The 87983-nt window shown below is 68.7% G+C and carries 81 protein-coding genes, 1 tRNA gene and 2 pseudogenes; 48 read left to right on the top strand and 36 right to left on the bottom strand.

Going from position 1 to position 87983, the window contains the following annotated elements; translation table 11 throughout:
- Positions 1-176: DEAD/DEAH box helicase (locus tag ACFE64_RS00890; RefSeq protein ID WP_375390557.1), on the bottom strand; the 176-nt coding region annotated here is incomplete at its 3' end.
- Positions 177-451: 275 nt separating this feature from the next.
- On the opposite strand from ACFE64_RS00890, the gene dapB reads away from it, so the two are divergent.
- From dapB to ACFE64_RS00870, 4 genes are all read left to right on the top strand, one after another.
- Positions 452-1180: a 4-hydroxy-tetrahydrodipicolinate reductase gene (gene dapB / locus ACFE64_RS00885; protein WP_375390553.1), complete on the top strand. Its 729-nt coding sequence runs from the start codon at positions 452-454 to the stop codon at positions 1178-1180.
- A 10-nt stretch (positions 1181-1190) separates the two neighbouring features.
- Complete coding sequence (gene nth / locus ACFE64_RS00880; RefSeq protein WP_375390552.1) at positions 1191-1835, top strand: endonuclease III; 645 nt, start codon at positions 1191-1193, stop codon at positions 1833-1835.
- A gap of 12 nt (positions 1836-1847) precedes the next feature.
- On the top strand, positions 1848-2237 hold the full coding sequence (locus ACFE64_RS00875; RefSeq protein WP_375390551.1) for a hypothetical protein: 390 nt from the start codon (positions 1848-1850) through the stop codon (positions 2235-2237).
- Positions 2238-2280: 43 nt separating this feature from the next.
- Positions 2281-2357, top strand: a tRNA-Arg gene (locus ACFE64_RS00870).
- Positions 2358-2434: 77 nt separating this feature from the next.
- Here ACFE64_RS00870 and ACFE64_RS00865 read toward each other — a convergent pair.
- From ACFE64_RS00865 to ACFE64_RS00855, 3 genes are all read right to left on the bottom strand, one after another.
- Positions 2435-3685 (bottom strand): arsenic transporter, encoded by a 1251-nt coding sequence (locus ACFE64_RS00865; protein ID WP_375390550.1) that lies wholly within the window; start codon positions 3683-3685, stop codon positions 2435-2437.
- Positions 3682-4968 (bottom strand): MFS transporter, encoded by a 1287-nt coding sequence (locus tag ACFE64_RS00860; RefSeq protein ID WP_375390549.1) that lies wholly within the window; start codon positions 4966-4968, stop codon positions 3682-3684. Before ACFE64_RS00860 ends, ACFE64_RS00865 begins: the two co-directional genes overlap by 4 nt.
- A gap of 100 nt (positions 4969-5068) precedes the next feature.
- Positions 5069-5653, bottom strand: coding sequence for a hypothetical protein (locus ACFE64_RS00855; RefSeq protein ID WP_375390548.1), 585 nt, complete (start codon positions 5651-5653; stop codon positions 5069-5071).
- Positions 5654-5774: 121 nt separating this feature from the next.
- On the opposite strand from ACFE64_RS00855, the gene ACFE64_RS00850 reads away from it, so the two are divergent.
- The 3 genes from ACFE64_RS00850 (at position 5775) to ACFE64_RS00840 (ending at position 9379) form a co-directional block, all read left to right on the top strand.
- Positions 5775-6440 (top strand): response regulator, encoded by a 666-nt coding sequence (locus ACFE64_RS00850; protein WP_375390547.1) that lies wholly within the window; start codon positions 5775-5777, stop codon positions 6438-6440.
- Positions 6437-7801, top strand: a complete 1365-nt coding sequence (locus tag ACFE64_RS00845; protein ID WP_375390546.1) for a sensor histidine kinase — start codon at positions 6437-6439, stop codon at positions 7799-7801. Before ACFE64_RS00850 ends, ACFE64_RS00845 begins: the two co-directional genes overlap by 4 nt.
- 99 nt (positions 7802-7900) lie before the next feature.
- Positions 7901-9379, top strand: a complete 1479-nt coding sequence (locus tag ACFE64_RS00840) for an amidase (RefSeq protein WP_375390545.1) — start codon at positions 7901-7903, stop codon at positions 9377-9379.
- Between the two features lie 78 nt (positions 9380-9457).
- Here ACFE64_RS00840 and ACFE64_RS00835 read toward each other — a convergent pair whose 3' ends face one another.
- Genes ACFE64_RS00835 through ACFE64_RS00820 form a run of 4 tightly spaced genes read right to left on the bottom strand, consistent with a single transcriptional unit; the run spans position 9458 to position 13096 of the window.
- Positions 9458-10576 carry a hypothetical protein gene (locus ACFE64_RS00835; protein ID WP_375390544.1) on the bottom strand — a complete coding sequence of 373 codons (1119 nt, stop codon included), beginning with the start codon at positions 10574-10576 and terminating at the stop codon, positions 9458-9460.
- The gene (locus ACFE64_RS00830; protein WP_375390543.1) at positions 10573-11715 is read right to left on the bottom strand and encodes a DSD1 family PLP-dependent enzyme; all 1143 of its coding nucleotides are present in this window, start codon (positions 11713-11715) and stop codon (positions 10573-10575) included. The genes ACFE64_RS00835 and ACFE64_RS00830 overlap by 4 nt, the downstream gene beginning before the upstream one ends.
- Positions 11715-12968: a D-arabinono-1,4-lactone oxidase gene (locus tag ACFE64_RS00825; protein ID WP_375390542.1), complete on the bottom strand. Its 1254-nt coding sequence runs from the start codon at positions 12966-12968 to the stop codon at positions 11715-11717. The genes ACFE64_RS00830 and ACFE64_RS00825 overlap by 1 nt, the downstream gene beginning before the upstream one ends.
- Entirely contained in the window at positions 12965-13096 is a 132-nt protein-coding gene (locus ACFE64_RS00820; RefSeq protein ID WP_375390541.1) for a hypothetical protein, read from the bottom strand. Before ACFE64_RS00820 ends, ACFE64_RS00825 begins: the two co-directional genes overlap by 4 nt.
- A 234-nt stretch (positions 13097-13330) precedes the next feature.
- Between ACFE64_RS00820 and ACFE64_RS00815 the strand changes: the two genes are divergently transcribed.
- From ACFE64_RS00815 to ACFE64_RS00785, 7 genes are all read left to right on the top strand, one after another.
- Positions 13331-14167: an ATP-grasp fold amidoligase family protein gene (locus ACFE64_RS00815; RefSeq protein ID WP_375390540.1), complete on the top strand. Its 837-nt coding sequence runs from the start codon at positions 13331-13333 to the stop codon at positions 14165-14167.
- Positions 14168-14198: 31 nt separating this feature from the next.
- Complete coding sequence (locus tag ACFE64_RS00810) at positions 14199-14444, top strand: glutaredoxin domain-containing protein (protein ID WP_375390539.1); 246 nt, start codon at positions 14199-14201, stop codon at positions 14442-14444.
- A 67-nt stretch (positions 14445-14511) separates the two neighbouring features.
- Entirely contained in the window at positions 14512-14874 is a 363-nt protein-coding gene (locus ACFE64_RS00805; protein WP_375390556.1) for a DCC1-like thiol-disulfide oxidoreductase family protein, read from the top strand.
- Complete coding sequence (locus tag ACFE64_RS00800) at positions 14871-15368, top strand: DUF427 domain-containing protein (protein ID WP_375390538.1); 498 nt, start codon at positions 14871-14873, stop codon at positions 15366-15368. Before ACFE64_RS00805 ends, ACFE64_RS00800 begins: the two co-directional genes overlap by 4 nt.
- 36 nt (positions 15369-15404) lie before the next feature.
- Entirely contained in the window at positions 15405-16778 is a 1374-nt protein-coding gene (locus ACFE64_RS00795; RefSeq protein WP_375390537.1) for an ABC1 kinase family protein, read from the top strand.
- Between the two features lie 95 nt (positions 16779-16873).
- Positions 16874-18160, top strand: a complete 1287-nt coding sequence (locus ACFE64_RS00790; RefSeq protein WP_375390536.1) for a dipeptidase — start codon at positions 16874-16876, stop codon at positions 18158-18160.
- Between the two features lie 282 nt (positions 18161-18442).
- Complete coding sequence (locus tag ACFE64_RS00785) at positions 18443-20164, top strand: di-heme-cytochrome C peroxidase (RefSeq protein WP_375390535.1); 1722 nt, start codon at positions 18443-18445, stop codon at positions 20162-20164.
- A 62-nt stretch (positions 20165-20226) separates the two neighbouring features.
- Here the strand turns inward: ACFE64_RS00785 and ACFE64_RS00780 are convergent, their stop codons facing one another.
- The 3 genes from ACFE64_RS00780 to ACFE64_RS00770 all read right to left on the bottom strand — a co-directional run bounded on the left by ACFE64_RS00780 (position 20227) and on the right by ACFE64_RS00770 (position 22231).
- Entirely contained in the window at positions 20227-20778 is a 552-nt protein-coding gene (locus ACFE64_RS00780; protein ID WP_375390534.1) for a fasciclin domain-containing protein, read from the bottom strand.
- A 93-nt stretch (positions 20779-20871) separates the two neighbouring features.
- Positions 20872-21546, bottom strand: a complete 675-nt coding sequence (locus ACFE64_RS00775; protein ID WP_375390533.1) for an anti-sigma factor domain-containing protein — start codon at positions 21544-21546, stop codon at positions 20872-20874.
- On the bottom strand, positions 21536-22231 hold the full coding sequence (locus tag ACFE64_RS00770; RefSeq protein WP_375390532.1) for a sigma-70 family RNA polymerase sigma factor: 696 nt from the start codon (positions 22229-22231) through the stop codon (positions 21536-21538). Before ACFE64_RS00770 ends, ACFE64_RS00775 begins: the two co-directional genes overlap by 11 nt.
- A 68-nt stretch (positions 22232-22299) precedes the next feature.
- On the opposite strand from ACFE64_RS00770, the gene ACFE64_RS00765 reads away from it, so the two are divergent.
- Positions 22300-24078, top strand: a complete 1779-nt coding sequence (locus ACFE64_RS00765) for a S10 family peptidase (RefSeq protein WP_375390531.1) — start codon at positions 22300-22302, stop codon at positions 24076-24078.
- A 97-nt stretch (positions 24079-24175) separates the two neighbouring features.
- Here ACFE64_RS00765 and ACFE64_RS00760 read toward each other — a convergent pair whose 3' ends face one another.
- The 4 genes from ACFE64_RS00760 to ACFE64_RS00745 form a co-directional block, all read right to left on the bottom strand.
- Positions 24176-26902: a TonB-dependent receptor gene (locus ACFE64_RS00760; protein WP_375390530.1), complete on the bottom strand. Its 2727-nt coding sequence runs from the start codon at positions 26900-26902 to the stop codon at positions 24176-24178.
- 137 nt (positions 26903-27039) lie between these two features.
- Positions 27040-27687: a 2-dehydro-3-deoxy-6-phosphogalactonate aldolase gene (locus ACFE64_RS00755; RefSeq protein ID WP_375390529.1), complete on the bottom strand. Its 648-nt coding sequence runs from the start codon at positions 27685-27687 to the stop codon at positions 27040-27042.
- Positions 27684-28553, bottom strand: coding sequence for a 2-dehydro-3-deoxygalactonokinase (locus ACFE64_RS00750; RefSeq protein WP_375390528.1), 870 nt, complete (start codon positions 28551-28553; stop codon positions 27684-27686). Before ACFE64_RS00750 ends, ACFE64_RS00755 begins: the two co-directional genes overlap by 4 nt.
- 1 nt (position 28554) lies before the next feature.
- Positions 28555-30150, bottom strand: coding sequence for a sodium/sugar symporter (locus ACFE64_RS00745; protein WP_375390527.1), 1596 nt, complete (start codon positions 30148-30150; stop codon positions 28555-28557).
- Positions 30151-30262: 112 nt separating this feature from the next.
- Between ACFE64_RS00745 and ACFE64_RS00740 the strand changes: the two genes are divergently transcribed.
- Positions 30263-30994: a FadR/GntR family transcriptional regulator gene (locus ACFE64_RS00740; RefSeq protein ID WP_375390526.1), complete on the top strand. Its 732-nt coding sequence runs from the start codon at positions 30263-30265 to the stop codon at positions 30992-30994.
- 414 nt (positions 30995-31408) lie between these two features.
- Here ACFE64_RS00740 and ACFE64_RS00735 read toward each other — a convergent pair whose 3' ends face one another.
- Genes ACFE64_RS00735 through ACFE64_RS00715 form a run of 5 tightly spaced genes read right to left on the bottom strand, consistent with a single transcriptional unit; the run spans position 31409 to position 37382 of the window.
- Complete coding sequence (locus ACFE64_RS00735; RefSeq protein ID WP_375390525.1) at positions 31409-32419, bottom strand: family 43 glycosylhydrolase; 1011 nt, start codon at positions 32417-32419, stop codon at positions 31409-31411.
- Positions 32416-33570 (bottom strand): 1,4-beta-xylanase, encoded by a 1155-nt coding sequence (locus tag ACFE64_RS00730; RefSeq protein WP_375390524.1) that lies wholly within the window; start codon positions 33568-33570, stop codon positions 32416-32418. The genes ACFE64_RS00735 and ACFE64_RS00730 overlap by 4 nt, the downstream gene beginning before the upstream one ends.
- An 11-nt stretch (positions 33571-33581) precedes the next feature.
- Entirely contained in the window at positions 33582-34727 is a 1146-nt protein-coding gene (locus tag ACFE64_RS00725) for an aldose epimerase family protein (RefSeq protein WP_375390523.1), read from the bottom strand.
- Positions 34711-35589, bottom strand: a complete 879-nt coding sequence (locus tag ACFE64_RS00720; RefSeq protein ID WP_375390522.1) for an SMP-30/gluconolactonase/LRE family protein — start codon at positions 35587-35589, stop codon at positions 34711-34713. Before ACFE64_RS00720 ends, ACFE64_RS00725 begins: the two co-directional genes overlap by 17 nt.
- Positions 35586-37382 carry an IlvD/Edd family dehydratase gene (locus ACFE64_RS00715; protein WP_375390521.1) on the bottom strand — a complete coding sequence of 599 codons (1797 nt, stop codon included), beginning with the start codon at positions 37380-37382 and terminating at the stop codon, positions 35586-35588. Before ACFE64_RS00715 ends, ACFE64_RS00720 begins: the two co-directional genes overlap by 4 nt.
- Positions 37383-37481: 99 nt before the next feature.
- Here ACFE64_RS00715 and ACFE64_RS00710 point away from each other — a divergent pair, with 99 nt between their 5' ends.
- Entirely contained in the window at positions 37482-38408 is a 927-nt protein-coding gene (locus ACFE64_RS00710; protein WP_375390520.1) for a Gfo/Idh/MocA family protein, read from the top strand.
- Positions 38409-38418: 10 nt separating this feature from the next.
- Here the strand turns inward: ACFE64_RS00710 and ACFE64_RS00705 are convergent, their stop codons facing one another.
- On the bottom strand, positions 38419-39711 hold the full coding sequence (locus tag ACFE64_RS00705) for a family 1 glycosylhydrolase (protein ID WP_375390519.1): 1293 nt from the start codon (positions 39709-39711) through the stop codon (positions 38419-38421).
- Between the two features lie 395 nt (positions 39712-40106).
- Between ACFE64_RS00705 and ACFE64_RS00700 the strand changes: the two genes are divergently transcribed.
- Positions 40107-40574: a hypothetical protein gene (locus ACFE64_RS00700; protein ID WP_375390518.1), complete on the top strand. Its 468-nt coding sequence runs from the start codon at positions 40107-40109 to the stop codon at positions 40572-40574.
- Between the two features lie 10 nt (positions 40575-40584).
- Here the strand turns inward: ACFE64_RS00700 and ACFE64_RS00695 are convergent, their stop codons facing one another.
- The 4 genes from ACFE64_RS00695 to ACFE64_RS00680 all read right to left on the bottom strand — a co-directional run bounded on the left by ACFE64_RS00695 (position 40585) and on the right by ACFE64_RS00680 (position 43510).
- Positions 40585-41301, bottom strand: a complete 717-nt coding sequence (locus ACFE64_RS00695; RefSeq protein ID WP_375390517.1) for a glutathione S-transferase family protein — start codon at positions 41299-41301, stop codon at positions 40585-40587.
- Between the two features lie 295 nt (positions 41302-41596).
- Complete coding sequence (locus ACFE64_RS00690) at positions 41597-42433, bottom strand: YsnF/AvaK domain-containing protein (protein ID WP_375390516.1); 837 nt, start codon at positions 42431-42433, stop codon at positions 41597-41599.
- Between the two features lie 26 nt (positions 42434-42459).
- A complete protein-coding gene (locus tag ACFE64_RS00685; RefSeq protein ID WP_375390515.1) occupies positions 42460-43110 on the bottom strand; it encodes an OmpA family protein in 651 nt (216 codons plus the stop codon).
- The gene (locus ACFE64_RS00680; protein WP_375390514.1) at positions 43103-43510 is read right to left on the bottom strand and encodes a DUF2382 domain-containing protein; all 408 of its coding nucleotides are present in this window, start codon (positions 43508-43510) and stop codon (positions 43103-43105) included. Before ACFE64_RS00680 ends, ACFE64_RS00685 begins: the two co-directional genes overlap by 8 nt.
- A 466-nt stretch (positions 43511-43976) precedes the next feature.
- Between ACFE64_RS00680 and ACFE64_RS00675 the strand changes: the two genes are divergently transcribed.
- From ACFE64_RS00675 to ACFE64_RS00610, 14 genes are all read left to right on the top strand, one after another.
- Positions 43977-46694: an alpha/beta fold hydrolase gene (locus tag ACFE64_RS00675; protein WP_375390513.1), complete on the top strand. Its 2718-nt coding sequence runs from the start codon at positions 43977-43979 to the stop codon at positions 46692-46694.
- On the top strand, positions 46691-48151 hold the full coding sequence (locus tag ACFE64_RS00670) for a lipopolysaccharide biosynthesis protein (protein WP_375390512.1): 1461 nt from the start codon (positions 46691-46693) through the stop codon (positions 48149-48151). The genes ACFE64_RS00675 and ACFE64_RS00670 overlap by 4 nt, the downstream gene beginning before the upstream one ends.
- A 277-nt stretch (positions 48152-48428) precedes the next feature.
- A complete protein-coding gene (locus ACFE64_RS00665) occupies positions 48429-49106 on the top strand; it encodes a nitroreductase (protein ID WP_375390511.1) in 678 nt (225 codons plus the stop codon).
- Between the two features lie 110 nt (positions 49107-49216).
- Positions 49217-50230 (top strand): ATP-dependent DNA ligase, encoded by a 1014-nt coding sequence (locus tag ACFE64_RS00660; protein WP_375390510.1) that lies wholly within the window; start codon positions 49217-49219, stop codon positions 50228-50230.
- Positions 50231-50537: 307 nt separating this feature from the next.
- Positions 50538-50804: a hypothetical protein gene (locus ACFE64_RS00655; protein ID WP_375390509.1), complete on the top strand. Its 267-nt coding sequence runs from the start codon at positions 50538-50540 to the stop codon at positions 50802-50804.
- Positions 50805-50822: 18 nt separating this feature from the next.
- Complete coding sequence (locus tag ACFE64_RS00650) at positions 50823-51335, top strand: SAM-dependent methyltransferase (RefSeq protein WP_375390508.1); 513 nt, start codon at positions 50823-50825, stop codon at positions 51333-51335.
- The gene (locus tag ACFE64_RS00645; protein ID WP_375390507.1) at positions 51332-51601 is read left to right on the top strand and encodes a hypothetical protein; all 270 of its coding nucleotides are present in this window, start codon (positions 51332-51334) and stop codon (positions 51599-51601) included. The genes ACFE64_RS00650 and ACFE64_RS00645 overlap by 4 nt, the downstream gene beginning before the upstream one ends.
- Positions 51602-51637: 36 nt before the next feature.
- Positions 51638-52924 (top strand): diaminopimelate decarboxylase, encoded by a 1287-nt coding sequence (gene lysA / locus ACFE64_RS00640; protein ID WP_375390506.1) that lies wholly within the window; start codon positions 51638-51640, stop codon positions 52922-52924.
- A gap of 18 nt (positions 52925-52942) precedes the next feature.
- Complete coding sequence (locus ACFE64_RS00635) at positions 52943-53911, top strand: magnesium and cobalt transport protein CorA (RefSeq protein ID WP_375390505.1); 969 nt, start codon at positions 52943-52945, stop codon at positions 53909-53911.
- Positions 53912-54530: 619 nt separating this feature from the next.
- Positions 54531-54740: a hypothetical protein gene (locus ACFE64_RS00630; protein WP_375390504.1), complete on the top strand. Its 210-nt coding sequence runs from the start codon at positions 54531-54533 to the stop codon at positions 54738-54740.
- A gap of 309 nt (positions 54741-55049) precedes the next feature.
- On the top strand, positions 55050-56948 hold the full coding sequence (locus ACFE64_RS00625; protein ID WP_375390503.1) for a potassium transporter Kup: 1899 nt from the start codon (positions 55050-55052) through the stop codon (positions 56946-56948).
- A 115-nt stretch (positions 56949-57063) separates the two neighbouring features.
- Positions 57064-57741 carry a DUF6445 family protein gene (locus ACFE64_RS00620; protein WP_375390502.1) on the top strand — a complete coding sequence of 226 codons (678 nt, stop codon included), beginning with the start codon at positions 57064-57066 and terminating at the stop codon, positions 57739-57741.
- Between the two features lie 79 nt (positions 57742-57820).
- Entirely contained in the window at positions 57821-59554 is a 1734-nt protein-coding gene (locus tag ACFE64_RS00615; RefSeq protein WP_375390501.1) for an adenylyl cyclase, read from the top strand.
- A complete protein-coding gene (locus tag ACFE64_RS00610; protein WP_375390500.1) occupies positions 59551-60351 on the top strand; it encodes a family 16 glycosylhydrolase in 801 nt (266 codons plus the stop codon). Before ACFE64_RS00615 ends, ACFE64_RS00610 begins: the two co-directional genes overlap by 4 nt.
- A gap of 21 nt (positions 60352-60372) precedes the next feature.
- Here the strand turns inward: ACFE64_RS00610 and ACFE64_RS00605 are convergent, their stop codons facing one another.
- Positions 60373-62616, bottom strand: coding sequence for a beta-glucosidase (locus tag ACFE64_RS00605; RefSeq protein WP_375390499.1), 2244 nt, complete (start codon positions 62614-62616; stop codon positions 60373-60375).
- A 162-nt stretch (positions 62617-62778) separates the two neighbouring features.
- On the opposite strand from ACFE64_RS00605, the gene ACFE64_RS00600 reads away from it, so the two are divergent.
- From ACFE64_RS00600 to ACFE64_RS00570, 7 genes are all read left to right on the top strand, one after another.
- The gene (locus ACFE64_RS00600; RefSeq protein ID WP_375390498.1) at positions 62779-65892 is read left to right on the top strand and encodes a TonB-dependent receptor; all 3114 of its coding nucleotides are present in this window, start codon (positions 62779-62781) and stop codon (positions 65890-65892) included.
- Between the two features lie 99 nt (positions 65893-65991).
- A complete protein-coding gene (locus tag ACFE64_RS00595; RefSeq protein ID WP_375390497.1) occupies positions 65992-67545 on the top strand; it encodes a tryptophan halogenase family protein in 1554 nt (517 codons plus the stop codon).
- Positions 67542-68249: a SapC family protein gene (locus ACFE64_RS00590; RefSeq protein WP_375390496.1), complete on the top strand. Its 708-nt coding sequence runs from the start codon at positions 67542-67544 to the stop codon at positions 68247-68249. Before ACFE64_RS00595 ends, ACFE64_RS00590 begins: the two co-directional genes overlap by 4 nt.
- Positions 68242-69273 (top strand): cupin-like domain-containing protein, encoded by a 1032-nt coding sequence (locus ACFE64_RS00585; protein ID WP_375390495.1) that lies wholly within the window; start codon positions 68242-68244, stop codon positions 69271-69273. The genes ACFE64_RS00590 and ACFE64_RS00585 overlap by 8 nt, the downstream gene beginning before the upstream one ends.
- Before the next feature lie 20 nt (positions 69274-69293).
- Positions 69294-70778: a tryptophan halogenase family protein gene (locus ACFE64_RS00580; protein ID WP_375390494.1), complete on the top strand. Its 1485-nt coding sequence runs from the start codon at positions 69294-69296 to the stop codon at positions 70776-70778.
- 7 nt (positions 70779-70785) lie between these two features.
- Entirely contained in the window at positions 70786-71841 is a 1056-nt protein-coding gene (locus tag ACFE64_RS00575; RefSeq protein WP_375390493.1) for a LacI family DNA-binding transcriptional regulator, read from the top strand.
- 93 nt (positions 71842-71934) lie between these two features.
- Positions 71935-73458 (top strand): tryptophan halogenase family protein, encoded by a 1524-nt coding sequence (locus ACFE64_RS00570; RefSeq protein ID WP_375390492.1) that lies wholly within the window; start codon positions 71935-71937, stop codon positions 73456-73458.
- Positions 73459-73490: 32 nt separating this feature from the next.
- On the opposite strand, the gene ACFE64_RS00565 is transcribed toward ACFE64_RS00570, so the two are convergent.
- On the bottom strand, positions 73491-73988 hold the full coding sequence (locus ACFE64_RS00565; RefSeq protein WP_375390491.1) for a PIN domain-containing protein: 498 nt from the start codon (positions 73986-73988) through the stop codon (positions 73491-73493).
- Positions 73988-74221 carry a type II toxin-antitoxin system Phd/YefM family antitoxin gene (locus ACFE64_RS00560; RefSeq protein ID WP_375390490.1) on the bottom strand — a complete coding sequence of 78 codons (234 nt, stop codon included), beginning with the start codon at positions 74219-74221 and terminating at the stop codon, positions 73988-73990. The genes ACFE64_RS00565 and ACFE64_RS00560 overlap by 1 nt, the downstream gene beginning before the upstream one ends.
- A gap of 194 nt (positions 74222-74415) precedes the next feature.
- Between ACFE64_RS00560 and ACFE64_RS00555 the strand changes: the two genes are divergently transcribed.
- Complete coding sequence (locus ACFE64_RS00555; protein ID WP_375390489.1) at positions 74416-75786, top strand: cation:proton antiporter; 1371 nt, start codon at positions 74416-74418, stop codon at positions 75784-75786.
- Positions 75787-75849: 63 nt separating this feature from the next.
- Complete coding sequence (locus tag ACFE64_RS00550; RefSeq protein ID WP_375390488.1) at positions 75850-77052, top strand: alginate export family protein; 1203 nt, start codon at positions 75850-75852, stop codon at positions 77050-77052.
- Positions 77053-77199: 147 nt separating this feature from the next.
- On the opposite strand, the gene ACFE64_RS00545 is transcribed toward ACFE64_RS00550, so the two are convergent.
- The gene (locus tag ACFE64_RS00545; protein WP_375390555.1) at positions 77200-78333 is read right to left on the bottom strand and encodes a DUF2252 family protein; all 1134 of its coding nucleotides are present in this window, start codon (positions 78331-78333) and stop codon (positions 77200-77202) included.
- 176 nt (positions 78334-78509) lie between these two features.
- Between ACFE64_RS00545 and ACFE64_RS00540 the strand changes: the two genes are divergently transcribed.
- The 4 genes from ACFE64_RS00540 (at position 78510) to ACFE64_RS00525 (ending at position 81569) form a co-directional block, all read left to right on the top strand.
- Complete coding sequence (locus ACFE64_RS00540; protein WP_375390487.1) at positions 78510-78782, top strand: hypothetical protein; 273 nt, start codon at positions 78510-78512, stop codon at positions 78780-78782.
- A gap of 38 nt (positions 78783-78820) precedes the next feature.
- Positions 78821-79042, top strand: a complete 222-nt coding sequence (locus ACFE64_RS00535) for a hypothetical protein (RefSeq protein WP_375390486.1) — start codon at positions 78821-78823, stop codon at positions 79040-79042.
- Between the two features lie 195 nt (positions 79043-79237).
- Positions 79238-80485, top strand: a complete 1248-nt coding sequence (locus tag ACFE64_RS00530) for a YihY/virulence factor BrkB family protein (RefSeq protein ID WP_375390485.1) — start codon at positions 79238-79240, stop codon at positions 80483-80485.
- 193 nt (positions 80486-80678) lie between these two features.
- Positions 80679-81569 carry an OmpA family protein gene (locus ACFE64_RS00525; RefSeq protein WP_375390484.1) on the top strand — a complete coding sequence of 297 codons (891 nt, stop codon included), beginning with the start codon at positions 80679-80681 and terminating at the stop codon, positions 81567-81569.
- Positions 81570-81790: 221 nt separating this feature from the next.
- On the opposite strand, the gene ACFE64_RS00520 is transcribed toward ACFE64_RS00525, so the two are convergent.
- From ACFE64_RS00520 to ACFE64_RS00510, 3 genes are read right to left on the bottom strand one after another with little or no spacing between them, the layout of a single operon-like run.
- Positions 81791-82081, bottom strand: a complete 291-nt coding sequence (locus tag ACFE64_RS00520) for a hypothetical protein (protein WP_375390483.1) — start codon at positions 82079-82081, stop codon at positions 81791-81793.
- A 48-nt stretch (positions 82082-82129) separates the two neighbouring features.
- Positions 82130-82411, bottom strand: a complete 282-nt coding sequence (locus ACFE64_RS00515) for a hypothetical protein (protein WP_375390482.1) — start codon at positions 82409-82411, stop codon at positions 82130-82132.
- 49 nt (positions 82412-82460) lie between these two features.
- On the bottom strand, positions 82461-82721 hold the full coding sequence (locus tag ACFE64_RS00510) for an SDR family oxidoreductase (protein WP_375390554.1): 261 nt from the start codon (positions 82719-82721) through the stop codon (positions 82461-82463).
- On the opposite strand from ACFE64_RS00510, the gene ACFE64_RS00505 reads away from it, so the two are divergent.
- The gene (locus ACFE64_RS00505) at positions 82714-82950 is read left to right on the top strand and encodes a hypothetical protein (protein ID WP_375390481.1); all 237 of its coding nucleotides are present in this window, start codon (positions 82714-82716) and stop codon (positions 82948-82950) included. The two genes, ACFE64_RS00510 and ACFE64_RS00505, sit on opposite strands and share 8 nt — an antisense overlap.
- A 263-nt stretch (positions 82951-83213) precedes the next feature.
- Here the strand turns inward: ACFE64_RS00505 and ACFE64_RS00500 are convergent.
- Together ACFE64_RS00500 and ACFE64_RS00495 are read right to left on the bottom strand one after the other, a co-directional pair.
- Positions 83214-83333: pseudogene (locus ACFE64_RS00500) on the bottom strand (IS6 family transposase); the annotation flags it as partial.
- Between the two features lie 314 nt (positions 83334-83647).
- Positions 83648-83986: a hypothetical protein gene (locus tag ACFE64_RS00495; RefSeq protein ID WP_375390480.1), complete on the bottom strand. Its 339-nt coding sequence runs from the start codon at positions 83984-83986 to the stop codon at positions 83648-83650.
- 315 nt (positions 83987-84301) lie between these two features.
- Here ACFE64_RS00495 and ACFE64_RS00490 point away from each other — a divergent pair, with 315 nt between their 5' ends.
- Positions 84302-85030, top strand: coding sequence for a hypothetical protein (locus ACFE64_RS00490; RefSeq protein ID WP_375390479.1), 729 nt, complete (start codon positions 84302-84304; stop codon positions 85028-85030).
- Entirely contained in the window at positions 85027-85860 is an 834-nt protein-coding gene (locus tag ACFE64_RS00485; RefSeq protein WP_375390478.1) for a metallophosphoesterase family protein, read from the top strand. Before ACFE64_RS00490 ends, ACFE64_RS00485 begins: the two co-directional genes overlap by 4 nt.
- A gap of 391 nt (positions 85861-86251) precedes the next feature.
- On the opposite strand, the pseudogene ACFE64_RS00480 reads toward ACFE64_RS00485, so the two are convergent.
- A pseudogene (locus ACFE64_RS00480) lies at positions 86252-86717 on the bottom strand (transposase); the annotation flags it as partial.
- 868 nt (positions 86718-87585) lie between these two features.
- A partial coding sequence (locus ACFE64_RS00475; RefSeq protein WP_375390477.1) for a hypothetical protein occupies positions 87586-87983 on the bottom strand: 398 nt, incomplete at its 5' end.

The following is an 87983-nucleotide window of genomic DNA, read 5'->3' as shown; positions in this document are numbered from 1 at the left end:
GAGGGCAGCACGAACGCGGCGGTCTTGCCGGTGCCGGTCTGCGCGATGCCGAGCAGATCGCGGCCTTCCAGCACCAGCGGGATCGCGTCGCGCTGGATGGGGGTGGGCTCGACATAGTTCTTGGCGGCGAGCGCCTCGAGCAGCGGCTTGGCGAGGCCAAGCGGGGAAAAGGACATGGGGAGACTTTCAACGGGTGCCGGCGCGCGCTCGGCTGCGAGCGCACGGGCGGCGGGAGATGGAACCCCGCGTGATATGGGAATCCTGGCAGCGACCGAGGCGGAGCCTGCCCCGGGCCTGGCCCAGGGCGATCACGCTGCGCGAACGCCTCGATGGCGGTGCATGTGCACTGCGGTGCGGCAAAAGTCAAGGTTGCGGCCGGCAGCGGCGGATCGCCCGGCATGGTGGCGGCGCCGGGTGACGGGCCGGCCGCACTGTGCCAAGATCGCGGCGCATGACGAACATCGGCATCTACGGTTCGCTCGGCCGCATGGGCCGCGCGCTCGGGCTCGCCATCGAGGCCGCCGGCGCGACGCTGGCCGGCGGCACCGACGCGGGCGACGATCCCGCCCCGCTCGCGCGCGCGGCGGACGTGCTGGTCGATTTCTCCTCGCCGGCGGGCCTGCCGGCGCACCTCGCCGCGGCGCGCACGGCAGGAACACCGATCCTGATCGGCACCACCGGGCTGTCGGCCGCGCATCAGGTGGCGATCGACGCGGCCGCGGGCGAGATCGCGGTGCTCCAGACCGGCAACACCTCGCTCGGCGTCACGCTGCTCGCGCAGCTGGTGCGCGAGGCGGCGGCGAAGCTGAGCCCGGAGTGGGACATCGAGATCGTCGAGATGCACCATCGCCACAAGGTCGACGCGCCGTCCGGCACCGCGCTGCTGCTCGGCGAGGCGGCGGCGGCGGGGCGGGGCGCGACGCTGGGCGAGCTGCGCGTCGACAGCCGCGCCGGGCTGACCGGCGCGCGGACGGACGGCACGATCGGGTTCGCGAGCCTGCGCGGCGGCGCGGTGATCGGCGACCATCGGGTCGTGTTCGCGGGCGAGGGCGAGCGGGTCGAGCTCAGCCACCTGGCGCAGGACCGCACCATTTTCGCGCACGGCGCGGTCAGCGCGGCGCTGTGGCTCCACGGCCGCGCGCCCGGCCGCTATCGCATGGGCGACGTGCTGGGCCTGTGAAGCGCACGCCATGAACCGGACGAATGTATTCGAGTTCTACCGCCGGCTCGCCGAGGCGGACCCGTCGCCCGAGACCGAGCTCGACTGGATCAATCCCTACACGCTGCTGGTCGCCGTGGCGCTGTCGGCGCAGGCGACCGACGTCTCGGTCAACAAGGCCACCCAGCGTCTGTTCGAGGAGGTGCGGGATCCGGCGGCGATGGTGGCGCTCGGCGAGGCGGCGCTCAAGGCGCACATCAAGACGATCGGCCTCTACAACACCAAGGCGAAGAACGTCATCGCGCTCAGCCGCCAGCTGCTCGCCGAGCATCACGGCGAGGTCCCGGCCGATCGCGACGCGCTGGAGCGGCTGCCCGGCGTCGGGCGCAAGACCGCCAACGTGGTGATGAACGTCGCGTTCGGGGCCGACACGATCGCGGTCGACACCCATATCTTCCGCGTCGGCAACCGCACCGGGCTGGCGCCCGGCAAGACGCCGCTGGCGGTCGAGGCGGGGCTGGAGAGGGTCACGCCAGCGCCGTTCCGGCGGCACGCGCACCATTGGCTCATCCTGCACGGCCGCTATGTCTGCAAGGCGCGACGACCCGAGTGCTGGCGGTGCATCGTCGCCGACCTTTGCGCGTTCAAGCCCAAGACGCCGCCGCCCGTGGCGTAAGGACCTGACCCGATGCGCCCTCTGCCGCTTGCCCTGCTGATCGCCCTCGCCGCGAGTGCCACCGCCGCCGACCGTCCCTCCCGCGTGCCCGACGCCGCGCCCGCCGGGCCGCCGGTCAGCTGCGTCGGCCTCCCGCAGATCAGGGAGACGCGGGTGCGTGACGATCGCACGATCGACTTCGTGATGCGCGACGGTCGCGTCTATCGCAACGTGCTGCCGGCAAACTGCCCGGAGCTTGGTTTCGAGCAGCGCTATTCCTACGAAACGAGCCTCAGCGAGCTGTGCTCGACCGACATCATCCATGTGCTGCACGCGACCGGGCCGTTCCAGGGCGCCAGCTGCGGCCTCGGCCAGTTCCAGCCGGTGACGCTGGCGGCGCAAGGCCGCGGCGCCAAGCGGTAGGGGCTGGCGAACCACCGGCCCGCCTGCTACGCGCCCGCTGTCCGCACCCGTAGCTCAGCTGGATAGAGCGCTGCCCTCCGAAGGCAGAGGTCACAGGTTCGAATCCTGTCGGGTGCGCCAGGTCCGCCGCCAGCCACCGTGTTGCGCGCCGGCCACCCCTGCGCGGCAAGGGAAGACGGTGGCCGGCCCTGGCAAACTCATCCGATCAGCAATCGTGCGCCGAGCGCGACAAGCAGCGCCGGGGGCATGGTCGTGGCCCCGACCTTCAGGAACCGCCAGAAGCCTATCTCCTCGCCTTCGCGCCGTATCGCGGAGAGCCACAGGATCGTTGCGAGCGAGCCGGTGACGGAGAGGTTCGGCCCCAGGTCGACGCCGATCAAGAGCCCATCCACGACCAGGCGCGGCGCGTGCGCCTGGTCAATCGCGGTGCTCGCGATCAGGCCAGCGGGCAGATTGTTGATGAGGTTGGAGCCGAACGCGACGATCGTGCCCGCCCCCGCGGCGGCGAACTGTTCGCTACCGCGAGCGGCGTCGCCGAGCGCACGGGCCAGCGCGCCGACCACGCCCGTTCGATCGAGCGCCTCGACCAGCACGAACAGCCCCGCGACCAGCGGCAGCACGCTCCAGGAGATCGCGCCGATCACCGTCGCCGGCGAGCGGCGCGCCATGAGGCTGACCGTCAGCGCGGTCGCGGCTCCCGCCAGGCAGGTCGGCAGGCCGAGCGGGCGATCGAACGCCGACACGGCCATCAGCAGCAGCGCCGTGGCGATGATCCCGAGCAGCGCCGCCCGTCCAGCCCGCGACAGGGCGGGCCGGTCGACGTCGCGCCTGCAGGCGCGGCGCAACGAGCGGCGCTCGATCAGCCTGAGAGCGAGGAACGTGGCCACGATCGAGACGAGCGAAGGCAGCGCGAAGGATCGCAGCCACGCGCCGAGCGGTGGCATGTGCCCGCCATACAGCACCAGGTTCGCCGGGTTGGAGATCGGCAGCACGAAGCTCGCGGCATTCGCGACCAGTGCGCAGGCGAACAGCAGCGGCAGCGGTTCCGCCCCGCTCTTCCGCGCGGCGGCATAGACCGCCGGCGTCAGCACGACGGCTGTGGCGTCATTCGACAGGAACGTGGTGACGATCACGCCCGCACCATAAACCAGCGCGAACAGACGCGCGGACGACGCGTGCGCGTGGTTGACCGCCGCCGCCGCGACCCAGTCGAACAGTCCTTCCGCGCGGGCGGTTTCCGAGAGAAGCATCATGCCGGTCAGGAACAGGTAAACGTCGGTTCCCTCGGCGACCGCGCCGAGCGCCGACCCGACTGGCAAGAGCCCGAACGCCACCAGCAGGACCGCCCCCGTGACCGCCCAGATCGCTTCTGGCCAGCGGAACGGGCGCGCGATGACTCCGGCCGTTGCCGCGACGCAAATGATCCAGGCGGGTAGCGCGGCCGTCACGCGGCAGCCGGTTGCTTGTCGTTCCGACCCCCGGCGCACGCCGGCCGTAGCGTCGCGGCAAACCCCAGCCACAGCGCCAGGCTGCCTAGCGCAAAGCCGCCGAGGATGAAGAAGGCGATGCGATAGCCGAGCAGCTCCGCCAGCCAGGCGCCGATCGCGGGACTGAGGGACGCGCCCAGTCCTTGTACCGTCATCACCGCGCCCTGGCCGACGTTCACCCGGCCCGTGCCGTCGAGCAGGCATGCGACCAGCCCTGGCACCGCGACGCTTTGCAGCCCCGCGCCGATGCCGTCCAGCACCTGAACGGGCCACACGCCCCAATGCTCGATGACGGAACCAGCGATCAGCCCGCGCACCGGCAGCGCCGCGAACGAGATCAGCATGACCAGCCAATAGCCCTTGCCGGCCGCAACGCGCATCGCGATCAGCGACGTGACGATCATCACCGCTTGCGCGACGATCACGGTCGTGGCGGTGAACAGGGCAGGGTTGCCCTTGCCGGCGCCGACGACCGCGAGGCCATAGAGCGGCAGCATCGCCCCGTTGCCGAGATGGAAGAGGGCGAGCGAGGCGGCGAGGATCAGCATCGGCTTGTTCCGCAGCAGCACGCGGAGCCCCTCGGCCCGTCCTCCGCCAGCATCGCCGCTGTCTCCTTGTTCGAGCCCACGCGCGGCTTGATGGTCGATCGCGCGCGCCGGTATCAGCAGCACCGACGTAATGGCGAGCAGCCCGAACACGGCGGCGAGGTAGAAGATGGCCGGCATGCCGAACTTCCATCCGAGCCAGCCGGACAGCGCAGCGCCGACCATATTGCCGGCATGGTTCCACGCCTGATTGCGCCCGTTCTGCGCGTTGAAGCCTTTTTGATGAACGATCCCGAGCGTCATGCCTGCAACGGCGGGGCCGATCGCGGCGCCGGCGACGGCGGTGGCCACTTGGCTGACGGTGACGACCAGGCCAGATTGTGAAAGCAGGATCAGGAACGAGGCCGCGACGGTGCAGATGCCGGTCACCACGACCACCGTCCGCTTCTTCGTGGTGTGGTCGATGAACGCTCCGGCCGGCGCGGTGAACAGCATTCCGGCGACCCCACCCGCCGTCATCACCGTGCCGATCGGCCCCGTCGCCCATCCACGCTGCTGCAGGAAGACGCCCAGGAAGGGGCCGATCCCAGCCTGCATATCGGCCATGAAGAAGTTGAGGGCCTGGAGCGCGCGCTTGCCCCGCGTCGCGTTCGCCCTCCGTCCGTTGTCGTCTTTTTCGCTCGCTGCAATCGTCGCCATCGGCCGGTCCTATGGTTGGGCCAGCTACGAGCCGCACGCCCTGGCCGCCGGCTTGGGGGTGAGCATCAGCCCGCCCCCAAAACCGCCTACGCCGAACGGGTCAATGGCCCGTGTCGGCAGGGCCGGCCGGCGCGGCCGCCGAAGCAGGAGTGCCGCTCGGTGCGACCGGCGCCGCCGGGGAAGCAGGGCCAACGCGATCGGCACCGGGCGGGGGCGCGTCGGGGCCATCGTCGGGCCCGTGCCGCGGTCCGTGCCGCGGGCCGTCATGCGGCCCGCCGAGCGGCCCTAGCGCCGTCACCTTGTTGTCCGGGCCGACCAGGAATGCGGCGTGGACGAACCCGCGATCGAAGCGGCCTTGCACCGTCACCGGCTCGCCGGTGGTGACGAGCCCGCCGCCTTCGCCTTCGCGGCCGGTATCGACCAGCGCCCGGCCGCTCGCATCGGCCAGGATGAACTTGTTGCCGTAGATTTCGGCGACGCGGCCCTTGACGGTGACGATGCCGCTCGACGCGAGCGATCGGATCGCGACGGGTGTGGCGGGCGCCATCGTCACGGACGGCCGTGTGGCCTGCATCGCGACCGCCCCGGCGCCACCGCCCACGGCCAGCAGGACGATGGCCGCGAGCGCGGCCGAGCGAGGGTTCCGGAGCCTTTGGAGAGGCGAACGGGTGTCGGTGTCGGGCATTGAGTGATCTCCTTGGTGTTCGATGATGCCTTCTATACGAGTCGTCCCCACCCACGCTGAACCTCCCGGTTCAGATTCGGTTTGGCTTGGCAGGCTATTCTTCCTCCGAAGGGATCGGCGGTTGCGGGTATTGCTGGTCGAGGACGACAGGGTGCTGGCCGAGGGCATCGCGCGCGCGCTTCGCGCCGAGAACTTCGCGGTCGACGTCGCCGATAATGGCGAGGACGGGGGCCATCTCGGCTCGACCGAGCTTTACGACGCCGCGGTGCTCGATCTCGGCCTGCCCGGGCGGGACGGCATGTCGGTCTTGCGCGAGTGGCGTGCCGAGGGACGCAGCTTGCCCGTGCTGATCCTGACGGCGCGCGATGGCTGGTCCGAAAAGGTGGCGGGGTTCAAGGCCGGCGCCGACGATTACCTCACCAAGCCGTTCCGCATGGAGGAGGTGGTGATGCGCCTTCGCGCGCTGGTCCGGCGCGCCGCCGGGCACGCGAGCGCGACCATCGCGTGCGGCCCGCTCAGCTTCGACGCGCAGCTGGGATCGTTCGAGCTGGACGGCCTGCCCCTGAAACTGACCGCGTTCGAGTGGCGGGTGCTGTCGGCGTTGACGCTGCGCAAGGAGGCGGTGATCGAGCGCGCCGAGTTGATCGAACGCGTCTACGAGGGCGATGCGGACGTCGATTCCAATTCGATCGAAGTCATCGTCGGTCGGCTCCGGCGCAAGATCGGGGCGGCGATGATCGAGACGGTGCGCGGGCGCGGCTACCGGCTGACCGCCGGCCCGGCATGAGAGTCTGGCCGCGCTCGCTGTTCGGCCGCCTGCTCGGCATCGCGACGGTCACGACAATCGCCGCGCTGGCGTTCGCCGCCGTCACGATCGGGCATGTGCTGGAGCGGTTCGTGATCCGCGGTCTCGATCAGCAGCTCGATGCGCAGGTGACCGTCCTCGCCCGGGCCGTTCGACCGGACGGCAGGCTCGACGGTGCGCGCGCGATCAGCTTGCCGGCGTTCGAGGAGGCGGGTTCGGGCTGGGGCTGGCGCGTGGATGGTCCGGCGGGCCATTGGGCCGGCGGGGCGGTGATCGTGCCGACCGCGGCGCCGCTGCCGCCATGGCGACCGCACGGCCGAGACGATGGGCGACGCGACGATCCTGGCCCGCACCCCGGCGAAGGACGGGACGCGACGGGAGAGCGGCTCCACTTCCGTCAGATGGCCGTGTCGACCCGAGCGGGAGCGGTGCTGTTGACGGCGGCCGGGCCGCGCCGCGTGGCGGTCGCGCCGCTGCGGGAGGCGATGGTGCCGTTGCTGCTGTCGCTCGCGCTGCTGGGCGGCGCGCTGGCGCTGGCGACGGGGCTGCAATTGCGGTTCGGGCTGCGGCCGCTCCGCCGGCTCCGCCGCGAACTCGGCGACGTGCGGGCGGGGCGGCTGCGCCATATCCCGACCGATCAGCCGGCCGAGATCGCGCCGCTGGCGGCCGAGCTCAATGCGTTGATCGACCAGAACGAGGAGGGACTGGCGCACGCGCGCCGGCACGTCTCCAATCTGGCGCATGGGCTGAAGACCCCGCTCGCGGCGCTCGGCGTCAGGCTGGCAGAGGCGGGACACGATCCCGACGGCAGCCTGCGCGCCATGGTGTCGCAGATCGACCGGCGTGTCCGCCATCACCTCGGTCGCGCGCGCGCCGCGGCGCCCGGCGGCAATCGACGCGCGCATACGTCTCTCCGGCCGGCCGTCATGGACCTGGTGACGGCCCTGGAGCGCATCCATGCCGAACGGCCCGTGGCCGTCGCGGTGGAGGTCGCGCCGGCCCTCGCCGTCGCGGTCGATCCCCAGGACCTCGACGAGATGGTCGGCAACCTGCTCGACAATGCGTGGCGGCACGCCCGTTCGGCGATCAGAATCGAGGCGCGGATGGAGGCAGCAGCCGTCGCGCTGACGATTGACGACGATGGTCCGGGGCTCGGTGAAGTCGCCATCGATCAAGCCCTGGTGCCCGGCCGCAGGCTCGACGAACGGGGGGACGGGCATGGCTTCGGGCTGTCGATCGCCCAGGAGCTGGCCGAACTGAATGGCGGCAAGCTCGCCCTCTCCCGCGCGCCAGCGACCTCCGGCCTGAGGGCGGCACTGACGCTTCCGGTCGCATCGATCTAGCCGGACGCGAGCCTCCCTCGAGCGGAGACGCCGATCCCCGGCGAGCATGGGGCAGGTTCCGCGCCTCCCTGCCTCGCGCGTCGGCGCGAAAGCATCGCGTTGTCCGCTTCGACGATCTGCGCCATCCTGGTGCGGGACACGGCGGAGCCGGCGATGCAGGACTATTCTTCCTATGACGCGCTGGGATTGGCGGCGCTGGTCCGCGCCCGCGAGGTTTCCGCGGGCGAGCTGGTGGAAGCGGCGCTGCTGCGCATCGAGCGGCTCGACGCGACGGTGAACGCGGTCGTCTTCCGCGATGCCGAGGCGGCGCGGAGGATCGCGGCGGGGCCGTTGCCCGCCGGGCCGTTCACCGGCGTACCCTTTCTGGTCAAGGATTTCGGCATCGGCGTCGCCGGGTGGCCGCGCACCAGCGGCAGCGTCTTCTGCGCGGATGTCGTCGACCGCGCGGACACCGGCCTCGCGCGCCGCTACCGGGCGGCGGGCGTCGTGATGCTCGGGCGCGGCGCGTCGTCCGAATACGGCATCGTCGGCAATGTCGAAACGGCCGCCCACGGCGCCGTCCGCAATCCCTGGAATCCCGCGCATATCGCCGGCGGCTCGTCGGGCGGATCGGCGGCGGCGGTGGCGGCGGGGATGGTGCCGATGGCGCATGCGTCGGACGGGCTCGGCTCGATCCGCATCCCGGCCGCGTGCTGCGGCTTGGTGGGCATGAAGCCGACCCGCGACCGGGTGCCGAACCTGCCCGACGGCTTCGACTATGCGATGGGCTTCTGCGTCGATCATGTGGTGACCCGCAGCGTCCGCGACAGCGCGGCCATGCTCGACGCGACCGGCGTTCCGGAACCCGGATCGCCCTATGCGGTTCCGGCCAAGGCGGGACCCTACCTGGACGAAGTCGGCCGGGCGGTGGACAGGCTTCGGATCGCCTGGTCGGGCGACACGCCATCGGGGCGGCCGATCGATCCCGAGGTCCGCGCCGTGCTGGAACGCACCGCGACGACGCTCGCGGCGCTGGGGCACGAGGTGCGCGAGGAAGGGCTGGGCGTCGATCATCGCGCGATGGCGAAAACGCGGGCGCCCGTGTCGGCCGCCAATTTCGCCGCGGGGATGCGGCGCGTCATCGACGAGGTCGGGCGCGAACCGCGCGAGGACGAGCTGGAGCCGCTGACCTGGGCGGCGCTGCAGGGCTCGCGGCTGGTCACGGGCGAGCAGGCGTTCTGGGGCTATCAGGAACTGCGGATGCTCACGCGCGCCGTGGTGCGACGGTTCGACGCGATCGACGTCTATCTCTGCCCGGTGATGACGGCGCCGCCGCCGCCGATCGGGTTCACCGATCCGGCGGCGGTCGCGCCGGGCGAGATCGCCAGGCGGCAGACCGCGCTGTTCCCGTTCGCGGCGGTGTTCAACTTCACCGGCCAGCCGTCGGTGTCGTTGCCGCTGGGCATGAGCACGGACGGGCTGCCGATCGGCATGATGTTCACCGCCCGTTACGCCGACGAGGCGACGCTGTATCGGCTGGCGGGGCAGATCGAGAAGGAGATGCCCTGGGCTGCGCGGCGGCCACCCGTCTGGCTATAGCCGGGGTGAGGCCGGCGGGCACAGGGATCAGGTTGGCGGATCAGGTTGGCGCCTGTTTCGCCTGCGACCGGTGAGGGATCACGCCGTACGCGGGCGCGGCCGGCCGACGCCGATCAGCAGGCCGATGCCGACCGCCAGCGCCACCGCGCCGAACCGGAGGACGGGCAGGAGGTCGCGCGCGCTGACCAGCTGGGCGGCGATCAGCGGCCCCAGGCTCGATCCGGTGAGCTGCGCGCCACCGATCAGCAGCGCGGCGCGGCGGCTGGGATCGGCCGCGACCACCAGCGGCACCTGGAACGGCATCGCGAACAGCCACAGGAAGCCGAACGCGGCGGTGGCGGCGACGAACATGATCGGCGTGGGGGGCGCGGCCATGAGGGCCAGCACCAGCAGGTCGGCGACCAGCATGCCGGCCATGACGATCCGGGCGCGGAGCCGGTCGGCCAGCACGCTCGCGACGCCGGCGCCGAGCACCTGCATCGCCAGCGAGAGCGGCGCGACCACCCGCAGCAGCCCGGGCGGCACGCCGCGTTGCAAGCCGAGCGGCTCGACATAGACCCAGACCGCGACCGCGCCGGCGAGCATCAGCAACGCGCCGAGCAGCGCGAGATAGCCGCGGGCCGGGATCGCGCCGCCGGCTTCGTCGGCCGCGACGATCGGCGCATAGGCCCGCGGCAGGAGCGGCACGGCGATCAGCCCGGCGATGGTCACGATCGCCAATGTCGTAAAGCCAGCGCCGCTGTCCGCCACCAGCAGCCCGAGCAGGCTCGCCACCGCGAACTGCCCGGCAGTCTGCAGCGCGAGATAGATGCCCGACCAGCGCTCCGGCCGGTGCCGACGCACGATAAAGGCGATGACCAGCCAGATCAGCGTCCCTTCGGCCAGACCCGCGCCGATCCGCGCCGCGAAGAGACCGCCGGTCGCGAGTGACGGGCTCGAAGCGTCGAGCGCGACGCTCGCGAGCAGCGCCAGGGCGGCGATCGGGCGCAACCGATCCGCGGGCAGCACGAAGTTTGCCCCGCCGGCAGCGGCCCCCATCGCCAGCAGCTCGACCGTCGCGAGCGGGCCCAGCGCGTTGACCGAGATGCGCCCTTCTGCCGCGAGCGCGCCGAGCAGCTGCGGCTGCAAGCCCGGGATCAGCACGCCGATCACGCCGATGAACAGGATCGCCGCCACTTCCGGCGGGCGGAACGTCACCGCGCCCGACCCCGCGCGCTCACCGGCCAGATGTCCACGAGGGTGTCGCCGCGGACGACGTGGTAATGGTCGTAGAGGTTCACCGTCGGATCGCAGTGCGGCACCGTCAGCGTGACCGGATCGCCCGCGCGCAGCCGCAGGCCGATGTCGGGCGCGATCAGCGCCGCATGTTCGTCCCCCATGAACGCGAAGGCCGTCTCTGGCGCCGCCCCGGTCGTCACCCGCGCCGCACCGCCGTCCGTGGACAACGACTTGAAGCCGGCGTCGATCGTCACCAGCGCCGCGTGGTTGGCGCTGACGACGCGCGCATCGACCATCAGCGCGGTCTCGAACGGCGCGCCGCCGCTGCCGTCCAGATCGCAATCGAGATACTGGCGGTCCATGAAGACGTAAGAGCCGGCCTGCAGCTCGGTGAAGACCCCCAGCGCGAGATCGATCGCGTGCGTGCCGGTGCCCGAGCCGGTGACGATCGTCGGGGGGAAGCCGGCCGCCGCCAGCGCCGCGATCACCTGGCCCAGATAGCTGGTCCGCTCCTCGATCGCGGCGCGGCGGGTGGCATAATCCTCGATATGCTGCTGCATCCCGCAATAGAATTGCACGCCGCGATAGCGGAGGTGAGGGCAGGCGGCGATCGCCGTCGCCAGCGCGACGGCCGCCGCGGGCGAGGCGACGCCGGTGCGGCGGATGCCGGGATCGATGTCGATCATCACGTCCAGCGTCGCGTCCGCGGCCGCGAGCGCGTGCTCGATCCGCGCGGCGACGGCGGGATCGTCGACCACCGCGGCGAGCCCCGGCGCCCGCTGCGCGAGCAGCGCCAGCCGCTCGATCGCGCCCGGCGCGGCGACGGGCGAGGTGATGAGCAGCCTGGTGACGCCGTCGTCGCTCAGCACCTCGGCCTCGCCGATCTTGGCGCAGCACAGCCCGACCGCGCCGGCGGCCAGCTGGCGCCGCGCGATGTCGCTCGACTTGTGCGTCTTGGCATGCGGGCGCAACGCGACGCCGTGCGCGGTGGCCTTCGCCTGCATCGCCGCGATGTTGCGGTCGAGCCGATCGAGATCGAGCACCAGCGCCGGCGTGTTGAGCGCGGCGCGCGACCCCTGCCGGCCGATCAGATGCGCATGGAGCTGCCGATCGTCCATCAGCTGAACAGCTCCGCGAGATGACCGTTGAGGAACCTGCCCGCCGGATCGGCCTCTCGCCGCACCGCCCGATAGCGTTCGGCCATGGGGTAGAGCGCGTCGACGTCCGCCCGCGACAGGGTGTGGCGCTTCGCCCAGTGCGGGCGGCCGCCATGTGCGCGGAAGATCGCCTCGGCCTCGGCGAACAGCGCGCGCCAGGGCATCTTCGCATATTGATGCATCGAGATCGCCGCGACGGGGCCGGCGTTCATCGGGCTCATCCAGATATCGTCGGGCGCGACGATGCGGAACTCGAAGGGGAAGGAGACCGGCAGCCGCTTGCGGCGGATCCAGCCCACCACCTCCTCCAGCGCACCCAGCCCGGCGGCGACCGGCATCTCATATTCCATTTCCTCGAAGGGGATGGTGCGGTCCGACGGAAAGATCGCGTGCGCCGGGCCGTAGCGCCGGCCCTTCATCGCCGATCGCATCATCACTCGCTGGAGGGTCGGCACCAACAGCGGGATCAGCGCGCCGATATTCAGCAGGCGGCGGAAGGTGGCCTCCTCCATGTCACGGGTGGAGAGCGGCGGATCGCACGGATCGGTCGTCGCCAGCGTCTTCAGGATGACGCTGTCGGCATGCGGGAAGAACCAGAACTCGACGTGGCGCAGCTCGGCTGCCATGGCGTGATAGCGTTCGCGGATCTCCGCCCACGGGCGCTTCTCGATCCGCTCAACGAGGTGGAAGGCGGGCACGACCTCGCACGCGATCTCGGTCGCGATGCCGAACAGGCCGAGCGACAGGCGCTGCGCCTCGAACAGCGCGGGGTTGGTGGTCGCGTCGCACCAGGTCGCCTCGCCGTCCGCGCCGATCAGGCGGAAGCCGCGCGCGAAGGAGGAAAGGTTGCCGAGCTCGCGTCCCGTGCCGTGCGTGCCCGTCGCCATCGCGCCGGCCAGCGACTGCGGATTGACATCGCCCTGGTTGGCCAGCGCCAGCCCTTCCTCCCACAGCGCCGCGGTCAGCCGCTTGATGCTCCAGCCGGCCGGGATCTGCGCGGTGCGGCGGTCGGGCGCGACCGTCATCGCGCCCGCCATGTCTTCCAACGAGACGATCGTGTCGTCGGTCTCGCATAGCGGCATGAACGAATGCCCGGCGCCCGTCGCGCGCACGGTCCGCGCGGTGCGCACGATCGCGGCGAGCTCGCCCTCGTCGCGCGGTCGCCGGACGGTCGCGCCGGCGCGGACGCTGCCCGACCAATTGGCCCAGCTCATCGCGCCGTGGCCCCGAGCGGATCGTCGTCCTCGACCCAGCCGTCGGCGATCGGTCGGTTCGGGCCGGCGGTGGCGCGGACGATCGGCGCCGCGGCGGGACCGGTCGAGACCGCCGGCCAATCCGCCATGACTCTTCGCAACGCCCGCATCGTTCATCCCCCGATAACTTGCCGGGAGAAAGAGCGTATCATGAAACACCGCGGCCGATATCCTCTTACGTGGCGAACGTGCCGGCGTCTTTCCGCTGCCCTGCGACGTATCGGTTCCCAGGGCGGGCAAGCAGGGGCACGCCAGACTCACGGCCGCCGAACTCCAGCGTGGAAATGGTCATCTTGATCCAGAACAGGCGGTCCGGCCCAACGGTGAGCGGCGCCGCGCTCGCCCGACTGCGTGTCCAGCTGACCTATCTGTGCCGCCATGGCCGCATCGCGCGGCTCTCGACACCCCACCTGTTCACCGAGCTGATCCAGCACCGGAAGCTCTACGAGCGCGATCCGCGTTTCCCTCGCCTGGCGGACAAGGTCGCGGTGAAGGACGAGGTGGCGGCGATCCTCGGCCCCGAATGGATCATCCCCACCCTGTGGCATGGCCGCGAACTGCCCGCGCGGCCGCATTGGCCGCTTCCCCTCGTCGTGAAGAGCCGGCACGGCTGCAACCAGCGGGCGTTCGTCCGCTCGCCGCAGCAGGATTGGGAGCAGCTGCGCCGGCGCACGCGCCGGTGGGTGACGCGCCGCTACGGCTACTGGCTCGACGAATGGCTGTACACCGGCATCACGCCGGGCTTGCTCATCGAGCCGTTCGTCGGCGCGTCCGGCGTGTTGCCGATCGACTACAAGCTCTTCGTCTTCGGGGGGCGGGTCGCCTTCATCCAGGTGCATCTCGAGCGGGAGACGGCGCACCGCTGGATCGTGCTGGATCGCGATTGGCGACGACGCACGGTCAGCACCGACGCGCCGCCATGCCCGCGGTCGATGCCGGAGATGATCCGTGCCGCCGAGACGCTGGGTGGCGACTTCGATTTCGTGCGCGTGGATTTCTACGACATCGCCGGGCAGCCGAAGTTCGGCGAGATGACATTCTATCCGGGCTCCGGCCTCTATCCGCTCGATCCTGCGGAGCTGGACGCGGAGATGGGCGGGTTGTGGCAGGCGGCGACCGAGCAACGGCGGCGGAACGCCCGGAGCGCTGCTTCGCTGTAGAGGCCGATCCTTCCGTCGACGGAGTACGGCCATGAGCGATGCCAAGACCGCGATCCTGTACCGCATGGTGCTGCCCGACCATGTCTGTCCCTTCGGCGTGCGGGCCAAGCAGATGCTCGAACAGGCGGGCTTCACGGTCGACGACCGCATCCTGTCGTCGCGCGCGGAGGTCGATGCGTTCGAGGAGGAGCAGGGCGTCGCGACGACGCCGCAGGTGTTCGTCGCGGGCGAGCGCATCGGCGGCAGCGACGACCTCGCGCGTTATCTGGCGGCATGACCCTGCTCGCCGAGCGGCTCCGCGAGTGCATCCCGGGCCCGGGTGCCCCGCGATGAGCGAGCTGATGATGAGCGAGCTGACGGTGTGGCACGACGGCGACTGCCCGCTGTGCCGACGCGAGATCGCCGTGATGCGCCGGCTCGACCGCGGCCGTCGCATCCGCTTCGTCGACGCGGCCGCGGGCGCGAACGACTGTCCCGTCGATCGGGCGGCGCTGCTCGCGCGGTTCCATGCGCGCGAGGACGGCGTCCTGCTGTCGGGTGCGGCCGCCTTCGCGGCGATGTGGCGGGCGATCCCGATCCTGCGGCCGCTGGGCCTGATGGCGCGCAATCCGGCGCTGCTCGGCCTGCTGGAGCGGGGCTACGTGGCGTTCCTGAAGGTCAGGCCCGGCCTGCAGCGGTGGCTCCGTCGCCGGGAGGCGATGCGGTGAGCCCGGTCGCGCCCGATCCCGTGCTGCCCGGGCAGGAGAGCGTGTGGCGCTATCCGCGGCCCGCCATCGCCGAGCGCACGCACCGGCACGTGCGCATCGCGCACCGCGGCGTCACGGTCGCCGACAGCCGCGCGGCCGTCCGCACGCTGGAGACCAGCCATCCGCCGAGCTATTACCTGCCGCCGGCCGACGTGCTGATGGCGGTCCTGCATCCGTCGGCGCGGCGATCCTTCTGCGAGTGGAAGGGCGAGGCGGTCTATTACGATCTCCAGATCGCCGGCGAGACGCTGCGCGATGTCGCCTGGAGCTATCCCGCCCCGACCGCGCCGTTCGCCATGCTGCGCGACCATCTGGCCTTCTACGCCGCGCCCCTGGACGCCTGCTGTGTCGATGGCGAGCGTGTCGTGCCGCAGCCGGGCGGCTTCTATGGCGGCTGGATCACGGCCGACCTGGCGGGGCCGTTCAAGGGCGTGCCGGGTAGCCGGCTGTGGTGAGCGCGGACTCCGGTCCCCGGGTAGGGGCTCCTGCCCATGGCTGACGACCCGGACGACGCGCCGCCCTCCGACACGGCGCGCGCGGTCCCCAGCGGCCGGATCGCGCGGCTCGGCACGTTCGGGCGTCTGGCCGGCGGCGTCGCCGGCGGTATGCTGGCCGAGGGCGCGCGCCGGCTGGCGGCGGGCGAGCGGCCCCGCCTGAGCGAGCTGGTGCTTACCCCGGCCAACGCCGCGCGGCTGGCGGACCGGCTCTCCCACCTGCGCGGGGCCGCGATGAAGCTCGGCCAGATGATCTCGATGGACGCGGGCGACCTGCTCCCGCCCGAGCTGGCGACGATCCTGGCGAGGCTGCGCAACCAGGCGTATCGGATGCCGCCCCAGCAGCTCGACGGGGTGCTCAAGGCGGAATGGGGACCCGACTGGCGGCGGCGCTTCCGCCGGTTCGAGGCGTCGCCGATCGCCGCCGCCTCGATCGGCCAGGTCCACCGGGCGACGCTCCCCGACGGGCAGGTGCTCGCGGTGAAGGTCCAGTATCCAGGGGTGCGCGAGAGCATCGCGTCCGACGTCGACAATGTCGCGACGCTGCTGCGGATCGCGAACGTGCTGCCGTCGACGCTCGATCTCGCGCCGCTGCTCGCGGAAGCCAAGCGGCAGCTCGCCGAGGAGGCTGACTATCGTCGCGAGGGCGCGCAGATGACCCGCTACGCGGACCTGCTCGACGGCGACGGACGCTATGTCGTGCCGCGCCTCGCGCCGGCGCTGACGACCGATCGCGTGCTCGCCATGACCTTCGTCGAGGGCCGGCCGATCGAGACGCTCGCCGACGCGCCGCAGGAGGTCCGCGACGGCGCGATGACCGCGCTCATCGCGCTGGTGCTGCGCGAGCTGTTCGCGTTCGGCCTGATGCAGACCGACCCCAATTTCGCCAATTATCGCTGGCAACCCGAGACCGGCCGGCTCGTGCTGCTCGATTTCGGCGCGACCAGGACGGTCCCGCCCGCGACGGCGGCATCGTACCGGGCGCTGATCGCGGCGGGGCTGGCGCGGGATCGTGACCGGATCCGCGACATCGCGGTGGAGACCGGATTTCTCGGCGAGCAGGCCGTCGCGGCCCATCGGCTCGCGGTCGACCGGATCATCGCCGCGGTCGACGACGCGATGAACCGGCCCGGCCCCTTCGATTTCGGCGACCGGGCGTTCGTGCCGGTCGTCCGCGAGGAGGCGCGCGCGCTGCTCGCCGACCGCGCGGCGTGGCACGTGCCGCACGTCGACACGCTGTTCGTCCAGCGCAAGGTCAGCGGCACGGCGCTGCTGGCGGCGCGTCTCAAGGCCCGCGTCGAGGTCCGCGGCATGGCCGCGCGCGCGGTCGCCGGGCGCGACGACGCCGAGGTCGACGTGCTCGACGATTGACGCGAGGGCGCTTCGTGATGGGCTTCGCGTCCATCTGGCCATTGTCCGCGCATGCTGTCACGCTGGGCGTGGCACGGTCGATGAGGGAATGTCGGATGAGATATGCGGCGATCGTCTTCGGCATGCTGGCGGCGGCGAGTGCCTCGGCGCAGCCGAGCCCGTACGCGGCCCGTGTCGCACGGGTGCTGAAGGCGACGCCGCTGATCGACGGGCATAACGACTGGGCCGAGGTGCAGCGCGAGCGCGAGGGCGAGGGGCGGTGGGCGCTCGACCTGCGCCAGGGCCTGGCGGACCGGCCCGTGCCCTACAACACCGATATCGCGCGGCTGCGGCGGGGGCAGGTCGGCGGGCAGTTCTGGTCGGTGTTCGTCTCGGCCACGCTGCCCGGCCCCGAGCAGGTGAAAGAGACGCTGGAGCAGATCGACCTCGTGAAGAGCTGGGTCGCGCGCTACCCGGACACCTTCGCGCTGGCGCGCACCGCCGCCGACGTGCGCCGCATCCATGCGGGCGGGCGCATCGCGTCGATGATCGGGGTCGAGGGCGGCGGCCAGATCGACGCCAGCCTGGCGGTGCTGCGCCAATATCATGAGCTCGGCGCGGGCTATCTGACGCTGACGCACGTGCTCACCCTGCCCTGGGCGGACTCGGCGACCGACAACCCGCAGCATGACGGCCTCACCCCGTTCGGCAAGGAGGTGGTGCGCGAGCTGAACCGGCTGGGCATGCTCGTCGACCTCAGTCATGTCAGCGAGCCGACGATGCTGGATGCGTTGCGCGTGTCGAAGGCGCCGGTCATCTTCTCGCATTCCGGCGCGCGCGCGATCGACGATCATCCGCGCAACGTGTCGGATGCGGTGCTGCGGCTGGTCGCGGCGAACGGCGGCGTCGTGATGGTCAACTTCTCGCGCGGCTACGTGTCGGACGCCTATCGCCGCTGGTCGGCGGAGGAAGCGGCGGAGAAGGCGCGGCTGAACGCGCCGCCCTATGGCGGCCTCTATATCGGCCAGCCGGACAAGGCCGCCGCCGCGCTCGCCGACTGGGAACGCACACATCCCGCGCCGCGCGTGACGCTGGGTCAGGTCGCCGACCATATCGCGCACATCGCCAAGGTGGCCGGCGTCGACCATGTCGGCATCGGCGGCGACATGGACGGCGTCGACAATTCGCTGCCCGAGGGACTGGGCGGGGTCGACACCTATCCGGCGCTGCTCGCCGAGATGATGCGGCGGGGCTGGAGCGATGCGGACGTGGCCAAGCTGGCCGGCGGCAACGTGCTGCGCGCGATGGCAGGGGCCGAACGGGTCGCGGCGGCGATGGTCAGGGAGCCGGCCAACACGATCGCCGAGCCGATCGCCGACAAGGCGGTCCGGCCGACCTCCTAAGCCCGCTCGGCGATCGCGCCGTGGCTTTCGTGCGGTCGACGATGCTGGACGCGCAAACGCGAGGGTGGGGCAAGTCGCAATCGGTCGCGGTGGGGCAGAATGCCGCTTTTATACTATGTGGTCGTCCGCCGACCACGTATCGTCGGCCGGCTTCATAATCAGGGCTAGTCTGTCGCCGACGCGGCGTGATCGGCAGCTTTACAGGCGGCGGCCGGCCTTCGGTTGAGCGGATCAGGATGGACGGCGGCGTCAATCATATCGCGTCGGCAATAGGGGGTGATCATGCGTCTTACGCACTGGATCATGGGGGCGGCCGCCGCCACGATCGCCGTCTCCGCGATGTCCCGGTCAGCCGGCCCAAGCCAGGCCGCGCCGGGGCCGGTGTATCTCAGCCAGGGGCCGGATTGGGGGCCTGCCGCGCGCGCCAGCTTCTATTCGATGGATCAGGGGTCGGAGATCATGCCGCTGAGCTGGGCGAGGGCGCTCGGCACGCCGGATGGCGCGCCGTTCCTCGGCGACCGGCTCGCCAGGTACGGCTATCTCGACAATGGTCCCGGGGCCGAGCTGCCGGTCGGCTTCACCGCGGGCACGCGCGGCGGCGTCGCCTATCTCGGCATGACCTGCGCCGCCTGCCATACGCGCCAGATCGACGTCGGCGGGACGGCGTACCGGATCGACGGCGGCCCGGCACTCTCCGACTTCCAGAGCTTCCTTCACGACCTCGACGCCGCGGTCGGGCAGGTGCTTGCGACCGACGCTGCCTTCCAGGCCTTCGCGGACCGCGCGCTGGGCGCCGGGGCGACCGCCGCCGATCGGGCGGGGCTGCGCCAGCAGGTTGCGGCCTGGTACCGCCGGCAGCACACGCTGTTCGCGCGCGCGCTGCCCGCCGAGCCCTGGGGCGTGGGGCGGCTGGACGCGGTCAGCATGATCCTGAACCGGGTGACCGGTCTCGATATCGGCCCCGCGCCCGACGGGGTCATCGAGCCCAACATCATGGCCGCCGACGCGCCGGTGCGGTACCCGTTCATCTGGGACGCGCCCAAGCAGGACCGGACGCAGTGGCCGGGGTTCGCCAGCAACGGCGACGCGCTGTTGGCCGTCGCGCGCAACCTCGGCGAGGTCTATGGCGTGTTCGCCGACTTCCATCCGGTCAAGAACGGCAGCCCGTTGGGATGGGATTACCATTCCCGGAACTCCGCCGATTTCGGCGGCCTGGGCCGGCTTGAAGGGCTGGTGCGGCGGATCGGACCGCCGGCCTGGCCATGGCCGATCGACGCCGGCCGCGTGACGCGGGGCCAGCTCGTGTTCCAGCAGCAATGCAGCGGCTGCCACGGCATCAGCCAGGGCGCGTTGCGGCTCGTGCCGGTTTCCACGACCTGGCGGACCCAGCTGGTGGATGTGGGCACCGACACGCGCGAATATGACGTGCTGAAGCGCCGGGGCGACAGCGGCGTCCTGCGGGGCGCCCGCTACGATCCGGGGCATGGGCTCGCCGCGCAGGACGATCAGTTCCGCATCCTGTCGGCGGCGGTGATCGGGTCGATGACCGACTGCTTCGTGCGGTTCTGCCTGCCGATCGGCACCCTTGCCGGGCCGATCCGTCTCGGCGGCGCGCCCAAGCCTTCGACGGTGCATGACGAGCTTGCCGGCGCCTATCACGCCGACGAGTTCAGGCAGGCGGCGGCGAGCGAGCGACACCCGTATGAAGCGCGCGTCCTGCGCGGCATCTGGGCGACCGCGCCCTACCTCCACAACGGCTCGGTCGCCTCGCTCGCCGAGCTGCTGACGAAACCGGAAGACCGCCTCGCCGCATTCCCGGTCGGTCCCGCCTATGATCCGGATGCGATCGGTCTCGCGGCCGCCCAGCCCGGCGCGCCGCATCTGCGGCAGACCACCGGGTGCGACGACCTCCACTCCGGCAACAGCCGTTGTGGGCATCGCTACGGCACCGGCCTGGCGGCTGACCAGAAACGCGACCTGCTCGAATATCTCAAGACGCTTTGATCGGGCGGGCGGTTTGATGACGGACAAGCGGCCCCGGTGCGATGCGGGACCGCTCGCGTCGATCAGGGCATCATCACCGTATCGATGACGTGGACGACGCCATTCGACTGGATGACATCGGCGATGGTGACCCGGCCCTTGTCGCCCTTGCCGTCCATGATGGCCCAGCCGTCGCCCGACTTGCTGAACATCAGCGGCTCGCCCTGCACGGTCGTATACGTCGCGGTGCCCCCGTTCGCCTTCGCCTTGGCGGCGATGTCCTTCGCGGTGACGGTGCCGGGCACGACGTGATAGGTCAGGATCGAGGTGAGCTGCGCCTTGTTCTCCGGCTTCACCAGCGTGTCGACGGTGCCGGCCGGCAGCTTGGCGAAAGCGGCGTTGGTCGGGGCGAAGACGGTGAACGGCCCCGCGCTCGACAGGGTGTCCACCAGCCCGGCGGCCTGCACCGCGGCGACCAGCGTGGTGTGGTCCTTCGACTGCGAGGCGTTCTCGACGATGGTCTTGGTCGGGTACATCGCCGCGCCGCCGACCATTGGCGGGTGCTGAGCGGCCATGCCGGCGGTGCCGACCGCGAGCGCGGCCGCCAGCAGCGATGTGCGAAGGGTCACGATCATCATCAATCTCTCCTTCCGCCTGAAGGAGGCGGCAAAGGAGTTACGTCGGCTGCCGGCGGACGGATGCACCCGACGGTCGTGACGGTGGCGAGCTCAGATGATGGCGAGCGTGCCCGTCGCGACCACCGGCCCGGTCGGCGTCGGCTTGGGCGATCCGCCGACAGGCTCGATGGAGATGGCGAGCGTCATCCCTTGCGTGACCGGGACGGCGGCTGCGAGCATCACGGGCGCTGCGGCGTCCCGGGGCAGCAGCCCGGCGGCGTGGGGCACGCCATCGTCGCCGATCACCCACAGCTCGGCCACCCGCTGCGCGGGCACCGCAACGGCGCCATGCAGGCGAACTTCGCGGGTCTTGGGATCGACCACGACGCCGAACGGCCGACCCTTCTCCGGCTTGAGCACGGCGACCAGCTGCGGCGACGACGGGACGATCGGCGTGCGCACGACCGGAGCGGGGGTCGGGCGCAGCGCCACGATCGCCAGAAGCAGCGCGGCGGCGATGCCCGACACGGCGGTCGCCCAACGCCAGCGCGACACCTGGCGACGTTCCCCCTCGGGGATCGCGGCCGCCCGACGCGCGGCGTCCGCGCTCGGCGCGGCCTCCGGCCATTCGGCGTAGAGGCTCGCCAGTCGCTCGCGCCATTGCTGAACCTCGCGCGCGAACGCCGGCTCGGCGAGCACGCGGCGCAGGGCCGCGGCGCGGTCTTCATCGTCCAGCACGCCCAGGGCCAGCTCGGCCGCGGCGATGTCGGGCTCGTCAGGCGTCATCGTCGAGGCAGTCCCGAAGCCGTAGCAGGCCTCTCCTGATCCAGCTCTTCACCGTGCCTTCAGGCACGCCGCGCCTGGTCGCGAGCTCCACATAGGTGAGGCCATCGAAAAACGCGGTGCGGATCGCGCTGCGCTGGTCGGCCGTCAGCCCGTCCAGACAGGCGTGCAGCCGCCGTTGATCCTCGTCGAGGAGCAAGGCATCCGACGCGAGCGGCGCGAGGTCGGCCACGTCCTGCAATGCCTCCGGCATCACGACCGGGCGCCTGCCCAGCGCGCGACGCGAGTCGATGGCGCGATTGCGGGCGATGGTCGCCAGCCACGCGAGCGCGCTCGCCCGACCCGGTTCATATGCGCCGGCGCGCTTCCAGATGGTGACGTAGACTTCCTGCAGCACATCTTCCGCGCTCTGGCGTTCGCCACAGATACGCAGGCAGATGCCGAAAAGCTTCATCGAGGTCAGGGCATAGAGCCGGGCAAAAGCGATCCGGTCTTCCCGGCCCGTCGCGACCAGCACGCGGACGAGTTCCTCGCGATCGCCGTACTGTTCTCCCGCTGCCACGGCGCAAGCATATTCGCTGGCGCGTTCTGCGGCAATGCGTCGGATGAGCGGTGACGGGTGCGGCAGGTCGGGGCCGGCCGAGCCCCGCCACGCGTCGGGCGGCCGCAGCGAGCGCGCCTGCGCCACCAGCCGTGGCGTGGACCGCCGGTTCCCGCTACGCAGCGTCGGTGCCCGCTCCAGCCCTGAGGTCGCCCGTGAAGACATCTGTATCCTGCGCCTGCCTCGCGACCGCGATGCTGTTCGCGACCGTGCCCGTGCGGGCGGCGGACCGCGTACCCAAGGCGCCACCGGCCGCGTCCGGCGTCCCGTCGGCCGATAGCGGCGCCGCGCCCGATCAAGGCGTGCTGTTCAAGCCGGAGAGCGTGACGTCCTCGGGCAGCGTGACGGTGGCGGGCAGCCGGATCGACTATACCGCCGTCGCCGGCACGATCGTGGTCCATCCCAAGGGATGGGACGACGCCGCCCGGCGCGAGCGCCAAGGCGCGGCCGATCTCGGCGACAGGCCCGATCCCGACCGCGACGCGAAGGACGGCGACAAGGACAATCCGCAGGCCGAGGCGTCGATGTTCTACGTCGCCTATTTCAGGAAGGGCGTGTCGGCCAAGGCGCGGCCGATCACCTTCCTCTACAATGGCGGTCCCGGTTCCTCGTCGGTCTGGCTGCACATGGGGGCGTTCGGCCCGCGCCGCGTCGTCACCGCCGATAATACTCATACGGCCGCCGCGCCGTATCGCCTGATCGACAACGACTACAGCCTGCTCGATGCCTCCGACCTGGTATTCATCGATGCGCCCGCCACGGGCTTCAGCCGCGTCGCGGGGAAGGACAAGGAGAAGGCGTTCTTCGGCATCGACGCGGATGCCTATGCCTTCGAGCAGTTCATCAAGGGCTTCCTGTCGCGTCACGGCCGCTGGAACTCGCCCAAATACCTGTTCGGGGAGAGCTATGGCACGCCGCGGTCCGCCGTGGTGGTGAACGGGCTGACAACCGAGAACGACATCGACTTCAACGGGGTGATGCTGCTTTCGCAGATCCTGTCGTTCGACCTGTCGGCCGACAGCAGCGAGCGCAACCCCGGCATCGATCAGGCCTATATCACCACGCTGCCGACGTTCGCGGCGACGGCCTGGTATCACCACGCCTTGCCGGGCCCGCAGCCCGCCGCCCTGGAGCCGTTCCTGAAGGAGGTCGAGCAGTTCGCCACGACCGACTATGCGCTGGCGCTACAACAGGGATCGGAGCTGGGCGCGAACCGCCGCGCGCAGATCGCGGACCGGATCGCGCGCTATACCGGTCTGCCTGCCGCCTACGTCCTCAAGTCGGACCTGCGCGTGAATGGCGGGCAGTTCGCGCAGATGCTGCTCGGCAGCCAGGGCTCGGTCACCGGCCGGCTCGACAGCCGCTTCGTCGGGCCGGCGATCGACCCGCTGGCGCGCGAGGCGAGTTACGATCCGCAGTCGGCCTCGATCAGCTCGGCCTATGTGTCGCTGTTCAACGACTATGTGCGCACCGACCTGCACTATGGAATGGGCAAGGACTACAAGCCGGAAAGCGACGCCTATAAGACGTGGGATATGCGCCACAAGCCGCCCGGCGTGACCGATCAGCCCGAAGGCGGCCCCAACGTCATTCCCGATCTGGCCAACGCGATGAAGTACGATCCCAAGCTGAAGGTGATGGTCGCGGGCGGCTATTTCGATCTGGCCACGCCGTTCTTCGAGGGCTGGTACGAGATGCATCACCTGCCGATCCCGGCCGCGCTCGCGGGCAACATCGAATATCATTACTACCAGTCGGGCCACATGGTGTACGCGAACGAGGCGGCGCTGAAGTCCCTGCACGACGACGCGGCCGACTTCATCGCGCGGACCGACAATCTGATCCCCGCTCGAACGGCTCCTCGGCATAGCTCAGCGAGGGCGGCGAGCGGACGGGCATCGTCCGAAGCGGGACCGCCTGGCGCACCCGGCTGAAGGAGCGCGGGGGCTTTCCCGCGGGTGCGGCCGGACACGTGGCGGCTCGATACCCGACCCGCTCGCCAGCCGTGCCGCCGGTCCGACGACGATGCGCCTAATGCCGGAAGCGCAGGCCCACCGAGAATGTCTGCTCGGTGAAGCGCAGGAAACGCACATATTCCGCCCGCGGCGCCCCGTCGCGGGCCGAGCTGAAATCATATTCCATCGGCTTGCCCGTCAGGTTCGTCGCGTCAAAGAACAAGGTCGTGTTCTTCGTGAAATTCAGGTTGGTCGACAGATCGAGCGTGCCGGTCGGGCGGCCATATTGATAGAAGATGTCGTTGCCGCGATCCTGCGGGAAGCCGTCGTCGAGAAAACGGCTCCGCTTGTTGTACGTCACGCGGGCGGATACCGGTCCGTTCTCGAACAGCCCAACGATATTGTAGGTGTGCTTCGAAATCAGCGGCACCTGCGGGGTCTGGTCAATGTAGGTGTAGTTGGCCTGGAAGCCGAAGCTGCGCAGGAACATCGGCAGGAAATCGAAATCGAAGAAGGTCGAGATCTGGCCTTCGATACCCCTGATCTTAACCTTGCTGACGTTGATCGGCCGGCTCACCTGAACCAGGCCGAACATCGGATCGGTATACTGGGTCGTCTCCGTTTCGATAAAGTCACGGATGTCCCGCTGAAACGCCGCCACCGCGGCAAAGCCGTTGCGGCTGAAATAATATTCCAGGGAAGCATCGTAATTGTCTGACCGGTATGGCTTGAGTGCGGGATTGCCGCCGCTGCCGATACGCAGGTTGTTGTTCTGGGGGTCGGGCGAGCCGACGTTGATCGCGGGATTGATCTGACTGAAGTCAGGCCGGGTCTGGGTCTGCGTATAGGACAAGCGAAGCTGCAGTGGCGTGACAATGTGCCAGCGCAGCGACGCGTTGGGCAGGTAGACCGTGCGCTTGGGCCCGGTACTTACCGGCGTCACGACACCGGCGATGATGGCATTGCCATCCACCTCCGTCTCGGAGCGCAATGCACGCACCCCGACCGTGCCGTCCACCACATCATTGAAGTTGTAGTTCAGCTGTCCATAGGCGGCATAGGTCTTCTCGTTCGCCGTGTAGGACGAGAAAGCATCGGGCGCCACGTTCGCCAGTGAGTAATTGCTCGCGCCCAGCCCGATCACGAAGCGGCGCAGGTTCAGGATATTGGCGCGGATGCTCTCATAGGTCGGCGCCAGAAACGTCCGGAACGGCTGGATGTCGGTCGTCCCAAAGCCAGGTTGGACCGGGACATAATCGATGGGCGCCTGTGTTACGGGAACATTCTGACCGCCGAAATACCGATTACCGTAATAACGCTGTGCATTGCGATCCGTATAACGCAGCCCGAACTGAAGAGAACTCAGGAAGCTGCCGTCGAACTTGTATTGACCGTCGATACGCGCCTGCCAGTCCTGCCCCTTGGATTGCTGCGCTTCTTCGAACAGGCCGAGGAAGGTGTACTGGCTCGGATCGGCTGCGTTGAAGCCGGAGATCGAGAACTGAGGCGTCTCGTTGTCGAAATTGACCGTGTAGCCGTTGATGCCGAACTCACGGTCGATCGACTCGGTCGAACCCGTGAACGTGCTGGTCGTGCGCGCCACGTCCGCAGTCAGCCGGAGCGGACCGGAATCATAGATGCCGCCGATCGCGTACTGATAGGTATCGGTCTGGTTCGAGGTTCCGCCTCGGAAGGAGAAGAGGCGCGGGCCGCCCGCGGCCTGAACCACGGTGCCCGAGCTAACCAGGTTGGTGCCGGGGCGCAGCACGATATTGCTGTACGACGCGCCGCCGTAGAGCGGGACCTGCGCTTCGGTATCGTCGACCGAGTTGCGAAAGCCCTGATACAGACCCTCCGCGTAGAACTCGAGCTTATCGTTGGGGCGCCACTGGAACGCGGCATTCCCCGACGGGCGCGTCCGGTCGCCCGAACGGTAGTATAGCCGCTGGATGTCGGGCAGGCGCACCGGAACGCCGTTGATCGTCGGGCTCGCAATGAAGTCGGTGTTGGACGGCTCGGAGTCCAGATAGCGCAGCTCGGTATAGGAGGCGTTCACGAGCACGCCGATCTCGCCGATCCCGGTCTGCCACCGATCCGAGATGAGCAGGTTGCCGTTGGGCGTCACCGACCCGGATTCAGCGGTGTGCAGGCCCCAGGCATTGCCCGCGATCTGGAAGCCCTCGATGTCGAACGGGCGACGCGACCGGACGTTGGTGAGGCCGATCACGCCGGGCTCCACCTGGTCGGCGGTGGCGGTCTTGAACACCTCCAGGGCCGCGATCCCGGCCGACGGGAAATCCTGCAGCGCGACCTGGCGCCGCTCGGCGGTGAAGATCTCGCGCCCGTTATAGAGTGTGTTGAAGAAGGTCTCGGGCAGACCGCGGATCAGCACGCGGTTGGCCTCGCCCCCCACGCGGATCACCTGGACGCCAGGGATGCGCGCGGCGGTATCGGACACGGCAAGGTCGGGTAGCTTGCCGATGTCTTCGGCAACCACGGCATCGACCACCTGCGGCGCGTTGCGCTTCAGGCTCGCCGCCGAGCGAAGGCTGGCGCGATAGCCGGTAACGACGACGTCCGAGCCTTCGCCAGCCACTTCGTCGGAGGGCGCGACGGTCGGCGAGGAGCGGTCGGCCGGCGTGCCCGTATCCGTCTGGGGCTGCGACGCCGTCGCCGGATTCGCCGCGGGCGTCTGGTCGGACGACGTGGCACTGCTCGCCGGAGCGCTCGTCTGGGCTCCCGCCGCGGAAGCCGCTGCGGCGATCAGCGCCGTCGAGCAGAGGGCAACAGTCTTCAGGCGCATATCCACTCCCCTGTACCGAATGTCCGGCCCGCATTCGGGTCTTGCACGTTGATAGAGCCGCCGCGCGCGCCCGAAAACCCACTTATCATATTTATCGGCTTTGTGGCACGAAAGCCGCACTGACCGGCCGGGGAGCGCTAGGACGTGGGGGCGCGCCAGGCGCTGACGAAGGACCGCGCGGCCGACCCCACCTCCGCCGCGGTCCGGCCAGGCCCGTAAAGCGCCGAGCCGAGGCCGAAGCCGTTCGCGCCGGCGGCGATCCAAGGCGCCATCGTGTCGGGCGTGACGCCGCCGACCGGCAGCACGCGGGTGTCGCCCGGCAGCACGGCGCGCATCGCCTTGAGCATCGCCGGGCTGCCGCCCTCGGCGGGGAACAGCTTCAGCGCGGCCGCGCCTGCGTCGAGCGCCGCGAACGCCTCGGTCGGGGTGGAGATGCCGGGCAGCGCGGGCAGGCCGAGCGCCGCGGCGCGGCCGATCACCGCCGGGTTCATGTTGGGGGAGACGATCATCGCGCCGCCCGCATCGCGCACCCGTTCGACCGTGTCGGCCGACAGCACGGTGCCTGCGCCGATCACCGCGCCGTCCCCCCATCGGCGCGCCAGCCGGGCGATGCTGTCGAGCGGGTCGGGGGAGTTCATCGGCACCTCGATGAGCGCGAACCCCGCTGCGACCAGCGCCTCGCCGATGCCCTCCACCTCGTCCGGCCGGACGCCCCGCAGGATCGCGACCAGCGGCAGGCGGGCGAAGCCGGCGTCGAACGCCTGCAGGGCAGGGGATGCGCTCATGGGATCAAGCTCCAGATCAGCGCCATGCCCGCCACGAAGGCGGCGCGCGTGTCGACCAGATGGGGGATGCCGCCGAGCGCGGCGACGGCGGCCGCGTACAGCCCGCCGAGCGCCTCGTCGGACAGGATGTAGGCGTCGCGCCCGGCGAGGGCGGCGGTGGCGACGTCCGCGCCGATCAGCAGCCCGCTGACATAGTCCGCGACATCGGCCTCGGCGCGATAGCCCAGCAGCATGCCCGCGCGCGCGCCGAACAGCGACGTGAGCAGCGGCTTGGCGCTCGCGTCGTGCACCCCGTCCAGGAACGCCGCGCCGGGGGTGATCTCGCCGCCGAGCTGGCGCGACAGGATGCTGTAATGTTGGAGCAGCGCGAACAGCTCGCCCGTCATCGCGGTCGAGAACCGTCCGATCGCGCCGTCGGCCATCTCCACCCATTTGTTGTGGGTGCCCGGCTGCGCGAGCAGCCCGTTCGCGGGCGCCAGCCCCGCCGCCACGGCGCCGAGCAGTTGCACCTCTTCGCCGCGCATCACGTTGGGCGCCTGGGGATCGCGCCATGCGACGCCGGGAACGATGGCGGTGCGGCCGGGCTCCACCCAGAGCAGCGCCCGGGCGATCGCATCGGCCCCCGCCGGCGCATCGACATAGGGCGCCTCGCGCCAGCCGCGGTTCGAGCCGGCCATGCCCGCGATCAGCACCGGCCAGTCGCCATGCTCGGCGCGGACCGCGGCGATCGCCTCTTCATAGCCGCGCCCGTCCATCTCCAGGATGCCGCGATCGTCACGCGACCCCCGGAGCACCCGCCCGTCCTCGATCAGGTAATCGCGGCGGTTGCTCGTCCCCCAGTCGATCGCGATGAAGCGGCCCGCCATCTCACCACCAGGTCGCGTAGAGCGCGATGAGGATGAGGATCACGCCGATGCCGCCGATGTTGAAGCCGGCGGGCGTGCCGAACGGCACGTCGTCGGTGCGGATCCGGTTCGCCTCCGCCCCCGCCGGGCGGAGCAGCGACGCGCCGATGGCGAGCGCCAGGCTGATGAAGAACACCAGCAGCATGCGGTTCATGAAGGGGATGTCCGGCGTGATGCTGCGGAACAGGTAGGACAGGACGACGGACGCGATCGCCGCCGCGATCGCCCCGGCCTCGCTCGCGCGCTTCCAGAACAGGCCGAGCAGGAAGATGACGGTGATGCCGGGCGTGAAGAAGCCCGAAAACTCCTGGATGAACTGAAACGCCTGGTCGGACTGGCCGATCAGCGGCTTCGCGGCGATGATCGCGATGACGATCGCCACCGCCGCGGCGATGCGTCCGACGAGCACCAGATGGCGTTCCTGCCCCGGCGCGGCGGTCCCTTCCTCCGCGCGGGTCGGCAGCCGCCGCGCCTTGGCGTAGAGATCGAGCGTGAAGATCGTCGCGATCGAGTTGATCTTGGAAGCCGTCGACGCGATGATCGCCGCCACCAGCGCCGAGAAGACCAGCCCCAGCAGCCCCGAGGGCAGATAGCGCATCATCGTCGGATAGGCCTGGTCGGGCTTGGCGAGGTCGGGCGCCAGCAGTACCGCCGCGATCCCGGGCAGGACGATGATGACCGGCATCAGCAGTTTCAGATAGGCGGCGAACATCACGCCCTTCTGCGCCTCGCCCAGGTTCTTGGCGGCGAGCGCGCGCTGGATGATATACTGGTTGAACCCCCAATAGCTGAGATTGGCGATCCACATGCCGCCGATCAGCACCGACAATCCCGGCAGGTCCTTGTAGAACTTGTTGTCGGGGGAGAGGATCATCTGGAAGTGATCGGGAACCCGTTGCGTCAGCGTCCGGAACCCCGCGACGATGCCGTGCCCGCCGCCGAGCCGGTCGAGCGCCAGCCCCGACACGATCAGCCCGCCGAGCACCAGCAGCGTGACCTGCACGATGTCGGTCAGCGCCACCGCCTTCAGCCCGCCGCGCAGCTGGTAGACCAGCGCGAACAGCCCCAGGCCGATCAGCGCATAGCCCTGCGGCACGCCCGCCACCTGATTAACCGCGATCGAGCCCAGCCAGATGATCGAGGTCAGGTTCACGAAGATGTAGAGCGCGAGCCAGAACAGCGCCATCAGCGTGCGGATGTTGGGGCCGTAGCGCTGTTCCAGGAACTGCGGCATGGTATAGATCTGGTTGCGCAGGAAGATCGGCAGGAAATACTTGCCGACGATCAGCAGCGTCGCCGCCGCCATCCACTCGTAGGACGCGATCGCCAGCCCGATCGCATAGCCCGAACCCGCCATGCCGACGATCTGTTCGGCCGAGATGTTCGCCGCGATCAGCGAGGCGCCGATCGCCCACCACGGGAGCGACTTGGACGCCAGGAAATAGTCGGACGTATCCTTCTGATGCCCGGCCTTCTCCCGCGAGACCCATTGGGCGAGGCCGAAGATCCCGATCGCATAGACGACCACGACGATCAGGTCGATCCGCGACAACCCCATGCCATCCTCCCGTGCCAGGGTCACCGGCCCCTTGCGGCTGAATTATAGGATATATCGGGCCTGTCCAGCGGGAGAGGTGACAAGGCCTGCGGGAGGGGGCAAACTCGCGACGATGAGGGAAGATCGGGCCGCCGCGCCGTCGCTCGGGCGCAATCTGACCTACGGCATGCTGAACAGCCTCGGCCGGGCGATCGTCACCGGCCAGTATCGGGACAGGGCCTTCCCCACCGAGGCGGAGATCGCCAAGATGCACGGGGTCAGCCGTTCCGTCACGCGCGAGGCGGTCAAGATGCTGACCGCCAAGGGCCTGGTCAGCGCGCGCCCGCGCCAGGGCACGATCGTGCAGCCGTCGGCGTCGTGGAACCTGTTCGACACCGACGTGCTGCGCTGGCTCTTGGAGCGGCAGTTCTCGATCGACCTGCTGCGCCAGTTCACCCAGCTCCGCATCGCCATCGAGCCCGAGGCGGCCGCGCTCGCGGCGCGGCACGGCGACGCCGCCGCGCATCGGTCGATCGAGCTGCGGCTCGACGGGATGAAACAAGCCGAGCGGGGGCGCGGCGACGCGCTGGAGGCCGACATCGCCTTTCACGTCGCGGTGCTCCAGGCCTCGCGCAACCCGTTCTACGCGCAGTTTCGCGACGTGGTGGCGACGGCGCTGGCCAAGTCGATCCGCTTCACCAACCGGATCAAGGGCCACTCGGCCAGCATCGCCGAGCATCAGGCGGTGACCGACGCCATCCTGAGCCGCGACGCGGACGAGGCGCGCCGGCGGATGCGGCAATTGATCGGCAACGTGATGACGCTGATCGAGAACGCCGAACCCGACGATACGGGCGAACTCTAGGGTTTGATCCAGCGCCGGTGGTGACCAGCCTGGCTCGTCCGACCGCTCCTTTTCCGTCATCCCCGCAAAAGCGGGGATCCAGGCTGATCCACTCGATCCGACCACATCGTTGCCGTCCGCCCAGATCGGGCCTGGATCCCCGCCTGCGCGGGGATGACGAGGTGGGAGAAGGGGGCGACCGCCACGACCGGCTCCGCCACTGGCATGGCCCCGGCGCCCCGGACCGATCGCAAACCGCTCTAGCCGAGCGGCAGCGGTCTCGCTCATCGCATCCCCGGCGCAGGCCGGGGCCCAGTTGCGGTGATCGTCGAGCGTTGTGCTGTCGGCCGGTGCAGCCCGATGCTCGGCCCCGGCCTTCGCCGGGGAGGCAGTGGAGATATCGCTGCCATCAGCTAGATCAAGCCCTAGGACCGGTCAGCGCGCCTCTATATCGATCGGCTCGATCGTGCCGTCGGCGGCGTAGCGCACCGGCGCCAGCGCGACCTGCCGGGCGTCATGGTAGGGGCCGTCGCCCGTCTCATGCTCCCAGCGATGATAGGCGATCACCCAACCGCCCGTGCGCGGATCGCGGAAGAAGGCGTGGTGGCCCGGCCCCTGGTAGCGGCGGTCGGCCCGCAGGATCACGCCCCGGTAGGTCCAGGGCCCGGTCGGCCCCGGCGCCGTCGCGTAGCGGACCGAATAGTCGGCGCGGTCCCAATGGCCCGAGCTGTAGGACAGGTAATAGACGCCGTCGCGCTCGTGCATCCAGGGCCCTTCGGTGAAGCAGGGCGGCTGCGCCACCGGCACCTCGGCGGCGATCGTCAACATGTCGGGCGCGAGCCGGAAAACGCGCAGCGTCTCGCCGTTGCTGCCGCCGGCATAGAGGTAGCCCGTCCCGTCGCGCGGGTCGACAAACGCCATCGGGTCGATCGCCTCGAAATGGTAGCGCCCGGAACCGGTCGGCGGCATCGCGTCGGCGCAGCCGCGGGCGGGCCGTCCGGCGAAATCGGCAGAGTCGCCGCCGTCGAGCAGGGGCCGCCCGCTGTCGCGGCAGGGCCCGGCGGGTGTGTCGCACGTCGCGACGCCGATCCGGGACGGCCGGGGCTCCTGCGGCCCGACCGCGTAATACAGGTAATAGCGTCCGTTCGCGGCGAGCATGTGCGGCGCCCACAACGCATGCGCAGGGGCGCCGTCGGCGATCCAGCCGATCCTGTTCCGCTCGATCAGCGCCGCGCCGCGCCGCCAGTGGATCAGGTCCGCCGACGACCAGGGATACAGCGCCTTGCCGCCGTCCGTCGGGTAGAGCCATACGGTCGTGTCTTCGACCAGCGCCGCCGGATCGGCGCCCGCGAAGATGGCGTGGCCGTAGGGCGACGGCCCGGAAGCGACCGCCGCCGCCGCGCACAACGGCCCGGCGATCAGCGCGAGCCGGCGGATGCGCCTCATCGCCGGCGGGCGATCACCGCCCGCGGCGCCGCGTCGGCGACCGCCGCCCCGGTCAATCGGCGGATCAGCTCCACCTCGGCCGGGCGATAGGGCGTGCCGTCGGCGCGCAACACCTCGTGGAACCAGATCGGCGGCTCGTCATAGGTATAAGGCTTCTTCCAGCTGTCCCAGGGCAGCCGCGTCTGCGTCTTGCCGTCGACGAACCCCCAGTTGATCATCGCCACCTTGTAGCGTTTGCCGATCGGCAGCGAGCCGTCGAATGTCGAACCCGCGCCGCGTGCCATGTATTCGGTGCAGAGGATCGGCCGGCCATAGACCTGGAGTTGGCGCACGCGCGCCTCGAACGTCTCGGGCCAGTTATAGTCGTGGAAGCTGATCACGTCGGAGCGCGCCACCTGGATGCGCTCGACGGGATCGAGCGTGGTGCGGTCGTCCCAATGATCGCCGATCCACAGGCCGGACGTCAGCGGCTGGACGGGGTCGCGGCTCTCGGCCCAGGTGAACACCTGGTCGAGCAGGCCCGCGACGAGCTGCTTCTTGCGCGGCGTGGCCGCGTAATTGCCGCCGCCCTCGTTGTTGGGCTCGTTCCACACGTCCCACGCCAGGATGCGGCGATCCTGGCCGAAGGTGCCGACCACATCCTTCACATAGGCTTCGAGCTTGCCGTACTGCGTCCGGTCGGCGAGCCGGTCGGCGCCGGGCGCCTGCACCCAGCCCGAATTATGGACGCCGGGAATGGGCGGGTGCTGCGGCCCGGCCTTGGGGTTGGGATCCCAGCAGCTGTCGAACAGCACGAAGACGGGCCGGATGTTGTGCCGCGCCGCGATCGTCAGGAACTGATCGATGCGCCGCTTGAACCCCGGCGCGTCCGTCTCCCACAGCAGGTTGTGGAGGAAGACGCGCATCGTCGTCATCCCCATGCCCTGGGCGAGCGCCAGCTCCCGGTCGATCGTGGCGGGGTCGAAGGTCTCGGGCTGCCACATCTCCAGCTCGTTGATCGCGGTGGCGGGCGTGTAGTTGGCCCCTACCAGCCAGGGCTGGGCGGCATACCAGCGGTTGGCCTGGTCGCGGCTCCACAGGTCCCGCGCGTCGGCGGGCGCGGCGAGCGCGAGCGATCCGGCGGCGGCGAGCGCCAGCTTGAACATCTGCATGACGGCTCCCCTCAGCGGCCAGTGGTGAAGCGATAGGAGATGATGTTGCGATAGGTCTCGCCGGGCGCCAGCCGCGCCGAGCCGAAGGCCGGCTGGTTGGGCGTGTCCGGAAAGACCTGCGGCTCCATGACGATCGCGTCGCCCTCGCGGTAGAGCCGGTCGGCCTTGCCGTGGCTGGTGCCGTCGAGGAAGTTGCCGGAGTAGAATTGCAGGCCGGGCTGGTTCGACCACAGCTCGAAGCCGCGGCCGGATACCGGCTCGCGCACGCGGGCCATCAGGTGCAGATCGGGCGTCACCGCGCGCCCGATCACCCAATTATGGTCATAGCCGCGGCCGTAGACGATCTGCGGATCGCCCGCATCGCGGACGCGCGCGCCGACCGGATGGGGCGTGCGGAAGTCGAAAACCGTGCCCGCCACCGGTTTCAGCTCGCCGGTCGGGATCGCGCCGGGATCGGTCGGCAGGAAGGCTTCCGCCGGGATGGTGACCTCATGTCCCATCGCCCCCGCGGCGGACCCTTCGCCCGTCAGGTTCCAATAGGCGTGGTTGGTGATGTTGGCGATCGTCGGCCGGTCCGTGGTCGCACGGTATTCGATCGTCAGCTCGTCGCGCTCGTCGAGGCTGTAGGTGCAGTCCACGGTCAGCGTGCCCGGATAGCCCTGGTCGCCGTCGCGGCTGACATAACGCATCGTCACCGACGCGGTCGGGCCGGAGGTGACCGCGGTCACCGTCCACAGCACCTTGTCGAACCCGACCGTGCCGCCGTGCAGCGCGTTCTCGCCGTTGTTGACCGGCGTCTGGTAGGGCTTGCCGTCCAGCGTGAAGCGGCCGCGCGCGATGCGGTTGGCGAACCGGCCCACCGTCGCGCCAAAATATTGTGGCTTGGCGAGATACTCCCCGATCGTCGCATAGCCGAGCGCGACATCCGCCGGCTTGCCCGCGCGGTCGGGCAGGATGACCGACTGGATCGACGCGCCATAGGCGATCAGGCGGGCCGAGACGCCATGCCCGTTGGTGAGCGTCACCGCCGGCACCTCGCGACCGTCGGGCAGCCGCCCGAACACCGATCGCTTCGCCGCCGCCGCGTCCGCGCCCGTTGCCGCCACCGTCATCGCCAGCATCGCTCCCGCCACGGCCAGATCACGCATCATATCCATTCTCCCGTCCGAACGCATGCGGTGCCAGCCCCCGCACACCGGCGTCGACCTCGAACAGGTCGCCGCCATGCGGCTCGTCGACGCCGTCGCCGGCGGAGGTGACGAACAGGCGATCGAGGCGCTCGCCCGCGAACGCCATGCTGGTGATCTGCGTCGCCGGCAGCCGCCGGACCCGCTCGACGCGCCCGTCCGGGTCGAACCGGCTGACCCTGGCTCCGCCCCAATGCGCGATCCACAGCCCGCCCTCGGCGTCGAAGGTCATCCCGTCGGGCGTGCCTCCATCGTCCGCGAAGCGCAGCCACAGCGCACGCGAGCCGAGCGTGCCGTCGTCATGGAGCGGAAAGCGGTAGATTTCGCGCAGGAAGGTGTTGGTGTGGAACAGCCAGCGCCCGTCCGGGCTGATCGCCGGGCCGTTGGCGATATGGTAGCCGCCGTCCACCTGCGTCAGCGCGCCGCCGGGATCGAGCCGATACAGCGCGCCGCTCGGCCGGTCGCAGCCGACCGGCATGGTACCCGCCCAGATCCGTCCATGCGCGTCGGCCTTGGCGTCGTTCATGCGGTTGCCGGCCGGCTCCGCGGCGAGATCGGCGAAGGCGGCGACCGTCAGCGGCGCGAACGTCACGGCTTTCACCCCGCTCTGCAGCCCGGCCAGGAAGCCCGGCGCGTCGCGGCGCGCGATGATCCAGCCGATCATCTCCGGCATCACCCAGCTATCGACCCGCCCGTCCCCGAGATGCAGCCGGTTGATCCGCCGGGCGAGGATGTCCACCCAGTAGAGCGCGTTTTCGGCGGGATGCCAGAGCGGCCCTTCGCCCAGCAGGTCGCGCCGGTCGCGCGCGACGATCTGCGCGTCGGCGCTCAATGGCTGTCCCGCGGCAGGCCGCGCTGGGCCACCCGCTGGAACTTCACCGCATTCTCCAGCACCCCGCCGGTGGCGAGCTGGCCGGTGAGCGATCGCTGGATTTCCTGCCAGGGAGTTTGCGCGGCGGGGGTGATCGCCTGCTCGATCCCAGCGAGCGCGGCGCGGCGCCGGTCCAGCTCGGCGGCGTCGACCAGCATGTCCGCCCGGCGCGCGGCGAGATCGATGCGGACGCGGTCCCCGGTGCGCAGCAGCGCCAGGCCGCCCCCGACCGCCGCTTCCGGGCTGGCGTTGAGGATCGACGGACTGGCGCTCGTGCCCGATTGCCGCCCGTCGCCGATGCAGGGCAGGTTGTGGACGCCCGCGCGGATCAGCGCGGCGGGCGGCCGCATGTTGACCACCTCGGCGCCGCCCGGATAGCCGACCGGCCCCGCGCCGCGGATGACCAGGATGGTGTGCTCGTCGACGGCGAGCGCTGGATCGTCGATGCGATGGTGGTAATCTTCCGGTCCCTCGAACACGACCACCGGGCCTTCGAAGCTGTCCGGCCGCGCGGGATCGCTGAGATAGCGCGCGCGGAACTCGTCGGAGATGACCGACAGCTTCATGACGGCGCTGTCGAACAGGTTGCCCGACAGCACGGTCAGCCCGGCGGCCGGCTTGAGCGGCGTCGCGAACGGGCGGATGACGTCGAGGTCGGCGATCCGCGCATCCGCGATGTTCGCCGCGACCGTCCGCCCGTTGGCGGTCAGCGCGCTGCCGTCGAGCAACCCGGCGCGGTAGAGCTCGCCCATCACCGCGGGCACGCCGCCGGCGCGGTAGTAATCCTCGCCCAGATACTCGCCCGCCGGTTGCAGGTTGACCAGCAGCGGCACGTCCGCCCCCGTCGCCTCCCAATCGGCGAGCGTCAGCTCCACCCCGATGTGACGGGCGATGGCGTTGAGGTGGATCGGCGCGTTGGTGGAGCCGCCGATCGCCGAGTTGACGCGGATCGCGTTCAGGAAGGCGGCGCGCGTCAGGATGTCGGAGGGCTTGCGGTCGGCGCGCACCATCTCGACGATCCGGCGTCCGGTCTCCCACGCGCATTGCTGCCGGTCGCGATACGGTGCGGGGATCGCCGCCGAGCCGGGCAGCGACATGCCCAGCGCCTCGGTCAGCGAGTTCATCGTCGTGGCCGTGCCCATCGTGTTGCAGAAGCCGGTGGACGGCGAGGACGATGCGACCAGCTCGATGAAGCCACGCTCGTCGATCTCGCCCGCGGCCAGCAGCTCGCGCGCGCGCCAGACGATCGTGCCAGATCCCGTGCGCTTGCCATCATGCCAGCCGTTGAGCATCGGCCCGACCGACAGCGCGATGGCGGGGATGTTGACGGTCGCCGCCGCCATCAGCGCCGCCGGCGTGGTCTTGTCGCAGCCGATGGTCAGCACCACGCCGTCCAGCGGGTAGCCGAACAGCACCTCGACCAGCGACAGATAGGCGAGGTTGCGGTCCAGCGCCGCGGTCGGCCGCTTGCCCGTTTCCTGCAGCGGGTGGGTCGGAAATTCCAGCGGCACGCCGCCCGCCTCGATGATCCCCGCCTTGACCCGCTCGGCGAGCTGGAGATGGTGCCGGTTGCACGGCACGAGATCGGAGCCCGACTGCGCGATGCCGATCACCGGGCGGCCCGACTGGAACTCTTCCAGGCTGATGCCGTAGTTGAGGTAGCGCTCCACGTAGAGCGCCGTCATGTCGGGGTGGCCGGGATTGTCGAACCATGCGGAGGAGCGCAGGCGGGGCGTCAGGTCGTCCTTGCTCATGCTCAGCCCATCCACCTTACGCGAAACCCGCCGCGCCGCGCTGATTGCCAGCCGCGACCGTTCCGATCAATATATCATACAAAAGAAAAGGCCTTCATCATGACGGATCCGATCAGGCTGGCATTGGTGGGCGTGGGGAAGATCGCGCGCGATCAGCATATCCCCGCGATCCGGGGCGAGAGCCGCTTCACGCTGGCGGCGACGGTGGACCCCAAGGGAGGGCTGCCGGATGTCTCCGCCTATACCAGCCTCGATGCGCTGCTGGCGAGCGGCGACCACATTGATGCGGTATCGTTGGCGACTCCGGCCGCGGGGCGACGGGACCTGGTCGCCAAGGCGCTGGCCGCCGGCCTGCACGTGATGATCGAGAAGCCGCCCGCCGCGACGCTGTCCGAGGTGGACGACATGGCCCGCCTGGCGGAACAGGCGGGCAAGGTGCTGTTCACCAGCTGGCATTCCCGCGGCGCGCCGTTCGTGGGCGCGGCGCGCGATTGGCTGCGCGGTCGCACCGTGCAGGGGCTGCGGATCACCTGGAAGGAGGACGTGCGGCACTGGCATCCGGGGCAGGAATGGCTGTTCGGCCCCGGCGGCTTCGGGTGCTTCGATCCCGGCATCAACGCGCTGTCGATCGCGACGTTGATCCTGCCGGACCCGCTGTTCGTGGAGGCGGCGACGCTGCTGGTGCCGCAGGGGCGCGACCAGCCGATCGCGGCCTCGCTCAAGGCGCGCACCGGCGCGGCCGCCGGCGCGATCGAGTTCGACATTCGCCAGACCGGGCCGCAGACCTGGGACGTCGAGGTCGACACCGATGCCGGCATGCTGGCGCTGCGCGAGGGCGGGGCGGTGATCGAGCGGCCCGGCGCGGCGCCGGAGCGGGCGGACCCGCGCGAATATCCCTCGCTCTACGCGCACTTCGCCGAGCTGGTCGGCGCCGGCCGCTCGGACGTCGACGCGCGACCGCTGCGGCTGGTCGCGGACGCCTTTCTGGTCGCCGGACGGACGCCGGTGGAGCCGTTCGCCTTCTGACCGGCGCGCCTCACGCGTCCTGAACGGCGGCGCTGGACGCCGGGGCTCTCAGCATGCTCCGCGCCCGCACGCGCTGCTTGGCGGCGTGCCTGTCGTCGGCCTCGTCGGGCATGACCACGGGCACCGTCAGGCACATGCTCTGGGTGGGCAGGACGTCCCGCCATTGCGCGATCAGCTGCCGGTAAGCCTCTCCGACCGGGCGGATATTGCGGTCGAGATCGTAGAGGCCGAGCGCGTTGACGTTGCCCCGCACCTCGCGGAGCGCGCTGTCCCAGTCGGTCTGGTCGGTCAGCGAATACCAGGTGAACCCGACCACCGGCACGCCGTCGTTGCGGACGCGCAGGACGTTGGCCCATTCCTTCCACAACCAGTCGACCGCCTCCATCCCGGTGGCACCCTGCACCAGGTTCGTCTCGGTGTGCATCACCGGCAGGCGGTAACGCGCGTGATATTGCCGGGTGATCTCGCTGTAACCGAAGATCTCGCCCGACGGCCGGGTGCTGCCGTCCGCGGCGACCCGATGCTCGTTGGTGACGTAATAGTCGTTGCCCATGATGCAGTGCTGCTTCAGGCGGTTGTCGAGGAAGAAGTGATATTCCTCCCGCGTCATGCCGTTATCCAGCACATATTCGTACATCTCGGAATCCAGCCGGCATCCGTAATTCAGGTCGAGCGACAGGAACCGTTCGGAGTTCATCAGCTCGGACGGCCGGATCGCGGCGGGCGATTCCGCGTGGAAATATTCGGACGACTCGCTCTGGATGAAGATCGCGTCCGGGCGCGCCTCCAGGATCGTGCGCATGGCCAGGACGTTCGCCCGAACGATGTGCTTGAGCGCGGTGACGAACGCCCGATCGCTGCTCAGCTGTTCGTTCCACCAGCCATAGCGCGCCGAAAAGGTCGCGCAGATATACATCTCGTTGACCGGGGTGTAGAGCTGGATCCACGGGAACCGATCGGCGAACGCGCGCGCGTAGACGGCGAACTGGTCGGCGAAGTCAGGGTTCTGGAAGTCGCCGATCCAGTCCGGCACGCCGAAATGGCAAAGATCGACAATCGGCACGATGTTGCGTCGCTTGAGCTCGGCGAAAGCCTGGTCGGCGAACTCCCAGTCATATCGGCCCACGCCCAGCCAGGTCTTGTGGATCGGCGGGCCATAGCGAAGAAAGCCGATCCCCAGCTCCTGCACGAGCGCGAAATCGTCCCGCCAGCGCGCATAGTGGCCACAGCTCTCCATCTCGTCGACCCGGGTCCGGCCGCCGTTGATCGTCGGGACGCTGTTCTCCACGCCGGTTGCGAACATGAACGTGGCGATGATCGTTCTCCGGAATAGCGGTGGGACGAAACTCCATCCCGATCGCCGGAACGCTCATGACCGCGGTTCGTGCCGCCGAAGCCGGTGGTGCTGTCGCAAGGAACTCCCGATCCGCCAGCTCCGTTATGTTCCGGCAACGCCTGGAGAGACTGTCATGGGAAAGGGTATTCTGTTATGGCTGATCGGCATTCCGCTGCCGGTGATCCTGATCCTGTTCTTGATCTTCCGCTAGGACACCGGGAGAGGCCGGAAGAGCGGTCTCCCATGCGCGACGGAGCGGTCCGCCGATCCGGCGCGCGCGCCGGCATTGATGTCGCCGCCGCTCACACGGCTTGACGTTCGGGCAGAAGTCTTGGATCGGTTCGATCGAAGAGGAGACGAACATGGCCCTGAAAGACTTCATCGCGCTCGCCGACGACAAGTTGCACGAGGTGTTCTCGAAAAAGGCGTATGACCCCCGGCGCGAGCGCGCCGCGATGGTGAAGCGGCTGGACACGGCGCACGCGCAGTTCTCCGCCACCGCGCCGACGCGCGGGCGCAAGATGTGGAAGCTGAACAACGGCGTGGTCGAACTGACGCTGCCGTTCGCGATCGGCGGCAAGAGCGTGTTCCACATGCCGAGCGAACGGTTCGCCGACGCCATCCAGCACCTCAAGGACGCGATCGGCAAGGGCGAGGCGGACACGGAACTCGAAGCTCAGGCCGGCCCGGCCGGCGATGCGGCTCCCGCCCCACGCGCGTCGCGCGACGCGAGCGCGCCGCGCTACGCGAAAGGATCGCGGAGCTGGTCGCCCGAGCGGCGGGCCAGGTTCCAGGAGACGATCGCGGCCCGGAACGCCAAGGGCGAATAGCGGGTCGTTCTCAGCCTTCGGCGTCCGCCAGCGCCTGCGCCGCCGAGAATGCGGCCATCGTCTTCTGGAAGACGCCGCTGCGGATCTGTTCGCGGCGTTCCTCCAGGCCGCGGTGCAGCTCGGCCAGCGTCCGCGCGGCATGCTCGTTCTGCTGGATCGCGGCCCAGTAGCCGGCGACATGGGGGTTGGCCCGGATCGGATCGTCGAGGTCGAGCGACGGGAGCACGTTCTCGACCAGAAACAGCGCGGGCACGAGGGCGCAATCGGCCAGGGTGAGGCGGCCGGAGCAGGCGAAGCCGTCCGTCGCGATCATCCGGTCGAGCGCCTTGATGTTGCGCACGACCTGGCCGCCGAGCAGATCGACGATGCCCTGGTTGCGGGACTTGGACCGGCTCTGCGGCGAGAGCATGAACATGTTGTTCATGATGTAGATGTCGCCGATCCGGGCGATCGTGCGGATGTGCGCCGTCTCGCGCGGCGTGGCGCCCAACAGGGAGGGCTCGGGATAGACCTCCTCCAGATACTCCGCGATCACGTCCGATTCGGGCATCATGTCGCCCGCGATGTCCAGCACCGGAATGCGGCCGATCGGGAAATCCCGACGGAATTGCGGCGTTCCGAACGTCTCCGGCCGGACCAGCGCGATATCGGCGATCCCCTTGGCGTAGATCTGCATCCGCACCCGCGCCGAATATGGGCTGAGATCGCCGGAATAGAGCTTCATCATGCCGGCGCGCTCCTGATGCATCCCACGTGTGTCGCGCTGAGCTTAGCAGACACGAATGCCGGCAGTCTAATGCAGGCACGTCGGTGTGAAGGGTAAGGTCCAGGTCGCGACGGGCTAGTCGGAAGACCGGCGGAGACGTAAGCTAACTTCTGGAGCGGCTTCAGAGCTGCCCGAAGCTGACCATGGCGCGCGCGGATAATCGTCAAGGCAGGTGCGAGGTCTCGACCGAGTGTTGGTCAGCCGTGTGCCTGACGCGGCAACGGCGTGCGGGTTGCCCGCACGCCGTCTCCATTCCTCAGCGCCGATATGCCGGGTCGGCGTCGGAACCCCTGCTCCGGTCGATCTCGACGTCGGTGCGGAGCACCGTGTCGTCGATCTCCTCGACCCGCTCGCCGGCGGTCTTGGACACGACCACCTCCTCGACGACGCGCGCGGTCTTGCCGACCACCGCCTCCTCGCCGGTCGCGGTGACGTCGATCGAGCGCTCGCGGAACGCGTCGTCGGCATCGGTCACCGGCCGGTCGACCGCCCGGCGCTGGACGTCGATCTGCTCGTCGCGCAGGCGGACCTGCTCATGCACCGGCGTCTCCGTGACGTAGGAGCGGACCCGCGCGCCGCCACGATCGACCTCACGCTTGCCGACGACCAGGCTCTCTTCCACGATCGGGATGCTCTGCTCGCCATCCGTGCCGATCGCGCCGCCGCCCAACCGGTCGCGCTCCCCATGGGCCGCCGTCCCCGCGCCCGCGCCGACCGCCGACTCCGATGCATGGCTCCATCCCGACGAGCGCCACTCCTGCGAGCGGTCATCGACATCGATGCTGTCCGATTCCTCCAGCACCCGCACCGCGGCGTCGACGTTCGTATCGTCGACGTCGGCGGTCAGGAGGAAACCGCCGCGGCGAATGCCCTCTTCATAGGTATGGCGGTCCTCGTCGGGCACGAACGCGTGCTTGATCGAGCCCCAGATGCCGGGGTCCTGCGCGCTGGAGGCGCCGGTGGCGTGGAAACCGGCGCTGCTCTGGTCGTGGATGCTGATGTGGCCGGCGTCGACGCTGGCGGCCTTGAGTCGGGTCTCGGCGGCCTCCGCATCGGCGCGGCGATCGAACAGTGCGGTGATGGTACGGGTCATTGCTACTCTCCTCAGGGAAGGGGTCGTTACTTCGCGGTGACGGTCAGCTCGGTGCGCCGGTTCTGGAATTGGCCGCCCGCGGTCTGATTGCTGGCGACCGGATCGGCGTCGCCGCCGCTCGCCGTGGTGATCCGGCTTGGCGCGACGCCGGCGTCGGTCAGCGCCTTGCCGACCGCAGCCGCGCGTTCGGCGCCGAGCTTGACGTTGGCGGGCTCCGTGCCGCGGGCGTCGGCGTAGCCGGTCAGCTTGACCGCTGCCTTGGGGTAGGCCGCGAGGATCTGCGACAGGGCCGCCAGCGTCGGCCGGTCGTCGGCCCGGATCGCGGACGAGGCGGTGTCGAAGTTCAGGCGATCGAAGGTGAAGGTACGCGGGGCGGCGGCACTGCTCGCCAGGAACGCCTGGAGATCGTAGGTCAGCGTCTGCGGCTGCAGGTCGACGACCTTGCCGCCGGGGAGCGTGACGTGCTTGACCGCGATCGGGGGCGTCGCCGGACCGCCCTGGGCGGTCGGGCTCGGCGCAGGCGTCACGGTCTCGTCGTGCCGGTTGCAGCGGCTGAGCGCGAACAGGAGCGCGAGGATGCCCGCGAGCAGGGCAAGCCAGGCAAGCCAGTTGGTCTGCTTCTTCTCGATGTGGATTTCGCGCGGCGGGGCGCCGCGCCCGTCATTCGGGTCAGCCATGGGGGTTCCTCCTTGTTGTTGGTTCGAACGGATGCTCGATGGTGGCCCGCGTCGCCCGCAGCGTGACGGGAACGGCGACATGCTCGCGCCTCCGATCCAGCGTGACGCGCACCTCCTCGATGACGAACAGGCGCTTTTCGACCACCAGCCGCTCCTCGACGAGCGAGATGACGGTGGTGTCGCCCTCCTCGCGCGGCGGCGGCGGAGTATCGACCTGGCGCTCGACCGCGACGCGCTCCACCCGGAGCGCGCCAGTTTCGAGCATATCCTCGGCCACCACGTCGCGGGCCTCGGTGCTGGTACTGACGCGAACGCGATCGGACACGACCTCGACCTTGTCGATCGACGCCTCCTCGGCGATCAGCGGAACCCGGATTTCGGGTTCATCGGCACCTGACATGCAATGTGGCTCGTGTTTCGCGGGACCACCGGGCGTGGTCTCCTCGCTGTCCGGCTCAGGGCCTTACGCCGCCCGTGCGACACCCGACCGCTGACGATCGGACATGTGCTAAACCCGGACGCCCGGATCGACGTTCCGCATCGCGGCGGAAATAAGGCATTGACCCGGATCAATGACCGGTAGTCCGGCACCAACATCATTGATCGTTTCGTCAGCAGCTTGGCCTCGCCGGTGTCGTCCTCCACGCAAGGTGTCGACCGGGTCGGGGTGGGCCGTCGCCGTCGGCCGGGTGCTCGACCGGCATTACCAGCATGATGCCGTGGCCGGTTCGACATGACCGCGTCGGCCCTCATTGGGACACGCGCGAGCCGCCGGCGTCACCGATCCCTTTTCTAACGAATGCCTTCGCCTCATAACGCGATGCCCGGACGGGCTGTCTGACCTGATCGTTGGAGCTCATGAAGTGATGATCGACGACGCGCCGCGGCTGGATCAGCTCGACTGGCTGACGCATCGGGCGGTGCCGCTAGACCTCAACGGCCCGGTCGACGTCGCCTTCGACCCGGTGGGCGAGGAGTGGTTTACGCGCTCGCCGATCGAGCGGTTCGACTACATCGTCGCCAAGCATGGTGATCGGCTCGCGGTGGATGACGGCCAAAGCCGGCTGACCTATGCCGAGCTGCAACGGGTCGCGCGCGCGCTGGCCCATCAGATCGACGCCACGGCGCCGCCAGGTCAGCCGATCGCGGCGGTGTTCCGCTATACCGTGCTGCTTCCCGCGGTGATCCTCGCCTGCTTTGCGGCCGGCCGTCCGTTCATTCCGGTCGACATCGGCCATCCGATCGAGCGACAGCGGATGGTCCTGGACAATTCCGGCGTGGTGAGCGTCGTCGTCCAGCGCGGCATTGCGCGCGAGGTGGAGCTGCCCCCGGTCCCGGTCATCGAGGCCGATCTCGATCACCTTCGTATCGCGCCGGATCAGGACTGGCCGGATATCGCCCTGGACCCGAGGGCAGTAGCCGGCGCGACCTACACTTCGGGCAGCACCGGCCGGCCGAAGGCGATCGCGTGGAGCATGCTGGGCGTCATGCCGACGCTCGCGGTGACCGCGAACACGCGACACCTCAACCCGGACGATAAGATCATCACCCTCGCCTCGCTCGCTGCGACGGGCCTGAGCGATACGCTGACCGCGCTGATGAACGGTGCGGCGCTGCGCATCGTGGAGATGATGAGTGTCGGGCTCGGCGAGGCATTGCGCGTGCTCGGCGAGGAGCGCGTGACGATCTTGAGCTTCGTGCCGGCCGTGCTGCGCAACGTCATGCAGTTGGAAGGGGCCGCACACGCCTTCCGCCACCTTCGGCTGCTCGAGCTTCACGGCGATGTCACGCTCGCCAGCGATGTCGCGTTCTTCCGCACGAAATTGCCGCCGACCTGCCATATCCGCATCCTGTTGGGCTCGATGGAGGCCGGGTCGCTGTTCCATTGGTACGTCCCGCGCGATTTCGTCGCGGACGGGCTGGCATTGCCGTGCGGGTACCTCGGCGAGATGAAGGCGATCGCCCTGCTGGATGAGGCGGGACGGCCGGTGGCGCCCGGCGAGCCCGGCGAGATCCTGGTGCGCGGACGGAGCATGGCGCTCGGGTTTTGGCAGGGCGGCAAGTTGGTGCCCGGCCCGTTCCGCCAGGATCCGGACGATCCGGACGGCCGCCTGTTTCCGATGGGCGATCTGGTGCGCATGCGCCCGGACGGACTGGTCGAGTTCGTCGGTCGGCGAGACCGCCAAGTCAAGGTGCGCGGGCAGCGTGCGGACTTGGGCGACATCGAAGCGGCGCTGCATCAGCACCCGGGGATCGCCGACGTGGCGGTGATCGCCAGCCCCAGCACCACCGCGGGCGACGCGGTCATCACCGCCTATTGCGTCGCGATCGATCCTGCTGCGCCGCCCGATCCGGCTGCGCTGCGTAGCCTGGTCGCGGCCGAGACCGCGCCGCACATGGCGCCGGCCCGGTTCCGCTTCCTCGACATCATTCCGCGGCTGCCCAACTACAAGGCGGATCTGGTGAAGCTGGCAGCGCTCGCACCGGAAGAGCCGGACATGCCGGCGGCGGCGGCGTCCGCCCCGCCCGAGCGCCCCGCCGATCCGACGATCCTGGCCGCGGTCGAACGCGCGTGGCGGGAGATGCTGGGCACCGGCGCCGATCCGCGGCGCGGGTGGGCCGAGGGCGGAGGCGACTCGCTGAAGGCGCTGCACATGCTCTTTCGCGTCGAGGACCTGCTGGACCGCGGGCACATCGCGTTCGACGTGATGGACGAGCACAGCACTGCGCACGATCTGGCGATCGCCATCGCTGCGCTCGGCGAGGAAGGGATCGCCGCCGACGAGCGGCCGACCATCCTGTTCTTTCCCGGCATCGGCGGCGACGAACCGGCCGCGGCCAGCTTCCGTCGCGAGATCGCCTCGTTGGGCCGGATCGTCACCATCCGCTACCCCGGTGTCGAGGCCGATGTCGCGGCGATCGGTGACCTCGACGCGGTGAGCGAGGCCGCCATCGCCCAGCTGGGGAAGCATGCCGGCCCGGTGCATGTCATCGGCCATTCCTTCGGCGGCGCCATGGCCGTCGAGGTGGCGAGGCGGCTGACCGAGCGCGGCACGCAGGTTCCGTTCTGCGGCATGCTGGACACGCTGCCGGCGGCGCTCTTCAGCCCGGAAGGCGCGGAGGCAAGGGGGGCGGCGTCCAAGAGCAAGTTGCGTCAGATCGCGATCGGCTTGGGCGAGGCGCATGGGAAGGGGCGGCTCTACGACCATGTCGTGCAGGTCGGATCGCGGTGGCTGTTGCGGGCGCGCGGGGCAGGCATGCTCCGCCGGCTCTCGCTCGCGGCGCGACCCATCGCCCCCCGCGCGGCGTTGAACATGCAGCACATGCTGGTGACGGCCCAGCGCGGCCGCCTGCTGACGGGCTGGTCGCCGCCATTCTATCCCGGCACGGTGTGGCTGTTCCGCAGCGAAGATGCGGCCGGGATGACCGATCCCTTGTGGTCGGCCGTCGTCGGCGAATTACGGGTGGTCGATGTCAAGGGATCGCACCTCTCCATCCTGCTGGGCGAGCACGGCCGGGCGCTCGCCGCCACGCTCGGTCGGGCGATGGCGGAGGCGACCGCGGCACCGACGACCGAGGGGTGAACGACCCGAATCCGGACATCGGCCGGGGAGCGTTCTGGAACGGCGTCACGGCGGCCGCCAACCAGGTCGTCCGGTTCGGCTTGTTCATGGCGCTCGCGCGCTTCGTCGCGCCCGCGGAGCTGGGGCTGGTCGCGCTCGGGCTGGTCATCATCGATCTCCTGCAGGCGCTCGCGACCTTCGGCATCGGCGAAGCCGTCACCCAGCAGCCGCAACTCGACGACGAGCAGGCCAGCACCGCCTTCTGGCTGTCGGTCGGGATCGGCGCCTGCGTCACGCTCGCCGTCGCCATCGCCTCGCCCGTCATCGCCGTGATGGCCGGCAAGCCTGCGCTCGGGCCCGTGATCGCGTCCCTGTCGCCGATGTTCCTGCTCGTCTCCCTGCAGACCGTCCACCTGGCGCGCATGGCGCGGGAGTTCCGGTTCCGCGAGATCGCGCTGCGTATGCTCGTGGCCAATCTGGTGGGCGGCGGCGTCGGCCTGGCGCTGGCGTTCAAGGGCCTGGGGGTCTGGGCGCTGGTGGCACGCAGCCTCACGGCGCCGATCGTCGCCACCACCTTCTTGTGGATCGTGCATCCCTGGCGGCCGCGCTGGCGCTTTCGCTCCGATGTCGCGCGCCGGCAGCTCGCCTTCGGCGGCCGGATCATCGGCGGCGAGATCGTCCTCGTGCTCAGGTCGCGCTGGATCGACCTCGTCGCGGGACTGATGCTGGCGCCGGCGGCCCTCGGCCTGTTGCGCGTCGGCGGACAGTGCGCGCTGCTGCTGCTCGAGCTGACGATGATGCCGTTCATCCATCTGGCGATGCCGATCCTGTCGCGGGCCGGCGCCCAGGACAGCGCGCGTTCGGTCGGGACGGAGTATCTGACCCTGGCGCACCTGTCGGCGGCGACCATCTTCCCGGCCTTTTTCGGCATGGCTGCCGTGGCGGACCTGCTGTTGCCGTTGATGCTCGGGGCCCGATGGGCGCCGGCGGCCGAGCTGATGCCGGCGCTCTGCGCGATCGCTGTCCCGCTGCAGTTGACCTTGCTGGTCGGCCCCGCCCTGGCCGCCGCCGGGCGACCGGGCGAGGCGTTCCGCTGGTCCGTCGTGCAACTTGCCGTGACGGTGCCATGGACGTTGGCGGGCGCCTGGCTGGGCCTGCCCTATCTCGTCTGGTCGGCCGTCATCGCGTCGGCGCTGATCGTGCCCGCCGGCCTGATCCGCCTGCGCCGGGTGATCCACGTCTCGCCTGGCGCCGTCGTCGCCGCGGCGACGCGGCCTCTGCTCGCGGCGGCGCTGATGGCCGCCGCCGTCTGGTGCGCAAAGACCTGGCTGGCCGCTATTCTCCCGTCCGCGATGACGCTGGGGGTCTGCGTCGTCCTCGGCGCGATCGTCTATGCGGCGTTGTCGATCACCATGGATCCTGGCCTGATCGCCGTCTTTCGCGCGAGCTTCGCGAAGAGGACCCCCCAAGAAAGCTAGCGAGCCCGCAAGCCGTTCCGCCGACCGGCGTCGACGTTCGAGACCGAATGGCGATGGTGGGCTTGGCCTCGCTTGACATCCTCTCCTCGCTCGGTGGACGGGATGGGACCGACCGTGCGCATGGCGTGGTCGCCATACGACGCCTTCGCCTCCCGGCCATGTCCTCTTCCAAGGAGACCGCCATGACTGTCCTTTCCAGCTTGGCGCGTGCGGCCGAAGGCCCGGTCGCGCCGTGCCCGGCGCTGAAGGGCGCGATCAGCCATGTCGCCGAAGCCTGATGGACTTCGACGAGGTCCTCCGGGGCCGCCGCAGCATCCGCGGCTACAGGCCCGACCCGGTGCCCAGAGCGCTGATCGAGGAGATCATCGCGCTGGCGATGCGCGCGCCGTCGTCGATGAACACGCAGCCCTGGCATTTCTACGTCGTCACCGGGGAGCCGCTCGACCGCATCCGCGAGGGCAATACGCAACGCATGCTGGCCGGCGTCCCGCAGTCGCGTGAGTTCCGGACCGGGCAGGCCTTTGCGGGGCCGCACCGCGAGCGGCAGGTGGGCGTCGCCAAGCAGCTGTTCGCCGCGATGGGCATCGCGCGCGAGGACAAGGCCCGGCGCGACGATTGGGTGCTTCGCGGCTTCCGCCAGTTCGACGCGCCGGTGTGCATCATCATCGCCTATGACCGCGCCGTGGATGGCAGCGACGACACCCCGTTCGATTGCGGCGCGGTCGCGACCGGCCTGGTGAACGCCGCCTGGTCGCGCCGGCTGGGCTGCGTCATCAACAGCCAGGGCATCATGCAGTCGCCGGTGGTCCGCGAGCACGCGGGCATCGCCGACGACCATGCCATCATGAAGAGCATCGCGCTGGGCTGGCCGGATGAGACCTTCCCCGCCAACGCCGTCGTCTCGGAGCGCCGGTCCGTGGACGAAGCTGCCGTGTTCGTCGGGTTCGGTTCCTGACTTGACGGTCATGACCATTTCGGGGTCGCCGCCATGCTGCTATCGGAAACGGCGCTCGGGATCGTCTCGGTCGCGTTCTTTCGGGACCGCGGCATGGCTTCAGGCGTAGCATGATCGGGACGGGCCTGGCGCCGATGGAGGCCAAGCTCGTGACGGAGCTGCCGGGCGACGCCGGGTGGCAGTTCGAGCCCAAGTGGGACGGCTTCCGCGCATTGGTGTTCCGCAACGGCGGTGAGGTCGAGATCCTGTCGAAGTCGGGCAAGTCGCTGGCCCGCTATTTTCCGGAGATCGTGGCGCTCGTCGCCGGGCTCGACCGGCCCCGGTTCGTGCTCGATGGCGAACTCATCCTGCCGGTCGGCGACGTGCTCTCGTTCGATGCGCTGCAGGCTCGCCTTCATCCGGCGGAGAGCAGGATCACCAGGCTGGCGCGCGAGACCCCGGCGCAGCTGATGCTGTTCGATTTGCTGCGCGATGGCGACGACGATCTGCTCGGCCGGCCGCTCGCCGAGCGCCGCCCGGCGCTGGAGGCCTTTTACGCCCGCCATGGCGGCGCGGCGCTGCTGCTGTCGCCTTGCGGCGATCTCGCGACCGCACGGGCGTGGCTGGCGCAGAGCGGCGGCGCGCTCGACGGCGTCGTCGCCAAGCGACGTGACGAGCCTTATCGCCCCGGCGAGCGCGCGATGCTCAAGGTCAAGCAGCACCGGACCGCCGACTGCGTGGTCGGCGGCTTCCGCCGCGCCAAGGACGGCAGCGGCGTCGCCTCCCTGCTGCTCGGGCTCCACGACGACGCCGGCCGGCTGAACCATGTCGGCTTCACCTCCGGCATCGCGGCGGCGGAACGGGGCGCGCTGGCCGACAAGCTCCAGCCGCTGATCGGCGCGCCCGGGTTCACCGGCAAGGCGCCGGGTGGCCCGAGCCGCTGGAACGACGGGGAGGAGAGCGCATGGGAGCCGCTCCGCAGCGAGCTGGTGGTCGAGGTGCTCTACGATCAGGTCACCGGCGCGCGCTTCCGCCACGGCACCCGCCTGCTGCGCTGGCGACCGGACAAGGCCCCGCGGCAGTGCACGATGGATCAGCTCGCCCACGAACTGCGCCCCGCCGAGCTGGCGACGCTCGATCGCTGAACCGTCCCGTCCGACATTCCCTACGCGAAGGTCCTGCGGTCCCGGAACGACGACCGGTCCGCAGGCCGCTGGCCTGCCACGGTCCACCTCACCTGCTCAGCACGGGTTCTCCACGTTCTGATCGGGCAGACGGCGCACGGGCGACGCCTATGAAGATGCTATGGTCGCCCCGCGCCCTCGCTCTCGAATTGATATGGGCCGGCGAATAATTGGATCGCCGCGGACGAGGTCGTCCGGCGGCGCACCCGTCACTGGGGGCAGCCGCCCGGAACCGGTTTTCGCAGGTACGCAGTGAGGTGCGAACGTGGTGACGTCGGTTACCAGTCTGGAGCCTGACCCAAGCAGGCCGATTCTCTATGTAGGCCAGGATAGCGCCGGGCACTGGCTCGTTCAGGAAAGCGGCGGGCGCCTGGAAGGGCGCTTCATCTCCTTCGCAACGGCGATGAGCTTCGCGCGCGCCGAGCGGCACGGTTTCTCCGGCGCGACCATCGCCGTCGCGACCGCCCCGCTCGTGCCGCACATTTCCTTCGCCCCGCCGCGCGTAGACGAAATCGCGCTGCCCCGGGCCGCCTGACATTTCGGAATCGGACATATGAACGCGTTGATCAGCCTCGCACCGGATCGTGGGCGAGGGTCGCCTATCGTGCCGCGGGCACCGCATGTCCGCATCGCGCCGGACCGGGACGAACGCTGGCCGGCGATCGTGGCGGAACTCGAACGCCTGTTCGAGGCGCACCGCCGCAGCGTCCGTATCGTGGACGCGGATTGCGGTGACGGAGCCTTGCTGCTGCACGCGTTGCGCCACGCCCGTGCGCTCGGATTCGTGGCGATCGAAGGTCACGGCATCGACGGCGTTCCGGCCCTGGTGGCCCGCGCCAGACATGCCGCAGCCAAGCTGCACGATCCGGCGATCGGCGTCGATTTCGAGGTGGCCGATCTGGCCGACGCCCTTGCCCAAGAGGCGGAGGTGCCGGCGGACATCGTCCTCTGGCACGGGAGCGAGGACCACCTCCAGGCAGATGCCTCGGTGGTGCGTGCCCTGGCGGCGGCGGGGCAGGTGGTGATCGACCATGCCCTCTTCGCGCGGGTGCCGGCGCAGGCATGAGCGGACGCGATCTCGCCTGGCGTGGTGCCGGGCTCGCGGTCTGCGCCTTCGCCGCCGGCCTCGGCGCGGTGGGCCGCCTGGTGCCCGGGCTGGCGGACTGGTCCGCAACGCTCGGCTGCATCGCCCTGATCGTCGCGCTGATCGGCCTCGGCGTGCTCGTGCAGGGCGAGCGCCTGGCGGTCGCGTGGCGCATCGAACAGGAACGGCAGGATCGGGTCCGCTCGATGCGGGAGCGACACCGGGCGACGGGCCGGTCGCGCCGATAGAACGACGCTGGGCCGCATCGCAGGAACGGGATCGCCATGAGCTACTTCGAATGTCGGGACGGCGTCACGCACGCAGAGCAGGTTGCGCTACCGGCCATTGCCGACGCGGTGGGCACGCCCGTCTACGTCTACTCGGCCGCGGCGTTTCGGGATGCCGCGCGGGCGTATCGCCAGGCGCTGGCGGCCGTCCCGCGCAAGCACCTCGCCTTCGCGGTCAAGGCCAATCCCAATCTGGCCGTGCTCGATGTGTTGGCGGCCGAGGGCTATGGCGCCGACATCGTGTCCGGCGGTGAGCTTGCCCAGGCGCTCGTGGCAGGGATGCCGGCGGCGGACATCCTGTTCTCCGGGGTCGGGAAGACCGACGCCGAGCTCGTCGCCGCGCTCGATCGCGGGGTGGGCCAGTTCAACCTCGAGCTGGAGGAAGAAGGCCGCGTGCTGGGCGCGCTCGGCGTCGCGCGACGGCAGGTCGCGCCCGCCGTGCTCCGGATCAACCCCGCCGTCGACGCCGACACCCATGCCAAGATCACGACCGGCACCAGCGCCAGCAAGTTCGGCGTCCCGATCGCGGACGCGCCGGCGATCTATGCGCGCCTGGCAAAGGTCGACGGCCTGCGCCTGCGCGGCGTGGCTGTGCACATCGGTAGCCAGATCACCGACCTGTCGCGTCTGGAAGCCGCCTATCGTCGGATCGGCAGGCTGGTGGCCGAGCTGCGGCACGATGGGCATCCGATCACGCATGTCGACCTCGGCGGCGGCCTCGGCATCGCCTATCGGCCCGAGGATACGCCCGCGTCGCCTGCGGAGTATGGCGCGATGGTCGCCCGCGTTACCCAGGGCTGGGACGTGACGCTGCAGTTCGAACCCGGCCGTGCGCTCGCGGGTGCCGCCGGCGTGCTCCTGACGCGCGTGCTGTGGGTCAAGCCGGGGGACGGGCACCCGCACGTCGTCGTCGACGCGGCCATGAACGACCTCGCCCGGCCCGCGCTGTACGACGCCTGGCATCTGTTCACGGCGGTCGTCCCGACCGGTGGGCGCATGATCGCCAATGTCGTGGGTCCGGTCTGCGAAAGCGGCGACACCTTCGCCACGATGCGATCGATCGATTGCGTACGGCGCGGCGATCTCGCCGTGTTCCACACGGCGGGCGCGTATGGCGCCTCGATGGCGTCGACCTACAACGGTCGGCCGCTGGTGCCGGAGGTTCTGGTCGACGGCGCCCGTTTCGCCGTCGTCGCCGATCGCGGCAGCGCCGAGGCCATGCTGGCGCGTCAGCATCGCCCCGCTCGGTTCGGGCCGGTCGACGGGCTGAGCCGCGCCGCCTGAGAAAGCCGGCTCTCGGTCATGTCGCTGGTCGCCTCCTATCTGTATCGCGACGGACGCCGGGTCCGGCCAGTCCCGCTCGACGAGCATGTGGACTGTCCGGCCGACCGGTCCGAATTCGTCTGGATCGGCCTCAGCCACCCCTGCGACCGCGAGGTCGCGACCTTGCAGCGGCTTTACGATCTCCACCCGCTGGCGGTGGAGGACGCGCTCAAGGACGGGCAGCTGCCCAAGGTGGACGTGTATGGCGACCAGCTGTTCGTCATCGCCCGGACGGCGCATCTCGCCGACGGCACGATCGAATATGGCCAGACGGCCGTCTTCGCCGGCACCAGCCACATCATTACGGTGCGCCAAGGCTCGATGCGATCGCACCAGCCGCTGCGCGAGCAGCTGGAGGCCGCCCCGGACCTGCTCGGCCGAGGCGTCGACTACGTGCTCCATGCGGTGCTCGACTTCGTCGTCGACGGTTACCTACCCGTCGTCACGGCGATCGAGGACGAGGTGCTGGCGATGGAGGAAAAGCTGCTCGACGCGTTTCTCGACCGTCCGGACATCGCCCGCATCTTCACGCGCCGGCGCGACCTGATCCGCTTCCAGCGGATCCTGCTGCCGATGGAGGAGGTGGCGCGCAAGCTCGCCCGGTCGGAACTGCCGACGATCGACGGCGAGGCGCGCGCCTATTTTGCCGACGTGCTCGATCATGTCCGCCGCGTCGAAGCCATGGTCGCAGGACTGCGCGAGGTGCTGGCCTCCGTCTTCGAGTTCGGCAACCTGCTCGAGCAGCAGCGCACGGGGACGATCGCGCGCCGGCTCGCCGCCTGGGCCGCGATCCTCGCCGTGCCGACCGCCGTGGCGGGCGTCTACGGCATGAACTTCACGTACATGCCCGAACTGCACTGGCGCTACGGATACTTCACCATTCTCGGCGTGATCGGGGCGGTATGCCTGTTGCTCCATCACCGCTTCCGGAAGGTCGGCTGGCTATGACGTTGGCGGTGGGGAGGTCTCGCTCCTGCGTTGAAGGGCATCCAGCTGAGCCTCGCTCGTCCTGACCGCCTCAAGCAAGGATGCGACCTGCTGCTCACCGTTCCTGAGCGACCGCGCCTTCATCGAGAGGCATAGTAGCAGGATCGACAGCAATATCAGCCCGGCAATCAGGGGCAAGACATCCTCCATTCGGCAGCTCGCCGGTTTGCGATCGCTCCCATGTGAAAAGGTCGCGTCGCGTGAGAGCGAGTTATGATGTCACGCCCATACCTATGTAAGACGGATTATCGTCGATCTTCGTAGTATTACCATATGCGAAGTGAACAGGGGATGCTGCCGTTGACCAACAAGACCCGCTTTATTCTGTAGCGAAGGGCAGATTACGGAAAAGCTATGCGTCAAATGTATTTCAAATATCGCAAAGTCATGCCTGGGCCGGTAGGCGTCACATCGCTGAACGAAACAAGCGATGAGTCGAGGTTGAATCATGCTGCGGACCGGGCGCGACCTTTACCATCGCCATGATCTTGGCGGGGCCGATCAGGTCAACGCCGTATCCGAGCCCGCAACGCGGCACGCGTCGCCGCACGAGCGGACGCTTCGTCGATCATCGAACTGCGTGAGGGTCGCCGGGCCGCTGGACCCTGCCTGCCGAGACGAAGCGGGTGGCCCCGCCGGCGCGCGCGGGGCGGCGCTCGACCGGCAGCGCGCGGCCCTCGATCCGACGGTGCACTGGGCGCTGGGACAAGAAGGCAACCGTGCGGCACTGACGGCGCTCATGATCCTCCTCGCGGAACGACACGCCGCGCCGGGGGACACTAGCGTCTGATGTCGGGCGCCATCCTGTTGCTGGTCTTCGTGGCCGTGCTGGTACTCGCGGCGGGGCTGTTCCTGCGGGGCGAACGGCCACCACCGGCTTGAACCGCCCCAGCTCCGTGGCAGCAGCCTGCCGAGGCGCGAGGACCTCCGTCTTCAGAAACGGTGGGACAACTGAGTCCCCGCAATCCGGCGTGGTCGCGTGCCCGTTACATCGCATCGATGATGACGGCCGCGACCACATAACAGGTGACGCCGGCCGGCCGCGCGATATGAATGCCTCACGACGTCGCTCTCGCGCGGCGGGCGACAGGAACTCTCGATGACCACCATCGCCGCGCCACAAGGCCGTCATCGCTGGATCGCACGTACCAGCGCGGTGCCGTCGCTGGCGGCGCTCGGCGTCGTCTACGGCGATATCGGCACGAGCCCGCTCTACGCGTTCAAGGTGGCGGTGGCCGCTGCGGCGATGCCGCCGGCGGCGGCGGCGATCGGGGTCGCCTCCCTCATCATCTGGTCGCTCGTGCTGGTGGTGTCGGTCAAATACGCCCTGCTGATCCTGCGCGCGGACAATCACGGCGAAGGCGGGGTGGTCGCGATGCTGGCGCTGCTGGGCGCGCGCGACGCCGCACCGCGGACACGCCAGGCGGCGCTGCTGGTGCTGGGACTGGTCGGGGCGGCCCTGCTCTATGGCGACGGCGCGATCACGCCGGCGATCTCGGTGCTGAGCGCGGTCGAGGGCCTGAAGGCGGACGCGCCCGCGCTGGCACCGGCGGTGCTGCCCCTCTCCGGCGTCATCCTGATCGGGCTGTTCGCCGTGCAGAGCCGCGGGACGGGCACGATCGGCCGCGTGTTCGGGCCGGTCATGCTGCTGTGGTTCGTGGCGTTGGCCGTGCTGGGCCTGACCCACATCGTCGCGCGCCCGCAGGTGCTGGAGGCGCTCGATCCGCTGCGCGCCGTGGGCTTCGTGCTGCGGGCGTCGCTGCCCGTCAGCTTCGCCGTGTTCGGCGCCGTCTTCCTGGCGGTGACCGGCGGCGAGGCGATGTACGCCGACATGGGACATTTCGGCCGGATGCCGATCCGGCTCGCCTGGTTCGTGGTGGCGCTGCCCGCGCTGGTGCTCAACTATCTGGGGCAGGCGGCCCTGGTCAGCGCCGATCCGACCGCGCTCGCCAACCCGTTCTTCGGCCTGGCGCCGGGCTGGGCGCACTTCCCGCTCGTGGCGTTCGCGACCGCCGCGACGGTGATCGCCAGCCAGGCCATCATTTCCGGCGTGTTCTCGCTGACGCAACAGTCGATCCAGCTCGGCTTCCTGCCGCGGCTGGGTCTCAAGCACACCGCGGAGCATGAGCGCGGCCAAGTCTACCTTCCGCTCGCCAACTGGCTGCTCGCGGCGGGGACGCTGGTCGCGGTGCTGATGTTCCGCTCGTCGGATGCGCTGGCCGGTGCCTACGGGATCGCGGTCTCCGGCCTGATGGCGATCTCGACCTTCCTGGCGGCGCTGGTGGCGATCCGTTGGGGATACAATCCGGTGCTGGTGATCGCCGTGAACGGCGGCTTCTTCCTGCTTGATCTGGTGTTCTTCGCGGCCAATTCGCTGAAGCTGCTGGAGGGCGGCTGGTTCCCGCTACTGATCGCGGGCATGATCGCGGTGGTGATGCTGACCTGGCGGCAGGGGTCCATGCTGGTCGAGCGCCGTCGCGCCGGCGAGCGGCAGGACGAAGCGGTGTTCCTAGAGCGGCTCGCGGCCAAGCACGTCGCGCGGACCCCGGGCGTGGGCGCCTTCCTCACCGCGGCGACGCAGGGCATCCCGCTGTCGCTCTCCGCCCATGTCCGTCACAATCGAGCCTTGCAGGAGCGCGTGCTGCTCGTCTCGGTCGTGACGTGCGAAACGCCGTTCGTGGCCGATGGTGAGCGCGCGACGGTGACGCATGTGGCGGCGAATGTGGAGCGCGTCGTGCTGCACTTCGGCTTCATGGAGGATATCGACATCCCGTCAGGCCTGCGGGACGCGCCCGTCTCCCTCAGCGAGGCGGAGCTGGCGCAGCTCAGCTACTATATCGGCCACGAGACGGTCATCGCCGACCGCGGTATCCCCGGAATGGCGCGGTGGCGCGAAGCGCTGTTCGTCTCCATGCAGCGCAATACCGCATCTACCGGCAATTCCTTCGGCATACCCTCCGACCAGCTCGTCGAGATCGGAACCGAGGTGCGGATTTAGCCATCGCGCGACGGCCTTCCTCGCCCGACGCATATTCGTTTGACACGCGCGCCGCCTGGGTCGCTGATGACACGGTCATCGATCCAGCGGTGTCGGACCACGAAGATCATCGTCCATGCCTAGCCAGTCCGTATCACGCGTGCGCGTCGGTGAAGAGCGCGAGCCGCTAGCCATCATCGAGAACTTCGCCGGCGATCCCGAAGCCCTCCGGGCAGCCGCCGCGATCACGCCTTTCGCCCCGGCCGGTCAGCATTATCCCGGCATCAGAGCATCGCTTCCGTCCGGTTATCTGGCGGCCCAGCTGCCGCTGATCGCCAACATCGTCATGCGGGAGTTCGGACGCTGCCGACGGGTTCACGTCGTCGATGCGAGCTTTTCCATCGTCACTCGACCTGCCGATGAGATCGAGGTTCGACAACGGCTGCCGCACGTCGACGCGTACGGCCGCGAACGCATCGCGCTGGTTCATTACCTGTCGCTCGACGATGGGGACGGCACCGCCTTCTTCCGCCATCGGTCGACCGGGTTCGAGACGGTCGATCACGCCCGTGCGCCGTCCTATTTCTCCTGCTTGGAGCAGGAATTGCGCGATGCGGTCGAGCCGCCCAGCGGCTACATCGCCGGCGACACGACCCTGTTCGAACGCACCGCGCTGGTCGCTGCCCGTTTCAACCGGGCGCTGCTCTACCGCAGCTATGTGCTGCACAGCGGAGCGATCTCCCCCAACGCCGCATTGGCCGCTGATCCCCTGAGCGGCCGATTGACCGTGACCGGCTTCTTCGCAATCGACTGAGGGGCAGAATCCGGTTGAGGGTTCGCGGGTCGCAGCCTAGCTTCCTGCCATGCAATCGGCTCCCCCACCAACGCGTCGGATGGTGTTGACCGGACTTGCCGCCGTGACGCTGGCGGAAGCCTCTGCGCCGGGTGCCGACCGACCCGACCCGGATCTCGGGCCCAATGTGGTGATCGTCGATCCGGCGATGTCGGCGGCGGTGATCCAGGCGCGCCTCGACGCGATCTTCCGCGAACAGGAACGCGCGCATTTCACCGACCGGCGCTACGCGATCCTGTTCAAACCGGGCCGCTACGCCGTCGACGTCAATGTCGGCTTCTTCACCCAGATCTTAGGCCTGGGGCCATTGCCGGGCGATGTCTCAATCGACGGCCACGTCCATTGCGAGGCCGACTGGGCGAACGGCATGGCGCTGGTGAACTTCTGGCGCGGCGTCGAGAACCTGACGGTGCGACCTCCCGACGGGGCGGATCGCTGGGCGGTGTCGCAGGCCGCACCGTATCGCCGCGTCCATCTCGCCGGCGACCTGGCGCTGGACGACGGCGGCTGGTCGAGCGGCGGCTTCATCGCCGATTGCCGGATCGACGGGCTCGTCCGGTCGGGAACGCAGCAGCAATGGTTCACCCGCAACAGCGAGCTGGGCGGATGGCGCGGCGCCAACTGGAACATGATGTTCGCGGGCGTCGCGGGCGCGCCGGCGACCAGCTTCCCCGAGCCGCCCTACACCACCCTGCCGCGCCTTCCGGTCATGCGCGAGAAGCCGTTTCTGCAGCTGGCGCCGGACGGCGACTGGCGCGTGTTCGCGCCCGCCGTCCGCCGCGACGGACGGGGAACGAGCTGGGCCGGCGGACAGCCGGCGGGCCGCGCGCTGCCGCTCTCCGAGTTCCTGATCGCGCAACCGGAAACGCCGGTGAGCGTCATCAACGCCGCACTGGCGCGGGGACGTCATCTGCTGCTGACGCCCGGCATATACCGGCTTGCCGAGCCGATCCGCGTGACGCGTCCCGGCACGGTCGTGCTCGGGCTGGGCTTGCCGTCGCTGCTGGCGGTCGGCGGCGCGACGGTGCTCACCGTCGCAGACGTGCCCGGCGTGACGCTGGCCGGGTTGTTCGTCGATGCCGGGCCGGTCACCTCGCCGGTGCTGGTCGAGGTCGGCCCGCGCGGCGCGGCCCGCGACCATGACGCCGATCCGACGCTGCTCGCCGACATCTTCTTCCGGGTCGGAGGTGCGGCGGTCGGCAATGCCGAGACCTGTCTGGAGATCAACAGCCGCCACGTGATCGGCGACCATCTCTGGATCTGGCGCGCCGATCACGGCGATCCGAGCGCGGGCCGCGTGCATGTCGGGTGGAGCGAGAGCCGAGGCGCACAGGGGCTGGTCGTCAACGGCGATGACGTGGCGATGCACGGGCTCTTCGTCGAGCATTTCGAGCGCTATCAGACGCTGTGGAACGGTGAACGCGGGCGGACCTATTTCTACCAGTGCGAGCTGCCCTACGATCCGCCGAACCAGCGGGCCTATATGGCCGGCACGACGCGCGGGTGGGCGGCGTACAAGGTTGCCGATCACGTCAGGGTGCATGAAGGTGTCGGCCTGGGCATCTATGCCAATTTCACCGTGGACCCGACCATCGTGCTGGAGAGCGCGATCGCCTGCCCCCGCACGCCCGGGGTCCGCTTCATGAGCGTGACCACCATTTCGCTCGGCGGGGGCAAGGGCACCATCGCCCACCTGGTCAACGAGGCGGGCGCCGCCGCCGGCCCGGGCGCGATCCGGCAGACGCTGGTCCGTTATCCGGAGCCCGCGCGATGATCGTCCTGCTGCTCGCCCAGGCGGCGACGCTCGGCGCGACCAACTACGCGGTGGATGCACCGATGGCGGTGCCGCGCGGCAGGCCGAGCTTCGCGGACGAGTTCGCCGGCCGCGCGGTGAGCCGTGCTCGCTGGCGTTTCGACACCGCGCGCAACGCGGCCGGCTGGTCCAATCACGAGCGGCAATATTACGGCCCCGCCAACGCGCGCGTACGCGACGGCGTGCTGACGATCGAGGCGCGGGTGGAGACGCCCCGTCGCGCCCCTGATTGGGGTGGGCAGACCTATACCTCGGCCAAGCTGGTCAGCCGCGCGTCGCTGGGCTTCGGCTTCTACGAGGTGCGCGCGAAGCTGCCCTGCGGGCGTGGCGCATGGCCGGCGGTCTGGCTGCTGCCGGCGACCGGAACGTGGCCCGACGAAGGCGAGATCGACCTGATGGAGATGGTCGGCTGGGACCCGAACGTCGTTCACGCGACGCTGCACACCGGCGCTTTCAACCACGCCAAGGGCACGCAACGCGGGGCGCAGACGCGTGTCGAGACGAGCTGCGCTGCCTATCACCGCTACCAGCTCGATTGGCGGCCGCATTCGATCACCATCGGCGTCGACGACCGCGCCTACATGCGGGTGGCCGACGATCAGCCCGGTGGTGCGGCGGCCTGGCCGTTCACGCGCCCGTACCAGCTCATCCTCAATCTGGCGGTGGGCGGCGATTGGGGCGGACGGCAGGGCATCGACGACGCCGCGTTCCCGCAGGCGATGACCGTCGACTATGTCCGTCACTGGGCGATGCGGTAGGGCGGGGCGCCCGCACCGGCCTCACGGCTTCATCGTGCTTGCGTCGAGCGTCGCCGTGCTGACCAGCGTGCGGTCCGCAGCGTCGCGGGCCAGCGCCACGCGGTAACGACCGGCGGCGATTCGCCAGCCCGGCAGCCGCATGTCGTAATCGGCCACGATCCGCGGCTCGGCGGTGAGCGTCACCCGCCGCGACTCGCCCGCCGCGAGCGTCACCCGCTGGAACGCCGCCAACCGCATCGGATGGTCCGAGCCTTCGCGCGCAACATACATTTGCGGCACGTCCGCGCCCGCCCGCCGGCCGGTGTTCACCACCTCGAACGAGACGGACAAGGTCCGCCCGCCGGTCACGACGGCGTTCCGGTAGGCGAAGCTGGTGTAGCTCAAGCCATGCCCGAACGCGAACAAGGGCGTCCGCCGATTCTTCTCGTACCAGCGATAGCCGACGTCCGCGCCTTCGACATAGTCGACCGGAAAGCTCTCCAGCTGGCGATCGGCCGCCGTTGCCGGATCGGCCGCTGCCGCCAGCTCCAAGCCGTTCAGCCGGTCGAGGCCCACCGGGAATGGCCGCGGCGCCTGCGACGGATCCGCCGGGAAGGTGATGGGAAGCCGGCCCGACGGATTGACGCGCCCCGTCAGCACGCCGGCGATCGCCTCGCCGCCGCGCTGGCCCGGATACCAGGCCTGCACGACGGCGGGCACCGCGCCCAGCCACGGCATCAGCACCGGGCCGCCGGTCTCCAGCACCACCGCGGTGTTCGGCTGTGCCGCTGCGACCGCCGCGATCAGCGCGTCCTGCTGATCGGGCAGGCGCAGGTCGGGCACGTCGTCCGCCTCGGTCCGCCATTGCGTCGCGAACACGATCGCCAGGTCCGCGGTCCTGGCCGCCGCCAGGGTCGCCGTGAGGTTGCGCCCGTCGACGAAGTCGATGCGCGCGGCGGGCAGCTCCTTGCGCAACGCCGCCAGCGGCGAGGACGCATGATAGGTGATGCGCGCGAAGGAAGCGGAGCCGCCGCGGGACAGCGGGATCTCGATCGGCGCGCCGCCAACCGACCGGACCTGGCTCGATCCGCCGCCCGAGAGCACCCCCAGGTCGGCGCCGCCGCCGATCACCACGATGCGCCTCGCCGTCCGCGCGACCGGCAGCAGGCCGTTGTCGTTCTTGAGCAGGACAATGCCGGCTTCGGCCGCGCGCTGCGCGACGGCGGCATGTTCCGCATAGGGCGGCGTCACCGCGCGCGCCGGTATCGGCGCGTCGTAGGCGCCGCTTTCGATCAGGCCCGTCAGGTAGCGCGCGACCATCTCGTCGAGCCGGGCCTTGGGCACCTGGCCCTTGCTGACCGCCTCGCGCAGCGGGTCGGCGAAGAAGATGGCGCGATCCAGCTCCTGCCCCGATTCCTGATCGAGCCCGGCGTTGGCCGCCTTGACGGTGCTGTGCACCGCGCCCCAGTCGGACATCACCCAGCCGGCATAGCCCCAGTCACGCTTGAGGACTTTCGTCAGCAGAAACTCGTTCTCGCACGCCCAATCGCCATCCACCTTGTTATAGGCGCACATCACCGACGCCGGCCGCCCCCGCTCGATCGCGATCTGGAAGGCGAGCAGGTCGCTCATCCTGAGGTCCGCCTCGCCGATTCGCCCGTCATAGACCATGCGCCCGGTTTCCTGGGCGTTGAGCGCGTAATGCTTGATGGTCGAGGCGATGTGATTGGACTGTACGCCCGCGATATGTTCGCCGGCCAAGGTTCCGGCGAGCAGCGGATCCTCGCCGAGATACTCGAAGTCGCGCCCGCCCCACGGGTCGCGCGTCAGGTTCACCCCGCCGGCGAGCAGCACGTTGAACCGCTTGGCGCGTGCTTCGGCGCCGATCATCGCGCCGCCGGCGCGGGCGATGGCGGGATCGAACGTGGCGGCGGTGGCGAGGCTCGACGGCAGCGCGGTGGCGACATCGCCCTGGCGCTGTTCGATCTGGTTGGCGACGCCCAGCGAGGCATCGCTTTCGCGCACGACCGGCACGCCCAGCCGCGGCACGCCGTCGACATGGCCGGCGGACGGGATCAGTTCGCTAGCCGTCTTGCCCTTGGCCATCGGCGGGAACAGGCCGTGGAGCAGCGCGATCTTCTCGTCGAGCGTCATCCGTGCGACGACCGCGTCCGCCCGCGCGCGGGCGCCGCCCGTCGCCGCCGCTGACCCCGTCTGGGCCGACGTCGGCGTCGTGCCCGCCAGCACCGACGCCCCGAGCAGCGCCGCCAGCCAAGTCTTGCTCATCGCCGTCCCCTCCATCCGGATCACGCCCGCTCGGACCCGATGCACGAGAAGCACAGGTTGGGAATGTTCACAACCGATCCTTGACATGAGCGGAGAGCTGGGGAAGTGAACGCTCACAACGGCCGCCGCTTAATCGCGGGACACGAGGGGAGGGTTAGAACGATGCGCAGCTTCAATGCTCGCATGCTGGAACGCATGGCACTGGGGGTCTCGGTGCTGGCGATCGGGGGCATGCCGGCCGCGGCCTTGGCGCAGGACGCCAGCTCCACTGTCGGCAATCCGGGCCCGTCGCAGACGCCGACGACGCCCGATACGGGCACGACGCAGACGGACACCGGTACGAACACCGCAGCCACCAACGACGTGGTTGTCACCGGCATTCGCGCCTCGCTGCGCGCCTCGATCGATCTCAAGCGCGACGCGCAGGGTGTCGTCGACGCGATCTCGGCGGAGGACATCGGCAAGTTTCCTGACACGAATCTTGCGGAATCGCTCCAGCGGATCACGGGCGTGTCGATCGATCGCGCGAACGGGGAGGGCCAGTTCGTCACGGTCCGCGGCTTTGGTCCCGAATATAACCTCGTGCTGCTCAACGGCCGGCAGATGCCGACCTCCATCATCGGCGACGGCAACAGCGCGCCGGGATCGCGCTCCTTCGACTTCGCCAACCTTGCCTCGGAAGGCGTCGCGGCGCTGGAGGTCTACAAGTCGGGCCGCGCCACGGTGCCGACGGGCGGCATCGGCTCGACCATCAACATCCGCACGCCGCGGCCGTTCGACAAGATGGGCCTGCGCGGCTCGCTGAGCGCGCGTGGCGACATCGATACGACGCAGAACGGCCACAAGGACGTGACGCCGGAGGTGTCGGGCATCTTCTCCGACACCTTCGCCGACGATCGCATCGGCATCCTGATCGATGGCACCTACCAGCTGCGCCGGTTCAGCCAGAACCAGGCCAATGTCGGTTTCCGCGAGGGTTATCTAGGATCCGAGAACAACTGGGGCTCGCTGGCGATGCCGGGCGACCCGCGTTACGCCAACATCACCAACCGGCCCAAGGCGACGGACGTCTATCAGGTGCCGCAGAACGCCGGCTACGACGTCGTCGATGGCCGACGCGAACGCATCAACGGTCAGGCCGTGCTGCAATTCCGCCCGATCGACAGCCTGACGGCCACGGTCGATTTCACCTATTCGCGCAACACCGTGCATATCCGCGACGACAGCGTCGGCATCTGGTACAATCACGGCGACACGTCGAGCTCGTGGACCAACGGGCCCGTCGCCGGCGCGAACTTCTACACCGAACGGTTTGGGCTGCCCGCCAACGATCCGACGCAAACGCCGGCGCAGAACGCGGAAAACGTCAACGGCGCGTACAAGGACCTCGCCTATTCGGCGTCGGAAACGGCCTACCGCAGCGAAAACAAGTCGCTGGGCGGCAACCTCACCTGGGTGGCACCTGGCGGCGTCACGATGACGCTCGACGCCCACCATTCGACCGCGGAGTCGAAGCCTGACAGTCCATACGGCAACAGTAACTCGTTCGGCACCGCGATCTTCGGCGTGCAGAACCAGACGATCAATTTCCAGAATCAGCTGCCGGTCATCTCGTTCAACATGTATCCGGGCATCGATCCGCTCAACGCGTCGCTGATCGTGCCGACCGGGAACGCGTTCCGTAATTCCTATTTCAAGGACCGGATCGACCAGGTCATGTTGAGAGGGCATTACGACCACGGTCACGGCTTCATGGACAGCCTCGACTGGGGCTTCGAATATACCGACAACCAGATCCGTTCGGCCTACAGCGTGTTGCAGAACGACACCTGGGGCGGGGCCGGGGGCGGATCGATCGCGCAGCGGGCGGCCGCGGCCGCGTTGCTGCCCGACAACATCTTCACGCTGGTGAGCATCCCCGACAAGTTCTCCGGGATCAGCGGCGCGAATGATCCGAACATCGTCAAGCAGTTCTACACGTTTGATCTGGCGACGGCGCTCGCGCTGACCGACAAGGCGTACAAGACCTGTGGCGGCACGCTGACCTGCCTGCTGCCGTACACGACGGATTCGCGGGTAAACGAACGGACGATCGCGCCTTATTTCCAATTCAACGGCAAGTTCGAACTGTTCTCGCGCCCCGGCCATTTCATCGCCGGCGTCCGTTACGAGAATACCAACGTGAACGCGACCGCGTTGGTGCCGACGCCCGTTGGCGGCCAGCAGAATTCGGCGAACGAGTTCAACGTCCTGTTCTCGGGTTCGGGCTTCACGACGTTCCGGGGCAGCTATCAGAACTGGCTGCCGTCGGTAGACTTCGACATCTCGCCGCTCGAGAACGTGAAGCTGCGCGCCTCGTATAGCCATACGATCACGCGGGCCGACTATGGCAGCCTGCAGGGCGGGCGCAACCTCGGTACGCTGTTCCGTGTCGGCGGGGGAGGCGGGTCCGTCGGCAATCCGGGCCTTCAACCCTACAAGTCGAAGAACATCGACCTGTCCGCTGAATGGTATTACGGGAACGAGAGTTTTCTCTCGATCGCCTATTTTCATAAGAACGTGTCGAACTATATCGGTCAGACCCAATTCAATACTACCATCCCCGGTGTCGCCGCACCTACTACCACCGTCAATGGCGTGACGACCAATGGCCCCCGCTATCAGGCGGCGCTCAACGCGCTCGGCCCCAACGCGCCGATCAATCTGATCCAAGATTATTATCGGGCGAATTTCCCGCAATATGTCGGGTCGCTCGGTCAGCTGCTGGCTGGGCCGGGGGATCCGCTGGTCAATTTTGTCATTACGACGCCGTATAACAGCGATCAGACCGCTACGATCGACGGCTTCGAGTTCGGGATCCAGCACAATTTCTGGCACACCGGCTTTGGGACGATCTTGAACTACACGATCGTCAATTCCAACCGTCAGTTTGACAACACCGTTAATCACTTGATTCCGCAGTTCGCGGTGGCTGGCATATCTGACAGCGCGAACGCGGTGTTGTTCTACGATAAATACGGTATTCAGGCACGTGCCGCATATAACTGGCGAGCGGCATATTTTGCGGGTGGCTCGACAGACCCGCAATATGTCAACGCTTACGGTCAGCTCGACGTGAGCGCCAGCTATGCGATCACCAAGAACATTTCGGTGTTCTTCGAAGGGATCAACGTCAACGGCGAGGATCGCAGCGGGCATCTCCGCTCCGATCAGGCGATCAACTTCGTGACCAAGCAAGGACCGCGCTACTCGCTGGGCGCCCGTCTCGCCTTCTGATCCGCCGGCTCCCGCCACCCTCCAAGGAGGGTGGCGTTTTCTCCCGACGGGCGTCAGAAGCGATCGAGTGTCGGTTGCATGCGCGGTAGGATAGCTGACGTGGATACGGCGGTTTCGAGGATCGTTGTCGTCGGCGGTGGTACCGCCGGCTGGCTCGCCGCGTGCCGCATCGCCGCCGCCGTTGACCCTGCCGCGCCGCGCCCGATCGACATAACCCTGGTGGAGTCGCCGGAGGTCGCCACCATCGGGGTGGGTGAGGGCACCTGGCCGACCATGCGCGGGACGTTGGCGGCGATCGGGATCGGCGAGGCCGAGTTCCTCAAGGCCTGCGATGCCTCGTTCAAGCAGGGTTCGCGCTTCATCGGCTGGGCGACAGGCCGCGCGGACGAGGCCTACCTCCACCCCTTTACGCCCCCGGTCGAGGCGACCGCGCCCAGGCTGATCGCTGCCTGGTCGGGGCAACACCCGGCCCGGCCCTTCGCCGACGCGGTCACGCCGCAAGCGCGGGTCGCCCGCCTTCACCTGGCGCCGCGACAGCATTCCATGCCGGATTATGCAGGCGCGCTGAACTACGCCTATCATCTGGACGCAGGCCAGTTCGCGGCGCTGCTGGCGCGTCACGGGGTCGATCGGCTGGGCGTGCGTCACGTGCGCGATCATGTGATCGGCGTCGATCGTGGGGCGTCCGGCGACATCGCCGCCGTGCGGACGCGGGGAACGGGCGTGATCGCGGGCGACCTGTTCATCGATTGCACCGGCAGCGGGGCGTTGCTGATCGGGCGCGAGCTCGGCGTGCCGTTCGTCGACCGCGGCGACGTGCTGTTCAACGATCGCGCCCTCGCCGTGCAGGTGCCGGTCACCCCCGACAGTCCGATCGCGTCGCAGACCGACGCGACCGCGCATAAGGCCGGATGGATCTGGGACATCGGGTTGCCGACGCGGCGCGGCGTCGGCTGCGTCTACTCGTCGCGCCACACGGATGACGACGCGGCGGCGGCGACGCTGATGGCCTATATCGACCGGACCGCGCCCGGGATCGACCACCGGGCGCTGACGCCCCGCCGCCTCGCTTTCCGCTCCGGTTTCCGCGAGCGGTTCTGGGATCGCAATTGCCTCGCGATCGGCCAGTCCGCCGGCTTTCTGGAACCGCTCGAGGCGTCGGCGATCGTGATGGTCGAGCTGTCGCTCGACGCCCTGCTCGACGGCTTCCCCGCGACCCGGGAGGCGATGGACGTCCACGCCGCCCGCTTCAACACCCTGTTCCGCTATCGGTGGGACAAGGTCGTCGAGTTCCTCAAGCTCCATTATGTGCTGAGCATGCGTGAGGAGCCCTATTGGCGCGATCATCGCGCGCCGGCTTCCGTCCCGCCGCCGCTGGCGATGCTGCTGGCGCTGTGGCGCGACCAGCCGCCGTCGCGCCGCGACCTGCCGCAGGTGGACGAGGTGTTCCCGGCCGCCAGTTATCAATATGTGCTGTACGGCATGGGCTTCCCGGCGCCGGCGCCCGGGCCGTTGCGCTCGGTCGGCGCGCCGCCCGCCTTCCACCAGGTCGAGCAGCGCGGCCGGGCCTTGGCTGCCAGTCTGCCGACCAACCGCGCCTATCTCGCCGCGCTCGCCGCCGACGCGCCGGCCGCGCTGGAACGCGCGTCTTGAGCGCCCATGCGATCCTGACCGCCGAGGCGCACCGCGACCTGCGCGTCCGAACCGAGCATGGCGAGGCGCTCGGCGACGCCGTGATGTGCTGCATCGTCGTGCCGGACGAGTTCCGGAAGGTGCAGGAGGAGTATCCGATCCTGTTTCGGCTCAATGCCGAGCGCGACAGCTTCACGGCGCTGGCGATGTTCGGGTTCCAGGACGGCGAGAACCTGTTCCTCGCCGGCGACCGCTGGGACGCGCGGATGCGGCCGCTGGCCATGGAGATCCAGCCGTTCCTGATCGGCGCGACGCCGAACGGTGCGACCAAGCAGATCCATGTCGACCTGGCGAGCCCGCGGTTGGGCGATGGCGTCCGCCTGTTCGACGAGGACGGGCAGCCCACGCCCTATCTGGAGCACGTTGCCGAACAGCTGGGCGCACTCGACGCCGGCTATCAGGGCGCGCACGACTTCTTCGCCGCGCTGCGCCGTCATGAGCTGCTCGAACCGCTGATGGTGGACGTGACGACGGAAGACGGGTCCAGCAACCGCCTGGTCGGCTTCCACGCCATCGACGAGGACCGGCTCGCGGGGCTCGATGCAGGTGCCCTGGCCGAGCTGAACGACGAGGGTCACCTCCTGCCGATCTTCATGGCGGTGGCGTCGCTGGGCAAGATCGGCGCGCTAGTCGAGCGCAAGAACCGGCGGCTGCGCAATGGCTGAGGCGGATCCGCGCTTTCTCTCGGCGGTAGCCGCGATACGCGAGGTGGACGTCGCCGACGCGGCCGGTCTCGACACGCAACTGCGTGAGGCGCGCGAGCCGTTCGTGGTGCGCGGACTGATCGCGGACTGGCCGCTGGTGCGGGCCGGACGCCGCTCGGGCCGCGAGGCGCGCGATTACATCCTCCGCCACGCGCGCGACATCCCGTTCACCGTGTCGGTGGGCACGCCCGAAAGCGGCGGCCGCTTGTTCTACGATGACGCGATGGCGATGAACTTCCGCACCGCCCGGGCCAAACTGCCCGATATCTTCAACCGCATCACCGAGACGGAGGGACGGCCGGACGCACCGCCGATCTATCTCGCCTCGATCGACCTGCACGGCTTCTTCCGCGGGCTGCACGAGGCCAATCACGTCGATCTTGGCGATCGCGCGCCGCTCGCCAGCATCTGGATGGGCACGCCCACCCGGATCGCGGCGCACAATGACATGCCCGCCAATCTCGCCTGCGTGGCGGTCGGCCGGCGCCGTTTCACGCTGTTCCCCCGCGAGCAGTTCCGTAATCTGTATCTGGGGCCGGTAGACAACACGCCGGCCGGACGCGCGGTGAGCATGGTCGATTTCCACGCGCCCGACTTCGAGCGCCATCCGCGCTTTCGCGAGGCGCTCGCCCATGCCCAAGTGGCGGAACTCGGCCCCGGTGACGCGCTCCACATCCCGGCAATGTGGTGGCATCACGTCGAAGGCCTCGATTCCTTCAACGTGCTGGTCAACTATTGGTGGCGCGAGACGGCGTCCTGGCTCGGAACGCCGCAAGACGCGCTCAGCCACGCGATGCTCGCGATCCGGGATCTGCCGGCCGACCAGAAGCGCCACTGGCGTGATCTGTTCGACTATTATGTCTTCGACTATGACGACGATACCGTCGCGCATATTCCCGCGGACGCTCGCAGCGTGCTCGCGCCGCTGACGCCCGATGCCGCTGCGCGATTGCGGGCCTACCTTCTGCGGCAGCTGAGCCGGTGAGCGACGGGGAGCAGGGACATATGCGACGTGTCGTGATCGCGGGCGGCGGCACCGCCGGGTGGATGGCCGCGGCCGCGATCGCGCGCACGATGGGGCGCGTCGCGGACGTGACGCTGATCGAATCGGACTCGATCGGGACGGTCGGCGTCGGTGAATCGACCATCCCGCCGCTGATCACCTTCAATCGCCTGCTCAACATCGACGAAGCCCAGTTCATGCGGGCGACCCAGGCGACCTTCAAGCTCGGCATCCTGTTCGACGGCTGGAAGAATGGTGGCGATCGGTATTTTCACTCGTTCGGCTTGACCGGCAAGGATCACTGGTCGGCGGGGTTCCAGCATTTCTGGCTCTACGCCCGCCAGAAGGGGTATGAGCAACCCTACGATGACTATTGTCTGGAGCTGACAGCGGCGCTGCGGGGCCGCTTCGCGCATCTGCCGGGAGAAGCGACCAGTTACGCCTACCAGCTCGATTCCGGCCTCTACGCCAAGTTCCTGCGGTCGATGGCGGAGGGTGACGGAACGCGGCGGGTCGAGGGCAAGATCGCGCAGGTCGAACTCGATGGAACGCGCGGCGACATCGCCGCGCTGCTACTCGAATCCGGGGAGCGGATCGAGGGCGACCTGTTCATCGATTGCACCGGCTTTCGCGCCCTGCTCATTGAAGGCGCGCTGCACGCCGGTTTCGATGACTGGACGCACTATCTGCCCTGTGATGCCGCGATCGCGATCCAGACGGAAAATATCGGGGCCCCCCGACCGTATACGCGGGCGATGGCGCACGACGCCGGCTGGCAGTGGCGGATTCCGCTCCAGCATCGGACCGGCAACGGCCTGGTCTATTGCAGCCGCTATCTCGATCGGGACGCGGCGTTGGCACGCCTGCTCGGCAATTTGGAGGGGCGCACGCTGGTGCAGCCCAACTTCATTCGCTTCACGACCGGGGCGAGGCGCAAGCAATGGCATCGCAATTGCGTCGCTATCGGGTTGTCCGGCGGCTTCATGGAGCCGCTCGAGTCGACCAGCATCCACCTCATCCAGCGCGCGGTGTTGCGGCTGATCCGCATGTTCCCGTTGCAGGGCGTTTCCCTGCGCGATGTCGCCGAGTTCAACGAGCAGCAATTCACCGACATGCTGCAGATCCGCGATTTCCTCATCCTGCACTACAAGGCCACCGAGCGCGGCGACAGCCCCTTCTGGCGGCAGTGCCGGGACATGGCGATACCCGAATCCCTGGCGCAGAAAATCGAGCTGTTCCGCGAGACCGGGCGGGTCTTCCGCAAGAACGAGGAGCTGTTTGCGGAGAACAGCTGGGTCCAGGTGATGATGGGGCAGGGGATCATGCCGCGTGCGCATCACCCCATCGCCGAGAAGCTGCGCGACGACGAATTGAACAAGCTCCTGCGCACCCTGCGCGACAACGTGGCGAGGACGGTGGCCGGAATGCCCGAGCACGGCGCCTATGTCGCACAATATTGCGGCGCGCCGCGCCTCCAGACCGCCTGAACCGGTGATGGCGCGGGGGCGACCGGCGGCCACCATCAAGCATGTCGCGGCGGACGCAGGCGTATCGTTGCAGACCGTCAGCCGCGTCATCAACAAGGAGCCGAACGTACGGCCCGAGATGATGGCGCGGGTCCAGGCGTCGATCGCCAAGCTCGGATATGTGCCCTCGATCGCGGCCCAGCGGATGGGGGGTTCGCGATCCTACCTGATCGTGGCGTTCAACGATCGCGACCGCACCATCGCCGACTGGCGCGAGCGCCAGGGCCGGGACTGGGTAGATCAGATGCTCCTCGGCGGCATGCTGACCTGTGCCAAGCATGGCTATCGGATGGTCATCGAGCTGGTCGACACCCATGGCGATCATATCGAGCGCGAGATGCTCGCCGCCATCGGCGCGCTGCGACCCGATGGCGTCATCCTCACGCCCCCGCATTCGCAGAATCCGGTCATCAGCGCGTTGCTCGACGAACATGGCATCAGCTTCGCGCGGGTCGGCACGCTGCAGGCCGGCCCCGGCTTCGCGCTGAGCATGGACGACGAGCGTGCCGCGCGGTTGGCGACCGAGCATCTGCTCAGCCTGGGCCATCGGCGGATCGGCTTCATCGCCGGTCCGGCGGAGTTCGAGCTGAGCGGCGCTCGCACCGAGGGCTGGCAGAGCTCGATGACGGCTGCCGGGCTCTCCACGGAGGGCCTGCTCGGGCAGGGTGATTTCGGCTATGACTCAGGCCTGCGCGAGGCCGCAAGGATGATCGATGGCGGCCGCCGGCCGACCGCGATCATCGCCAGCAACGACCAGATGGCCATCGCGACGCTGGCCGTGGCCCGCGAACGGGGATTGCGGGTGCCGGACGACGTCTCCGTCATCAGCTTCGACGATACGCCTGTCGTCAGGTTCGCCGATCCGCCCCTCGCCGCCATCGTCCAGCCGATCGCGGAGACGATCGCGCGCGCGGTCGAGCTGATCATCGCGGAAAAGGCCGGTCGCGCAGCACCCGAGGGAAGCGTCGTCGTCCCGTCGCGCCTGGTGCTGCGACGTTCGACCACGCCGCCCGGCGGCGACTGACCGGACGATCCGACCGGCTCGCCCGCATCCGGCGGCGGAATCGGCAGGTCCGGCGGTGTCGCGAGGCTGACGGATGAGCTATGCTGCACCCGCATGACGCGCGGGCGGCACATCTTGATCGTCGGTGGGGGCACCGCTGGATGGTTGACCGCCGCCTATCTTGCGAAGGCGCTCGGCACGAGCGTGCGCATAACCCTGCTCGAATCGCCCGAGATCGGCATTATCGGCGTCGGCGAGGGCACTTTTCCGACCATCCGCGATACGCTGCGCTTCCTCGGCATCGAGGAAAAGAGCTTCGTGCGCGAGGCGGCGGCGACCTTCAAGCAGGGCGTACGCTTCGTGGGATGGCAGGCCACCTCAGCCGAAGGCCCGCACGGCTATTTTCATCCGTTCGAGCCGCCCTTCTACACCGACAAGACCAGCCTCGTGCCCTACTGGCTGCTGCAGGACGAGGCAGGCCGGCCGCCCTTTGCCGAGGCGGTCACCATCCAGAACCGCGTCGCCGAGGCCAAGCGCGCGCCCAAACAGCCGGGCGAAGGGGATTTCGCGGGCCCGCTCAATTACGCCTATCACTTCGACGCGGTCCGTCTGGCGCGTGTTCTCGCCGATCGCGCCCGCCAGCTCGGGGTGGAGCGTATCGAGGGCCGGCTCCAGGACGTGGTGGTCGACGAGCGTGGTCGGATCGAGCGTGTCCAGACCGATGGCGGCGTGCTCACCGCCGACCTGTTCATCGACTGCACCGGTTTTCGCGCCGAGCTGATCGGCCGCGCGCTTCGGTCGCCCTTCCGTTCGGTCAAGCACCAGCTGTTCACCGACCGTGCGCTGACCTGCAAGCTGCCTTACGATCGCGCCGATGCCCCGATCGAGAGCTACACGGTCGCGACCGCGCACGAGGCGGGCTGGATCTGGGATATCGGCCTGGCCGGCGCGCGCGGGATCGGCTGTGTCTATTCGAGCCGCTACATCGACGATGACCGCGCCGCCGCCATCCTTGCCGGCCATCTCGGCCCCGGTGCGCGCGACGTCACCCCCCGCTCGCTCGCGTTCGAGTCAGGCTGGCGGACCACGCCATGGATCGGCAATTGCGTCGCGGTCGGGCTGGCGGGCGGTTTCCTCGAGCCGCTCGAATCGACCGGCGTGGTGCTGATCGAGGCCGCGGTGGGGATGATCGCCGAGCTGTTCCCGCGCCAGGGCCCCGTCGACCTCCCCGCCTGCCGCTTCAACGAATTGATGGTGGCGCGTTACGCCAACATCGTCAATTTCCTGAAGCTGCACTACTGCCTCAGCCGCCGGCCGGAGCCCTTCTGGCGCGACAATGCCGACCCGGCAACGATCCCCGAGCGGCTCGGCGAGCTGCTGGAGCAGTGGCGCTACCGCCCGCCCAGCCGGTTCGACTTCATGCTCGAAGTCGAGTCCTTCGCCTTCTTCAACTACCAGTACATCCTCTACGGCATGGGATTTCGGACCGATCTGGCGGAGGGCCGCGACGGCTTTCCCGACACCGCGGAGGCGCAGCGGCTGTTCGCGCGCATCAAGACGTTCGGCGAGCGCGCCACCCGCGACCTTCCTTCCCATCGTGCGCTGGTCGAGCAGCTGACGGGAACGCGCGCCGCATAGCCCCCGTTCGCCGATATCGCATCGACGGTCGCCTATCCCCGGACGAACAGGTTCTTCAGCCACAGCGGCCCGCCGCGCGATGCCTGCCGCCAATCGATGTCCTCGTCCGCCGCGTCAGGCGTATAGCCCCATGGGTTGAAGGTTCTGACCTTGCCGACCCGGAACGCGGCGGGGTTGCGCGTCGCCAGCGTCAGGCCGTGCTCCAGCGCGGTCGCCGCGATCAACCCGTTGCGCAGCTCGGGATAGCCCAGCGCCAGCGCCCGTCGAGCGATCGCCGTCTCGACCGGCAGCACCCGCCCGTCGAACGCCGCCGTCACCTGCCCCTCCGCCCAGCGCCGGATCGCGGCCGCCCCGACCTTGTCGGTGCGCTCGATCTGGGTCGCCGCCACGCCCAGCTCGGCGAGCGTCAGGGCGGACACGAACAGCCCCGTGCGCGCCTGGCCTGCCGCCCAGCTCGCCACGCCCGGGTCGCCGCGCCCGGAGCGTGCGCCGCGCAATTCCCACACCAGTTCCGTGTCGAGCAGATGCATCAGCGCATCCAGCGCGCGGCGGTGCGCCAGTCGGGCTCGGCCGTTACCGGCTGCTCCATCGCGAGCAGGTCGGCCAGCGTCTCGGTCTGACCCGCCAGCTGGCGAAACGCGTCAATGCCGAGCAGCACGTGGGTCGGCTTACCCCGATCGGTGACGAACACCGGCTCGATTCGCGCAAGCCGCTTGGCCTGGCTCACATCCTGATTGAACGCACGGCTGGAGACTACCTTCATCCACCTGCCCACCCTTGCCCGCCCATCATTTGTGTAGGCACGTTACTACGTTGTGACCGGCTCGCAACGGTTTTGATCCCGCCCGCGGAAATCGTCGCGCCCGCCGCCAATTGAGCCTTGCCGGATCGAATCGCGGTCGGTTTGTTCCCCCCAGAGGCGCCGCGACGAGCGGGTCCGTAGGGGAGACGGGGATCATGGAACGCTGGCTGGAGAGCCTGGGGAAGGTCGCGGGCGGGGTGCTCGACCCCCACGGCCCCGCGACGCAGGCCGCCGCGCACAGCTATGTGCCCGGCGACTTCAGCATCCACTTCTTCCTCCAGCTCGCCGTCATCCTGCTCGCCTGCCGCGTCGTCGGCTGGCTGGGCCGGAAGCTGCTCGGCCAGCCGCAGGTGGTCGGGGAAATGATCGCGGGCGTGGTGCTCGGGCCGTCGCTGCTCGGCCTGCTCTTCCCCGGCCTGCAGGGCGCGATCTTTCCCAAGGAGACCAAGAACGTCCTCTATGCCGGCGCGCAGCTCGGTGTCGGACTCTACATGTTCCTGGTCGGCACCACGCTGCGGCTCGATCATTTCCGAACCAAGGCGAAGAGCGCCTCGGTCGTCTCGATGGCCGGCATCGCCGCGCCGTTCGCGATCGCGGTGCTGATCACGCCGCTGCTCGTCGGCATCCCCGGCCTGTTCGCCCCCGGGATCAGCCAGGCGAACGCCACCCTGTTTCTCGGCGCGTGCATCGCGCTCACCGCCTTTCCGATGCTCGCGCGGATCATCAACGAGCGCGGCCTGGCCAACAGCTCGCTGGGCACGCTCTCGCTGACGGCGGGGGCATTCGACGACGCATGCTCCTGGTGCGTGCTCGCCATCGTGCTCGCCGCCTTCGGGGGCGGGGCGGGGGTCGCCATCCTGGCAATCGGCGGCGGGTTGCTCTGGGCCGCCTTCGTCATCCTCGCCGGCCCGCGCCTCCTGGCGCCGCTGGCCCGCCGGGTGGAGCGTGAGGGCGAACTGAGCCTGCACGCCTTCGCGCTCGTGCTGATCGCCTTCTGCGTCTCGGCATGCTTCATGGACCTCGTCGGCATCCACGCGATCTTCGGCGGCTTCATCCTCGGCGCGGTGATGCCCCGCGGACTGTTGGCCGACGAGATCAAGCGCAAGCTGGAGCCGCTGACCGTCGTCCTGCTGCTGCCGATGTTCTTCACCTATTCGGGCCTCAACACCCGCATGGACATGGTGAACTCGCCCACGCTGCTGCTGATCGCCCTCGGCATCCTCGCCGCCTCCGTCCTCGCAAAGGGCGGCGCCTGCTATCTCGCGGCGCGGCTGTCGGGCGAGGACAATCGCACCGCGCTCGGCATCGGCGCGCTGATGAACTCGCGCGGATTGATGGAGCTGATCATCATCAACATCGGCCTGCAAAAGGGGATCATCGGCCCCACCCTGTTCTCGATGCTGGTGCTCATGGCGATCGTCACCACGATGATGGCAAGCCCGCTGTTCGAGATCTTCTACGGTCGCCAGGGCCGCAAGTCGGGCGAGCTGGTCGCGCTCGACGGCAGTGTGCCGACGCCGGCCTGACCTAACCCGTCCCGGGGGGCCGCTCGCGCGGCGGGCCGCCCCCTTCTCTGCGAGGATCACTTCATGAAGACGTGGCCGCTCGGCCTCGTAGCGCTGATCGGCAGCGCCGCATCCGCCCAGGACCTCCGCTTGTCGCCGCTGGTCGATGCGCGGCTGCGCTGGGAGCAGGTGGACCAGGCCGATATCCCCCGCGACGCCGAGGCGGTGACCGCGCGCATCCGCTCGGGCGTGAAGGCCGATGCCGGCCCGTTCCAGGCCCTGGTGGAGGCCGAGGCGACGCTGGCCGTCGTGGAGCGATACAACAGCGGCACCAACGGCCTGACCCGTTACCCGCTCGTCGTCGACCCGCAGAATATCGAGCTGAACCGCGCCCAGCTACGCTACGGCGGGCACCAGGTCGTGCTTACGGCGGGCCGCCAGCTGGTCGAGCTTGCCGACCAGCGCTTCGTCGGCTCGGCCAACTGGCGGCAGAACCAGCAGACCTTCGATGCCGCGCGATTCCAGTGGGGCAACGTCCGGCGCGCGTTCGTCGACGTGACCTATGCCTGGTCGGACCGCACCGTGAACGGCATCGACGGCGCCGGCGCCAGGCCGCAGGCGATCGGCGGGAATAACGTCTTCGCGCTGGCGGGCGTGCACACGCCGGTCGGCACGCTGACCGGGTTCGGCTATCTCGTCGACCAGGACGCGCGCGCCGTGCAGAACTTCGCCCTGTCCAACCAGACCTATGGCGTCCGGCTCGCTGGCACGCAGACGCTCGGGCCTCGCGCGGCAATCGCCTATGCCGGCAGCTGGGCACGACAACGGGACTGGCATCGCAACCCCAACAGCTATGCCGCGAGCTACTGGCTGGCGGAGGCGACCGCGACGGCCGGGCTGTGGTCGCTTACCGCCGGCCACGAGGTGCTCGGCGCGGATGACGGCCGGGCGCTGACCAGCGTGCAGACGCCGCTCGCCAGCTTCTTCAAGTTCAACGGCTGGGCGGGCAAGTTCGGCACCACGCCGCCCAACGGCCTGCGCGACCTGTACGGGACCGCGGCGCTGGCGTGGAAGCGGCTGGGGCCCTTCGCCGGCGCCGGGCTCTCGGCGACGTGGCACCGGTTCCGCAGCGATCGCCTCGACCAGCATTACGGTCAGGAATGGGACCTGCTCGCCAGCGTCAAACACCGCCGTACCACCCTGTCGGCCCGCTACGCCCGCTACCGCGCCGACCGGTTCGCGACGGACACCGACAAGCTGTGGCTGGAGGGCGATTGGGCGATCTGATCCTTTGCTGGTCGGTCGTCGAGCCGACCCCTGCCCGGCGCTCGGCAGCCCATCGACCTGCACCTCACCTGACGGCCAGACCGAGCGTTGCGGCCCCCCCGTCTGAAGAACAGGCGCTTGGCGCTGAGCAGCTCATTGCCGCACGCATCAGGCGGCAAGCGCGTATCGACGGCAATGCTCAAGATAGCCTGCCTCGTGGCTACCGGCCAGCGCGACGACGCTTGCCCACAGCCAGTTCGGCGCATCGATCGAGCCACGGCGATCGTGCTCTAGGACCGACCGCCATTCCTCGCGCATGGCATGGTCCATCTGCCGGGCATGGGCCTTGCCGACCACGAAGGCGAGATAGTGCGCGGCCTTGGCGGCCTGGCCCTCGCTGAACTGGTCGACTTCGAGCTTCAGGTCCTGCGGCGCCAGCTCACGGATGAACAGCGAACGATCCTGCATGCGGACCGGGATCATGCGCGTGCCGAGATGCGGCGACAGCGCCCGCGCTGCCGCCACCACCCGCTCGGCATTGTCCGCCGGCATGGCGGCGCCGGCGGCCGACGGCGCGATCGGCGCGACCGCCTCCTTGAGATCGACGAGGGCATAGCTCGACCGCCCCCTGGCGTTCTTCAGCCCGAGCAGTACCGCGTAGCGATGCAGCCCCAGCGAGCTGCACCCCTTCATCCAGTAGGCGGCATCGATCATGCGGATCTCGCGGCCGGCATCCTTGCCGTCGAGGGCGAGGATCAGCTTGGCCACGGTCGGATCGGCAAACACGGCTCTGAGGCAGGCACGCTCGTCCTCGGCCAGGGTCCAGAACTTCCTGCCGAGCGGAATCTTCGGCTCGATCGCCTCCAGGCGTTCTTTGGCCAGGTGCTGCCAGCGACGGCTCAGCGCCTTGCGGCGGACGCTGCGGACCACGTCGGGTTCGGGACCGACGTCGCCGCCGGTCGGGTCCTGCATCGCGGCCGCGTAGCCGTCGACCATCTTCTCGATCATGTGGGCGGTGGCGACGCCCGGCAGATCGGAGCCACGGGCCGCAGTGGCGAGCGACAGGCCGAGGCGGATCAGGTCGTGCGCGGGATTGCCGATGACGGCCTGGTCCAAGTCGCGGATCTGGATTTCCACCCGCCCGTCGCCGTTCGCGATCGGGCCGAGATTGCCGAGGTGGCAATCGCCGCAAATCCATATCGATGGGCCTTGGGGGACGCGGGCCGCGACCGGCGACGCATCGAGCCATTCGTAGAACTTCGCGGTATTGCCCCGGACATAGGCATGCGCCGAGCGGGCCATCTTCAGGGTCCGGTTGGCATCAAGGATCGCGTGACGTTCGGCTGCCGACGGGATCTTCAAATCTTGATCCTCCTTCGCCGCTCCAACGCACATCAAGAACTTTGGTGTCGACTCCAGCCGCCGCTGGCGCTGGCGTCTTGGCTTGGGCGCAGGAACGGGGTCGGCTAGGAATGGCCATGGACTTCGACCAACTGCTCGTCCGTTTCTTCGGCACGGACGACATCGCCGACCTCGCCCCGGCGCAGCTTGCCGACGGCCTCGATCTCCTGCGGGTCCAGTTCGGGCTGGAGCGGGACGGCGCCCGCCGGTTTGCGCTATGGTGTCTCGCCTACATGCTCGGGGCCGCACCCGACCTCGACGTCGCGTTCAAGGACGAAGCGGATCGGGAGGCGGCGCGCAATTTCATGGACGCCGTCGATCGCGAGATCGTGGCGGCGGGTGACCGATGACCGTGCCTGAGGATTACGCCCACGGCCGGCGCGATGGCTTGCGCCTCGCGCTGGCGATCCTGGCGGCGGAGGAAGCCAAATGGGCCGCGCTCCTGGGCGAAAGCCCGTCCTGGCGGACCAATGCGATCCGTGAGGTGCGACACAAGACGCTCCAGGTCGCGCAAAAGCGTGTCCAGACCGCCCTGAACCGGCTCGCGCCCAGGGCCGGCATGGCGATCGATCCCGAGCTCGCCGCCGCTCTCGAGAAGGCCGGTCTCTGAGGGCACCTGACTGCTGCGGGCCCGCGACGTTCTCGATTGCCGAGCTGGTCACGGCGTGGTTTTGATGGCGAGGCGCGTTGGCGGCCGGCTCGACCCAAACACGAATCCCAACGCGGTGGTCCAGCGGCGTCGCGGGTTCGGGATCAACCCCGCAGGCCGTTGGTTCAGCGAGGACTTGGTACCCAGGGTGGCTTGATGACGACCGTAGCAGCGAGGCAGAACCCGGCCGCCAGCGATCGCGGTGCACAAGCAGACACCCCCGCCCAGATCCCGGCGCGAGGGTGGAAGGACGTGTTGCTCCGCGCCTGGAAGGAAGGGGCTGCCGACAACATCAGCCTCATCGCGTCCGGCGTCGCCTTTTGCGGCGTCCTGGCGCTGGTCCCGATGCTCGGCGCGGTCGTGCTCTCCTACGGCCTGGTCGCGAGCCCGCAGTCGGTGATCCACAACGTTCAGGGGCTGACCTCGGTCATGCCGCAGGAGGCGGCGAAGCTGATCGGGGAGCAGCTGATGAACGTCGTCACGACGTCGGGCGGCAAGAAGGGCGTCGGCCTCGTCGTGGCGCTGCTGGTGGCGCTTTACGGGGCGACCAAGGGTGCCGGCGCGATCATTACCGCCCTCAATATCGCCTATGACGAGGAGGAGCGGCGCGGCTTCGTGCGGTTGCAGCTGGTCACGCTGGCGATCACCACCGGCGCAGTGCTGCTGGCGATCATCGCGACGGTAGCCATCGCCGCGCTCGGGCATCTGGACGCGCTGCTCCCATGGGCGCCGAAGGGGGTGCTCGTTCTCGCCAAGCTCGCGACTTACGTCGTCATGGCGGCGACCGCTGCCGCTGCGGCAGCCACGCTTTACCGCTACGGCCCAGACCGCGACGAAGCCGAATGGAAGTGGCTGAGCCCCGGTTCGATCGGGGCGACCCTGGCGTGGCTGGCGGCGACGGCCGGATTCGGTCTCTACGTCGCGAATTTCGGGAGTTACGACGCGACCTACGGCTCGCTCGGCGCGGTGGTGGTGCTGCTGACGTGGTTGTACCTGTCCGCCTACATCCTGCTGCTCGGTGCAGAAGTGAACTGCGAGCTGGAACGGCAGACGGCGAAGGACACGACCGTCGGCGCCGCCGCGCCGCTCGGCACGCGTGGCGCCCACGCGGCCGATACCGTGGCGGGCGAACACGAAATGCCCATGCCCAGGGCTGGGCTGGGGGACGGTAACGGCCAGACGAAGTCGCCTGCCGACGAGCACGGTGCCGGGCTGAAAGGCTACGTCGCGGCACGGGCGAGCAGTCGGTTGGGTAGGTTGGCCGGGTTGGAGGGGGTGGGGATGCTCTCGTCCGTGCTCGCGACGGGCGGGCTCGCGATGCTACGTCGCAGGGGCAGGGCGCCGATCGGTCTGCTTCTGCTGGGCGCGGGCGGTGCGCTGAGTTGGGCCCGACGGCGGGACTGACGCCTGCTGTGGCACAGCCCCGCTTCAGCTTCGGACCACGTAGCGCGAAAGTGATGCTGGCCTGGACGACACGGTTCGCCGCACGGAACACTCGATCGCTCGCTCGGCCGATGGGCTCGCCGGCAGCATTCATGTGTCGGACAGGTTGATCCGAACACGCAGAGTCTGCAGGCTAGTATCAAGGGGGTGCACAATGTCCGCCAATGCCAAGATGAAGATGGGAAGCCGCTTGCTGCTCGCGATGATGGCCTTGCCTGTGTCCGGCAGCTTGTCCGCGCAGCAGCAGCATCCGGCGAACCCCACGGTCATCGTCACTGGCAGGCTCGCAGCCGAAACCGCGAAGGTCCCAGGGCCTGAGATCAAGGGCGTCATCTCCGCGCGCAACGCCAGCAGGATCAAGGTCACCAGCGCCGACGGCACCATCACGACGATCGCGATCGACGACGCTACCAGGATCAAGGCCGGAGGGGGCCTGTTCAGCGGCAGTCGCGGCGATCTGACCGCAGACTCGTTGCTCAACGGACTGCCGGTCACCGTGAAGACGTGGCAACCGGCTGACGGACAACCGGGCAGTGATCTGGTAGCGAGCCAGATCAGCTTTCGGAACAATGATCTCAAGACCGCGACGATGATCCGCAACGGGACTGCCCAGCGCTTCGATGAGCAGGCCGCGGCGACCGAGGCGCTACGCGGCCGCGTGGGCGACATCGATAAATACAACATCAAGAGCACGACGAACGTGCATTTTGCCAGCGGCAAGTCGGACCTATCCACTCAAGACAAGACGAATCTCTGCGCTACGGCCGCATCAGCCCAGGCAACGGAAAACGCCTTGATGCTCGTCGTCGGCTACACGGACTCCACCGGCGGTGACGACTTCAATCAGCAGCTGAGTGAAAAGCGGGCCAGTCGCGTCATCAATTATCTTCAGCAGGCGTGCGGATGGAAGCCTTATCGGATGCTCACCCCCACCGGCATGGCCAAAGCGGATCCGTTGGCGAGCAATGACACCGCCGAAGGCAAGGCGCAGAACCGCCGCGTTTCGGTGAACATCCTGGTCAGCAAGAGCGTGGACGGCATGTAAGGTGCGCGGGCTCGGCCCGAGCCGATCACCCTATTTGTGGTGGCGCACCACCGACGCGAGTTCCGGCAGACCGCGCACCTCGTCGGCCGCGCGCAACAGCTTCGGCGAATGGTCGCGGAACCAGTCGCTCTTGGACGCCAACATAGGCGAAAGAGACAGAGCAATCCGACGAGGAACAATGCAGTGGCAACAGCAGGACGCGCTCCTGCCGATTGGCGCAGCTACTCGGGAAGGTCTATTTCGGTCAGCTCCAACGGCCGCTGGCGCGTTCCCGTGCTGATGAAGAGGCGGTGCACGCCGACGCTCTCCGCCCATGCCAGACCGGCCGCTTCCGCCTCATCGGGCGTGGCGTAGGTCAGCCCGTTCATCAGCGATACGGACGCGCCCTCATCCTCTGCTACGCAGAGGGCACTCCCCGTCAGCTGAAACGAGCCAGCCTCCAGCTGCTCGATGCGAATGCAATCGGCGTCCACATCCGCCTGAACACCAAGGGGCAACCTGATCAGCTCCACAACTGCTCCGCGATCAAGAGAACCGGCGCTTTGCCGTCAGACATCATCTCAGCTCGAACGCCCTTCGCGCCAGGCTTCACCGTCGCCAGCGCCCGTGGACAGACTGTCCATCTCACCGGCAGCGCGAACGGCCGCCGCGCCGTCGCCCGCTGCAACCTTCATCTGCTCGTAGGCGATCTCCAGATCGGCGACGCCGGAGCCGGTCGGCTGCAGCGGCAGATCGCTGAAGCTGTCCGGCGCTTCGTCCGCCCCATTGGGATTCGTCATCGATCTCTCCTGCTCCAGCCGGCGGCTGATGGTTGAAACGCTCGGCAGGGCCGCTGGTCGCATTCGAAAGATCCGACCCCGTCCCTCGCCCATCGGGAGGCAGAGGATCAGCTCAGACCAGGCTGCCGCCGCCGTCGACCCGCACGATCTGGCCGGTGAGATAGGTGGCGCGCATGAGGGAGAGGTAGGCCTCCGCTGCTTCCTCAACCGTGCCGGCACGCGGCAGCGGTAAATTGGCCGCGAGGCCCTTGATCACAGCGTCGCCCATTGTCGCTCCCTGCTCGCTCATGATCAGGCCGAGGCAGACGGCGTTGACCCGAATAGGCGCCAGGTCGCGAGCTAGCCCGTCCGTATGGGCCGAGGCGGTGACCAGGAACGCCCGGCCTGGGGCGGTGCGCCCGCATGCCGCCGGTCAACGTGATCGAGCCCTCGTTGTCGATGCGCTGCGCGGCATGCTTGACGGCGCGCGCCGCACCCCAGCACCGCACCTCCATGCGCGCCTTGCCTGCCGCGATGTCGAGATCTCGGATCGGTCCGAACATGTGCCCCCAGTCACCGGCGGTGAAGACGAGATGGTGGAATTCGCCCGCCGCGTCGAATAAGGTCGCAAGCGACGCCTCGTCCTTCACGTCGACCGTCCGGCCGGTCGCTCCGGAACCAGATGCTCAGCCGCTCAGCCGCAGCCTCGATGCGGGGGCTCGATGCTGTCAGTCTACGCGAACCCGTTTTCCACACGATGCGGTTCGGGCTTTGAAGCACAGGCTCAGCTCGCGAGAACCTGCCCCTATGCGAGGGCGGCGGTCGAGGTGCCACCGCCAGTGCCGGAACCCCGCAGCCGGCTCACCCGCTGGCGACAGATGTCGACGGCGAACAGCGGCCCGAACCGGTTCCAGCACTGCCGCACCGTCTCATGGCACACGTCGATCCCGCGCTCCGCCAGCAGATCCTCCACGTTGCGCAACGACAGCGGGAACCGCACATAGATCATGACCACGAGACGGATCACGTCGGGCGACGAGTTGTACCGGCGGACGCGCTCGGTGGCAGCGCTCGGAATTTGCGGCTCATCCCGCGCCGTTAGCAGCGGACGTCGGCGCCAGCCACATTGGTCTGACAGACTCCGCAAGAGCAAGTTCGACTTGGCTTTCCTGGCCATTGGCGGAGTCGTGCGCCGCACACGTCGTCGCCGAGCATCCAGCGCTGGACGCCGCGGCGTCGCGGCGTTTAGCTGGCTGAGGCGCAGCAACCGCCGCCTCGGGCGTGGCCCGAGGCGGGTGTCGGCTTACGGAGAGGAACTGGTTAGTCCTTCTTGCCGTCCGTGACTCCGAGGACGGGGACGGATACCTCCTCCTTCTTCGTCTCGACCTTGGGCACGTCTACCGTGGTATGCTTGGTGCCGACAACCACCTTCTTGGAGTCGAGGTCCACCTTCGGCATAGAGCCACCCTTGGCGCTGACGGCGACCGTGGGTAGCGAGCCACTCTTCGTCACGTGTGCGCTGAAGAAGCCGGTGGCAAAAAGGGCGGCGACGATGATCAGGGCGACGACCAGCACACCGAGGATCACGCGACCGGCGCCTCCCCGCCGCTCGACGTAAACAGTCTGCCCAGTGCTGTCCGTGGTACGATACTCGGCCATGAAATCCTCCTGTTGACCGCCGCGGGAAGCGCGTCGGCCCGCAAGTTGTTCCCGATCCGCAATGATCCGCCCGCAATCCGAGCTGCTTCAATGTGGGAATGCGCACGGGCGTTCCACTCGTGTCCGAACGCTACTTAGCCTCTACGACTGCTCCTGGATCCCCGCGGTGGCCGCGTCGGTTGTCGTGGCGTCGTGAGGCCAAGGCAGTGCCTCGATCGCGATGATGATCGGCAAGGATGAGCCGTCGTTCCAAACCAGACCGGAACGGCTGCCGCGGTAAGATCAAGTTCAGGTGGCAAGTGCGAAGAGGTTTTCATGATCGATGCGGATCGCGACAGCGTGATAGGACGTGACATGGAACGCGTGTTCCAGGATGTTGCGCCGAGTAAGGCGCGCGCACGTCAGGACCTCGTCGTTACGGCCGGGCGTCATCCCTCACGGAATGCTCGCCGTGAACATTGGTTTCTGATTTCTGTGCCGCTCATCGTTGCGCTGCTCGTAATTGGGTTGGCGGTTCGGGGTGGACTGCAAATAGGGCAGCGCTTAGAACTCACGGCGCGCCACGTTAATCCGCCAAGACATCAGCCCGGGGAATCCCCCGGCGTGGCGCAAGTCACCGTACCAACGCCGGCCTTGGTCACAACGAAATTCGCCGGCCCACAGCGGATCGCCTCCGCGGAAGTTGCCCCGGCTCTGCCGGTTCAAGGAATTCGGCATGCCGAGCCGATCGGCCCCAAGCGGTCAACCGAGCGCAACGCCGACATCCAGCGAACCGGCAGCAACCCCGTGCTTGACGAGCCATGTTCGCGCGACGCCTCGACCAATGAGTGCATCTACCAAGATGTGCTTGCCGCGGATCGACGTTTGCGGATGGCATATGACGATGCGGTGAGGGCCGGCACTCCCACGAGCCGGCTTGCCTGGGTCAACCGCGAATGGCGTCAAGCGCGGTCCGATTCGCTGGATCATCCGGACGAGACGATCCGCCGCTACAACGCGCTTGTCGGCGAGCTGGACGACCTCAGTTCGGCCGTTGCGCCGTGACGAGCGGGGGATCGTCGATCGTCGAATGGCGAACGGACATCGATGGCGGACAGGTGTCGACGTGCCCCGGCGAGCGCGCCGTCTACGCCATCGGTGACGTCCATGGCCGGTATGATCTGGCGAAGGCACTGCTTTCCGCCATCGTCGCCGACATCAGGACCCTGCCGGACGAAGCGGATCCGCTGATCGTGTTCCTCGGCGACTATGTCGATCGTGGACCGCAAAGCGCAGACGTCCTGTCGATGCTGGTGTGGATGATGCGGCACGCGCCATGCGAAACGACCTTTCTCAAGGGCAATCACGAAGCCATGCTGCTGGCGTTCCTTGATGCGCCTCGGGAGGCCGGCGCATGGCTGCGCTTCGGCGGCGAAGCGACCCTGCGATCCTATGGCGTCGAGATCGGCGACGACGAGGTGGCGGAGGACCGGTACGAGGCACTGCGCGACACCTTCATGGACCGGCTTCCATCGTCCCATCTGGAGGCGTTGAGGCAATTGCCCACGTCGCTGATCTGCGGCGACTACGTCTTCGTTCACGCGGGGCTGCGGCCCGGCATCTCGTTGGCGCGGCAAAGCGATGATGATCGTCTTTGGATCCGCAGGGACTTTCTTGCCGCCGAGCATGCATTTGAGAAGACGGTCGTCCACGGCCACACCTGGGACTCTCAGGATCCGGTCGTCACGCAAACGCGGATCGGGATTGATACAGGCGCGTACCGCACCGGCGTCCTGACCGCCCTGCGTCTCGTCGGCTCGACGCAGGCCTTTCTGCAAGCGCGCGCAACGGATGAGATCACAGTGGTTTCTTTGCAAGACTCATCCGACAGGTAGCGCCTGGCATCGATCGCCGGTCAGTCGTGACGGAGGTGGATTTCGCGCTCGAACAGGAGATCCTCAACTTTCCGTGCAGGCAAATGGGCGCACGTCACCACGAGCCGGGTCGCCTCGCGTGACCAACCGACGCAGCGGAACGGGCTCTGAAGCTTACGGGAGCAGGTCATTTTCCCGCTTGATTCCGACCTATTTGCCAGCGGTAGATTCGGTCTGATCGCGCTCTAAATTAACGTCGCGCCTCGGTCGCAAGCGTGAGCAGCTCTTAAATCTTCAAGGTATGGCGGTCAAAGCCGTCATTCGGCAAGATCGAAATACAATGCCAGACGATCGGCCGGATCGCTTGCGTCTGCCCACTGCGTTCGACGGGGCAGCCTACAGCCGTTTCCGATCAGCCTGCATCGTACTCGCAGGCGGCGAAGTAGTTGGTGCACTCCTGTGGCGAGTAGAGGTCGAGGATGCGACCTATTGCGTTCCAGAGGCCAGGGATGGTGCGCTCGGCGGCTCTGCGCAGGTGCGCCTTGAGCTTGGAGAAGGCTTGCTCGATCCGGTTGAAGTCTGGGCTGTAGGGCGGGAGGAACAGGAGCTTTGCCCCGATGCTCTCGATGGCGGCGCACACGGCAGGCGTCTTGTGGCTCGACAGGTTGTCCATGTGACCACGTCGCCGCGGCGAGTTCGGGCACCAGAACGCGGGTCACGTAGGCGAGGAACGCGTCGGCGTTGATCGGTCCGTCGAGCACCCAGGGCGCGACCATGCCGGTGCGGCGCAGGCCGGCGACGAAGGTCGTGGTCTTCCAAAGCCCGAAGGGGATGCCGGCACGCAGGCGCCGGCCTCGCCTCGTCCTATTTCGGAGCCGTTCCGCTGACGATCACCGCGGTCGCGTTCCGCTTTGACAGCAACTACACGCCCACCGCTTCCGGCCACGAGTACCTTATCCTCGACAACAGTTCTACCTGAGGTGACAGCGGCCGCCCACAGTTCCGGCAACGTTCGACGAACATCGAAAGCAATCTAGGGAAAGACGCCTCCAACGTCTTTGCGGGGCCGCAGGTGGTCGACACGCAGATCATCGGCCAGGAAGGCGCGAGCCGCTGGAGACGCAGGAGCTGCTCAAGGAGTCGCAAATCGAACAGGAGCGATGGTCGGAACTTCTGGAGAAACTATTGCAAAGTCGAACGGAACGTTCGTCGGCACGCAGTCGCAAGTAGTGAGCCCACAATCCCTTAGCGCTCAAGCCGCGACTGCACTTGGGCGGTCTGCCGGAAATGCTGAGGGTAATGCTCCGAACGATCCCTGTTCATATAAATCCTGTTCTAGGTGATCCAATAGAAGAGGGAATAAAGCACGATTCATGGCCACTCTGAAACACACTATGAAGGCCTTTGGCCTGAGCGCCTTGTTTACGGGAATGTTCTGTGTTGGATGGCTCGTGATCTATGGGCCTGTTGATACGAGGGTAGTAGTAGTAGGTTGGAGTATACTGTTCATGGTTATACTGTCAGCATATCTCGCTACGCTGATGGATTTTAAAGCGCAGTCTATAGGCGCGAGGGTGCTTTACAGCGTTAGTCGAAGTGCACTGATAACGGTGGGCGCTGTCTTTTTATATGTGGTGCTAGCTTCAGTCATTCCTTCAGGGTATTGGGTTAGGCACTATATGCCTAGTGCTGTTCTTCGTGTCCCTTACTATCGTATCGCTTAGCCGGTCGGGCAATCGGCCAAGATTAGCCGAGTAAGAGTGCTTGTAGGCCGGGACTGTCGAGGGCGGCTTCCGGCCCGTATCGCGTGAAGGGTTCGTCGAACGCCCCCACCTGCGCGCCGTCTCGCGCCCCGAGCGCGGCGAGGAGGTCGGCGCGGCTGTCGGTATAGAGGGCGGCGCTGGAGCGGGCGCGACTGATCGCGACATAGGCGGCGCGGGTGTCAACGGTGTTGACCCTGAACGACTCCATGTGCGCGACGACGCGCTCGGCCGTCGCGCCTTGGGCGCTGTGGATGGTGCGGACCCAGCCGGGGCGGATATGCCGGTCGGCGAGGTGGGCGAGGTCGAGCATCTGGCGCTCGCCGTCGGTTCGGCTATGACGCGAACGGGAATCTGACGTCGGACGGGACGACGACTTACGTG

The organism is uncultured Sphingomonas sp. (genome assembly GCF_964250165.1).
In the GTDB taxonomy this organism is placed as follows: Bacteria; Pseudomonadota; Alphaproteobacteria; order Sphingomonadales; family Sphingomonadaceae; genus Sphingomonas.
Note: the sequence above shows the minus strand (reverse complement) of the source record. Positions and strands in the feature narration are given on the sequence as shown.

Coding starts and splice junctions, on each gene's coding strand:
- ACFE64_RS00565 (WP_375390491.1), bottom strand. CDS start 73,988: ATGCATCTGCTCGACACGGAACTGGTGTGGGAATTGCGCGGCGCACGC.
- ACFE64_RS00805 (WP_375390556.1), top strand. CDS start 14,512: ATGAGCGAGCTGACGGTGTGGCACGACGGCGACTGCCCGCTGTGCCGA.
- ACFE64_RS00695 (WP_375390517.1), bottom strand. CDS start 41,301: ATGATGAAGCTCTATTCCGGCGATCTCAGCCCATATTCGGCGCGGGTG.
- ACFE64_RS00605 (WP_375390499.1), bottom strand. CDS start 62,616: ATGAGCAAGACTTGGCTGGCGGCGCTGCTCGGGGCGTCGGTGCTGGCG.
- nth (WP_375390552.1), top strand. CDS start 1,191: ATGAACCGGACGAATGTATTCGAGTTCTACCGCCGGCTCGCCGAGGCG.
- ACFE64_RS00580 (WP_375390494.1), top strand. CDS start 69,294: ATGCGACGTGTCGTGATCGCGGGCGGCGGCACCGCCGGGTGGATGGCC.
- ACFE64_RS00715 (WP_375390521.1), bottom strand. CDS start 37,382: ATGAGCAAGGACGACCTGACGCCCCGCCTGCGCTCCTCCGCATGGTTC.
- ACFE64_RS00615 (WP_375390501.1), top strand. CDS start 57,821: ATGGTGTTGACCGGACTTGCCGCCGTGACGCTGGCGGAAGCCTCTGCG.
- ACFE64_RS00665 (WP_375390511.1), top strand. CDS start 48,429: ATGGACTTCGACGAGGTCCTCCGGGGCCGCCGCAGCATCCGCGGCTAC.
- ACFE64_RS00690 (WP_375390516.1), bottom strand. CDS start 42,433: ATGACCCGTACCATCACCGCACTGTTCGATCGCCGCGCCGATGCGGAG.
- ACFE64_RS00650 (WP_375390508.1), top strand. CDS start 50,823: ATGAACGCGTTGATCAGCCTCGCACCGGATCGTGGGCGAGGGTCGCCT.
- ACFE64_RS00495 (WP_375390480.1), bottom strand. CDS start 83,986: ATGGCCGAGTATCGTACCACGGACAGCACTGGGCAGACTGTTTACGTC.
- ACFE64_RS00675 (WP_375390513.1), top strand. CDS start 43,977: ATGATCGACGACGCGCCGCGGCTGGATCAGCTCGACTGGCTGACGCAT.
- ACFE64_RS00660 (WP_375390510.1), top strand. CDS start 49,217: ATGATCGGGACGGGCCTGGCGCCGATGGAGGCCAAGCTCGTGACGGAG.
- ACFE64_RS00855 (WP_375390548.1), bottom strand. CDS start 5,653: ATGCCCGACACCGACACCCGTTCGCCTCTCCAAAGGCTCCGGAACCCT.
- lysA (WP_375390506.1), top strand. CDS start 51,638: ATGAGCTACTTCGAATGTCGGGACGGCGTCACGCACGCAGAGCAGGTT.
- dapB (WP_375390553.1), top strand. CDS start 452: ATGACGAACATCGGCATCTACGGTTCGCTCGGCCGCATGGGCCGCGCG.
- ACFE64_RS00700 (WP_375390518.1), top strand. CDS start 40,107: ATGGCCCTGAAAGACTTCATCGCGCTCGCCGACGACAAGTTGCACGAG.
- ACFE64_RS00725 (WP_375390523.1), bottom strand. CDS start 34,727: ATGGATATGATGCGTGATCTGGCCGTGGCGGGAGCGATGCTGGCGATG.
- ACFE64_RS00680 (WP_375390514.1), bottom strand. CDS start 43,510: ATGTCAGGTGCCGATGAACCCGAAATCCGGGTTCCGCTGATCGCCGAG.
- ACFE64_RS00635 (WP_375390505.1), top strand. CDS start 52,943: ATGTCGCTGGTCGCCTCCTATCTGTATCGCGACGGACGCCGGGTCCGG.
- ACFE64_RS00525 (WP_375390484.1), top strand. CDS start 80,679: ATGTCCGCCAATGCCAAGATGAAGATGGGAAGCCGCTTGCTGCTCGCG.
- ACFE64_RS00585 (WP_375390495.1), top strand. CDS start 68,242: ATGGCTGAGGCGGATCCGCGCTTTCTCTCGGCGGTAGCCGCGATACGC.
- ACFE64_RS00555 (WP_375390489.1), top strand. CDS start 74,416: ATGGAACGCTGGCTGGAGAGCCTGGGGAAGGTCGCGGGCGGGGTGCTC.
- ACFE64_RS00845 (WP_375390546.1), top strand. CDS start 6,437: ATGAGAGTCTGGCCGCGCTCGCTGTTCGGCCGCCTGCTCGGCATCGCG.
- ACFE64_RS00570 (WP_375390492.1), top strand. CDS start 71,935: ATGACGCGCGGGCGGCACATCTTGATCGTCGGTGGGGGCACCGCTGGA.
- ACFE64_RS00825 (WP_375390542.1), bottom strand. CDS start 12,968: ATGAGCTGGGCCAATTGGTCGGGCAGCGTCCGCGCCGGCGCGACCGTC.
- ACFE64_RS00625 (WP_375390503.1), top strand. CDS start 55,050: ATGACCACCATCGCCGCGCCACAAGGCCGTCATCGCTGGATCGCACGT.
- ACFE64_RS00760 (WP_375390530.1), bottom strand. CDS start 26,902: ATGCGCCTGAAGACTGTTGCCCTCTGCTCGACGGCGCTGATCGCCGCA.
- ACFE64_RS00750 (WP_375390528.1), bottom strand. CDS start 28,553: ATGGCGGGCCGCTTCATCGCGATCGACTGGGGGACGAGCAACCGCCGC.
- ACFE64_RS00785 (WP_375390535.1), top strand. CDS start 18,443: ATGCGTCTTACGCACTGGATCATGGGGGCGGCCGCCGCCACGATCGCC.
- ACFE64_RS00645 (WP_375390507.1), top strand. CDS start 51,332: ATGAGCGGACGCGATCTCGCCTGGCGTGGTGCCGGGCTCGCGGTCTGC.
- ACFE64_RS00875 (WP_375390551.1), top strand. CDS start 1,848: ATGCGCCCTCTGCCGCTTGCCCTGCTGATCGCCCTCGCCGCGAGTGCC.
- ACFE64_RS00600 (WP_375390498.1), top strand. CDS start 62,779: ATGCGCAGCTTCAATGCTCGCATGCTGGAACGCATGGCACTGGGGGTC.
- ACFE64_RS00820 (WP_375390541.1), bottom strand. CDS start 13,096: ATGGCGGATTGGCCGGCGGTCTCGACCGGTCCCGCCGCGGCGCCGATC.
- ACFE64_RS00740 (WP_375390526.1), top strand. CDS start 30,263: ATGAGGGAAGATCGGGCCGCCGCGCCGTCGCTCGGGCGCAATCTGACC.
- ACFE64_RS00545 (WP_375390555.1), bottom strand. CDS start 78,333: ATGGCCCGCTCGGCGCATGCCTATGTCCGGGGCAATACCGCGAAGTTC.
- ACFE64_RS00515 (WP_375390482.1), bottom strand. CDS start 82,411: ATGCGACCAGCGGCCCTGCCGAGCGTTTCAACCATCAGCCGCCGGCTG.
- ACFE64_RS00780 (WP_375390534.1), bottom strand. CDS start 20,778: ATGATCGTGACCCTTCGCACATCGCTGCTGGCGGCCGCGCTCGCGGTC.
- ACFE64_RS00810 (WP_375390539.1), top strand. CDS start 14,199: ATGAGCGATGCCAAGACCGCGATCCTGTACCGCATGGTGCTGCCCGAC.
- ACFE64_RS00860 (WP_375390549.1), bottom strand. CDS start 4,968: ATGGCGACGATTGCAGCGAGCGAAAAAGACGACAACGGACGGAGGGCG.
- ACFE64_RS00575 (WP_375390493.1), top strand. CDS start 70,786: ATGGCGCGGGGGCGACCGGCGGCCACCATCAAGCATGTCGCGGCGGAC.
- ACFE64_RS00745 (WP_375390527.1), bottom strand. CDS start 30,150: ATGGGGTTGTCGCGGATCGACCTGATCGTCGTGGTCGTCTATGCGATC.
- ACFE64_RS00610 (WP_375390500.1), top strand. CDS start 59,551: ATGATCGTCCTGCTGCTCGCCCAGGCGGCGACGCTCGGCGCGACCAAC.
- ACFE64_RS00530 (WP_375390485.1), top strand. CDS start 79,238: ATGACGACCGTAGCAGCGAGGCAGAACCCGGCCGCCAGCGATCGCGGT.
- ACFE64_RS00735 (WP_375390525.1), bottom strand. CDS start 32,419: ATGAGGCGCATCCGCCGGCTCGCGCTGATCGCCGGGCCGTTGTGCGCG.
- ACFE64_RS00705 (WP_375390519.1), bottom strand. CDS start 39,711: ATGTTCGCAACCGGCGTGGAGAACAGCGTCCCGACGATCAACGGCGGC.
- ACFE64_RS00795 (WP_375390537.1), top strand. CDS start 15,405: ATGGCTGACGACCCGGACGACGCGCCGCCCTCCGACACGGCGCGCGCG.
- ACFE64_RS00540 (WP_375390487.1), top strand. CDS start 78,510: ATGGACTTCGACCAACTGCTCGTCCGTTTCTTCGGCACGGACGACATC.
- ACFE64_RS00550 (WP_375390488.1), top strand. CDS start 75,850: ATGAAGACGTGGCCGCTCGGCCTCGTAGCGCTGATCGGCAGCGCCGCA.
- ACFE64_RS00685 (WP_375390515.1), bottom strand. CDS start 43,110: ATGGCTGACCCGAATGACGGGCGCGGCGCCCCGCCGCGCGAAATCCAC.
- ACFE64_RS00710 (WP_375390520.1), top strand. CDS start 37,482: ATGACGGATCCGATCAGGCTGGCATTGGTGGGCGTGGGGAAGATCGCG.
- ACFE64_RS00560 (WP_375390490.1), bottom strand. CDS start 74,221: ATGAAGGTAGTCTCCAGCCGTGCGTTCAATCAGGATGTGAGCCAGGCC.
- ACFE64_RS00620 (WP_375390502.1), top strand. CDS start 57,064: ATGCCTAGCCAGTCCGTATCACGCGTGCGCGTCGGTGAAGAGCGCGAG.
- ACFE64_RS00775 (WP_375390533.1), bottom strand. CDS start 21,546: ATGACGCCTGACGAGCCCGACATCGCCGCGGCCGAGCTGGCCCTGGGC.
- ACFE64_RS00790 (WP_375390536.1), top strand. CDS start 16,874: ATGAGATATGCGGCGATCGTCTTCGGCATGCTGGCGGCGGCGAGTGCC.
- ACFE64_RS00730 (WP_375390524.1), bottom strand. CDS start 33,570: ATGCAGATGTTCAAGCTGGCGCTCGCCGCCGCCGGATCGCTCGCGCTC.
- ACFE64_RS00755 (WP_375390529.1), bottom strand. CDS start 27,687: ATGAGCGCATCCCCTGCCCTGCAGGCGTTCGACGCCGGCTTCGCCCGC.
- ACFE64_RS00830 (WP_375390543.1), bottom strand. CDS start 11,715: ATGGACGATCGGCAGCTCCATGCGCATCTGATCGGCCGGCAGGGGTCG.
- ACFE64_RS00490 (WP_375390479.1), top strand. CDS start 84,302: ATGATCGATGCGGATCGCGACAGCGTGATAGGACGTGACATGGAACGC.